The sequence below is a fragment of the Bifidobacterium tibiigranuli genome (genome assembly GCF_009371885.1).
Taxonomy (GTDB): Bacteria; Actinomycetota; Actinomycetes; order Actinomycetales; family Bifidobacteriaceae; genus Bifidobacterium; species Bifidobacterium tibiigranuli.
Genome location: NZ_QLZA01000012.1, coordinates 1 through 97,447, shown reverse-complemented (window position 1 = coordinate 97,447; position 97,447 = coordinate 1). Strand labels below are relative to the sequence as shown.

The following is a 97,447-nucleotide window of genomic DNA, read 5'->3' as shown; positions in this document are numbered from 1 at the left end:
TCTCACCCAACTCAGCAGTACCCGGCAGGCCCCCTATTCTCCCCGCGAAAAAACAGCACCCCGACACGCCTACAGACGCAAAGCCAAACCCCAAACACAACCAACACGTTTGTTCCTATAACCCGCAAGAGCATCATGGCGGGGATGGTGACGGCGCGCGCCTCCTCCATGATGGTTTGTGGTACGAAGCTTCCGGCGAATAGCGTGACGGCACCTACTCGCGGCTCCACGGCAGCGATGCGGATGCCGATGGCGGTCACCCCGCCCGAAAAGCCGACGGGCCCGGCAAACTCAGGAAGAGCCAGAAGATTGTCGAGCAGACCCTGCCATTCCGGAACCGCGTGCTCGACCAGCGGCAGCACGAGGTCATCAATGACCTGGGCGGGCACTGGTTCACCGCGGCGGATAGCGTGCTGGAGATCGACACGGGCGCGATCGACTTCCGGCAGATGTGGACGAGTCCCGCTGCCGGGCAGCTCGAGGGTTACACAGGCGAGTCCTGCATGGGCGGCGCGGCGTGCCCGGCCGGCCAGCCGTGGCAGCATCCGATTCAGATCGCCGGGATGGCCCAAGAGGACGAGCGGGACGGGTTTGACGGTATCTGGGGGCATCCATAAGGAGCCAGGGATGTCAGCAAAGGTGAATTCGCGGTGGATAACGCCATCATCAAGACGGTGTTCAGAAGTGATATGCACGGTTCGTGCCTTTCAGGAGTGCGTATGGGGCGCTCCCGGGCAATTATCGCCCGTCCGTGTCTCCCTGAAGGAGCACCCAGTACATGTTGGTCACGGGTACCACCTCCTCAATCGTCGTCACGGCAGAACCTCATTGTACGTCCCGAATCGGCCGAGACGCGCGAGGGCTGTGGCTGCACGCTGCAACGCCGTGGCGATGAACTCTGGATTTGCTGACCTATTAGCCGGAGCGTCTTGCAGAAGGACTGAATGGCAGCCTGATTGTCGAAATAGGCATCGAGCGAGGTTACATGGCGGAAACCAAACCGACTCGTTTGTCGTAATACATAAAACGTAACGTAACGTTATGTTTTCCAATACCGTTATTTCTCAAACCAAACCGCCAGGCTTTGAGAACGCGCCTTCAGCTCCACGAACGCCGACAGCACCGACGGCGACTTTCTCTCGTTCGCATGAGTCCCCTGCAGATTCGCCATCATCCCAGCAAGGCCAGCAGGGGAGAGGCGCTGACGAGCATCTCACCCAGCGCATCCTCAAGGCCACTGTCTCGCTCGTTACGCAGACCGGATATGAGGGACTGCGCATGGAGGCCGTCGCGCGCCTGGCACAATGCGGAAAGCCGGCGATCTACCGCAGGTACGCCAATAAAGCCGAGCTGGTAGCGGCTGCCGTGCTTTCGGTGGTCGAACCCAGCGATGCGCCTGACACCGGCAGCGTGGAAGGCGATTTGCTTGAACATATCATGGCTACGCAGCACAACTCCGCGCTCCTGACGAGAGCCGATCCGGACGCGATTGGGCTCACGGCCGCTTTCGAGCCGGCTGTCTTCGAATTGCTGTGGGAGCGACTGTTCAAGCAGCGGCACCAACGTGGCATGGCGCTGATTATGCGCGGGGTCGAACGTGGGCAGATTACGCCAGATGTGGACGCCGATGCATTGGTCGATGTGCTTGCCGGCTTCACGCTGTATCGCCAGACCGTCAAGCATATCGACATCAACGAACAGCAATACCGTGAAATCATCGCGGCGATTGTCGCCCAGCCTCCTTTGAAAGCCGCATAGCAATCCCAGCAATCCCTGTGCCTTACATGCGCCCAGGGATGCAGGTTCTGCGCATATTCCTTCCTTCCCATAGGGCCACGTCATCGTTCAGCACAGCACACGATGCGGAGCCGTCATGCAATATTTCCCCAGTTACACCTATTGAAAGGTCATTCGGATGAGCAGTTCCTCGACACGCAAATCCAGCGGCGCAGCACTGAGTGGCGCGCTTGGCTTCCTCGTATTCAACGAGCTGGCCAGCGGCTTCACGCAAGGGTTCTACACGCCGCTTATCCCCGGCATCGCCCATGTGCTGAATGTGGGCGATGCCGCCATCACATGGTTCCTCACTGCGCAATCGCTTGCGGCTGCCGTCTGCGTGCCGCTGCTCTCACGGCTGGGCGACATGTTCGGCCACCGCCGCATGCTGCGCATCGCGATACTCGTAGTAGTAGTCGGGTCGGTGATTGTCGCGCTCCTGCCGAATTTCCCGCTCGTGCTCGTAGCGCGCGTCTTGCAGGGGCCTATCGCCGTATGGCTTCCGCTCGAAGTGGCGATCATCCACGGACGGGCATCTGGCGAGACTGCGCGCACAGGCATTGGACTTCTCGTTGCCTGTCTGACAGGCGGGGCGATTGTCGGCACCGTTGCCTCGGGGCTGATCAACGCGCACTCATCCTCGCTGATGGTCACGCTGGCTGTTCCGGTGCTGGTTCAGGCCATCGCCGTCTACGCCGTGTTTGTGAAGATCCCCGAGTCACCTGTTCGCACTCCCGGACATATTGACACTCCAGGCTTCCTGGGGCTTGCCCTTATCATGCTGGCGTTGCTGGGCGGACTGACCTTGGTCGGCATGAACGGAGTCTCTCCCGTCGAATCCATTGGTGTGCTTGTGGCTGCCCTCGCTGCGGGTGCAGTATGGGTGCTCTGGGAGCTGCGGACTTCCTCGCCGGCCATTGACATTCGGTTGCTGGCGTCGCGTCGCGCTGCACCCATTCATATCACTGGATTCATGCTCGGCATGGTGATGTTTGGATCTCAGCCGCCGCTAACCACATTCCTGAGTGCCGACCCGCAGCGTACCGGATACGGTTTCGCTGCCAGTTCGTCCAAGATTTCGATGGTTATCGCGGCAATCACCTTGCTTGCAACCCTGGGGTCCACGTTGGTGGCGCGCATTGCAAAATTGACCAGCATGCGATGGTCGCTGATGATGGCGACAGTGCTGGCTGTGGTATCAAATGCCTTCATCGCCTTTGCTCATTCGAATATGTGGCAGGTGTGGACGTATGCGGTGGTTATGGGATTCGCGATGGGCTTGCTCATGGGAGGTCTGCCCGCGCTGCTCGCTGAGCGAACACCAGAAGGCCAGACCGGAGGCTCGGTCGGCGTGTATAACTCCCTGCGTGCGTTGGGCGGCTCTGCTGGCGGAGCGCTGTTCGGCGCCGTGCTTGGTGCACTGACCCCGGTCGGCAGCAAGACGGCCGGGGTTCAAGGCTATCTGGTCATGTGGGTGCTATGCGCTGCAGCGTTCCTGATCGGTGCCATAGGGCTGATGGTGCTGAGAAGAACATCGGCGGAGAACACCGCCGCGCCTGCTGAGCACACTGATACGAGCATCGAGCGGGAAACCGTCGTGCTCGCTGCAGACTTCACGCAAGACCCGGTTCAGTTCGAAGCCGTACATGATGGTTCATTCGAAGACAACAAGGAAGGGCAATAATGACAGATTCGCACACAGCGCAGCAGTCGGTGTCTCCAACGACAAGCGCCTCCGCACAGCATCCGCTCGGCAGCCTCGGCGAGGACTGGCGCGAGGCGGCAATCCCGGACGGCTACCGTGTGGCGCTGACCGGTGACATCATCATCGCGCAGCCAGTCAGCCGCATGATTCAGCGCCGATCGCCAGACTTGGCCGATTTGTTGAAACGCGCCGATCTGACCGTCGGCAACTATGAGGGCAGCATCATCGACCTGAATGATTTCGATGGGTATCCGGCCGCGCTGTCGGGGTTTAGCTGGCTCACCGCGCCGCCGCAGGTCGCCCCCGATCTTGCGCGGCTCGGATTCGACATGCTTTCACGCGCCAATAATCACGCCACTGATTGGGGCGTTGCAGGGCTTGCCAGTACCGACCGGCATCTGCGCGAGGCGGGGCTGGCCATCGCCGGCACCGGATCCGATCTCGCCGGGGCGCGCACTCCCGCGCTGTTCGACGGGGTTCAGGCGAGAGCTGGCCTGGTGTCGTTCGCCACGACCTTCGAAGCCGATTCACCGGCTGCCGACCCGCTCGGCCAGACTGCCGGACGACCTGGGGTCAGCCCGCTGCACCTCTCCCGCGTAGTGATGGTCAGCAAGCGCAAGCTGGCGGTGCTCCGTGCGATCAGGGACGAGCAGCCGCCGCAATCCGTGCCGGATGTGCTGCGGCAGATCGACGAACGACTTGGCGTAGTCACCCTGTTCGGCCAGCGTTATGTGGCATTGCCCGACTCGGGGTCGCCCTCGGACGGGCCGATGTCGAGTCAGACGGAGACGGGCGAGCGCACTGTGGTGACATACCAGCCAGACAAGGCTGACATTGCAGGCATCATGCGCGGCGTGAGACAGGCCAAGCAGACTACGGATTTCACCGTAGTCGTCTCGCACACCCACGAACCGGACAACTGGACCACCGAAACCCCTGCGTTTCTGCGTTCGATCGCGCGCAAGGCGTTCAGCGAGGGAGCCGATGTGTTCATGACCGCCGGACCGCACCAATTGCGCGGCATCGAAATCATCGATGGCAAACCCGCATTCTATTCGCTTGGCAATTTCTGCTTCATGGACAATACCCAGGCGGTTTGCGTCCGAGACGAATGGGAGCGACCGCTGTGGCGTTTGGCGCCTGTTGCGGTTCCGCGCTTCGAAACGTCCACCGAGGCCGAGTTCTTTGAGTGGAAGCGCGCGGTCGGAGCCTTCGGCGAGAAGATCTGGTTCGAAAGCGTCGTGCCGCTGATCACCTATGCTTCGAACGGGCGTATCCGTACCATCGAACTGCATCCGATCGAACTGGGGTACGTGGGGCGTGACGCTGACCGAGGCATACCTTCGCTGCTGACGCTGTCGCAGTCGTTGGACATTCTTGAACGGCTGCGGCAATTGTCCGAGCCGTTGGGAACGGATATCGTCATCGACGATCAGCGGGGCATCGGCGTCATCCGGATCGCGGCGGACGAGTAAACGGAGGAGAGAAAATGCGAACAGCATGGCCCGAGGGGCCATGCTTCGCCATCCCCTCGTTACAAAGCGGTTACATGGTGTTGCCGAACTGGTAATACCGAATTGCTTTCATGTTTTTGACTGAAATATTACATTCAGGGCACCCAATCGAATATTTCAGACAGAGCAGAGGAGAAGCATAGTGGGAAAGAAAACCAAATCGTCAGAAGGGCTCTTTGTCGAAGGCAAAGACAAACCGCTTGAAATAAAAAAACCAATCTACAAGTCCTTGTTCTTCCAGATCATCCTGGCCATCGTCATCGGCATCACGATAGGTGCCGTCTGGCCTGATGCCGGATCCGCGCTCAAGCCGCTGGGCGACGGCTTCATCAAGCTCATCAAGATGGTCATCGCGCCGCTCATCTTCCTCGTCATCGTGACAGGCATATCCCATGTCGGCGATGCGAAGGCGGTCGGTCGCGTAGGCACCAAGGCGCTCGTCTATTTCCTGTCCGCTTCGGTGTTCGCGCTGCTCTTCGGTCTGCTCGTGGGCAATATCGTGAAACCCGGCGCGGGATTGAACATCGATCCTTCGACGCTTGACCCGAATGCCATCGCCAAGAAGACGGCCGGTGGCGAGGCTCCGAGCGGAGCCGCAGGATTCATCCTCGATATCATCCCTGACAGCGTGGTAGGCGCCTTCGCCAACAACACGCTGCTGCAGGTGTTGTTCTTCGCCATCTTCGTTGGCGTCGCCGTCGTTGCCATCGGTCAGGAGCGCTGCAAGCCCGTTCTGGACGTATTCGACTCCTTCCTCGAGATCGTCTTCAAGATCATGGGCTGGATCATGCGCGTCGCGCCGCTTGGAGCCTTGGGCGCCATGGCGTACATCATCGGGCAGTACGGCCTCAAGACGCTCGGCACCTATGCGGTGCTCATTGCTTCCTGCTACGGGGCGGCGGTCATATTCATCGCGCTGCTGTTCGTCATCGCGTGGCTCTTCGCCCGAGTCCCGCTGGGGCAGTTCATCAAGTACGCACGTCCTGAATTCGCCCTTGCTCTCGGCACCGCGTCGACCGAGGCCGTTATGCCTCAGGTGATGGCCAAGCTCGAGAAATCCGGCAATCCGCGTTCGGTGACCGGCCTCGTCGTGCCGCTGGGCTATTCGTTCAACCTCGATGGCGCCGCGCTGTATCTCTCGATCTCGCTGCTGTTCCTGGCGCAGGCCTTCGGCGTCAACCTCACGTTCAGCCAGCAGCTCGCCGCGATGGGCGTCCTGATGCTCACCTCGAAGGGCATGGCCGGCGTCCCCGGCTCGTCCTTCCTCGCGCTGTCGGCCACGGCCACGGCGCTTGGCATCTTCCCGGTGGCCGGCGTCGCGCTGCTGCTTGGCGCTGACCGCATCATGGATTCCATGCGCGTGTCCGTCAATCTGCTCGGCAACTGCGTCGCGACCTTCGTCGTGTCCAACTGGGAGAAGGTGCTCGACCATGATCAGATGCGGGCAACCTTCGCCTCGAAGGATGTCGATCTGGTGGAGATCGACGCCGAAGAAGACAAGGTGCCTGCAGCGGTTCAGCCGGCTGTGGCATGAGTCTGAGGTTCAGCTAAGAAGCTAATGCAGTTGGGGTGGCGAGTCATATGGCTCGCCACCCCAACTGCATTGTGTGCGTGGGGGCTGCTACTGGCTCAGCCGCATATAGCGGTGCACATGCCGCAGCCCCATCGCATCGGACCGGTCGGCTGGCGCGCGCAGCAGCGCATCGAACCGGCGGCGCGCCTCTTCGACATCCATGTGCATGCCAAGGGCGACGAGTTCGCCAGGGTCGGCGGGGCTTGCCATGGACGCGATATGAATCGAGCGCCCGACGAGATTGACCACATACCCGGCCTCGCCATTCGCCTTGCGCGGCTCGCGCACGGTCACGCGCCCTTTCATGCGGTACGCCCCGGCCGGAGGGTTTTCCAGCAGCTCGACAAGCGCCGAAGGGCTTATCGGTCCGGTCAGCTCCTGCGATACGGCATGCGCGTGATGATGCTCGTGCGTTTCGGGTTCAGATGCGCTGTCGCGGATGAGCTGCGCGATGGGCAGCTCATCCGCCGGGTCTTCGCTCGAAGCCACGTCGAACACGAGATCCGGGTCGATGCGCCCGCGGTCTGCGATGACGAACTGGGCGTCGGGATTGCGCATGCGGACGCGCTGTTCGATGCGCGCGATGGTCGCTGTGCGCTGCGATTCGGCCAGCAGGTCGGTTTTGGTGATGACGATGAGATTCGTGGCGGCGTATCTGGCGGGCGGCTCGTCGGATGTATCGACCGAACGGAAATGCTCGACGGCGTCAATCAGCTCGACGATGCCGCCGGGGCGGATATGCGGGGCGCTGCTGAAATGGATGAGGCGGGCCAAGGCGATCGGATCGGCGATGCCGCTGGCCTCGATGATGATCGCGTCGAGCCGCAGCTTCGGCCGAGAAAGGCTTTTCAGCGCGTCATCCAGTCCGCCGCCGTCAGGCATGCAGCACAGGCACCCGCCGGAGATCGAAGCGGCCTCGTCCACCTGCCCGGTGACCAGCGCCGCGTCGACGTTGATTGCGCCGAAGTCATTGATGACGACGCCGACGCGCGCGCCCGGCCTGCGCAGCAGATGGTTGAGCAGCGTCGTCTTGCCGGCGCCCAAGTAGCCGGTCAGGGTGATAACGGGAACTTTCCATGTATTGATATGGGTCAATGAGTTTCCTCCTCACATATATGATAATCGTTCTCGATAGATATGTGCGGAATTCCGCTCTTCGCTGGGCGGCAATGACCGCGCTGCTACGCACGTGTGATGCTTGACGACACTTGGCAGTGCCTGCCGCTGCTGGCTGGTGCTTTCGCTACTATAAGGGCTGGCAATACTGATATAGGGCAATATTGATACGCAAAGCGAAGAGACAAGGACAGGCCTGTGATTGATGAAGTGGTGCTGGTGCGGCATGGACGCACATCGTTCAACCTGGCGCGTCGCATGCAGGGGCAGATCGATGTGCCGCTGGACATCATCGGCCAATGGCAGGTCGATCAGAGTGCTTTGGAGCTGGCCAGAAGCTATTACTGGGCCAAGATCTCCGGGGTCGCGCGCAATCCCGAAACGCTGCCGCAGCCGGGGCCGGACGCCATCGCGCACAGCGATATCGAGGAGTACCGCGAGGCTCCCGCAGCCCGGCGCACCATGCGCGTGGTAGCCTCCGACCTGTTCCGCGCTCGGCAGACGGCGCACGCCTTCGCCGATATTCTCGGTCTGCCGGTGACATACGACCAGCGGATGCGCGAACGCAGCTTCGGGCGCTGGGAGGGGCTGACCCGCGAGGAGATTAGGCAGATGGATGCCGACGCCTACGACGAGTGGAAGGCGAACCAATCAGGGGGAGGGCGCTACGGCGTCGAGTCGCTGGAAGCGCTTGGCCATCGCGGCGCCGATGCCGTCAGCGACCTGATCGGTCAGGAAAGCGGTCAAGCCACTCCGAGCACCCTGATGATCGTGGGCCACGGATCCTGGATTCTTGCGACCATCCACACTCTGCTCGGCGAGGATCCGGAGTCCTCCACGAGCCTCGACTCCGTGCGCAACGCCTTCTGGTCGCGCATGACGCCGCAATACGGCGATTATGGCGATTTCGGCGGGCATGCCGGCCAGCCTGCGTGGAAGCTTGAGGAGTTCAACCACGGGCCTGCCATCGCCTCGCATATGGACTGGGAGAATGGCCCGGCCGAGTTGCACGGGCCGCATATGCCGATGTGGCAGGTGCTCTGAACAGACGTTGCGGGTACAAGCGCCAAGCGACTCGCCATGCTCCGGGAATGGGTCTATCCTTGATACGGTTTGTGCGGGGCGCTGCATGCGGCAGACGGCGCAGCTCGCAGCCAGCAACATGTGACAAGAGCGGCATAGCAATGCCATAGCATGGCAGTGCCAGACCGAGTGCCATACCACGAATGGAAGGCGGGTGAAAGACATGTTGAGAATGTTCAACACCATCAACGGCAGAGTGGAGCAGGTCGGGGAAATCGAAGGCGGGGCCTGGTTGTGTCTTTCCGAGCCTACCGATGTGGAGCTGGCGACGGTCGCGCAGCAGACTGGCATCGATCTGGCCGATCTGCGGGCCCCGCTCGATGACGAGGAGCGCTCGCGCGTCGACGTCGAGGATGATTACACGATGATCATTGTGGATATCCCCACGGTCGAGGAGCGTGGCGGGCGCGACTGGTACGAGACCATCCCGTTGTCGATTATCATCACGCAGAACCTGATTCTCACCGTGTGCATGCAGGATACGCCGGTGCTGCACCCTTTCATGGAGGGGCGCATCCGCGGGTTCAACACGTATATGAAGTCCCGATTCATCCTGCAGATCCTGTACCGCAACGCGACGATGTACCTGCGCTACCTGCGCATCATCGACCGCGAAAGCGACCGGCTTGAGCTGCGGCTGCGCCATTCCATGCAGAACCGCGAGATTCTCATGCTGCTCGAACTGAGCAAGACCTTGGTCTATTTCACCACGAGCCTTAAATCGAACGAGATCGTGATGGAGAAGCTCAACTCGCTCGCGCGCTTCAAGCAGTACCCGGAGGACGAGGATCTGCTTGACGACGTCATCACCGAGAACAAGCAGGCCATCGAGATGGCCAACATCTACAGCGGGGTTCTGGCCAACATGACGGACGCCTTCGCCTCGATCGTCTCGAACAATCTGAACAACGTCATGCGCATCTTCACCATCATCTCGATCACGTTGTCCATCCCGACGCTGATCTTCTCGATGTACGGCATGAACTTCCAGGACGGCGGCATGCTTGGCATGCCACTGACATCCAACCGGTGGGGCTTTGTGATCGTCATTGGGGTTTCGATAGCGCTTTCCATCGTGGTGACGTGGTTCCTGACACGGTCCAAATTGTTTAAATAGTAAAAATAGGCGCGGTACGGCTGCACGAACAACAGGTTGAACAGAGGAACACGAATCGGGTACGAAAACCACGGACTTCAGTAAGGCGGTGAGCGGTATGGCATGCGGGCGTCGGCGGCTGCAATGGCATTTCAGGCGGATGCTCTGCGCGGCGCTCGCCGTAATGCTGTCGGCGGCTGCGGCCGGCTGCGGAGCTGCTGCCGGGGCTGCGGGCGAGCCGGACGGCCCGACCATCTCGATTGGCGTGGCCCTCGACGAGCCCGGTGTCGGCTGGCTGCATGACGGCGAATACTCCGGATTCGACGTTACGGTGGCACGTTATGTGGCCCAGGCGCTGGGCTATGCGCGCAAGCAGGTGAACTTCACGCAGATCAGGCCCGTCGACGCTTCCGCGGCGCTGCACAGCGGCGAGGCGCAGATGCTGGTCACCAGCATGCCAATGGACGGGACGCAGCCGAAGGATGTGCAGGGCAGCCGCCCCTATCTGCTCACTCAGCAGGACCTGCTGGTGCGCACGGGGGATAGACCTGCGATAGCCGCTCCTGCGGATCTCAACGGCAAGATCGTGTGCTCGGCGCGGGGCAGCGGCGCGGGGGCGCGGCTGAGGGAGAAAGCCCCCGGCGTCATCATCCGCGAACGGGAGAGCTACCAGCAGTGCGTGACCGCGCTGCTGGTTGGCGAGGCGGACGCGGTCAGCGCGGATGACGCGGTGCTTTCCGGACTGGCCTTCTCCACAGGCAAAGGTTATCTCACGCTTGTCGGGCAGCCCTTGGGAACCGTGCTGCGCAGCGTTCAGGTCAAGGCCGGAGAAGACGAATTGATGAGCAAAATCAACGCGGTGCTCGACACGATGCGCAAGGACGGCAGCCTTGCCCGCGCGCTTGACGCGATGCGGGATGCCACGGGGTATCGCGGGGGCAGCGTGCCCGAAATACAGCGATAGGGCACGCTTGCGCAGGTCGTGTCCAGTTGCGCCACAATAATCCTTGTTTATGAGTCTCAATACGAAGAATGAAGCGACCTTGGGCGAACCCGACGAGCCGGCGTATCGCTACAACGCGCAACTGGCGCAAAACATCGAAGAGAAATGGCAGCAGATCTGGGATGAGCGCGGGACCTTCTGGGCCGCGAACGCCTCCGGAGACCTCAAGGACGCGCAAGGCCGGAACGCTGAGGGACGGCCTTCCTACTTCGCGATGGACATGTTCCCCTATCCTTCGGGCAAGGGCCTGCACGTCGGCCACCCGCTGGGTTACCTTGCCACTGACGTGGTCAGCCGCTATCACCGTATGAAGGGCGAGAACGTCCTGCACGCCATGGGCTATGACGCTTTCGGCCTGCCGGCCGAGCAGTACGCCGTGCAGACCGGTCAGCACCCGCGCGTCACCACCGAGGCGAATATCGCCAACATGCGCCGGCAGCTGCACCGCATGGGCCTGAGCTTCGACAATCGCCGCAGCTTCGCCACCATCGACCCTGGGTATATGCGCTGGACGCAGTGGATCTTCTCGCGCATCTACGACGCTTGGTATGACCCTGAATTCGTGCGTCCGGACGGCGGCACCGGCTCGGCGCGGCCGATTGCGACGCTGATCGAGCAGTTCGAGTCTGGCGCCCGCCCGGTTCCCGGGCATGAAGGCGCTTCGTGGGCTTCGTTGAGCGCGGTCGAGCAGGCCGAGGTGCTCAACGATTTCCGGCTCGCCTATATTTCTAAGTCGCCGGTCAACTGGTGCCCGGGACTCGGCACCGTGCTGGCCAACGAGGAGGTCACCGCCGAAGGCCGCTCCGAGCGCGGCAATTTCCCCGTGTTCCAGCGTGAGCTGCGCCAGTGGTCGATGCGCATCACCGCGTACGGACATCGGCTTATCGCGGATCTTGACGTCATCGACTGGCCTGAGAAGGTCAGGCTCATGCAGCGCAACTGGATTGGCGAATCGCACGGCGCATCCGTGCACTTCGCGGTCGAGGCACCAGACGGAACGCAGGACATGGAGGTCTACACGACCCGTCCTGACACCCTGTTTGGCACCACCTTCGCCGTGGTTTCGCCCGAGCATGAGCTGCTCCATCATGTGCCGAATGCCTGGCCCGAAGGCATTCCCGAGTCCTGGAAGGGCGGCTACGCCACGCCGGGCGAGGCCGTGGACGCCTACCGCACCGCAGCGCAGGGCAAAACCGCCAAGGACCGTGCGGATGAGGCCGGCGAGAAGACCGGTCTGTTCACGGGCCTGTATGCCGTCAACCCGATCACCGGGGACAAGCTGCCGCTGTTCACTGCGGATTACGTGCTTATGGACTACGGCACCGGCGCGATCATGGCCGTGCCGGGCGGCGACCAGCGCGATTACGATTTCGCTACGGCGTACGGTCTGCCGGTCATCTACACCGTGCGGCCGCTGGACGATTCCGGCGACGAGCTGGCGAATTACGAAGGCAAGGCACCGTTCGTTTCGCACGATGGCATCGTCATCAATTCCTCCGTTGACGCTACGCAGGCGAAGGGCGATGCGCTGAGCCTCGATGGCTTGCGCGTTGACGAGGCAATCGCCAAGGTCAACGAATGGCTGGAAGCGGCCGGGGCGGGCAAGGTCGAGACAAGCTATCGCCTGCGCGACTGGCTCTTCTCGCGCCAGCGCTACTGGGGCGAGCCCTTCCCGATCGTCTACGACGAGGACGGCACGGCGCACTTGGTGCCGGACGACCAGCTGCCGATCAACCTGCCCGAAGTGCCGGACTACAGCCCCAAGACCTTCGATCCCGAAGACGCGCAGTCCAACCCCGAAGCGCCATTGAGCCGCAACGAGGAATGGATCAAGGTCACGCTCGATCTGGGCGACGGGCCGAAGACCTACTACCGCGACACGAATACCATGCCGAACTGGGCCGGCTCCTGCTGGTACTACATGCGCTATCTCGACCCGAACGACACCGAGCATATGGTCGACAAGGGCGAATACGACTACTGGATCGGGCCGGACCACAATGGATACTCCGGGCATTCCGGCGGCGTGGACCTCTACGTCGGTGGCGTCGAGCACGCGGTGCTGCATCTGCTCTACTCGCGCTTCTGGCACAAGGTGCTCTACGATCTGGGCTTCGTGGACTCGCCCGAACCCTTCCACAAGCTCTTCAACCAGGGCATGATCCAGGCCTACGCCTACACCGACGAGCGCGGGCAGTACGTGCCGGCCAACGAAGTCGAAGAGGGGCCGCTTGACGCCCAGGGCGAGGCCACCTACACCTGGCATGGGCAGCGGGTCAACCGCGAGTTCGGCAAGATGGGCAAGAGCCTGAAGAACATCACGACGCCCGACTTCATGTACGAGAACTACGGTGCCGACACCTTCCGGCTCTACGAGATGAGCATGGGCCCGCTTGACGAGTCGCGCCCGTGGAACACGCGCAACGTCGTCGGCGGCATGCGCTTCCTGCAGCGCCTGTGGCGCAACGTCGTGGACGAGAGCACCGGCGAGCTGACGGTTTCGGACGATGCGCCCGACCTGCCCACGCTCAAGCTGCTCAACAACACCATCGCCGCAGTGAGCAAGGAGATGGAGGCGATGCGCCCGAACACCTCCATCGCCAAGCTCATCGTGCTCAACAACCACCTCACGTCGCTGGCTTCGGTGCCGCGCGCCGCCGTGGAGCCGCTGATCCTCATGCTCGCGCCCATCGCGCCGCATATCTGCGAGGAGCTGTGGAACCGTCTGGGGCACGCCGAATCGCTGGCGCATGAGCCGTGGCCCAAGGCCGACGAACGCTATGTGGGCCAGGACACCGTCACCGCGGTCGTGCAGATCAAGGGCAAGGTGCGCGCCAAGCTCGAAGTCAGCCCCGACATCGACCCGGCCGAGCTCGAAGCGAAGGCGCTGGCTGCGATCGAATCTCGCCTGGGCGGTAAGAAGCCGCGCAAGGTGATCGTCAAGGCTCCGAAGATCGTTTCGGTGGTACCTGCGGAGTAGCGGTCTGTTTGACGCTGGGATGACGCCAGGATGACGCTAGGGAGGCCCGGAGGCAGCAATGCTTCCGGGCCTTCTTTTTTGGTGGCTTGTGGCGACTTAGTGTCTTAATGGCTTAACGACTTAGCGTCGTCCCAGCATGGGTGCGGCAGACGAAAGTCGTAAGTATATCTAGCCGGGCTGTGCCTGTCTGATTTGTGTTTAGCCGAGCCGTGTCTAGCCGAGTATGGTGAGCGCCTTCGGCTGTATGACATAGCGCAGCGGTGACTTGAGTTTTGAAACTTCGCCATCATGCGAGACCGAGAGTGCAGCCCGGCCAGTTTTGATGGTGACTGCTGTGGGGAAGAACTCCTCGAACTCATCGAGTTGCTTGTATCGACCGATGAGCGCAAAAAGAGCGATTTTGAGAAGCGTGAGGCGGGACTGGGTTTTAGTGGCATAGACGGTGAGAACGCCTTCGTCGAGACGGGTGCGATTGGTGCCGACTGCGGTGTCCAGCTCGTAGCGATTATTGCCGACGAAGATGAACGGAGTCGCAAACGTCTCGTTGCCAATGGTGACGCGGTACGTCTTGAAGCTGACGAATGCCCGCCAGGATGCGACGATGGCTGCCGACCATTTGCCGAGAGCCGATTCGAGCTGCTCCCGGCTGCGCAATGAGGTGGGGTAGAGCCCGATACTGGAATTATTGATGAAGGGCGTGTCATTGACCTTGGCGATGTCGATGGCGCGCGGGGAGAGCGTGGCGAGACGCGCGAGCGCCTCATCGATGTCCTGGGGAATGTCGAGGTCCTTGGTGAAGTGATTGAGCGTGCCTCCCGGCAGGGGGATCAGGGTCGCCTTGGTGCCGGCGACGAGCCCGGCAACAGCGCTCACAGTGCCATCTCCTCCGATGGCGGCGATGGTTTTGCCCGCTGCGATGAAAGGCGCGAGCTGGCGTTCAAAGCCGTCGCCGATCGCTACGAATTCGTCGATGGTGATATTGGCGTTCTCGCATTTCTCGCGTAGTTCCTTTCGAGGGATTGCCGAGCCGGATTCGGGATTGTCTACAAGCACTATATGCATGTTCATGTCAGTGGCCTTAGAACGAAGATGACAATACAGAGTGCGACCGCACCGAGCAGCCAGCCCGCGATGACGTCGCTCGGGAAGTGTGCGCCGAGGTATATGCGGGAGATGCCGATGAGGGCGATGAGGAACAGCAAGAGCACAACCGCTATGGTGCTGTAGGGTTGCGGGAGCAGATGCCAGGCGAGATAGGCGAGGAGCCCATAGGCGATGGTGGAACCGCTCGTGTGCCCGCTCGGGAAGCTGTTGGTATCAAAGAGCAGATGCGCCGCATAGGCAGTGTTGGGCCGTGCGCGGGCGACAATGAGCTTGATGATGGACCCTACGCCAAGCGTCAGCCAGACGAATGCGCCTGAGTACGCGAGGCGAAGGTTCGCGTGGAAATACCCCCAGCCGGCGATGACAGCGCCGACAGTCATCGTGGCAACAGGGGAGCCCAGCGCAGTGACAGCGAGGAAAAAGGGGTGGAGCGACGCAGGCAGCTCGACAACATGCCGCGTAACCGCGGTATCGAACTGCGTGACGAGGTGCCTCATAGCCTTTCATTATAATTGGCTTGCGCAATAAGCCGTAGCTTTGCTGCGTGATAACGCCGACAGCGTCATGGGGAACGCGAGGCAAGGCTCGACGGGTTATGGTTTAACGCCATCCGTAGGCGATATGGCTGCTTTACGGCTCGACATGCCCGAGAATGTGGATAACTCGAAGCGTTCGACCACAGTGGTCGTTTCCGCTGGAATGTGTGGGAGAAACGCTTTAGACATGGAGTATGAGCGTCTTGGCATCATCGATCGCAGCCGACTCGACTGTGGCTGCACTACGTGGACCCGAAAGCGGCAAGCATCGGGGCCGCGCATTCACGCGCAACGATGCCAGTGGGCAGAGCGGGGCTTCGCAGGCTGTGCATCGTCTTGCCGGTCTAACAACCAGTGGTGGTGCTGGCCCGCAGGAAGCATGGCTTGCGCGCCCCAACCAAACAGACCAGCAGCGCCATCAGCAGGAACATACACAGGAACATACAGATCTGCCACCGATTCGGGTGGCGAATCGCGCTGCGCACAAGCAGCATCCGCCGTCGCCGCCTAGTGATGATACCTGGGGCAATGACGATCCGAGCGATGCTGATTGGAACGATGATGATTCGATCGATGCTGGTTGGGGCGGTGATGGTTCAGGCGGCGAGAAGCCGGAGCTGCCCGTAACACATCGGGAATTCGAATCGGTGCAATCTGGACGGGAGTCCTTTGGCGAAAGCCGTATCCTTGCCAGCCGTGAACGACGGGATATGCCACGTTTAGTAGCCAAGCCGTGGTACGCGGTCGCGGTCATGCTCATTCTCGTCACAGCGCTCTGCGCCAGCATGACTATGCTGATTCGGCAATCGATGAACTATCATGCCGCCACAGCACAGCAGACGAATGCTACCTCATCTTCGCGCTATGGGAACGCCGCCGATAGAGACGCGATGCAGCCCAAGCATTCCGATGCCTCGCAAGGCGCTTCATCAGTGCAGCCGTCAGCGCCGCAATCTACTGGCGAACCGTCAGCCAGCGCAGCAGTGCCTTCCGCGTTGCCTTCCACAGTGCCTTCTGCCTCGCCAAGCACCAATTCGAACGCAGGAGGCTCAGGCCTCATCAATCTCAATACGGCCACTGTGCAGGAACTTGATACGCTTGCCGGGGTCGGCCCGGTCACCGCGCAGCGTATTCTCGACCATCGCCAGCGCATCGGTCGTTTCACCAGCGTCGACCAGTTGCTTGATATCAGCGGTATCGGCCCCAAGACCTTGGAGAAGCTGCGCTCGCAGGTGACCGTATCATGACAGCCGCAAGAATATATCGCAACGAGAGTCTTTTGTTCAGGGAACAGGGCAGCCGCGACTGGCGCATGCTTCCGGCGGCGATTGCGGTGTGGATGTCATGCCTGCTCACGTGGTGGGTATTCGATGTGGCGCTGGCGATAGACAGCTCAGTTGGCTCAGTTGATTCAGGCGGGCAAGCCGAGCAGGACACGGCATACGGACTGGGAGCGTTCGCCTATGGCATGGCCGATGGCGCGTCGCTGCCACTGCGCATGGCGGTGGTCGGGGGAGTCATCGTTGCCATCGTGGCGATAGCGGCCGTGACCGTTATGCGACGGCCAATGATGCGCGGTGCATGGCGTATGACGGGTATGCTGCTGGCATGCCTTGCGCTGCTGGGCGCGACATCGACGTGGTGCAGTGCGTATATCGCTTGGCGCGACCCCGCGATGGCGCAGGCCAGAGCGAGCCCAGGACAGCGTATCGCGCGTATGCGCATCAAAACCCCGGCTCGCACCGCTGATATTCGCCAAGCCGACTGCCAGGCCGATGCGACGCTGTCGATGATTGGCGATGGCCGTGTCATGCAGTCAAGCTCGCATGCCATTCGCGTGTTCGCGTCGGGTGCAGATTGCAGACATATTGTGCACGGCGCGACCGTGCAGGTTTTTGGCCGTCTGGAACCGTCCCGGTTCGGCAAGATGAGCCTGTGGATGATGTGCCGCAGCGAAGCATCCGTGACGATGATTCGTGCGCCGAATCCCGCGCAGTCAGTCATCAACAAGCTGCAGGAGCGATTCCTTGCCGTCACCGAAGGACTGTCCGATCAAGGGCGCGTTCTGGTCCCCGGGCTGACCATCGGATTGCTCGGGCAGGAGCATGTCGTTGCATCAGGGCACGAGGCGGTGGACGCGACCTATGCCGGATTGCTGGAAGATCGTTTTGCCCGTTCGGGCATCATGCATCTGATGGCCGTGTCGGGCGGGCATTTCGTGCTGGTCGGAGCACTGGTTCGTCGCCTCGCAGCATACGCGCATGCTCCGCGCTGGGCTACTGCTGCACTGATGTCCGGAGCGTTCCTGCTGCTTGCCGCGCTGGTCTATCCATCCGATTCGGTGGTGCGGGCGCTTGTCATGGGCTTGCTGGGCGCGGCGGCATTGCTCGTCGGTAGGCGGTCGCAGGCGTTGAGCGCCTTGTGCTGGACAGTGGCGGCGGTGCTGATTGTCAGCCCTACGATGGCGCGCAGCTACGGGTTCGCTCTGTCGTGCACCTCTGTGCTGGGCATTGTGCTGTTTGCCAAAGGCTTGGCAGAGCGCTTGCGAGCGCTGCTGCCTGGAAGCATGGCCGACGCTATGGCGGTGACGATTGCCGCCCAGCTGCTGACGCTGCCAATTCAGGTCATGATGGAGCCGCAACTGCCATTGCTCAGCGTGCCGGCGAATCTCATCGTCAGCCCGGTGGTCGGCATCGCCACCATGCTGGGACTCGCCTCGCTTATCGTTGCAGCATGCAGCGCTGAGCTGTCATTCGCGCTTGCCTGGGTGGCAAGCATCGCGACTGCAATCATGGAGCGTTGCGCGCAATGGCTGGGAGGCAGCTCGTGGGTGGTGCTGCCGTGGGCCGAAGGCTGGCAGGGCGCGCTGCTCATAGCCGCAGGTGAAGCGATGATTGCTGCGGCTATCGTCGTGCTGCAGCGGCGTCGACGACGGCGCAGCGTGAGCGCTGGCGAGCCGGGGACACCGTATCAGCGGCGCTGGCTTGACCCTATTGTGCTGTGGGTGCAGCAGCTTCCCGAGGCCTTCGACGGCGGTGGGCATGGTACGTTTCGCGGCTCGTGACAGCGGTTCGCTCATTTCTTGTCCAGCGATGCAGCGAGATTGAAAGCATGGCAAGAACACCGGCGGCACCCGCGCCCTTCACCATCGTGATGGGCGGCGACTCCTATCTCAATGAGCAGACCGTGCGTGACTTGCGCGACCGCGCGCAGCGCCATGATCCCGCCGCGGAACTCATCGAGCTGGAAGCAGGGGAGAGCGACCAGTATGCGTTCGATGAGGCAGTGAGTCCCTCGCTGCTCAGTGACAGCGCGATTGTGCTGATACGCGATATGCAGAATGCTGACGAAAGGCTTGGCGAGGCCATGGTCGCCTACTGCCGTGGCACGCATGCGGATGAACCGTCTGCGGGCATCGTCATCGCACAGCATGAAGGCGGCGTGAAAGCCAAACGCTTGGTCGATCAGCTGGTCAAGGCGGGCGCGAAGCAGGAGAAGGTCCCTGATCTTAAGCGTCCGGAGGCCAAGATCAACTTCGTCATGCAGCGTTTCGAACGTGAGCATCGCAGAGTCGACCCTATGGCGGCCCAGCAGCTTGTGTCGGTTCTCGGCGACAAGACCGGGGAGCTGGCGGCGATGTGCTCGCAGCTGTGCTTCGATTTCGATGACGACCCGATAGGGCTGGACCGAGTCAACCAGTACCTGACCGCCAATCTGCAGGTCACGGGATTCGCCGTCGCCGATGCGGCCGTGGAAGGGCGCACTGCCGAGGCGATCATGTCGATGCGCGCCGCCCTGCAGCAGGGCACCGATCCCATTGCGCTGATCGGCGCGCTCGCCATGAAGCTGCGCACCATCGCCAAGGCTTCGGCAGTGCGTTCGGGAACAATATCGCGAGCAGAGACGAAAACGAATCCGTGGGTGCTGAACAACGCGATGCGCCAGCTTTCAGGCTGGACCTCGCCCGGGCTTGGCGCGTGCATACGGATGCTGGCCTGGGCCGATGAGCAGGGCAAAAGCAGCGGCGGGGACCCGGTGTATGCTCTCGAACGGTCGATTGAAGTCATCAGCAGCAAAGGACGTGGCCTGTGAGTATCGATGAAACGAACGGCAACGCGAACAACGATACGAACGACAACGATACGAACAGCACGGATAGCACGAACAGCACGGGCTGCGGCGAATCCCAGCCGGTTATGCTGCGCGTCCCCACGCCTGAAGGCATGCGGGCGCTGGGCCGATGCATCGCCGGCATGACGCGCGGCGGCGATGTCATATTGCTGTCAGGGCCATTGGGCGCTGGTAAAACCACTTTCGCACAAGGCTTCGGCGCCGGTTTAGGCATAGCCGGGCCCATCGTGTCGCCGACCTTCACCATCGCCCGCGAGATGGACGGCCATTTCGCCGATGGCAGCCCTGCCCACTGCGTGCATGTCGACGCCTATCGTCTTGGCGGCGAACGCTTCGCCCCGGGGCAGAACAGCATTAACGCCCTGCTGGATGAGTTGGAATCGCTAGGGCTTGACGAGGAGCTTGAAGACCCGGGCGAGCGCACGGTGGTGCTTATGGAATGGGGGGAGCAGATGGTTGCCGCGCTGGCCCCGGAACGCTTGGAAATCCGCATCGGACGTGGCAGTGGTACGGATTCGAATGCGGATTCAGGCATCAATGACGGTGTGCCTTCGCAAGATTCCGCCGATTCGCAGGAGCTGAGCGAGAATGGCGGGCGCATCGTCACGTTGACGCCGGTCGGAGAACGGTGGAATGCTGTACGGCTCGATGCTGAATGTTCCAACACAGCGCTTTCCAGTGCCGGTTGTACGCTCATCGATGGCAATGCACTGTTCATGAGAACTCAGGGTGCTATGGAGGAACGGCTATGACGAATACTGTGGTGATCGACACCTCATACGGTTCGACGGTGGGCGTCGTCGGCCATGAGCCTGTTGCCGAACATGATTCACGTACGCATGTGGAGCGTCTTCAGGTCGATATCGCCACAGCAATCGAGGAAGCAGGTCTGCGTTCATCTGATATCGAACGCATCGTCGTGGGCATTGGCCCGGCTCCGTTCACCGGATTGCGCGCAGGCATCGTGACTGCCAAGGCGCTCGCCTTTGCCACGGCTGCTGAGCTGCTCGGGCAGGATGCGCTGAGCGTGCAGGCGGATATGATGGCAGCATACTATCGCGGCGAGTTCTCGTTCCCTGATTCCATTGAGGTTGCCGCGGCTCCTGCGGCCGAGCAAGGCGCAGCAGCCGAGACGCTGGCAGCGCCGGCACTGGTTTCGCATGCGACGCTGGCCGTCAATGACGCCCGTCGCAAGCAGCTGTATTTCACGCTGATAGCCGATGACGGCGGTGTGCCATCCGACCAACCGCATGGCGACGGACATGGCAACCGCAAAGTGCTGGTTGACATGGATATCGACTATCCGCAGCGCATCGCCGAGCGGGTCAATGCGGCCATCGCGCAGCACGACAGTCTTTCGGGTATACATACGATGGTCGATGTCGTCGGCCACGGCGCTGCAAAATATGCCGAAAGCTGGTCGGCGCTGTCTCATCTTGGCATGGTACTTGACGCCTCCGTGCTGGACATGGGCGCGCCTGGCTTGACTTGGTATGCCGAGCATGCTCATGAGAACAGGGGAGTGACGCGAGCCGGCAGCGATGGCAATGCCGATGGCGGCACAATCGCAGATTCCTATACGAATCACCGTGCGATTTCCCCGACTGACGCAATCGAGCCGCTCTACCTGCGCCGTCCGGACGTCTCGGTGCCCAGCCCGCTAAAGCATGTGCTCCACCATGCCGGTGCCGAGTGGGCCGAGTGATGATAACTGGTATCGATGCGTTTGATCGCGATGTGCTAGTAGGGCGCATCGCGCAGCTGGAGCGTGAGCTGTTCGGCCGCGGCGCATGGAGCGAGGAGGCCGTCCGCGAGGAGCTGAGTGCCCCCGCTCGCACCTATGTCATCGATATTCCCGATGATGCTGTGTCATCGGCGGCGGCAGATGCTTCCAACGCAGCGTCGCGGAACGTCACGGATACGGCTGAGGCTACTGATGTGACGGCTGCTGCTGCGGGTGCTGGGCAGGCAACGCCGGCAGAACAGGCTATGGCGTCGACTTCGCAGACAGCGCCAGCACCGCCCATTCGCGGCTATGCAGGCTACTGGTATGACGGCGACGATGCCGAACTCATGACTATCGGAGTGGGCGAGGAATACCAACGCCAAGGCATTGCGAACCGCATGCTTCGCTGGCTGATTGAGGATGCCCGTATGCGAGGGGCGAGGCGCATGCTGCTCGAAGTCCGCATCGACAATGAACCGGCGCTGTCGCTGTATCATCAGCTGGGATTCACGAGGCTGGGCTTGCGACGGCGGTACTATCAGCCTGAAAATATCGATGCGTATACGATGAGCTTGGAGCTGCGGCCGCATATCGTGGGATTCCAAACGATGCATGCAGCACGTTCGCATACGGACAGCATAGGGAACGCCATGTCCGAGAGCTGCGACAATCTTGACAGTCGCGGAACCACAGGGCAGGCGATGACAACAACCGCAATCGGCACGCATATGATGAACCGCGAAACGAACCGCCTCACAACAGGCCGGATGCAGAAAGAGGAAGAACGATGAGCGAACCCGTGGTGCTGGGCATCGAGTCCACATGCGACGAAACGGCTGCAGCCGTCGTGAGAGGCCGCACACTGGTCTCGAACGTCGTGGCCTCCTCGATGGACGAGCATGCGCGCTACGGCGGTGTGATTCCCGAAATTGCCTCGCGCGCGCACGCCGAGGCCTTCGTGCCGGTCGTCTCCAAGGCGCTGGCCGATGCCGATATGACATTGTCGGACATTGATGCGATCGCCGTATCCGCAGGTCCTGGCCTCGCCGGGTGCCTCGCGGTGGGCGTATCCGGTGCCAAGGCGCTGGCGTGGGCCGCAAACAAGCCGATCTACGGCATCAACCACGTCATCGGTCATATCGCTGTGACGCAGCTGCAATTCGGTGGTTTCCCGCCTGATGTGCTTGCGCTGATTGTTTCAGGCGGGCATACCTCGCTGCTGCACGTCACCGACGTGGCGCGGCATGTGGATGTGGTCGGCACCACGCTGGACGATGCGGCGGGGGAGTGCTTCGACAAAGTAGCCCGGCTGCTCGGCTTCCCCTACCCGGGCGGCCCGCATATCGACAAGCATGCGCAAAACGGTGACCCCAAGGCCATTAAGGTGCCGCAAGGCCTGACGCAAGGCAGGGCGGGGCGCGAGCATCCGTACGATTTCAGCTTCTCCGGCGTCAAAACCGCTGTGGCCCGTTGGATTGAGCAGCAGCAGGATGCAGGGCGCGAGATTCCAGTAGACGACGTGTGCGCGTCCCTGGCTGATTCCGTTGCCACCGTGCTGGCGAACAAGGCCATTCGCGGCTGCGAGCAATACGATTCCGGCACGCTGATCGTAGGCGGCGGATTCTCCGCGAATTCACAGCTACGCGCCAAACTGCTCGAAGTCGGGGCCGAACATGGCATCGAAGTGCGCATACCGCAGCTGAAGCTGTGCACCGACAACGGCGCCATGGTCGCTATGCTCGGCGTCAACCTCGTTGAGACGGGAGTAGCCCCTTCCGCGCCTGATTTCCCCATCGACTCTGCCATGCCTATGAACGTCATCAGCGTGTGAGGCACATGCGCGGCGCGGCGAGGCGTGGGCTGGACGCGGCTTTGTTTGGTCTGTATGTCTGTACGGTCTGCGGCTCGATACTGGCGACAAGGGCAGCAGGGGCGACACGCCGTGCAGCCAACAAGTTGCATCATTGTGATTTATGTATAAAATAAATGTCTTGTGCGCGGCGCAAAAACCAAGCACAAGCGAGTATTCCCGCATAGCTCAGTTGGCAGAGCGTTCGACTGTTAATCGAAATGTCGCTGGTTCAAGCCCAGCTGCGGGAGCTTCACGGCCGCCGGTTCTCCGGCGGCCTTTTCCATATCTATGCCCACCTGATGTATACACGGTAAAATAAACATGAAAACCGGAAGGAGCTGATTATGCCAGCACAATTGACCAAAGAGCAGCTTGCAGAAAATGTGTATCAGTCCGTGCATTCCGTAGAGATGGAGGGCGGCAGTGTCAGCCCGGAGTTCATGGCTGAGGCCAGGGAATATGTGAACGGCCGAATTAATGTCGACCAGTGGAAAGAGCAGATCAAGAACAGGCTGAAGGCGAAGTACGCACGATGAGCCCGTTCGATGCGCCGCTCGACCCGTATCTCATTCCCGGCACCCGGGTGCTGAAGAATCTTCTGGGCGCCAAGACTCATGAGGAGCTAGCTGATTACGAGAATGAGCTGTCCGCCGCAGGCGCTGTCCTCATTCGCGAAAACCCTCCATGCGCCGAAGGCACGGTGGGGCAGCTGTGTTGGATTCATAGCATGCTGTTCAAAGACATCTACCCGTGGGCGGGCGAACTGCGTACAATCAACATGTCGAAAGGCGACGGGCAGCCGTTCCACTATGTGGAGCGCATGGATATGGGCATCGCGTACTGCGAAGGAACACTGCGCGACGACAAACTGTTCAGGGGCATGTCCCGTAATCAGCTGATCGAGCGGCTGAGTGTGAACTACGACAACTTCAACACCTTGCATCCGTTCCGCGAAGGTAACGGTCGCACACAGCGCATATTCTGGGAGCTCGTGTTGCATGACGCCGGCTGGCACTTTGACTGGGGACTGGTAAACAGGCAGATTAACGACGCTGCTTCCATTACCGCGATGGAGAATCTGGACTATTCGAAGCTCGAAAGCATGTTCGATACGGTTGTCAAGCCGCTGGACAAGCCGTTGCTCGCTGGCCCCGATTTGCGCATGCTGTCGGACGGCGAGTACCGGACGCAGCCGAACGTCAGTCGCAATCTCACTGCAGAAGAATACCAGCGACTCGACAAAAAATACTTACGAGAGCCAAGCAATCCAAAAAAGACAAAAAGTGACAATGAGCTCTTCAATTCCGAGATGACCGAGTAAGCCACGGCGCACATGATGGGGTGCGGCGGAAAGCTACTCTGGAAACGGTTCCGTCGATGCAGACGAAAGTTGTCAGACACAGCCGAAAGTCCGTCATGCGCTCAGCGCTCAAGGCTACCAGCGCCCCGACAGTAGGCGTTCACAAGGAGCGCGAAGAGCCCTGCGCCACGGGCGAATTCAGTATTCTCAACTCGATGCACAGCTCAGTATTCGCCCTTGATGACGAAATACGAGCCTCGAATGGTGCCTGCCAGTTTGGACTTCTGCCGGGCGAATTTGAAGGCACCGAGTTTTTCGGGCACATCCATCCCTTCGGAGAGCTTGAAACCGACCGCTCGTTTGCCGCCATCCTCAACCGCGTACATCACATTGACCGCCAATCCATCCTGGTAGAACACGTACGCCATCTTGAGCCCGGCAATCTCGAAACGCGATGTTTCCAACGGTTTGGCTGACAGCTCGATGCCGCGCTCCTCCTTGAGGATATGACTGACATAGGCAACGGTCTCTTGGCTTTCCTCAACTGGTTCAACGGCGAAATGATGCTGATACTTATTCCAGTAGTAGCGCGCCTCGCTCGCCCGCAAGCCCGCGAGCGCCTGGGCGACGGGCGAGGAATCCAAGCCGTCGGTGGTCACATGTGCAAAATTGATTATGGTAGACATAAGAAGTCTGAATCCTTTTGATCGCGGCGATGCCTGGTATTTCACGTATCGTGTAGTTTTCACGTCACGTATTGTGCTGTGGTCCGGTTGCCAAGCCGGCCGCAGTGGCTCATATGCTCATATGGTTACAGAAATTGTAAGCACAACAGATAGTATGGATTAATGAAGGTGATTGCGTCGACAGCGAATATTCTGGATGTTGACGCCGAGGCAGCCGCCAGCATCAAGCGCGTCCGCTGACATGATTAGGCTTGGGACCATCCGCCCGCCGCATCTTTAAGGAGCCCAGCATATGCCCGTCAATGAATATGGCCAGCAGATCGGTCAGGCGCTGCCCGGCTGGACGCCCCGCCCTCGGCCGGCGCGCGAGACGTTGGAAGGACGCTACTGCCGATTGGAGCCGCTCGCGGCTGAGCGGCATGCGGCGGGACTGTTCGCCGCCTATCAGCCTGCTGGCGGTGCCCTGTGGACCTACCTTGGGATCGGTCCGTTCGCCGACGAGGCCGAGTATGCGCGTTATGTGCGATCGGTCGAGGATTCCGCCGATCCGTTGTTCTTTGCCGTCATCGACCAAGCTGACGGCGCCCCGGTCGGCACGCTCTCCTTGCAGCGGCAGGATTCGGAGAGCGGGGTCATCGAGATCGGATGGGTCGCTTTCTCGTTGCGAATGCAGCACACTCGGCTGTCCACCGAAGCGCACGCCTTGCTCCTTGCACTCGTCTTCGACCGGCTCGGATATCGGCGGTGCGAGTGGAAGTGCGACAGTCTGAACGGTCCTTCGCGGCATGCGGCCGAACGGCTCGGCTTCGTGCACGAGGGAACCTTCCGCAGCGCGCATGTGTACAAGCAGCGCAGCCGAGACACCGATTGGCTGGCGATAACTGACACCGATTGGCCTAGGTGCCGGGCCGCTCTGGATGCCTGGCTGTCGCCGGACAATTTCGATGCCGAGGGACGGCAGCGCTTGGCGCTGAATGAATGCCGAGCTTAGGGACAGAAGGTATTTAGCGAGACGAGGGTTGCCGAGCCGATTCAGCTCGGCAAGGCCCTGTACCCACGACTCCATATGAGAAACCCCGACGATGCTCAGCGGCGGCTGTTACCCTAGAAGGTAAGGTGCAGAACAAACCCAAAGACGTGCGATTGTTCAACATGATCCAAGGAGTTGACGTGGGAGATTCCAAGCATCAAGAAAACCATGCGATGAAGCAGAAGCATAGGAGGGCGCTGCTGGTCTGCCATATTCTCGCATTGCTGATGATTCTGGCGGGACTCATGTGTGTGGGAAGCAGTTTTGTCTCGGCGTGTCTTCATCCGGAACAAATAACAAGTTTCCCGCAATATGTGTACTTCTTTCAGATTGTCCCATTCGCGCTCGGGGCAGCCGCCATCGAAACCATAGCCCTCGTGCTGCGGCGATGGTGCAAGATGTGAGTATGCGCTGAGTATGTGCGTAGGAATGCGCCCATAGGGTAACGACTATCCTGCGGGCACAGGGCCAACACAAGAGGCGGCAGAGTACAAGTTGAATTTTGCATAAGGCATAGCATCAGCGTTCATTCCCGCTTGTTACGATAGGGACAGTATCAAACCGAACTGTCAGGTTCGGCTTCACGACTCGTAGAACGCTGACGCATATGACCGATCTTTCCGCTCAAACCATCGTAATCACCGGTGCCAGTGACGGCATCGGGGCGGCGGCGAGCCGTCAGCTCGCCACGAGCGGCGCACGGCTGATTCTGGTCGGGCGCTCGTCGCAGAAGACCAAAGCGGTCGCCGACAGCATCGGGGCCGAATACCACATCGCCGATTACACCCGGCTGGATGATGTGCGTAGACTCGCCTCCGAGCTGCAGTCGAGCTGTGAACGCATCGATGTGCTGGCGAACAACGCGGGCGGCATGTTCTCCGGCCCCATCACTACTGCGGACGGCTTCGAGAAGACCTTCCAAGTCAATCATCTCGCTTCATTCCTGCTCACGTTCCTGCTTAAGGATCTGCTGGTGAGCAGCCACGCCTCCGTCATCAACACGTCGAGCATCGCGGCCCGCATGTATGGCAACCTCGACATCGACGATTTGAACACCTGGCACGGCTTCACCGCCAATAGGGCGTACGGCAATGCCAAGCTCGCCAATATTCTGTTTACGAAGGGCCTGCACGAGCGCTTCCACGAATCTGGCCTGTCGGCAGTCGCCTTCCACCCAGGCGTGGTTGCCACGAATTTCGCAGCCAACTCCGACAACTACATGCAACAGATTTACCACAGCGTGTTGCGCAGATTCCTGAGTACGCCCGACCAAGGCGGCGCACGTCTGCGGCATTTCATCGCAGGGCAGCCCGGTGAAACGTGGCAATCGGGCGAATACTACATCTCGCCCCGCAGAATCGGCCGCACGAATCCGATGGCCTCCGACTCGAACATCATCCGCGAGCATTGGCAGCGCAGCTGCGCCATGCTCGGCATCGAGTGGTAAAGAACACGAGTGGCAAGAAACATCGAGTGATAAAAAACACGAGCGGTAGGTAGCTTCTCACTCGCCGAGATACGCCAGTAGGGAATCGCGCACGAACTTCGCCCCTTCGACACCGCCGTAGTTGGCGGCGAAGCGTTCGTCGCAGACATACATCTGCGCGAGTCCACGGACATAGTCGCGCATGGCACTGTCTTGCGCCGAGTCATGCGCCGGAGTACCGGGAATCGAACTCAGCCATGCGATATGCCGACGAGCCAGATTCTGCGCCTGCGCGGAGTCCGGAGCGATATTCGGGTCCTGCGCTGCGGCGATCCATCCCTGATTGAGTGATGCGAGCTGGCGCTTCCAGTCGTCTTTTTCGGCGTCCTTCATCGCATTCCACCATGCATCAGACCGTTGGTACGCATCCTTGCCCCAGCGCCGCTCTACCTCGTCCTTGTAATCGGCGTGCCGGTCAAAGCCGTCGAACATCGTATCCGTCATCAGTGTTCCTCCTTGTTGCACACTCGCCAGAGTCCGTTCGACTGCGGCGATCTGTTCGGTCAAGCGCTGCTGCTCGCGGCGCAGAAGCTGCACATGTGTTTTCATCGCGGACGCCACGTCGCTCTGATGATCAAGGATTGTCGCGATTTGGCGCAGGCCGAATCCCAGTTCCCTGAGCAGCAGGATCCGCTGCAATCGAACCAGCGCCGCATCATCGTAGAAGCGATAACCATTGGTTCCAACGCTGCTGGGCGGCAGTAGCCCGATAGCGTCATAGTGCCGCAGCGTGCGGGTGCTGATGCCCGCTAACTTCGCCACATCATGTGCTGAATGCTCCATGCTGCCCACCGTATGCGTTGACGCTGCGTCACAGTCAAATCGGCGTGTTGACGATGAAATATCAGTCAGTCGAAAAACACATGATGTGGGTAAGCGCACGGAGATGCGGGTGTATGTTCGATGCTTCTATCCTTGCAAAATCAGTGGTGGAAGCCGGAATGCTGCGATTCGGAGGGCATGGGGGCTTTCAACCCGTCCAGATAGTTGACGGCCGTGCGCAGATCTTCGAGGAACGCATCGGCCAGGTCGTGGCTGAAACCGTCGCGCACCACGATGCGCTGAACGGTCACATCGGTCAGGTCGGCGGGCAGGGGATAGGCGGGGACCAGCCAGCCCTTCATACGCAGTCGGTCCTGCAGGTCGTACAGATCCCATTTGCGCTCGGGGCGTTCGCTCAGCGTCCATGCGAAGACGGGAATGTCCGACCCGTCGTTCCACAGCGTGAAATCGTCCATCTTGCCGATTTGTGCTGACACATAGGTGGCCACATCGTGCAAGGTCTGTTGGACGCGCCGGTAGCCGTCGAAGCCCAGGCGCAGGAACATGTAGTACTGCAGCAGCACCTGCGTTCCGGGGCGGGAGAAGTTCAGCGCGAAGGTCGGCATGTCGCCGCCGAGATAGCTCACGGTGAACACAAGGTCGCTGGGCAGCCATTCCTTGCTGCGCCACAGCGCCCACCCCAGCCCGGGATACACCAGGCCATACTTATGGCCCGAAGTATTGATCGAGACGACGCGCTCGATGCGGAAGTCCCATTCGAGTTCAGGCTGGATGAACGGGGCGATCATGCCGCCCGAAGCCGCGTCCACATGGATTTTGATATCAAGCCCGGTCGTGCGCTGGATCTCGTCAAGCGCCGCCGCGATACGCTTGACCGGCTCGTACATGCCCGTGTAGGTCACGCCCATGATAGCCACCACGCCGATGGTGTTCTCATCGACATAGCGTGCCAGATCACTGCCGTCGAAGACCTTGTGCTCCCTGCTGATCGGCACGTAGCGCGGCTCGACGTCGAAGTAGTTGCAGAACTTCTCCCAGCACACCTGCACGGCGCTGCTCATCACCAGATTCGGACGATCGGCAGGCTTTCCCGCCGCCTTGCGCTCATGCTGCCAACGGCGCTTCAGGGCCAGCCCGCCCAGCATGCAGGCCTCCGAGGAGCCGACCGTGGATGTGCCGATCGCCTTGCCTGGATCCGGCGCATGCCATAGGTCGGCGAGCATGGTCCAGCAATGCGTCTCGATCTCGGCGGTTTTGGGATACTCGTCCTTGTCGATCATGTTCTTGTCGGCGGACTCAAGATACAGCCGGTTGGCGCGCTCGTCCATCCACGTTCCCACGAAGGTGGCGAGATTCAGACGCGCATTGCCGTCGAGCATCGCCTCGTCATGCACCACCTGGTACGCGGTTTCGGGAAGGCTTTCGCTTTGGGGCATATGCGATTTGGAGAATGCCGTGGCCTCTTCAGGGCGTGCGAAGATCGGATTGATCTCGGTGCTGCCGATGTCGTCACCAGCATCTTTGAAAGCCTTGAAATCTTTGAAACTTTTGGGATTTTTGAAATTGCCTGCGGGATGCCTTCTAGCCATCGTCCATCTCCTTAGCGGCACGATGTGCGCCCGGCCGGAAGCGCGGGCGAATCGTGGTCGTACGATGCATTGTAGCCGATTCGCATGGGCGCTACGGGGACATGACGACGCCGAAAGCTGGCCGTTCGGTGCCTGTTCAGCACCTGGTCAGCATCCGCTCAGTCCCGCAGCAACGGCGGCGACTTTCGATAGGCGATGAACTGGATGAAGGTCACGGCGATGACCATGGCGATGCCGACGATGCCGTACCAGTTGAATGACGTGCCTAGGAACAGGAATCCGAGAATCGCAGCGGACAGCGGCTCGATGGCGCCAAGGATGCTGGCCGTGGTCGCCTCAATGTACTTCAGACTTTGCAGATACAGCAGGAATGCCGCCATCGTGCCGAAAACAACGATAAATGACACTTCCAGCGCCCCGATTGCATCCAGCTGCACATGCTGAGTCCACGGTCGGAATATCGCCTGCGTGATCAGGCCGCCGAACAGCATCGACCAGCCCACGACCGGCAGCGCGCCGTAGCGCAGCAGCAGTCCGCGAGGCAGCAGCGTGTAGGCTGCCGCGCCAACCGCTGCGAGCAGCCCCCAAACGATTGCCGCAGACGGCACTGCCAGCGTGTTGACATTGCCTTGGGTGACGATAAGCGCGGTTCCTGCGACCGCGACAATCACGGACAGCGTGTCAAGCTTGCCCGGCAGTCGCAGGTTGCGCAGCGAAAGCAGCAGAATGATCATGACAGGGGAGAGGTATTGCAGAATCGTGGCGGTGGCGGCGTTGCCGGTGCTGATCGCCATGAAATAGGTCAGCTGCACGCTGGTCATGCCGAACACCGTGAAGAGCAGCAGCCGCACAATGCTATGCCAATCGGTGAAGATCGACCATATGTTCTTGCGCAGGCAGATGGCGAATATCAGCAGGAACACCCCGGTGAGCGTCATGCGCACGGCGGTCAGCCAGCCAACGGAAACCTGGGACTGCTCGAACAGATGCTGCGCCACCGTTCCCGAGCTTCCCCACAGAAACGGACTTGCGGACGCCATGAGCAGACCCGCCTTCTTCAAGTTACGCACGCGAATATTGTCGCACGACTCATGGAAGTGCTAACGCGACATGCCCGAGAATGTGGATAACTCCGAGCGTTCGACCACATGACCCTGTTTCAGGTGCTTTGGCGCGAAGGTTTGTGAACAATGGTGAGTGTATAGAATGCCGCGAGCAAAGGAGTGAGGCAATGGACAGGCGCACCACCATACTGAGACGCCAGCGAGCTCAGCGAATCCGACAAGCGATGAAACGGCGCTACCACGAGCGGATCGGCGCAGAACGACGGGACCGGGTGTGGCGTTCGCATATGTTCGCGACGCTTATGGCGGTCGTCTCCGCGGCATCGATGCTGCTGATCGGGCTGGTCCTGCCATCTGGCCGTGCATTGGCAATGGATGCGGGAGCCGCATCGCTGCCGGTTCTGACAACATGCCCTCACGCGGCATCGAACGCTCAAGTAGCTCTGGGCAGTCTGCGCACCATGCCGACCGCCGTGCCTGCGGTGTATTCGGCGGCTCCGCGTCGCTGCCCGATTCGTTTTCTCTGGCCGGTGAAGAACCCCGAGGTCGTCAGAGGTTTCGACAAGCTCGAACACAACTGGGATGCCGGGCACCGGGGAGTCGACTTGCGCACCGAAACGCATGACGAGCTGATAGCGCCGGCTGACGGCGTCATTGCCTTTGCGGGCATCGTGGCCGGCAAATCGGTGGTCACCATACGACATGGCCCTCTGACTTCCACCTTCGAGCCAGCGGTGAGCAACCGTGCCGTAGGCGCAAGCGTCTCGCGCGGCGATGTCTTCGCACAGGTGCAGGGAGAATCGGATCACTGCTCGTCGGAATGCGTCCATTGGGGTCTGAAACGAGGCAAAGGGCAGTATGTGGATCCGGCGGCCATGGTGCGCGGGCGCAGAATCGGTCTGCTGCCGTAATTCTATGGTGCGTAGCAGTAGGAAAGCAGGAAAGGAGGTGAGGCCATGAGCGGGAAATAGCCGAAACGGCGAATTCCGATACCTGCGGGTATCATACGAAAAGACCTATCCATACCTATCGTCAGGGAGAATGATGCAGCAGGAGTTTACGCGTGCCCTTGAGGAGCCGATCGACAGCGACCGGAATCTGTTCTCGATTCTGCAGGAGCGCGCGCAGCGCACACCCAACGATTCGCTGGTCGAATACGCAGGAAAGGACGGCGTCTGGCATTCCTTCACCGCCGCCGAATTCACGCAGAAGGTCATTGAGCTTGCGAAAGGGCTGATTGCGCGCGGCATCATGCCGGGGGATGCAGTGGCCATCATCGCCCATACCTCGTGGCAGTGGACGGCGCTCGATATGGCGATCATGTCCATCGGCGCGCTCACGGTGCCGGTATACGAGACCAACTCGCCTAAGCAGGTGAAGACGATCTTCAATGATGCGAATGTGTGCATGGCCTTCGCCGAGGATGACATGCAGCGCGACAAGATTGAACTGGTTCGCCAGGATTGCCACGCATTGAAGGACATCTACGTCTTCGACTTCGGGGCACTGGACACCATCGCCGCCTTCGGGCGTGGGATAAGCGACGAGGAGTTCAACGAACGAGAGCAGGCGGTCAGGGGTTCGGATCTCGCCACCATCGTCTACACCTCCGGCTCCACGGGCACGCCCAAGGGCATCGAGCTGTCGCATGCGAACTTCATCTTCATCACGCTTTCCGGCGCGCACACCATGCCGGATGTCGTATGCAAACCGGATCAGCCGAATCGCCGGCTGCTGCTGTTCCTGCCGCTGGCACACGTCTTCGCGCGCTATCTGCAGTACGTCTGCTTCGCCGGCAACGTGACGCTCGGCCTGTCCAGCAATCTCAAAACCATTCTCGCCGATTTCGGCGCATTTAAGCCGACGTTCATTCTGGCCGTGCCGCGCATCTTCGAGAAGATCTACAACGCAGCATCCCAGAAGGCGGGGGCCGGACTGACCGGGCGCGTGTTCTCCCGGGCCACCCAGGTCGCACGGGAATGGTCCCGCTTGCAGCAGGCGGGCGAGGCGATGCCGTTGGGATTCAGGCTGAAGCACGCCGTCTACAACAAGCTGGTCTACCGCTCGATCATGGAAGTCTTCGGCGGCAAGGTGGAATACGCGGTGTCGGGCGGCGCTCCTATGGACACCTCAATTTCGCATTTCTTCAATGGCGTCGGGCTGCCGCTGCTTGAGGGATACGGCATGACGGAGACCTGCGCGCCATGCACGGTCAACCCCACACGCGGATACCGCATCGGCACGGTCGGGCTGCCCTTCCAAGGCGTCACTGTCGGCGTGGACGACGAGGGCGAGTTGTGCATCAAAGGTCGTTCGGTATGCGTCGGCTACCATAATCAGCCTGAGGTCACGCGCGAGCAGATCGTCGACGGATGGTTGCATACCGGCGACTTGGGCACGATCGACGCTGATGGCTTCGTCAGGCTGACCGGCCGTAAAAAGGATCTGATCATCACCGCAGGCGGCAAGAACGTCTCGCCGGTTGAGATGGAATCCAGCGTGATGACCTCCCCAGTGGTCAGCCAATGCGTGGTGGTGGGGGATCGTAAGCCCTTCATCGCGGCGATCATCGCGCTCGACTTGGATGAGACCAACCTCTGGCTGAAGGCCGAGGGGGCGAAAGAGATGCAGAGCCTCGACGAGGCCAGCAGGAACCCGATTGTGTACGCCGAAGTGGAACGCGCGGTCAACAAGGCCAACGAGTTGGTCTCGCGGGCCGAGTCCATCCGAAAATTCGAGATTGTGCCCGACGAATTCACCGAGGGCAACGGCATGATCACTCCCAGTCTCAAGGCGAAGCGCCAGGTCATCACCGACCATTACCGCGAGCTGATCGATACCGTGATCTACAAGCCTCGCAAGGCCCAGGAGCTCTGACCAACCAGGCGACTCGACGCATGTGTGCCTTCCGCTGCAACCGTGCAGCGGAAGGCACACATATTACAGCCCTGCTTCCGCCAAGGTGATATAGCCCGGGTCGATAAGCGTCTTCTTGAGATTGCTTGCGCTGACGGCCAGCGGCTGCCCCTGGATCGTGGGGACCTGTGCGCCGTTGACATTGGCGAGCGCTATGAACGGCAGCTTGCCGATATCCTGACTGCGGTCGAGCTGTTCGCATGCCTGTGCGATGTTGGCAGCCATGAGCTGACGGTCCTCAAGCCCGGTCATCCACAGCCTGCCGTTCACCACTTGCGGAATCGTATCGATATAGGCGCCGTACCCGGTGACGATGGGCCAGCGGGAGTTATTCTTCTCGGTGTTCTCAGGCGTTGTTGTCGTGTCGTTCGCCGCTGGCTGTTTCGCCGGATCCGGCACGGAGCCACGCAGCAGATCCTTCTTGCCTGCGATGTTGTCCAGCACGCCCGAAATCGTAATCGCCGGGTTGACATCGGCGGCCGAACCGGTGTATTGCAGGGAATCCAGCTCATCGATAGCGCTTGAGGCGACGAAATCGTTCATCGCGATGATGCCGTCGATGCGTGTATGCGGCGTCTTCTTCTGCTCCATCCCCAGGCGTCGGGCAAGCTCATCCTTGACCTGCTGCGGCTTGCTCGCATCGAAGGCGCTTGCCTGCCAATCCTTCTGCGTCGTCTTCGCGTTGAAGGAGCCGGAGGGGCTGACGACCTTGCCAGCCGCGACGTAAGGGCCGAGAACCTTCCAGATGCCAACGAACGCCTCGGCGGCGAAATCATCCTGACTGCCGTCTTTCGCGGCACTGTCGGCACTGTCAGCGTTGTCAGCACCGTCTTGCGCAGCAGCGCGGGGCAGCAGCACCTCGATTGATTTCGGGTTGTCGCGCGAGACCTTGTCCAGCTGCAGCTTGCTGGCAAGCAGCTTGGCCTGGAGCGAGCCGATCTGCTCGGCAGTGGACATCTGCACGAAAACGTCGGGCGTGAAGCCCTGTATCGGATTCGACAGCACTATGACGTGCACGCCGGATTCGCGCGCAAGCTTGAGCGCCGAAACCAAACGGTCTCCGGCCTGGCGCAGCGTGGCCGCCGAGTCGTCAGCGCTGGATTTGCCTGAGGTGCCTGTGCTATCGTCTCCGCCTGATTTGCCCCTTGCAGCGTCCCATGTGACCGAATGGCTGGCGTAGTCGCCGTACTGCGTGTCCGCGTCTCCCAATTGCACGACCGGGGCCACGATAAGCGTCGCATTGGAAGCGGCGTGCTGGGTCGCTCCGGACGACGAAGATCCGCCTGATGCAGGAGCCTTCGTCTTGGCCTTGTTGTCAGTGATGGCAAGCGTGTTCACCACGTAATCCTGAATGCTGCGGCTCTGCTTGTCGAAGCTGTCTGATGTCGTGACGTTGATGCTGCCACGGGAGAAACCCCGGTTTTCAAGGGATTTAGTGAGGGTCGGCGTGAATTTCGTCCATTTGTTCAGCGGGGTGTGCTGCGAAATGGTGAGTCCGTCGGACGGAAGGAAGACCGCCACGGAGCCGAGCGGCGAGGATGCAGGCGGAGTTTTCGTTACCGTGCTGCCGGACGACGAACAGGCCCCGAGAGTGATCAGCATCCCGGCAGCGACGAGGAATGCGGTGAGTCGGCTGGCGCAGCGCCTTGCCATAGTCGCCTGCGTTCGTGAGCTCTTTCCTCGTACAGTTTTCCTTCGCACGGTCTTCCTTTACACCTTCGATTGCTACTCAGTCGTCGTATGCGCAGCCTTTGGCAATACAGCCAATGTGCACAGGCATGTGTTGCTCAGGCCGACCTTCCGGCGTGATATGACCATTCGATTCTAGCCGCAGCGCTTCCGGAAGTCACTTCTGCGCAGTTATCCGTGGAAAACTATCCATAGAAAATGCCGGGCCGGCCAACGGTGCCCAAGCACCTGGCCGACCCGGCATTCCGGTGTCATCTTCAGTGAAGCAAAGCCGCTAGCGAAGCAGCGCCGTCAGAACGAGGCAGTGTCATCACAGCGAAGCAATGTCATTAGAACGAAGCAGCGCCGTCAGAACGAGGCAGCGCCGTCACAAGGTCAAGGCCTTCGCCAGCTCGTCATCCAGCGTGTCCATGAACCCCTCGGTGTCGAGCCAAGGCTGGTCGGGGCCGACGAGCAGCGCCAGATCCTTGGTCATCCTGCCGGATTCGACGGTGGAGATGATGACCTGCTCAAGTGTCGAGGCGAAATGCTCGACTTCCGGCGTGCCGTCGAGCTTGGCGCGGTGCTTCAGGCCGCCGGTCCATGCGTAGATCGAGGCGATCGGATTGGTTGAGGTCTTTTCGCCCTTCTGCCAGCGGCGATAATGCCTGGTCACGGTGCCGTGCGCTGCCTCGGCTTCGACGGTCTGCCCGTCGGGTGTCATCAGCACCGAAGTCATCAGGCCCAGCGAACCGAAGCCCTGCGCCACGGTGTCGGACTGCACGTCGCCGTCGTAGTTCTTGCAGGCCCACACGTAGCCGCCGTGCCACTTGAGCGAGCTGGCCACCATGTCATCGATGAGCCGATGCTCGTAGCTCAGCCCTTCGGCCTCGTAACGGTCCTTGTACTCGGTTTCGAAGACTTCGGCGAAGATATCCTTGAATTCGCCGTCGTAGGCCTTCAGAATCGTGTTCTTCGTCGACAGGTACACCGGGTAGTGGCGCAGCAGACCGTAGTTGAAGCAGGCGCGGGCGAAGCCGCGGATGGATTCGTCGAGGTTGTACTGCACCTGCGCGACGCCGCCGCCGGGGTAGTCGAAGACCACATGCTCGATGGGCTCGCTGCCGTCCTCGGGAGTGAAGGAGACGGTGAGGCGACCCGGCCGGTCGATCTTGAAATCAGTGGCCTTGTACTGGTCGCCGAAGGCGTGGCGGGCCACGATGATCGGCTTGGTCCAGCCGGGTACCAGCCGGGGGACGTTCGAGATGACGATGGGCTCGCGGAAGATCGTGCCGCCGAGGATATTGCGGATTGTGCCGTTGGGGGACTTCCACATCTTCTTGAGTCCGAATTCCTCGACACGCGCCTCGTCCGGCGTGATCGTGGCGCATTTGACGCCCACATGCGTGCGCTTGATCGCCTCGGCCGCGTCGATGGTCACCTGATCGTCGGTGGCGTCGCGGTTTTCGAGACCCAAGTCGTAGTATTCCAGATCGACGTCGAGATACGGCTTGATGAGCCGCTCGCGAATATCGCTCCAGATGATGCGGGTCATTTCGTCGCCGTCGAGTTCGACGACGGTGCCTTCGACCTTGATTTTGGACATGGCTATGTGCCCTTCCTAGGAGTTGTACATATTCGTTACAGTCATAGCGCATCGGCGTAACGAATACGTGCACGATATCATGACCGCTGTTTCCTGCGTTGTTTCCTGCGCAGCTTTCCTGAGACCGTTTTTTCGTGTATGCGGACACGCGCCACGCCGCGGCTTCGTCACAACCCGGCATTAGCCTTGGCTCATATGTCTCAGGAAATTGAAATCGGTTTGGGCAAAAAGGGCCGGCTGGCCTACTCTCTCGACGATGTGGCCATCGTGCCGTCCCGGCGCACGCGCGACCCGGAGGATGTCTCTACGGCCTGGCAGGTGGACGCCTACGAATTTGACGTTCCCGTGCTCGGCGCGCCGATGGATTCGGTGAGCAGCCCGGCGAGCGTTATCGCGATGGGCCGGCTCGGCGCGTTGGGCGTGCTTGATCTCGAAGGGCTGTGGACGCGCTACGAGGATCCCCAGCCGTTGCTGGACGAGATAGCGCAGCTGCCTGCCGACGCGGCCATCGCCCGTATGCAGGAGATCTACACCGAGCCGATGAAGGCCGAGCTGATTGCGCAGCGGCTGCATGAGATACGCGATGCCGGCGTGACCGTCGCCGCCTCGCTCTCCCCGCAGTGCACGCAGGAGTTCACCTCCACGGTGGTTGAGGCCGGCGTTGATCTCTTCGTCATCCGCGGCACCGTGGTTTCGGCCGAGCATGTCTCGCAAAACCATGAACCGCTCAACCTCAAGAAGTTCATCTACGATCTCGATGTGCCGGTCATCGTCGGAGGAGCCGCCAACTACACGGCGGCCCTGCACCTGATGCGCACCGGCGCTGCAGGGGTCCTCGTGGGCTTCGGCGGCGGCGCGGTCTCCGCTACGCGCGACACGCTGGGCGTCGAGGCGCCGATGGCCACGGCGATCGCCGACGTGGCCGAGGCCCGCCGCGATTACATGGACGAGTCGGGTGGCCGCTACGTGCAGGTCATCGCCGACGGCGGCATGGGCACCTCCGGCAATTTCGTCAAGGCGCTGGCGATGGGCGCCGATGCTGTGATGCTCGGTTCGGCGCTGGCCCGGGCCGCCGAGGCCCCCGGCAAAGGCAAGCACTGGGGTTCGGAGGCACACCATCAGATTCTGCCGCGAGGCTTCCGCAGCGATGTGGGCACCGTTGGATCGCTTAAGGAGATTCTCTACGGCCCCAGCCATCAGGCCGATGGCACGACGAACTTCATCGGCGCGCTGCGGCGCGCGATGGCTACGACCGGCTACGTCGATGTGAAGAGCTTCCAGCGCTGCCAGGTCGTGGTCACCCCGGATCGCTATCTGTAGGCGGTGGTGCGCCGTTTCCTGCTGGCAGCGGCAGCGGTGCAGCGTGGTGCGATAAGTTATCCACATATCCACAATTCCCGGGCTCCTGTTTGACGTGATTGCCCCGATGTGTTGAGCTTGGTGTAAGACGCGGCTTCCCAACGAGGGGAAGCCGCCATCGACCAAGGGGGCTCAATGATCTACCAGGGCATCACCGCTGCATCGATTGATGACGCGCCGAGCAGCATCACACCGGTTCATGCAGCGCCAGCCATCGCAACGCCAACTAGTGCAGTGTCAAATATTGCGCCGACTACTACGTTGGCCAAGGATATGGAACAAACTGCGGCCAGGAGCCGTCCTGCGGCCAAGGATGGGTTCATCCGGCTTGAGCTTTCCGGAGACCCGGTCAGCTACCACCTCACCTGGTGCTTCGGCGATACGATGGAGGATATCGACTGCAACGATCTGGCTACGCGCTCGTGCAGAATGGCCTGCCTGATCGCTGACATGATTCGTGGCCGCCCGGTCTCGGCCAGCCTGCAGCGCTCGGTCATCGACAGCTGCCTCAAGCGGCTGGAAACGGTTTCGTATCTGTTGGACAATCACATGCGCACCCATGATGATCTCAAAGCCCAGCTGCGCTATCTTCCCGCAGTGCCCCTGTCGATGCACGGCGTGTTCGTCTCGGAGACGAAGCTCGACATGGCCGTGCACTTACGCATCGGGCAGAGCAACTACTGGGTCAACCTGATTCTGCGGCTTGCCGGAAGCCGCTGGCTGTGCGTCTACGCCGACATGGGTTAGGCGGCGTGCACCGCGCATCTCACACCCCGCGCCGTACCGCCCCGCACCGCGAAGAGCATGCGCGCATGGCAGATTGGCCTATGCAGCCGCAGCCAGCCGAGTTGCCATGTGCTGCTGTGTGCTGCCATGTGATATGGCTCACGCGCGTCCCGAACCGCGCCCACACGCGCGTGAGCCATTGCACCAGGGTTTATAGTGGATGCTATGTTGCGAGAATTTGCGGTGGACATCATCCATCCCACCACCGAGAAGGACACCATCTATTCGTTGCTGGCGAATCGTGCCGCCCGCGACCGCGATGAACTCATCGCGCAGTGGCAGGACGAGCGCACCCGTCAATGGCATGACGTGAAGGCCGGCGAGATGCTCGACCGCGTGCGCGAGGTCGCCAAAGGGCTGCTTGGCATAGGAGTCAAGGCCGGAAGCATGGTCGTCATCTACTCCGCCACCTGCTATGAGTGGGGCGTCACGGATTTCGCCTGCGCCGCCATCGGCGCGGTATCCGTGCCCATCTACGAGACCGATTCGGCGATTCAGGCGTCGTCGATCGTCGCTGAGGTCGAGCCGACGATCGCCTTCGCCGGCGATGCGGCGCACGCGCAGACCTTGGAGCAGATTCGCCAGAACAGCCCGAGCCTGAACTATGTGTTCAACTTCAAGGCCGAAGGCCTGGACGCAGTGGCCGACTTCGGCGAATCCGTCGATGACGAAGAGCTTGACAGGGTCATCAGCCGCGTGCACGCCGACGATATGGCCACCATCGTCTATACGTCCGGCTCCACCGGCAAGCCCAAGGGCGCGATGCTGTCGCACCGCAATTTCGTCACCGTGGTCTTCGCCGGCTACGACGTACTCGACGAGATGCTCTTCCAGCCCAGCCGGCTGATGCTGTTCCTACCGCTGGCCCACTGCTTCGCGCGCTACATCCAATATGTGGCGATCGGCTCGCGTGGCGTGGTCGGCTACGTTCCCAGCGCCGCGCATCTGCTGGCGGATCTGCGCAGTTTCAAGCCGACCTATCTGCTCGGCGTGCCGCGCGTGTTCGAAAAGGTTTACAACGCAGCCTCCCAGAAGGCCGGCGCAGGCATGAAGGGCAGGATATTCGCGGGCGGATTCAAGCATTTCGTGCAATGGTCCAAGGATGAGCGCGACGGCAAATCGCATTCGCTGATGGCCCGCACAGCGCATTCCTTCTACATGAGCACCCTCGGTTCGCAGATCCGTTCCGCACTGGGGCCGAACCTGCGTTATCTGGCCTGCGGCGGCGCGCCGATGAATGCCGATCTGGCGCATTTCTTCAACGGCCTGGACGATATCACCTTCATTCAGGGCTATGGCATGACCGAAACAGCAGCGCCCTGCGTGGTGAACTTCCAGAACGCGAACCGCGTCGGCTCCGTCGGACTTCCAGGGCCCGGCATCGGCTACAAGCTAGCCGACGATGACGAGGTCATGATCAACGGCGAGAACGTCTTCCTGGGCTACTACAAGCAGCCCGAGCTCACCAAGGAAGTGCTCGGCGAGGACGGCTGGCTGCGCAGCGGCGACATCGGCCAGATCGACGACGACGGCTTCCTGTACATCACCGGCCGCAAGAAGGACATCATCATCACCGCAGGCGGCAAGAACATCAGCCCGGCGCCGATGGAAGACACGATCAGCACCTGCCCGATCGTCACGCACGCCGTGGTGCTCGGCGACGGCAAGCCCTTCGTCTCCGCATTGGTCACCCTGGACCAGGATATGGTCTACTCCTGGCTGATTCAGCGCGGCATGGACGGCGATATGCCTCTGGACCAGATTGCGAAAAGCGAGGCCGTGCGCGCCTTCATCCAGCAGTATGTCGATCAGGCGAACAGCAGCGTCTCCCGCGCCGAATCGGTGCGCAAGTTCGCCATCGTGGCCGAGGACTTCAATCAGGAGGAGGGCACGCTGACCGCCAGCCTCAAGGTCGTGCGCCCCAAGGTGCTGCAGCATTACGCCGAGTTGATCGAGAACGTGCTGTACGCGCCGCGAACCCAGTCGCCGCAGCCCACGCCGGCGGTCAAGATATTCGACAAGACCACGGAAACGGTCAAGCAGGCCTCCGAAACCGCACGACAGGCCTCCGAAACGGTTCGGCAGGCCTCGGAGACGGTCAGCCCCCGCGTGCGCCAGGCCCTCGATCAGGCGAAGACCTACCTGACGCATCCGCAATCCCAGGATGACGATGCGACACCGGTTCCTTCCGACGCGATGTCGCCGGATGGCGACCCTCAGGGCGAATCTGCGCAGGCAGGGCAGCCCGAGCAGTCCAAGCAGGATGCCGATACGGGCGTCAAGGCGCAATAACGCGTCGGAAGCGGTGCAGGGGAGCATAATTGACCGCCGTTGAGCTACACTAGGCTGAGTTCAACGGCGGTCAGCTATGCCTGGCGCGCTCACGCTTGGGGCATGAGCGCGGGCCGACATGCCTGCGCGCGCCGATACGCATCCGAAGAATATTGCGAGGAGAGAAGAAGTGACGATACGCGAGATTCGTGTGATACCCGATCCGGTGCTGCGCACGCCATGCGAGCCAATCAAAGAGATCACCCCGGCGGTGCGCCGGCTGGTCGAGGATCTGCTCGAAACAGTCGATGACCCGGGCAGGGCTGGGCTTTCCGCGAATCAGATCGGCGTGAGTCTGCGGGCCTTCTCCTATAACATCGACGGCGTTGTCGGCTATATTCTCAATCCTGTGATGGAGGAGACCAGCGGCGAGCAGTATAGCGACGAGGGCTGCCTGTCGGTTCCGGGCCTGTGGTATGCCACCCGACGTGCCGACTACGCCCGCGTGCGCGGCATCGATCTGGACGGCAAGACGGTGGTGCTGGAAGGGCACGGCATGATGGGGCGCATGCTGCAGCATGAGTACGATCATCTCGATGGCCATATCTACCTCGATCGGCTCGAAAAGCAGGTGCGACGCGAGGCCATGCGTCGGCTGCGCGCTTAGCGCTGACCAGGCAGTCGGCTATGGATGCCGGCACGATGTGCGCCGGATAAGTCCATATGACGTTTAGTACCATCCCTGTAGTACCCTAGAAAATCGTGTGCCAACCGGATTCATGCACGGTCGTGCGGTGTTTGAGTCCAACCAGTAACCCCAACCGGCACACCACAAATCGCGTCATGCCCGCGACGGTCCGTGTCGGTCGGTGCTCTTTGCCGAGTGCTGCACGCGGATGCGCATGGCCAGGCAACAACCGACATGAAAGGCAGAGCACTATTATGGCTCAGATCACTATGAGTGACATGCTGAAGGCAGGACTGCACTTCGGCCATCAGACCCGTCGTTGGAACCCGAAGATGAAGCAGTACATCCTCACCCAGCGCAACGGCATCCATATCATCAATCTCTTCAAGTCGCTCGATATGATCGATACGGCCTACGACTTCATCAAGACGACCGTTGCACACAACGGCACCGTCCTGTTCGTCGGCACGAAGAAGCAGGCACAGGAAGCGATCGAGAAGCAGTCCACGCGCGTGAACATGCCCTATGTGAGCGAACGCTGGCTCGGCGGCATGCTGACCAACTTCCAGACCGTCTCCAAGCGCGTCACCCGCCTCAAGGAGCTTGAGGAGATGGACTTCTCTGACGTGCGCGGCTCGGGCCTGACGAAGAAGGAGCTGCTGCTCCTCGAGCGCGAGAAGGACAAGCTCAACAAGCAGCTTGGCGGCATCCGCAATATGGGCCGCACTCCTTCGGCGATGTTCGTCGTGGACATCAGCAAGGAGTCCCTCGCCGTCGAAGAGGCACACAAGCTGGGCATCCCGGTCGTCGCCGTCGTCGACACCAACACCGACCCGGAGACCGTGGACTACCCGATTCCGGCCAACGATGACGCCATTCGCGGCATCGAGCTGCTCACCAGCCTGATGGCCGACGCCGTGGCCGATGGTCTGCTGGACCGCTCCGGCAAGGCCGCCAAGGCCGAGGGCGAAACCGCCGATCAGCCGATGGCCGCCTGGGAGAAGGAGCTCCTGACCAAGGATGCTCCCGCCACTGCCGATGCCGCCGCAGAAGCCGAAGCTCCGGCAGCCGCCGAAGCACAGCCTGCAGCAGCAGCGCAGGGCGCCGAAGAAGCCGTCGCCGAGACCCCGGCTCCGGCACAGGCCTGATTCATGCGTATCGGCTTGCGTTCACGCGGGCGAAAGTCCAGCGTAGGCGCAAGCCGCATGCAATCCAACAGAGGAGACATACAATGGCAGCAATAACCGCAGCATTGATCAAGCAGGTGCGCGAGGATACCGGCGCCGGCATGATGGACGTCAAGAAGGCCCTGACTGAGGCCGAAGGCGATATCGCACGCGCCAAGGAGATCATCCGCGCCAAGGGCATCCAGGCCGCAGGCAAGCGCGAAGGCCGCAACGCCAAGGAAGGCACTATCGCCTCCAAGGTCATCGAGTCCGCCGAAGGCCAGATCGGCTACGCGGTCGAGATCAATTCCGAGACCGACTTCGTGGCCAAGACCCCGAAGTTCGTCGAATTCGCCGATAGCATCGTCGACAAGGCCATCGAGGTCAAGGCGGCTTCCGTGGACGAGCTGCTGGCTACGGCCGATGGCGAGGCCACCGTCAAGGAGACCGTCGAAGAGGCGGCCGCCCTGTTCGGCGAGCACGTCAAGCTCGGCCAGCTCGCGACGATCGCGGGTCCGCACGTCGAGGTCTACGCGCACAAGCGCTCCGTCGAGATGCCCCCGGGCATCGTAGCCATGATCGCGACCGACGAGGCCGGCGCACAGGTGGCGCACGAAGCCGCGCTGCAGATTTCCGCGCTCGGCGCCCAGTGGCTCACCCGCGAGGATGTTCCGGCCGATGTGGTCGAGTCCGAGCGTCGCGTGGCCACCGAGAAGTCCCTGGCCGAAGGCAAGCCCGAGAAGATCGTTCCCCGTATCGTGGAAGGCCGCCTCAACGCCTTCTACAAGGAGAACGTGCTGCTTGAGCAGGAGTTCGTCAAGGACCCCTCCAAGACCGTCGGCGACCTGTTCAAGAAGGTGAGCGGCAAGGCTCTGGCCTTCGCCCGTCTTGAGGTCGGCAAGGGCGACGAGAAGTGATTTCGCGATAATCGCCTTGTCGCAAAAGTGACGAAATCATGTCAGTGGGCCTCTGATGCAGCAATGCATCAGAGGCCCACTCGCGTATCCAGGATCTTGTGTCGCTAACCCTGTCTGCGTTGACCGATACCCTGTAGAGCGGAAATTGTGCATGATGCATGGCAAGAAAGGCTGTCTATGACCGGCGAAGAAGCAACAACCAAGCCCAGACGTGTTCTGCTCAAACTTTCGGGGGAGGCCTTCGGCGGCGGCGCTGTCGGCATCGACACACAGGTGGTCCGGCGCATCGCGGAGGAGATCGTCCCGGCCGTGCAGCGTGGCGTGCAGGTCGCCATCGTGGTCGGCGGCGGCAACTTTTTCCGCGGCGCGGAGCTGCAGCAGGCCGGCATCGACCGCAGCCGCGGCGACTACATGGGCATGCTCGGCACGGTGATGAACAGCCTGGCGCTGCAGGACTTCCTAGAGCAGGAGGGGCAGGCGACGCGCGTGCAGACCGCCATCGTAATGGGCCAGGTCGCCGAGCCGTACATTCCGCTCAAGGCCATCCGCCATCTCGAAAAGGACCGCGTAGTCATCTTCGGCGCCGGCGCGGGCATGCCATACTTCTCGACCGACACAGTTTCCATCCAGCGCGCTTTGGAAATCCACTGCGACGAAGTGCTGATGGGCAAGAACGGCGTGGACGGCGTCTACACCGCGGACCCGCGCAAGGATGCTTCGGCAAAGCGCTTCGACACGCTGGACTACAGCCGCGCCCTGGTTGACAACCTCGCCGTGATGGACGCCTCGGCGCTCTCGATGGCCCGCGACAACAAGACCCCGATTCGTGTCTTCGGCCTGGAAGGCGAAGGCAACGTCACCCGTGCGCTGGTGGGCGAGCGCATCGGCACGCTGGTGTCGGGCGCCGATTCGAGCATCGCGGAAGCGTAGCAGGATGGGTAGCGATATTGCAAATCGTTGTTGCAATCGCCAGAATAAACGGAAATAAGCGAAAATAACGCCGAATAATGCCGTGCAGGCATACGGTTGCCGTCCGCGTCCACGAGTCCGCCCGCAACAACGACTAGTGTTGATGAGTGTCGACTGATTGTGAAAACGGCAGCACGCAATACGGCAACGAGGACGCATCCCAATGGGATTCGGATCTCACGAACCGTCAGAGAAATACACAAGGAGTGAACATGGCATCCGTCATCGATCAAGCAAGCGCCCAGATGGGCAAATCCGTCGAAGCCACCAAGGAGAACTTCTCGGGCATCCGCACCGGGCGCGCCAATCCGGCGCTGCTCAACGGCCTGATGGTCGACTACTATGGAGCGCCCACGCCCATCAAGGGAGTCGCCACGATTGGCGTGCCTGAGCCGCGCACGCTGTCGATCACCCCCTTCGACCCTTCCCAGGCGAATGCCGTTGAGAAGGCCATCCGCGATTCGGATCTCGGCGTCAGCCCGCGCCGCGATGGCAATGTTATCCGCGTGACGATGCCGGAGCTGACCGAGGACCGCCGCAAGGATTACGTCAAGCTCGCTAAGACCAAGGCCGAAGACGGCAAGGTGGCGGTGCGCAACATCCGCCGCAAGGCCAAGGAATCCATCGACAAGGCCGTCAAGGACGGCGATATGGGCGAGGATGAAGGCGACCGCCTGCTCAAGGAGCTCGACAAGGTCACCAAGAAGACCACCGAGGAGCTTGACGCTCTGCTTGAGGGCAAGCAGAAGGAGATCATGGAGGTCTGAGCCGTTCGGCTCACCATCACCTTCAGGCGATAAGGATGCGGATGCATACAGGACATCGTGGCAGCGAAGCCGAAGAGGCGCTGCAGGACATCAACAAGAAGACCGGGCGCAACATGCCGCAGGCGGTGGCCACTGCCGTCGTGCTGATCGTGCTGATTCTGGCGTGCCTGCTCATTCGCATCGATGCCTTCGTCGTGCTTATCGTCGTATTCATGATTCTCGCGCTGTGGGAGCTGCGCGTCGATTTCGCCGCAGCCCAGCTGCGTTTTCCACTGGTGCTTATGGTGCTGAGTTCCAGCATCACGCTGCTGGCCGCCTATTACGCCGACCGTCATATCCTGGCTGCCGCCGTCTGTATCGCCGCGTCCCTGCCGCTGATCGCCATTGGGGCGAGCTTCGACTTCCCGGCGGGCGCACGACTGGCGGCTGCCGCCGCGAACAAAACGGCTTCGACTGCCGCAGCTCCGCTTGAGTTTGCACCGAGGCAGGTGAATCGGCTTGACGATGTCGCCGTGTCGATCTTCACCGTGCTGTACATTCCGCTGCTCGCCTCATGCATCGTGCTGCCGCTGACCTTCAACGACCACCCTGTGGCCCACGCCATCATCGTGGTGTTCCTCCCGGCCATCAGCGACACCGGCGGATTGTTCGCTGGGGCCTGGCTGGGCAAGCACAAGCTTTCGCCGCGCATCTCCCCGAAGAAATCAGTCGAGGGGCTGCTGGGGTCGATTCTGTTCTCGATCATCGGCGCCTATGTCATCTTCGCCTTCACCTACCCGGCACTGTGGTCCACGCGATGGTGGGTGCCGATCGTCATGGGTGCGGTCGTCGGCATCGTCGGCACCTTCGGCGACTTGTGCGCTTCGATGCTCAAGCGCGACATCGGCATCAAGGACATGGGCCATCTGCTCAAGGGCCACGGCGGCGTGATGGACCGGGTCGATTCGATTCTGCTGTGCGCGCCCTTCCTCGCGGCGCTGCTATGGGCTACGGGACTCTAACGACACGGGACTTTAACGACAAAGGCATAGGCATATGACAATGAGCAATGTGGTGACAATGAGTGAAAAGACCACGAGCAACGACGAGATAGCGCAAGACGCTGCGCTGCATGACGCGGCATCCAGCGGCATCACGCCAGGAGGCACCACGGGCGCGTTCCGCGATGTGCTGGCCAAGGACCATGCGCGCCGCGGCAAGCCGCCGCTGCACCTGGTGGATATGAGCGCCGAACAGCGCAGCGAGGCCGCGCAGCAACTCGGCATGCAGCCCTTCCGCGTCAAGCAGCTGGCGAATCATTACTTCGCGCACTTCGATACCGACACGGAGCAGTTCTCCGACTTTCCGGCGGATATGCGCGCAGGCGCGCGCAGCGCATTCTTCCCGACGCTGATCAGCGAGGCCACGCGGCAGACCGCCGATGAGGGAACCACCGTGAAGACATTGTGGGAGCTGTTCGACGGCGCCCGCATCGAATCGGTGCTCATGCGCTATCCCAAGCGCACCACGCTATGCATATCCAGCCAGGTGGGCTGCGGCATGGGCTGTCCCTTCTGCGCGACCGGGCAGCTGGGCCTGACGCGCAACATGTCCACAGGCGAGATCCTCGAACAGGTGCGCATCGCCGCCAAGGCCATGCGTGACGGCGACATCGCCGGCGGGCCGGGGCGCCTGAGCAACGTGGTCTTCATGGGCATGGGCGAGCCGATGGGCAACTACCGTTCCGTGATCGCCGCCGTGCGCCAGATGAGCGCCCTGCCGCCGGAAGGCTTCGGCATCTCCGCGCGCAACATCACCGTCTCCACGGTGGGCGTGGTGCCCGGCATCAACAAGCTGGCCAAGGAAGGCCTTCCCGTCCGCCTCGCCGTCTCCCTGCATGCCCCGACCGACACGCTGCGCGACGAGCTGGTGCCGATGAACAAGCGCTTCAACACCACGAAGGTGCTTGACGCCGCGCACGCGTATTACCTGACCAGCAAGCGGCGCGTCAGTATCGAATACGCGCTTATGCGCGGCATCAACGATCAGGCCGAGCATGCCCGCGAGCTGGCGAAGCGGCTGAACCATTACGGCGATGACTGGGCGCATGTCAATCCTATTCCGCTCAACCCCATCGAGGGCTCGCGCTGGACGGCTTCGAAACCCGAAGACGAACGGCAGTTCCTCGATATTCTGCACCGTGCGGGCATCGCGGCGACGCTGCGCGACACGCGCGGCTCCGATATCGACGGCGCCTGCGGGCAGTTGGCGGCGAAGAATCTGCGGACCGAATCGGCTGCCTTGCATCGCTGAGTATTCCAACGACAGGGTCCTTGAGCGACAATCCGAGTAGCGGATACATGCTTGACCTCGGGGGCCGCTACCCTAGATAGACGAACAAGCTGGCTGTGAACAGGAGTTGCAATGTCTTTGGCTGTGCGGGTCATCCCATGTCTGGACGTCGATGAAGGGCGCGTGGTCAAAGGCGTGCATTTCGAGCATCTGCGCGATGCCGGCGATCCGGTTGAACTTGCTGCCGAGTACTACCGGCAGGGTGCCGACGAGCTCACCTTCCTCGATGTCACGGCTTCCAGCGGGCATCGCCAGACGATGGTCGACGTCGTGGGGCGCACCGCCGAGCAGCTGTTCATACCGCTGACGGTCGGCGGCGGCGTGCGCGCGGTCGAGGATGTCGATTCGCTGCTGCGCTGCGGCGCGGACAAGATCAGCGTGAACACCGCCGCGATCAACGATCCCACGCTTATCAGCAAAGTGGCGCAGCGCTTCGGTAATCAGGTGCTTGTGCTGTCGGTCGATGCGCGGCGCGAACGTGGCGAAAGCCATACCGAGTCAGGTTATGAAGTCACCACGATGGGCGGGCGGCAGTCCACCGGCATCGATGCGGTGTGGTGGGCCAAGCGGGCGCAGGAGCTGGGCGCCGGCGAGGTGCTGCTCAATTCGATGGACGCGGACGGCACCGAGCAGGGCTTCGATCTGGAGATGATTCGGGCCATGCGCCGCGAGGTGTCGATTCCAATCATCGCCAGCGGGGGAGCGGGCGGCGTCAAGGACTTCCCGCCGGCTATCGATGCAGGTGCGGACGCCGTGCTCGCCGCCTCGATCTTCCATTACGGCAAGACCAGCATCCGTGAGGTCAAGGACGAACTGCGCCGGGCAGGGTATCTCGTCAGATAATCGACCCGTTGCGTGCAGCGCGAGACCGCATCGCGATAGGGTGAGTGCCGGATGCCACGCAGCCCGGGAACGGGCGCTGTGGCGAACGAGGACAACAGGGAAGAGGATGTGAGGCGATTATGGGAGCAGACACGGTGGAAACAGGCACAGTGGAATCGGATACGGCGTACAGCAACGAAGGCCACTTGGACCCGCGCATCGCCGCGCGGCTCAAGCGCGACAACAAGGGACTGGTGGCAGCCGTCATCCAGCAGTACGACACGCATGAGGTGCTGATGGTCGGCTATATGAACGACGAAGCGCTGCACAGGACGCTGACGACGGGCAGAGTGACCTTCTGGTCGCGCTCACGGCAGGAATACTGGCGCAAAGGTGATACTTCCGGCCACGTGCAGTATGTCAAAGGCGCTGCCATTGACTGCGACGGCGACGCGTTGCTGATTCAGGTCGAGCAGATCGGAGCCGCCTGCCACACCGGCGCACGCAGCTGCTTTGACGCCGGTGGGCCGCTGCCCGTTGTGATCGGACCGGTCGAAGCTGCTGAAATCGAAGCGTCGGAAACGCCAAATATTGCGCGCACAACCGCAGGGCAGGCACATGCCCTGGAAATGGAGATGAAACGATGAAGCCATGCAGCGTCGAGCATCTGCAATGGGGCGGCACATGGCCCAGCCGTGAGGAATTCCACGAGCTGGCCGACAAAGGGTACCGCATTATTCCTATCGTGCGCCGGCTGCTGGCCGACTCGCTCACCCCGGTCGGCCTCTACGGGCGGCTCGCAGGGGGGCGTAGCGGCACCTTCATCCTCGAATCCGCGGAATACGGTGGTTCGTGGAGCAGATACAGTTTCATCGGCGTGAATTCGATGGCGCAGCTGCGCTCGAACGACGGCCAGGCCGATTGGCTGGGCAAGGTCCCAGCGGGCATACCGCTGCACGGTGACGTGCTCGAAGTGGCGCACGCCGTGCTGCGCACGCTCAAGGCGCCGAACATCGCCGGGCTGCCGAATCTGACGGGCGGTCTGGTCGGCTCAGTCGGCTGGGACGCGCTGCGCCACTGGGAGCCGACGCTGCGTGCCCAGGCCCCTGTGGAGACCCCGCAGTCGGAGCTGGTGCTCGCGCTGGCCACCGATCTGGCGGTGGTGGACCATCTGACCGGGTCCGTATGGCTTATCGCCAATGCGGTTAATATGGACGACCGCCCGACCCGAGCAGATGCCGCCTATGACGGCGCTTTGGCGCGGCTGGACGCGATGCAGCGCGCCACTGCGACGCCCGCTGCCGGAGAGTCGAAGGTCAGCGTGCTTGACGATAGCGGGAAGCAGCCCGAGCTGCGCTTCCGCAGCGAACGCGGCACGTATGAGCAAGCTGTAGAGGCTGCCAAGCGGCATATCGTGGACGGTGACGTGTTCCAGGTCGTGATTTCGCAGCGGCTTGAAATCGATTCGCCGGCCGGCCCCTTCGACGTCTATCGGGTGCTGCGCACGCTCAATCCCAGCCCCTACATGTATTTCCTGGCGTTGACCGATGCGCAGGGCCGGAATTTCAACGTGATCGGTTCCAGCCCGGAGACGCTTATCAAAGTCGATGACGGCAAGGCCGTCACCTTCCCGATAGCCGGTTCCAGGCCGCGTGGCAAGACGATCGAGGAGGACGAGCGGCTGGCCAAGGAGCTGCTGGCCGACCCCAAGGAGCGCAGCGAGCACATCATGCTGGTCGATCTCTCGCGCAATGATCTGAGCCGCGTCTGCGAGCCGCAGAGCGTCGAAGTGGTGTCGCTGATGAACATCAAGCGCTTCAGCCATATCATGCATATCTGCTCCACGGTCACCGGCCGCGTCGCACAGGGCATGAGCGCCTTCGACGTGTTCATGTCGGCCTTCCCCGCAGGCACGCTTTCAGGGGCGCCCAAGCCGCGCGCCATCGAGATCATTGATGAATTGGAGCCCGCCGACCGAGGTATCTACGGCGGCACCGTCGGCTACTTCGACTTCTCGGGCAACATGGATATGGCTATCGCCATCCGCACGGCGTACCTGTGCGATCATGAGGCTTCGGTGCAGGCCGGTGCGGGCATTGTGCTCGACTCGGTGCCCGCGCAGGAATGGCAGGAGACGCGCAACAAGGCAGAGGCCAGCGTGGAGGCCATCCAGCTTGCGGCGCAGCTGCGCAACGTGCAGGCGTAGGCGCTGGGCACAGACATTGCTACAGTGACGTATGACAACCATCGGAAAGGGTTACTATGTCCGTACTTGACGAGTTGGTGGCGGGAGCACTCGAGGATCAGCAGGCGCGTGAGCGCGTCGTGCCCCTTGAGGCAATCAAGAGAATTGCCGCCGACGCTCCGGCGCCCATCGACGCGCGCCGATGGCTCAAGCGTGAGGACGGCGTGCCCGTCATCGCCGAAATCAAACGTGCTTCGCCGTCCAAAGGCTATCTGGGTGACATCCCCGATCCGGCTGCCTTGGCACAGCAATACGAGTCCGGCGGTGCCAGCGCGATATCCGTGCTGACCGAAAAGCGGCGCTTCCTCGGCTCGCTTGACGACTTCGATCAGGTGCGCGCCGCGGTGCATATCCCACTGCTGCGCAAGGATTTCATGGTCAACGAGTACATGGTCTGGGAGTCGCGCGCGCATGGCGCCGACATCGTGCTGCTCATTGTCGCCGCACTCGATGACGACACGCTTTCCCGGCTGCTCAAGCTCTCCGAGTCACTGGGCATGACCGTGCTGGTGGAGGCGCATAACCGCGAAGAGATCGCCCGCGCGGTAGCCATTGGGGCCACCGTCATCGGCATCAACGCCAGAAACCTCAAGAACCTGCACGTCGATGTGTCCACCTACGGCGAGCTGGCCGCCGACCTGCCCAGCAACGTCATCCGCGTGGCGGAGTCCGGCGTCTTCGGCAGCGTTGAAGTCGATGGCTACGCCCGCGCCGGAGCCGACGCCGTGCTGGTGGGCGAAGGCGTCGCCACAGCCGACGACCACGAGGAGGCCGTGCACGCGCTGGCCGCCGCCGGAACCCGGGTCAAGGCCTCCGAGCAGCGTCCGCTGTCCACGCATGAAGGGCCGTACTTCGGCCAGTTCGGCGGCCGCTACGTCCCCGAGGCGCTGGTGGGAGCGCTGGACGAGCTTGAATCCGTCTACACCGCCGCCAAGGCCGACCCGGAGTTCCACAAGGAATTCGCCCGGCTCAACCGCCAGTATGTCGGCAGGCCCTCCTCGCTGACCGAAGCTCCGCGCTTCGCCGGGCGCATCAAGGACAAAACCGGTCTGAACGCGCGGGTGTTCCTCAAGCGCGAGGATCTCAACCATACCGGCGCGCACAAGATCAACAACGCGCTCGGCCAGGCCCTGCTTGTCAAGCGCATGGGCAAGACCCGCGTCATCGCCGAGACCGGAGCCGGCCAGCACGGCGTGGCCACGGCGACCGTATGCGCCCTGTTCGGCCTCAAATGCCGCATCTACATGGGCCAGATCGATGCCCGCAGGCAGGCGCTGAACGTCGCCAGAATGCGGCTGCTCGGCGCCGAGGTCGTCGAAGTGACGCAAGGCACGCGAATCCTGAAGGACGCCATCAACGAGGCGCTGCGCGACTGGGTCACCAACGTCGAGAACACGCATTACCTGCTGGGCACGGTCGCCGGCCCCCATCCCTTCCCCTCGATGGTGCGCGACTTCCAGAAGATCATCGGCGAGGAAGCCAAGCGCCAGCTGAACGAGGAGTACGGCATCGACCATCCTGACGCGGTATGCGCCTGCGTAGGCGGCGGCTCGAACGCCATCGGTGTCATGAACGCCTTCCTTGACGATGACCGCGTGAACCTCTACGGCTACGAAGCGGGCGGCAACGGGCCGGAATCCGGTGAGCACGCGATCAGGTTCGCGCCGGGCACCGGTGAGGTCGGCATGTTCCAAGGCACGCGCTCCTATCTGCTTGAGGACAAGGAAGGCCAGACCCTTGACACCTACTCGATTTCCGCAGGCTTGGACTACGCTTCGGTCGGCCCCGAGCACTCCTGGCTCAAGGACATCGGCCGGGTCAACTACTCCTGGGCCACCGACGACGAGGCGATGAGCGCCTTCAAGGATCTGTGCGAGACCGAGGGCATCATCCCCGCCATCGAAAGCTCCCACGCCCTCGCCGGCGCGTACAAGGCCGCCGCCGACCTGAAGGCGAAGGGCTACAGCAATCCGGTGATGCTCATCAACATCTCCGGGCGCGGAGACAAGGATGTGGCCACGGCCGGCAAATGGTTCGGCTACCTGACCGACGAGCAGAGCAAGGCTTTGGAAGCCAACGGCGCGCATGGCACATCGTCCGATAACACGGCTACGGACGGCGCTGCCGAGCAGAACAGCACGGATGGGGAATGATTATGACCGCAATACGCACAGACAACGTCCAGTCCAACGCCTTGACAGGCAGTCAAGTAGGCTCCCAGGCCGATTTCCAAGCTGATTTCCAACCATTGGGCATCAGCCACCGGCCAAGTCCGACCGAAACGCTGCTGGCGAATCTCAAGGCCAAGGACACGCCGGCCTTCATCGGCTACCTGCCATACGGCTTCCCCGACGCTCAGGGCTCGCTGGACGCCTTGCGCTGCATCGTCGAGAACGGCGTCGACATCGTCGAAATCGGCCTGCCGTACTCTGACCCCGTCATGGACGGTCTGGTGATTCAGGCCGCTTCGCAGATTGCCATCGGCCAAGGCGAACGCCTCGAAGGCGTGTTCGAGGCAGTTCGCACGGTAGCTCAGGCTGGTGCCATTCCACTCATCATGAGCTACTGGAACCTGATCTTCCATTACGGCGTCGAACGCTTCGCCACCGAGTTCGAAGCGGCAGGCGGCGCAGGACTTATCACGCCGGATCTGATTCCCGATGAGGCAGGGGAGTGGATCGAGGCCTCGCAGCGCCACGGCCTGGATCGCATCTTCCTCGTTTCGCCCGATTCCAGCGACGAACGTCTCGCCGCGGTTGCCAGGCATGCGCGCGGCTTCGTCTACGCCGCCTCGCGCATGGGCGTCACCGGCGAACGGGCGACGCTCAGCGCTTCGCCGCAGGAGCTTGTGCGCCGCACCCGGCAGGCGGGCGCCAGCAACGTCTGCGTCGGCATCGGCGTGTCCACGCCCGAACAGGGCGCGCAGGTCGGCTCCTATGCCGACGGCGTCATCGTCGGCTCGGCGCTCGTGCATACCCTGCTTGACGATACGGGCACCAAGGTGCGCGATCTGCATGAGGGCTTGGATGCTTTGGCGGCCACGACTGCGGCACTGTCCAAGGGCATCCACGAGGCCCGGCGCTGATATGACGCTGAGCTACATCCCTTCGCCTACAGTCTCCGAGTTCATCATCGGCTCGTGGCCGATTCACTTCTACGCGCTGTGCATCCTCGTCGGCGTTGTGCTGGCCGTATGGATCACCACCGTGCGCTGGAAGAAGCTGGGCGGCAACTTCGATCAGATTCTCGACATCACGCTGTGCAGCGTGCCCGCCGGCATCATCGGCGCAAGGGTCTACCACATCATCACCACGCCGGAGCGCTTCTTCGGTCCCACCGGCAATTGGGTCGACATGTTCCGCATCTGGAACGGCGGCCTGGGCATCTGGGGCGGCGTCGCCCTCGGCGGGCTAGCCGCATGGGCCTGGTGCCGGCACAAGCACTACCCGATGGCATTGCTGGGCGACAGCATCGCGCCGGCACTGCTTGTGGCGCAGGCGGTCGGGCGCTTGGGCAACTGGTTCAACCAGGAGCTCTACGGCGCACCGACGACACTGCCTTGGGGCCTGAAGCTCAACAATGTCGGCACCGCCATCGGGCAGAGCGAACGCTGCTATGACGGCGCGTCCTGCCCAGTCGGAACCCTGTTCCATCCGACCTTCCTGTACGAGATGATCTGGAATCTCATCGGCGCGGCGCTCATCATCTGGCTCGGTCGCAAGACGGCGCATGCGCTTAAGGCCGGCTCGCAGTTCACCATGTACGTGATGTGGTACACCGCAGGCCGCACTTGGATAGAGGCCCTGCGCATCGACTTCGCGCATGAGTTCCTCGGTGTGCGCATCAACGTGTGGGTCTCCATCGCTGTTTTCGTCGCCGGAGCTGTCGCCTTCATTCTCGGCCAGCGCTACGGTAGCGAGACCGCGCCGCTGGCCGAACGTCTGCGCACAGTAAGCGAGGCGGAAGCCGCACAGGACGCACAAGCCGCGCAATCCAGCGACAAGGAAACGCGGTCCGCGAAGCGCTGATGTGCCTCGCGCTCAACCCGGGGTATGATAGGTGCGCGCGCTGAGGCTCTGCAATCATCCTCAGGGAGCATGACCCAAGTCGTTCACCCTTAATAGAATGGAAGCCATGACCATTCAAATCGCCCCCAGCATCCTGTCAGCCGATTTCTGCAATCTCGAGCGTGATCTGGACGCCATATCCAACGCCGATCTGGTTCACGTCGATGTGATGGATCACCATTTCGTACCTAATCTGACGCTCGGCGAGCCCATTGTGAAGCGTATCTGCGAAGTCACCAAGCTGCCGGTGGACGTGCATCTCATGATCGAGGACCCGGACCGCTGGGCCCCGGAGTACGCCAAGCTCGGTGCAGCCTCGGTCAGTTTCCATATGGGCGCCACCCACGCCCCGGTGCGGCTGGCCCGACAGTTGCGCGAGATGGGTTGCAAGGCCTGCTATGCCGTGCGTCCGGCCGAACCGGTCGAGCCGATCTTCGACATCCTCGACGAGTTCGACATGGTGCTGATCATGACGGTCGAGCCGGGCTTCGGCGGGCAGAAGTTCCTCGCCAACCAGATGAGCAAGGTGCGCCGCCTGCGCGACGAGATCACACGACGCGGCCTGTCCACGCATATTCAGGTCGATGGCGGCGTCAGCCCCTCGACCGCGCCGACCGTCGCCGAAGCCGGGGCCGATGTGATGGTGGCCGGCTCCGCCGTCTACGGTGCGCAGGATCCGGCCGCAGCGATCAACGACATCCGCGACCGCGCCCAGGCGGCGTATCGGGACTGACCCCGTCTCGCCGCAAGACATTACAACTGAAGACAATAACACCAATGTGCGCAGCCGCGATTCGCGCTGCCGCATGCCATGGAGCATTACTATGAAGACATTCGAATCCCTGTTTGCAGAACTCAGCGAAAAGGCGGCCAGCCGGCCTGAAGGCTCGCTCACCGTCGGAGAGCTGGACAAGGGCACGCATTTCATCGGCAAGAAGATCATCGAAGAGGCGGGGGAGGTCTGGATCGCCGCCGAATACGAAGGTGCCGACCGCACGGCCGAGGAAATGAGCCAGCTGCTCTACCATCTGCAGACCATGATGATCGATCGCGGCATCACGCTGGAAGACGTCTACCGCTATCTGTGAGCGTTATTTATAGGCGCTACTGAGCGCTATGGGCAAAGGCGTTGGCTATGGGAAGAATAGCGCCTTGCCGTTGTATTCGAGGAGGAAATATGTTGCGAATCGCTGTGCCGAACAAGGGCATGCTTTCGGAGCCGGCGTGGAATATGCTTGCCGAGGCGGGATATCGCCTGCGTAGCAACCCACGTCAGCTCGTCGTGGAGGATCAGGACAACGAGGTTGAGCTCTTCTACCTGCGTCCTATCGATATCGCGGTATACGTCGGCCATGGCACGATTGACGTCGGCATCACCGGGCGCGATCTGCTGCTCAATTCCGATACCGAGGCCGAGGAGCATCTTCCCTTGGGGTTCGGCGCTTCGACCTTCCGCTTCGCCGCGCCCGAGGCGTCGCCGATTACGCGCTTGGAAGACATCGACGGCAAGCGCGTCGCCAGCTCATTTGACAAGCTTGTGGCAGACTATCTGGCCGAACACTCCATCCACGCCGATATCATCCATTTGGACGGGGCTGTGGAGTCCTCGGTCCAGCTTGGCGTGGCCGATCTGATCGCTGATGTCGTTTCGACCGGCACCACGCTGCGTAACGCCGGACTGCGCGTATTCGGCGACCCGATTCTGCACTCCGAGGCGGTGCTTACCCGCTCGCCCCGCGTGGGCGATGACGATGAGCGGCTTGTCGTCTTCGAGCGTCGCTTGCAGGGCGTGCTCACGGCGCATCGCTATGCGCTGATGGACTACGATATTCCGGTTTCGAAGGTCGCCGCGGCCATCGCCGTCACCCCGGGCTTTGAAAGCCCCACCATCTCGCCGCTGCACGACAAGCAGTGGTGCGCGGTGCGCGTGATGGTGCCGCGCGACAAAGTGAATCAGCTTATGGATCGCCTCTATGAGGTGGGTGCTAGAGGCATCATCGTCACTGCGCTGCAAGCTTCGAGAATGTAGTGTCGCGCACGATGAATGATCATATCGACACAACGCAATACAGTCCGGATCCCCGGGATGTGTACTTTACGGTGCCGAACTTCATCAGCCTGCTGCGCATCCTCTCTATCCCGATCATCGCCGTGCTGGTGGCGCATCACCGGATGATTCCGGCGCTGGCGGTGCTGGCCTTGTCCGCGCTGTCCGACGGGATGGATGGCCTGATCGCGCGCACCTTCAACCAGGTCAGCAAGATCGGCCAGCTGCTTGACCCGATTGCGGACCGTCTGCTTATCTTGTCCAGCATATTCGCGCTGGGGCTTGCGGGCATCATTCCGATGTGGATGCTTGTCGTTGTGGCGATGCGCGATCTGCTGATGGGCGTTTTGGTCCTGCTGCTCGCACAGCACGACTATGGTCCGCTGCCTGTCAATTTCGTGGGCAAGACCGGCACGGCGCTGCTGATGACCGCATTCGTGACGCTTATCGTGGCCGATGTATGGGACAACCTGTTTGCCCACACGCTCCACTTGATCGCCTTGGCCGTAGGCATCTGGGGCGTCGGCGTATACTGGCTTGCAGGATGCATATACTTCCGCCAAGGATTCTCGCTTATTCACGATGCCGGGTGAGCCTATGACTGTGCCACGTTCCCCTGTCGAACTGCCCGTGCATGTGCAGCCTCGCTCGTATCCTGTTTCTTCACGAGCGGCCGTGCACAAACGTCGTGCGGTCTTCTCGCGGGCTGTGGCAGGTCTTGAGACCATTCCTGCGGCCGCGCAACGTCCGGAATCCGATCGGCGGGCCAGACGGCGCAAGATCGACGATGATTCCCTGCGTCTGATCGACGATCTGACGAACCGTCCGCTCGACCCGATGTTCTCGGATGCACAGCTTGCGCGACGCCCGCAGTCCCGCCTCACGGTCTGGGTCTCCCATGCGATTGTGTTCCTCATCTGCGTGGGGGTGGGCTTCGGCGGGTCGCTGTTCGTGCGCCAGCTGCACACCGACCCGCGCAAGGAGATTCGCGATACGTTGATTGGCCAGCTCAATCAGCTCAATCGGCGTGTCGATACGCTTTCGGCTGACAACAAGACCCTGCGCGTCCAGGTCGACGCCCAATCCAAGAAGCTTGGTTCGGCTAACGACAACCCAACTCAGCGCGAGGATGATCTAGTCAACGGCCTGAGCGCCGTACAGGGGGAGGGCATCACGCTGACGTTGGCCGATCCGATTGCGGCCCAGTCCGATTCGACTTCCGGTGCCGGCCCGCGTGAGGGTCAGATTGGCCGTATTCGCGTGATCACCGACGCCGATCTGCAGCAGTTCGTCTCGCTGCTGTGGAATTCCGGCGCGGAGGCCGTCGCAATCAACGGGCATCGCATTGGCCCGCAGACTTCCATCAGGACGGCGGGCCAGTCGATTCTCATCGGCATCGACCAGATTGCCAGCCCGTACAAGATCGAGGCGATCGGCAACCGTGACGCTTTGGCGTATGCGCTGGGCGCCAAGGCGCAGCCCGCGCTGTATGATTCATTCAAGAAGGCGGGCATATACCCGCAGATCGGCAAATCGGACGCGATTATGGTACAAGCGGCCGATTCCGTTGATTTGACCTATGCAAAGAGGAGCGACTAGATGGCAGCAGTGCTCGGCTTGATTCTCGGTGTCGTCGTGGGCATTTTCGTGCGCCCTGATATTCCCATCGTGCTGCAGCCATATCTGCCGATTATGGTGGTTGCTGCGCTCGATGCCCTGCTGGGGGCGGCGCGCTCGTACTTCGAGCGCAGCTTCTCCGACAGGGTCTTCGTCATATCCTTCGTCTCCAACGTGCTCACCGCCACGCTGCTGGTGCTGCTGGGCAATCAGCTTGGCGTTGGCTCGCAGCTGCAGACCGCCGTCATCGTCGTGCTGGGCATCCGCATCTTCTCGAATGTGTCGGCCATCCGACGCTTCATCTTCCGGAGCTGACCGGCATGGCACATGGCACACACGAGGTTCATGACGAGAGCCATGACGATAGTTCGCGCGATGAACTGTCGCATGGTGACAATCTCAAGGTCGAACCGGATGATCTGCGCATCCAGCTTGCACATGGCAAGCAGACCAGCGACAACGACCAGACGCAGACCGGGTCCTTCCCTGTCGTCAGGCGCAAGCAGAAGAAGCCGCACATCGAAAGCGGCGTGCGTGCCAGACTGGCGACCAGTTTTCTGATTGCGCTCTTGTGCGCGCTGCTCGGCTTCGGCTATGCCATTCAGCTCAACAACCCCGCTTCGTCCTATGAAACGCTGAGCGAGGAGGAACTCACCCGGCTGATCACCGAAACAAGCACGCAGGTGCAGAACCTCGAACAGCGCAAAAGCGATCTGACCAATCAGCTCAATTCGCTCAAGGCCGCCGCGAACAAGCAGCAGGAGGCCGAGCGCATCGCCAAGGAGAACGAGCAGACCAGCGGCATCCTCTCCGGGCGGCTTCCGGCTCAAGGCAAGGGCGTGATCATCTCCATCACGGAGGATCCGAAGAATCGCATCGACGCCTCGACGATGTTCCAGCTGCTTGAGGAGCTGCGCAACGCCGGCGTCGAGGTGATGGCGCTTAACGGCGTGCGTGTCGTGACCTCGACATACATCAGCGACACGAAAGACGGCTTGGAAAGCGACGGGCAGGAATTGCAGGCTCCATACACGCTCAAGGCCATCGGGAACCCGCAGAACCTGCAGAATGCGGTGGATATTGCCGGAGGCGTGGGCTCTCGGCTCAAGGTAAAATTCGGCGCGGCTGTGCGCGTGACACCCTCCGATCAAGTGCGAATCACGGAGATTCACGAGTCTCGCCAGTACAAGTATGCGAAGACGGTAGAATAACGTTTATGACTGATCCGATTCCAAGCGCGGGCGAAACCACCATCATTGGCATGCCCGCCATCAACATACCTATCACCACTACGGGAGACCGCCCTCTTACGCAGGAGGACCTGGAAACGATAACCCGGCTCTCTCCTGGCACGGCGCTGCTCATCTCGACGCGCGGCGCCGTCTCCGGCTCCCGATACCTGCTTGACGAAGACGAGGTCAGTGTCGGCAGAGACCCGAAGACCGACATCCTGCTTGACGATTCGACCGTATCGCGCGCGCACGCGGTGTTCCGTCGTTCGGGGGATACCTACGCCGTGATCGATTCGGGAAGCTTGAACGGCACCTACGTCAACCGCAGGCGCGTCGAGCGGCAGGAGCTCAAAAACGGCGACGAGATCATGATTGGCAAGTTCCGGCTCGTGTTCTTCACAAAATCCGTCGTTCTTTCGTAAGTTTGGCTCGGCGCGGCGCGATACACTGGGAAATAGAAATTGCAGGTGTGTGATTACACCGATGTGAATGCCGACGTGAACCAGGGGAGTGCTATGGCTGAACAGATGGACGCGAATGCGTTGAAACTGCATGTCAGGTTGGAGAATCGCATGGATCTTTCAGCGCAGGACGCTGTGCAGGGCGAGCTGTTCTCCCTTGGCGACAGCGAAGAGGTCAGCCGCGGGTACCGTGGCACCGTGGCGTCAAAGGTTGCGGGCATCACGTACCGCCAGCTCGATTACTGGGCACGCAAGCAGATTGTGGAGCCATCGATCACGCCATCGCACGGCTCCGGCTCGCGTCGGCTGTACTCTTTCAAGGACGTGGTCATTCTCGCGGTTTCCAAGCGCCTGCTTGACGCCGGCGTGAACCTGCAGAACGTGACGGCGGCCATCGGCTTCCTGTCCGGTCTGCACACCGAGGAACTGGCCCGCGTCACGATTATGTGCGACGGCGAGCAGGTCTATCAGTGCACCAGCGCCGATCAGATCATCGACTTGGTACGCAGCGGCAAGGCCCTGTTCAGCGTGTCGGTCGATTCGCTGTGGCGCCAGACCGAAACCGCGCTTGACGACGAGGACTATGTCGATTTGACTGCCGCACCGACGACGAGGACCGCAGGCCGTCCGATTGACGAGCTCACGGCAATGCGCATGCGCAAGAAGCTTGAGGAACGCAAGGCGGCTCGCCAGGCGGCCTGAGCGAAGGCAGGGGAGTGTCGGCAATGTGGTTTGAAGCGATACCGGCGGCGCTTTGGGTGCTTTCCGCATCGATTTGCATCAGCATCGGTGCGCTCAGCATTGCACGGAGTCACTATGGCCGCTCAGCCAAGCCGGTTCGTCCGGTAGGCTGGAACGTGACCAAGTGCCATATTCTTTCACTGATCACAGGATTGCTGGCATACCTCGTATATTTGGTGATCGGTGCAGGCTATGCCGAGCACGTGCAGAAACTGTACACCCAAATCGGCTTTATCTCCGCAGTTGTGCTCGCCGCTTTGATTATTGCCGACGTGCTGCTGCTGATCTTCCAGTCCCGTCGCGCCGAACGCAGCCACATCGACGAAGTGCTCTCAGGCGCGGTTCACACTTTTTGAGAGACAGCAAAAAAGTGTGAGCCAAACGAACATGGCGTATGGTAGCTTTGAATCTCATAAAGTATGGAATTGCAACGATTCATACTTGAAAAAGCTAATACCGAATGTTCGTTTGGTTCACACTTTTTCTGTGCGGCCCAAAAAGTGTGAACCCACCGGCGGAGCAAAGCGACCGCCGTCAGAAACTAATCGGCCTTGCCAACGATAATGTCACGTATGGCTGTTCTTGCTATATAACGAACCGACGTTATGTCAGCCTTAACAGAGGAACGGGGCGTATGGTTATGTCAGCAAGGGGCAGTTCCTTGCGATATAACCATACGACGTTATGTCAGATTAAAAATCTGACATAACGTACATTATCGGATGTATATAGTAGTTATATCCTAAAGTATTCGCCCACGGCGTCGTGCAACTGATCGACGTGGTCGATGACGCGGTAGGCACCGTGCTCTTCGAGCTCATTCGGCTCGGCGTAGCCCCAGCGGCAGCCGAGGCAGTCAAGACCACAGGCGATGGCGCCGTCCACATCGGTCCAGCGGTCGCCGACCATAAGCGCCCTGTCGCCGTTGGCAGGGTCGAAGCCGATATTGTCGAAGGCGTAGCGGATTACCTGGTCCTTCTTCAAGCGCGAGAAATCACGGCTGGCGCCGTAGATTTCATCGATCATGCGGTCGATATGGAAATGCGTGCACACTGGCCTTGCCTGGTACTCGGGCTTCGCCGTGGCAAGCGCCAACATGAAGCCGTCGCCGCGCAGCGACGCCAATTGCTCGGGTATACCGTCGAATACGGTGCAGCACAGGTGTCCGGGGACTTTGTGACCTGGGTCGTTCGGGTCGTCGAAGGCCGGTATCTCGGAGTAATAGCTGCGGTATGCGTTGACGCCCTGCTGCAGCATATCGTCAGGCACATGGTTGCGTTGCAAGGATTCGATGATCGCCGGGCCGATGAAGCGCTGCAGCTCGGCGTCGTCGGGCACCGGCAAGTCCATGTCGGCATAGGCTTTTCTCACGCTGGCGATGATGCCGGGCGCTGAGGCGGTCAGCGTGCCGTCAAGATCGAGCAGAACAATATTCCTCGGCGCTGCAGTCATGCGCTACTCCCCTGTCTATATCCTTATCGTTGCATAGTCGTTTTATAGCATAATGCCCGGCCGGCCATAGGACCGCAACCGGGCATCAGACCACGCACAACTTTACTCGTAGTCGGGAATCCATCCTTCGTGGTGCATCTTGAGCCGCTTGGTGAGCAGCTCTTTGAGTTCGGTTTCGCTGCGTCGTTCGCACAGCATGTCCCAATGCGTACGGGTCGGCTTCGTGATCTCATTGGCTTCGGCATCGTCGTCGCCTTCGCGACGCGCCGTGGCCCCGCAGCGGCACTCCCATTCGTTCGGTGCCTCTGCGCCCTGCGCGAACGGCAGAATCGTGCGGTGCCCGTTCGGGCAGATGTACGCGACATCGCTGCGTTCGGCGAAATCCACGTTATCGTCGGATTCCAGTGATTTCGCGCCGATGCTCATGCCGCGCAGACTACGTTCAGCCATTCCTTGACTCCTCCACATTCAGTACAATCATCCAAGCTACAGAACAGTTCGGACGAGTGTTTTATTCCATATCATATTCATGGCGTATTCCGCATCACCGTGCTGTGCGATTGCCGCAAAGCACAGCGAACTGATTCCAATGCCGGGCTCAATCAGATCAGCCGACGCCAGAATACGCTACGACGCCGCGGTTGATGCTGTGATTCGCTTTCGTCGCGATGCGGGCGACCTGCTCGCCACTGTCGCCGAGGTATGGCGCGGCGATGGCGACTTGCTGCAGCATATCGGCCAGGCGCTTCGCGGTTCGCACGAAGTCTCCGCCGGTCAGCTCGTTGTCGTGCAGGACCTCAACGAGATCTGCGCCCGAAGACCAGGCATCCATGATATCCACAACGCCGAAATCGGGCTGCTGCATCGGCTCAAGCCCATAATCACGGCACAGTGCATCGATATGGCTGCTCTGCTTGCGCAAGGCATCGCAGGTCTGCGCCACAGCGCCATGCGCGCCGCCGGGGTAGTGGTGCGGCTCCCCCATGCCGCCTCGTCGCGATTCATACACCAGCGAGGAGAGCGCGGCGGCCATTCCCTGCGGCGTCAATGCGTCGAAGGCTCCATCGACGATGGTCTGCGCCAGCACGAGATCCTGCTCGCCGTACAGATGCCGCAGCAGCTGGCCTCGATCGGTGAGCAGCAAGTCGTTGTCCGATCCACTGCGACGTTCCAGATAGCCCAATGCCAGCAGGATGTCGCAGATACGGTCGAACTGGCGTGCCACGGACCCGGTTCTGGCATCGTAGCGCTCCGTGACCCGGCGCAGCTCGCGCTCCTCGCGCATCCAGCGGTGGCCCCAGGTCATATGCTGTGCCAAGTCCGGGCAGCTGCGGCAGGGATGCTCCCTATCGAGCCGCCGCAGCTCGGCGATCTGCGCGTCAAGTTTGTGGAAGGCCTGCCTGCGTTCCGCATCATCGGTGAACTCGCGGTGCTTGAGCTCGCGCCGACCTTCCTTTTCGAGGTCGGCGAGACGCATGCGAATATCCATAAGCTCACGGAAATCGCCGTGCCCGCAAGCGAAGGCCTGCTCGTATCCGGCTATCGCCTGCTGCAGTGTCGTCATGCGCGATTCAAGCTTCCACGCCGATTCGTTCGCCTCCCACTGCGCGAAGGAATGGTCGAGTGTGCCGCGCGTGGTGTCGTAGTCGCTGGTATTGAGCAGGTTGACCGCCATATTGAACGTCGCCTTGAAGCTCGAATGCAGCGGGTAGACGCGCTTGCTCGACAGTGATGCCGCAGTGGCCGGCACGAAGCCGCGATGATCGACCACGATGGCGTGCCCGAGGGTATCGATGCCCCGCCTGCCGGCCCTGCCGGTCAGCTGGGTGAACTCCCCCGGTGTCAGGCTCACATGCTCCACGCCGTTGAACTTCTCGAGCTTCTCGACGACCACGCTGCGCGCCGGCATGTTGATGCCCAGCGCCAGGGTCTCGGTGGCGAAGACCATCTTGACCAGTCCCATTTCGAACAGGGTCTCCACGATCTGCCGGAACAGCGCGATCATGCCGGCATGATGCGGCGCGAATCCTTGTTCGAGTGCGAAGCGGAAACGCGGGAAGGACAGCGCCTTGAGATCGTCATATGACATCTCCCCCTCGGCCATCTCATCAACGATCTGCCGGATGTGCCGCGCCTCATCATCGTCGGTCAGCTGCAGCCCGGCTTCAAGGCACTGCTGCACGGCCTGATCGCAGCCGTTGCGCGAGAATATGAAATATATGCCAGGCAGCAGGCCCATATAGTGCAGCTCGTCGACGACCGCCCAACGGCGCGGCGTATGACGCTGCGGCTTGTCGTCAGCTCCACGGGTATGGTGACGCGAGGCGTGCTTGAAGTCCTCGTGCTTGCCGCCGCGATGCTGTGCGGCGTGATCGGGGCCGGAATGCCGCGCGGCGCGTCGGTCAAGCTGATCGAGCCGGTCGATGAGCCCTGCATTGATCTTGATGGTCTGCTCCCCTGCGGCATCGCGCCGATACAGATCAATCACTTCCGGCTCCGTCTTCGGGTCGGCTTGAATCATGACGTGCTGCTCCAAGGGCACCGGACGTCGCTCAGATACGATCAGCTGAGTGTCGCCGCGCACCGAGGCGATCCACGAGGAGAAGTCTTCGACGTTGGACACCGTGGCGCTCAGCGCGACGATGCGCACCGCCTCGGGAAGATGAATGATGACTTCCTCCCAGACCGGCCCGCGCAGCCGGTCGGCGAGATAGTGCACCTCGTCCAGGACGACATAGCGTAGTGCGTCAAGCGTCGTGGAATGCTCGTAGAGCATATTGCGCAGCACTTCGGTGGTCATCACCACGATGTCGGCCTGCGCGTTGATCGACGTGTCGCCGGTGAGCAGACCGACCTTCTCAGAGCCATACACTGCCACCAGATCATGGTACTTCTGGTTGCTCAGCGCCTTGATGGGCGTCGTATAGAAGGCTTTGACGTTGCGCTCCTGGGCCAGGAACATCGCGAAATCGGCCGCCACCGTCTTGCCTGCGCCGGTGGGCGCGGCGACCAGCACGTTGCGGCCGTCCTCAAGGGCCTGATTCGCCTCGATCTGGAAGTCATCGAGCTCGAAGGGCACGGTGTGCGCGAATCGGGCAACGGCCGAGGCCTCCTGGACTTGGCGGCGACGGAATTTGGCGTAGCGTTGCGCAGGCGAGTCCTGCATGCCTGTGCTGCCCTGCGAGTGCCCTGTGCCCGCGCCCGTACGTCGTATCGATGCCGACGATGTCACGGATGTTGTGGATATCGCGGACGCCACAGACGCTTCGCTCGGCGCACGCCGTTTATGATGACGATGATGTGTCATAATCCTCGAAAGTACTGGTGTTGCAAACGTTTGCCGTCGTTGCGCTCGGCTGCGCAGCCGAGCGCAACGACGCATTAGCGGGAAAGCGGTTAAGCCGTATGACAATCAGCCGGGCCGAAACGACGCACTGCATCGCAGCCGATGGGATTGCCAGAGTTGTCATAATTCAATGGGCCTTACTCGTTGAATTGCCGCCACTGCGCCCACTGATCGGCGTGGCGGTCATGCGCACGCATACGGCGTCTGACGACATCCGCATGCGCCTCGGCGTAGCGCTCCTGCGCATGGCGCAAGGGCTGCGTGAACAGCGGCGGCTCATCCGGTTCGGGGCCATCCCCCTCCCCTGCTGCTGAAAGCTTGTCCGAAACCGTCGACCCCATATCGGCAACGACATGAAATGCCCTCAGACCGTGCACGATCACGTAGGCTGCACCGATAAGCAGCATGGCCAGCATGAACAGCGCCAGCAGCAACCAGATCCACCATGGCATGAGCGCCCCCTTTGTCTTGAATGTTTACTTGGTGGATGTCTGAGCATCCGCCAGCATCGTGTCAGACGCCTGCGCATCTTCGGATTCGTCATCGCCATGTGCGACGGCAAGCTCCCGCTCGGCGCGCGCGATGATCATCGAACGCAGCGTCTCGGGCGCGACTGCCGTGATATGCCGGGCATGGGCGATGCAGAAGGCTACGAACCAGGAATCGGAGGATACGGTCAGGTGCACCTTCTCGCCTTTGCCGCACGGCTCCACCGTGGCGTCGGACAGCGTCGTGATGAATGGCAGCTGCTGCTGATCGGTGATGAACACCGCCGCAGTGCCGTTGTCGAAGCTCCACTTGCGCAGCTCGCTGATGGGCACATCGGGCACATCCACAGGCGCGGTCGGCGTGACGATCTCCGCGTGGTCGATGCGCGAAAGCCTGAGCACCTGCCAGATGCGCGGCTCGCCGGTCACCTTGTTGATCGTCGTGTCCTTGGCGACCAGACGCAGCTTGTCCTGCGGGGTCGCTGCCTCGACGTCGGTCCAGACGGCCACGTAGTACACGCCCTCGTCCACGTATATCTTCGCCGGGGCGACCAGCTTGCGGCGTGTGCGGCCGGCTCCGTCCGTATATTCCATATCCAGCAGGGAATCGGTGGAAATCGCACGATTGACGACGGTGAAGCTGCGCGGCTCCATTTCGTAGCCGGTCAGGCTCAGCCACGGGGTCTGACCCGGTTCGACATGCTGGCGAAGACGCAGATACAGGGACTGGGCCTGATCATGCTGCGCATCGGGCAGCAGCGGCGAATGCGCGAGATAGCTCACGGACGCCGTCAGCATGCTCAGATACTGCTGCGAGATGCCCGCCAAGCGTTCCAGCCCTAGCGAATTCGTCGCCGAAACGATGCCTTCGGAGTCCAGCAGCGACCAGTCGATGTCGAAGAACTGGCTGCCGGCCATCTCGCCATCGTCGGAAACCGTCGTCAAGGTGTTGATGTCCTTGCGGATGACCGCGATGAACTTCTTGAGCTCTTCGGGAGATTTGGGGGTGCCGATGAAGCGCTCGGCGAGTTCGGCGAGCGAGAACTCCTCGCCCAGATGGGCCGAGAGGAACAGCATCAGCCGCAGCCGTCGATCGACCTCGCTGCCGGTCTGGAAGGAGGAAGGGCTCTTCTTCTGCGCGTCTTTGCGGGTCTCGGGGTCCTCGGCCTCATCATCCCTGCGGCTGATCGTGCCGGGAACGACCGTCGCGCTTGCGCCGTTCTTCGTTTCGTCGGCGAGCTGGAATTGGGTTGCGGCGTGCAGACGCCGGTTCAGCGCCTCCACCGCCTCTTTGGGGCTGACGACATAGGCACCCGGATGCTCGAGCACGAAGGTCGCCAGATCGTCGGAATCCGCATAGGCGACGTTAAGGTGTTCGCCGTCGACATCGACCGTGGCGGCGAAGCGGCGCGAATCAATCACCTTGACCAGATTGTCGGGTATCGTCTGCGTGCCGAGCCCAGGGGCTATCGAATCAAGTCCGAGCCCGGGTATCGGGGTCTGCGGCACGCGCGGCGCGGTGCGCGAGGCATGCTGCTCCTCCTGATGCGAGGCGGACGAGGAGATCGACATCGAACGGGCCAGATAGTTCGCCGCGGCCAGCACCGGCAGATCCTCCTGCTCGAAGCGCAAACGCGCGCGCGGTTCGTCGCCAAGCTGCAGCCGGTACGAGGCGAAGTCCTGCCCCTCGGATTTCGAGGAGTATTCGGGCTGGCGCGATTCGATGGCGATGCCCATGGCGGCCAGCTTGGCGCGGTCGCGCTGGAATTGCTTCGCGAACGCCGCCTTGGCGGCCTGATCGGCCAGCTCGCCGTATGAATCGGCATAGGCTTTGACGCGCTGCGCAATCTGGCGCGAAGTGAGCCATTGCGGGAACGCGGATGACAACACGGCTAACACATCCAATTCGTGCTTGCCCCATTTGTCGGAAAAACGTCGCCTTCCGTTGCTGCCCTCTGCCATTGGTCCTCGCGTATCGTTATCGTTGTCGTAATCGTGCGCGAATATATGCGCACTTACCTCTATACTAGATGCTTTTGCGCGGGTTACTGCACCAATTTGGCAAAATCATTCGATTTCCTTGGTAGGCTGAATCGATTCCCGCATCCAGTCGTCAGGCTCAATGCCCTGCGGCCCAACGTATTCGCCGTTCGGCACGTAGCTGGGCCGGTCGTTATCCGCAAGCGTCGCGTCCGAATACATGACCACGTTTTGGCCGAAGGTCCAGTCGCCTGCGATCGTCACCGAGTTCGCAGCGGCCAGCGAAGGCACGGAATACGGGAAGCGCTCGTTGAAATCGTTGATGTTCTTGTAGTACCGATCATCGAGATCGACGTTGGGGAAGATATAGTTGCCGTCTTCCATCTCATAGGAGTCGGTCAGGTGGAAGCGGTCGGAGCGCATAATGAACAAGTCATTGGTCGTTTTGACCGGCAGGAATCGCATGCGGTCGACCTGCACGCAGATGGCCCCATCGAACAGGCCGATGGCCGCACCCATAGCGGTTTCCAGCTGCATGACCTTGGTGGAGTCTGGATCGGTGGGATCCACGTTCTTCTCGTTGCGGATCACCGGCAGGGGCAGCACGCCGTTATATTCGGCCAGCTTCTCCCTGAGCGCGTCGACGCGCACCCAGATGCTGTTCGTATTGAAATACGGATGCTTGGCGATATCCTGCGCATCCGCCTTGTCGCCAGGGTGCACTTGGCTCATCTCGCGCAGCATGAGCTGCCCGGTTTTCCTGTCGCGCACGATATGGCCGCCCTTGCGATCCGCAAACGTGCGGGTTGCGACTTCGACCATGAACGGCGCGCCGGTGTTCTCGAAATGCTGCGCCAGCGTGCGGGACGGGCGCGCACCGAGATTGTCCGAATTGGAGATAAACAGGTATTCGAAGCCGTGTTCCTGCAGTGTGTCGAGCAGTCCGGATTCCCAGATCGTCGAGAACAGGTCGCCATGCCCGGGCGGGCACCATTCCAGCGCGGGGTTCGCTGGGAAGCTTGCGGGCTCGCCAGTCGCGAGATCGATTTTCGGCTCCTGATGCTGGACAATCTCCATCGGAATATCGTCCTGGACGAATTTGGGATTGCGTTCCAGAACCTTCATCGTGTCGGCCGAAGTGCGGAAGGAGTTCATGAAGGTCAGCGGCAGCGGCACATTCAGGCGCGTGCGCGCAGTGAGCACCTGCCCGATGATGATGTCGATGAAGCGCATCTGCCGTGCCTTGTGGCGGCGCACCGGCAGCAGCGATTTGGCGCTGTCCAGTCCCATCGAGGTCCCCAGCCCGCCATTGAGCTTGAGGAACGCTGTCTTCTCGAAGGCTCCGACCGCCTTGTCGTGGTCGATCGTCTCGTAGACGTCGTGGAAGCTGGGCACATTGTCAAGCGGCTCGACGTCGGACTCGCGAATCCAGCTGCTCCCCTCTTCGCCGCGCCACACGTCGTACAGCCTTTTGAACTGGGCGATAGCGGTTTCGCTCATGCCTTGGCTGCGCATCTTTGCGGCCGATTCGTCGAAGACATCCGTCATGGTTGTCGCCTTTCCATCCGTGGTTCATCTGTGGTTGCACGAATCAATCCAACCTAGTGTAGCGGTTTTGCGCGGTAGATGCATATTTTACGACATGCTTTGTTGTACATACTACGATGCACATAGTATAATGGACGTACTATGTGAATGGGCGCTATTTCCATTCTTCGTACTTCGGCGAGAAAGGATACGGCATGATAAACGCAGATGCTCTTCGCGGCTACGTCGATGTCATGATTCTGTCGATACTGCGTCGTGAGCCCTCATACGCCTATGACATGGCGAAGGAGATCTCGCGCGAGGCCGAGGGAAGCTACTCGATCAAGCAGACCACGCTGTACTCGGCGCTCAAACGACTCGAAGGCACGGGACATGTCGAATCATTCCCCGGGCAATCGCAATCCGGAAAGCCCAGAACCTACTACCGCCTCACCGATGCCGGCCGCGAGCTGCTGACCGCCAAGTGCGAGGAATGGGAACAAACGAAAAACCTCGTCGACCGCTTCGTGAAAGGAATTGTCTGATGAACATCCTCGACAACTATTTGGACACCATGTTCTCGCGTTATCCACTGACGCCCGAAACCCAGGAGGCGAAGCGCGAGCTACGCGCCATGATGGAAGACTCCTACAACGGAGCGATTGCCGCCGGGCGCTCGCAGAACGAGGCCATAGGGCAGGCCATCGCCGAATTCGGCAATATCGAGGAGGTCGCGCCTACGCTGGGGCTGGCGAAGACCGAGCCTGTGTTTGGAGGATCTACGTTTGGTGCATCTGCATTTGGTGGGCCTGCGCCTGCAGAGCATGCAATTCCACAGTCCCGTGGCGTGAACGGCGGCGAAGGTGCGAATGCGGGTACGGGGCGCTCGGAGACGGGCGCTACGACTGCTGCTACGTCGGGAGGTGTTCCCGCTTTTTCGCAGCCCATGCCGGAGAAACGAGCCTTCACCATGGCGCAGGCGCAGAACTATATGGATACGATGAGGCAGACCCGCTGGCTGCTGGGCATTGGCGTGGCGCTGATTGTATTCGCCGCAGCGCCGTTTGTGGGGCTGGCAGTCGCCTATGGCAGCGTAGGGGGCATGCGTGAAAACTTCAGCCTGCTACTCGGCTTCGCGCTGCTGCTCCCGCTTGTCGGCGTGGGCGTCGGTCTGCTTGTCTATCGCAACCAGCGCCTCTCCCCCTTCAGACGCATCACCTCGGGCATGGACCGCTGCACGCCTGAAATCGAAGCCTATGCGAACGCCGCACAGCAGCAGGAGTCGTCGAAGCGGACTATCGCCTTGGTCATAGCGGTGATTCTGTGGATTCTCTCCGCGCTGCCGATTCTGAGCGCTGGAATCTTCACGCAGGACTGGCCGCAAGATCAGGCCGATCCGCTGCTTGGCCTGGGAACCGCCGCTACGCTGGTTCTGGTCAGTCTTGGTTTGCTAATCTTTTTGCCAGCCAACTGGGTGAACTTCGCGCAGACCCATCTCGTGCAGACTTCACCTGATGCGATCGCCATGAATGACTCCGAGCAGGATGCAACGCGCTACCCGGTATGGGTGAGAGCGATCTTCTCCGGGTTCTGGCTAGTCATCACTGCCGTCTATCTGGTGTGGAGCTTCATCACTGGCAATTGGGGCATCACCTGGATCGTCTGGCCGATTGCAGCGATTGCGTTTTCCGCGTTCGCTGCAATCGTAGGCACTATCTATCCCTCGCACCGGCCTTAGGTACAAATCTGTCTACTGCTCTGTCTTGTGACTCAGCAGCTGCGTGATGCCCTCGCGGTAGGTGGTGATGGGGAAATCCGGGAACCGGGTCTGGAACTTGGAGGAGTCGAAGATGTTGTCCTGCCGGTAGCGCGGCAGCAGCTCTTCGATCTCCTTGACCGTCGGATTCATCCGTCCGCCGATGCCGAACGCCCACCTCGGCACAGTCGTGTAGCCGATGCTGCGGCCGGTGACTTCCGAAGCTATCTCGATCATCTGCCGATAATTCAGCCGCGCGTGGTCGACCGGCAAGTGCCAGGTCTGCCCATAGGCGTCGGGCGTGTTGCCGATAAGCGCCATCGCATGGCTGGCATCAGGCGTCCAGACCAGCGTTCGCTTGGCGTGGGCGCTGATTGGCACGAAGGGGCGCTTATGCTGCGCGATGCGATTGAGTACCATAGAATTCGTTACGCTCTGGGTCTTGCCTGGGCCATAGAACTCCGGGGCGCGACAGATCACGGCGTCGATTCGGTCTGCGTTCATCTCATCGAGCAGCATTGTCGCAAGCTGCGCTCGCACGCTCGCTTTGCGTCCGACCGGCTCGAAACGCATGTCTTCGGTTTGGATTTCTGCAGTGCGCGGATACATGTAGGTGTTGTCGAAGAAGACGAGCTTGGTGCCATGCTTTTCGCAGGCCGCGATTGCGTTCGCCATCATGGTCGGGAACTTCTCTTCCCACATGGCCGAATTTGCAGGCAAGCCGACCGTGAGATACGCGATCTCGCTGCCTTCTACCGCTTTATCAGTGACCTCGGCGTCCATGAGGTCGGCGGATACGAGTTGATCGGTGTCGTGTATTTTGTGCGGGTGCCGGCTAGCCAAGCGGATGTCGTGCGTGTAATTGCGGTAGAGCTCGCGGGTGAGCTCGTCGGCGATCTGGCCGCCTGCGCCGAGAATAGTTTGCATGGTGTGTGTCCTTTTGTGTGTTTTGGTTGGGTTGTGTATTGATTGAAGATAAGCGGTTGAAGGTGCGTGCAGGGCTGACTCAGCCCAGTAGCTCGGCAACCTTGCTTGCGGTCTCCTTGGCTGAACCGGGGTTCTGACCGGTGACGAGCCTGCCATCGACGACAGCGTTGGAGACGAACGGCAGTAGCGCCTTCGAGTAGTGCGCACCGAGCTGCTTCATGCGCCCCTCGACGTTATAGGGCACGAGCTTGTCCACGCGAGCGAGGATTTCCTCGCGCCATGAGAACCCGGTGATATTGCGGCCTGCGACAAGATAGCTGCCGTCGGTGAGCTTCGTTTCCAGCAAGCCGCAGTAGCCGTGGCAGACTGCGGAGACGACTCCCCCGTTCTCGTAGATATCGCGAGTAATGTGCTGCAAGCCCTCGCTGCCGGGGAAATCGAACATCACCGCATGCCCGCCAGTGAAGAAGATCGCGTCGTAGTCGGCCGCATTGATGTCGTCCGGGCTGGCCGTGTGCTCCAACAGCGTCATTCTCTTGGGGTCGTCGTGCCATGCTTTCGCGGATTTGTCGTAATTGGGGAACTTCAACGAACGTGGCTCCAATGGCGACTCGCCGCCAGCCGGGCTCACGATGGTCTGTTCGTAGCCGTGCTTCTCGAAAATGTCATAGGCGTGAACGAGTTCAGACAGCCACAGCCCGGTCGGGTGCGAGGGATCGATGTCATAGTGGCTGACGTTGGTGACGACGAGTAGCACTTTCTTGGCATTCTTGCTCATTGGATGCTCGATTCTGTGTGGTTGGATTTGTCGTGGTTAGATTTATCGTTGGATTCAATGCAATTGGTTGGCGGGAAAACCGCGGCAAACGCTGAGCGCACTCGCCTGTCGATATCCTCAGGGTCGGTGTTCGGCAGCTTGCCATCAAGATGGAGGAAGGCGAGTCCATGCGCGAGTGACCACCCCGCCGTGGCGAGGGCATCGGGTTCGGATTGCGGGAAAATCCGCGCCATCACTTCCCTGAGATAGTCGCGCAGCGCAGCGGCCGCGCGCACTCGCTCGTCATTCTGATCGTCGCATGGCTGCCCGAACATCAAGTGGAACAGCGCCGGACGTCGCATCGCAAACCGCACATAGCGCACTGCGACTTCGCCTATGTCTTCTGCTGTGGCCGGTGGCTCGCGATCGGCGGTCAGCTCGCGCATGAGTTCCTGCAATCCGTGGACAGCCAACGCCGATTCAAGCTCCTCGCGGTCGGCGAAATGCCGATACGGCGCAGCGGTCGATACCCCAGCATCTCGTGCCAGTGCCCGCAACGAAAACGGCTCACCGCTTTCAAGCATCTGCAACGCCGAGCGGATCAGCGTCTCGCGCAAATCGCTGTGCTGCCTAGTCGTCGATGTATCCGTAGCGCATCTCCTCTGTGTTGTAAGCAATGCCGTATTGTTGGCAGTACACGTTGTTAGCACTGCTAACTATGTAAGCACTGCTAACAATAACACACGAAACGTCGGCATCAACCCAGATTTTCAGCTCGCAGCGAGAGCACGGGTGGCGAAAGCTGCCTTTCATCAACAGCAGGCACGGGAACACGGGCCAGCCGCAAAGTGAATCTCACCCTGCCTGGGTGGATGATAAATCAGCTGGACGATGAGGCTGGTAATCTTGCAACGAGTCGCAATGCGCTGGTCCACGTATGGCTGGCAGAGCGCATCAAAGACGAGGGCAAAGACCGCAAGCTCGTGCACTAAGCGGCGTGACCGAAGTGGTTCACGGCGCGATACTCGCAACTGATGGGAGGATACTGCCCACTAATCGCAACGGCGGGCTCCCTACAGCATTGAAAGGATAGGTTATGGATAGGTTGCAAGGCGTTGCTCCGGAGTTGTATCTGGAGATGCAGAAGTGTTCAGGGGATGCGCTCAGGGATGCCGCAATATTGGCTGCGCGTCTGGCAATGAGGGCTACTTGGCGGCGATGACTCTAGGGCGACTGAACTGATTTCCTTGGTGCGTGCTGGTGATTTCCATCATATCGATAAGCGGAAGGCAGTTCTGGATTCTGCTGCCGCGCTTGATGAGGCGTATTGGAATGCATCCGAGGAGGAGAATTCGGAATCGGCATCGAAGGAATCTTCTGATGCACAGAGCCTTAAGTATTTTTCACGTGCGAAGGCCCTCTCGGCGGTGGCTTTCTGTGCCGAAGAAGATCCGATAGAAGCAGCTGTGGAAGCGATCTATGAGGCAATTTCAGCTGTTAATGATCCTACCGATATCGTAGAGAAGGTGAAGGATAGGATCGAACACTAAACCAACAGGAATTCGAGGAGCTGCAGAAGCGTCTCGTGCTCAATTTCCTCAACTTCGCGGCGGTTGATCCGCCCACTTTGCCTGAACTGCTGCATATGGTTGCAGAATGTCACTAGTCTGCAGTGAGGGGCACCATCGATACCTGGAAATGAAGGTAGCAATTCAAGGAGAGAGCCTTTTTACCGGAAACTTCCCGAAGAGGAATCCGATACAGCTGAAAATCGCCGTCGACAATGAAGAATTCATCAATCTCGGATGGCGAGTATGAAGTTCTCCCACCACTAGTGGAAGATATGAAGACTTTCCAAGAACCTCTCTCCTTCGTAATTGTGCTCTTCACTTGTACACGACATACTGTTGCAGCATGCGTAACGATAAGATCGAATCTAACGGGTTCGAGAGGTAACGAAACATCGAATCCGGCAAGTTGATACCAAGAAGCAGCGATTGATGCGGCTGCCTTGCTGAGGTTATTGATTGAAATGTTACAGCCATCCGCAGGATCTCGGTATGATCTCTGTGTTGAAGTTTTGAGCTTGGGAACGCTTTCGTCCAACAGTGGGAGGTCGAGTCCGAGTGCGGTTGCTCGGTTTCGAACCGAAATAATTGAACGCCCAGATGTTCCTTTTAGACCGAGTTCACGAAGTACTCCGCGCCAAGAGTGAGAACGTTTTACTGCGTCGGCAAGTTTCGCATCTGAGTAGGTCCTAACGTTGGGCATACTCAATTGTCGGGAAAGGCTATGACAGATGAAACACTTTGATAGATTCGGAAACGACAGAACGCTAAACATGCATCACATATCGAGAGTATGACTCTATCCAGATTTAAGACTTGTGAAATGCCTTGTAGGCTTGTGGAGCAGTAGCTCCGACGTAATGCCCAATCAATAATTTAATGAAAAGGTGTAGCTTCCGCAGCAATTGTCGGGCCGGCGAGATTTGAACTCGCGACCCCCTGACCCCCAGTCAGGTGCGCTACCAAACTGCGCTACGGCCCGAACGGTGTTTGAACACCAAGGAGATAATTTACCACATCCTCTGACTTTGGTCGACACGTAGCGTGTTGCCCAAAGGTCAGTGTCGAAAATTCATTACTCGTGCTTAATATTGCTAACGTGTCCAGTAATACTGAGTAGGAGGCTTATAATGTCTATTCCGACGATTACCACGACTGAATATTCTCAGGCTGGCGCAGCCGCAACCTATCTCAGCACGCCGGGAGAAATACTCAAGGAAGAGTTCCTTGAGCCGTTGGGCATCAGCAATTATCGATTGGCGAAGACCATAGGCGTGAGCGAAACGGCGATAGGCGACATCATTCATGGCAGGCGCCATATTACGACGGTCATGGCATATCGGCTTTCCAAGGCATTGGCGACCACGCCGGAGTTCTGGATGGATCTACAGCGGGACTACGACGTGCTTTCATTTGATCCGAAAGATTTGGGCAATATTTCCTCGCTTGTTGCATAGCCAGACCAGTAAACCTGATATAGAGTCTGTATCTGCTACAAATTCTGCACAGTGTTGTGGCTGCCATCGCAGTTTATCGCGATGGCAGCCACAACATAATAATGCGAACGGTGCAACCAGTTAAGTCGAGCTGCGGCGATTCAGCGACAACACAACTCTCAAACTTGTCTCACCAAGCAAATCAGAGAAGACTTACTTGGAGACCTACTTGCGCTTGCGCTTCTCTCGGATGTGCACGGAGATCTGAATCGGCGTGCCTTGGAACCCGAACTCTTCGCGCAGTGAACGTTCGATGAAGCGGCGGTAGCCGTGCTCGAGGAATCCGGTGGCGAAGATCACGAAGCGCGGCGGGCGTGTCGAGGCCTGCGTGGCGAAGAGGACGCGGGCCTGTTTGCCACCGCGCAGCGGGTGCGGATGTGCGGACTGGATACGGCCGAGGAAGGCGTTGAGCTTGCCGGTGGGGATGCGCTTGTCCCATGATTCGAGCGCGGTGCGCATGGCCTTGGCCAGCCGGTTGGAATGCCAGCCAGTTTTCGCGGAGAGATTGACCCGCTCGGCCCAGGTGACTCGTTCGAATTCCGTGTTCCAGAGCCGTTCGAGGCGCTGTCGGTCGAATTCGTCGAGCACATCCCATTTGTTGAACACCAGCACGATTGCGCGTCCGGCGTCCACAGCCTGGCTCATGACCTTGAGGTCCTGATCGGCGATGGGCTGCGAGGCGTCGAACAGCACCAAGGCCAGCTCGCTGCGTTCGATGGCCGCCTGCGTGCGCAGCGAGGAATAGTATTCCGCGCCCGAAAGCTTGTGCGCGCGCCGTTTGATGCCGGCAGTGTCGATGAACAGCCAGTCCTCGCCGTCGATGTCGACAACCTCGTCAATCGGATCGCGGGTCGTGCCGGCCAGCTCGTTGACGACCGCACGCTCCTGTTGCGCCAACTGGTTGAGCAGCGAGGATTTGCCCACGTTCGGACGGCCTACCAAAGCCACACGCCGCAGATTGCTGGGAGTGAGGAATCCAGAGGTCTTGTCGGCCTTCTTGAGCGCAGCGATAGCCACATCAAGCAGATCGCCGACGCCACGGCCGTGCATGGCCGAAATCGCGTACGGCTCTCCCATGCCGAGCTTCCAGAACTCGGCGGCCATGTATTCGCCGTCGGCATCGTCGATTTTGTTGACGGCCAGCACCACGGGCTTGCCCGAGTCGCGCAGCAGCTTCACGATGCGCTGGTCGGTGTCAGTCAGGCCAACCTGCGCATCGACCACGAAGACGACAGCATCGCTGAGCTGCACCGCGACCTGCGCCTGCGAGGCGATAGCCGATTCGATGCCTTCGACGTCGGCTTCCCAGCCGCCGGTGTCGACCAGCTTGAAATCGTTGCCGGCCCATTCGGCGTCATAGCTCACGCGGTCGCGGGTCACGCCAGGCGTATCCTCTACGACGGCGACGCGGCGGCCGAGAATACGGTTGACCAGCGTGGATTTGCCGACGTTGGGTCGCCCGACCACGGCCAGTACGCCCACGGGCTTGGGACCGGCTTGGTTGCCGGCTCCCGCATCGCGGTCGGCAGCCAGCAGCGATTGGTCCTCGTCGTCAAGCTCATAGCCTTCGAGATTCGCGGCATACTGGTGATATTCCTGCTCTTCGATGGCCTGCTCGACCAACGCAATCAGCGCATCCAGCGTCTGCTCGAAGGTCAGATCGGAATTGTCGAGCGTACTCACGCCTTCGGCGGCGGTCAGGAAGCTTGTAACCTGCGCATCCGCCTTGTCTCGGGCAGCGACGTTCTCCGCACCGACGCCCTGCACGCTCTGGCCGGTGCGACGCGCCTGACGCACCTCTTCGCGTGCGGTGAGCAGCACGCGCACCTCCGCGTCAGGAGATACCACCGTTGTGATGTCGCGCCCTTCGGCAACGACGCCAGCGCCCTTCGAATATGACTCGGCCAAGGCCTCACGCTCGATGAACGCGCGCTGCGCGGCGATAAGCACGTGACGCACGGGGATGATGCTTGACACCACCGAGACATGCGAAGAGACCTCGGAGGAGCGAATCTCCTCGCTGATGTCGACGCCATCGGCGAAGACCTTGGGATCCTCCGGGTCGACACTCAGATCGAAGTGGTCTTCGGTGAAGAAGTCCCCCACCGTCTGCGTAATCGTCTGCTCGTCGACCTGCTCGGCGTCAAGATCGATGCCTTGCTGCAGGCACCACCAGGCGCAGGCGCGGTACATCGCGCCGGTGTCGAGATAGGCGAACGAGAAATAGCTCGCCAAGGCCCGTGAGGTCGAGGATTTGCCCACGCCTGCGGGGCCGTCAATGGCTACGCGAATCACAGACCCACCTCCTTGGACAGGGAGCGCACCTCGGGCTGCGAAAGCACGCGGTAGGTTCCGGGCTTCAAGTCGCCGAGCTTGATCGGGCCGATCTGCGTGCGCACCAGGCGCTTGACCGGGAAGCCAATCGCGCCGAAGATGCGGCGCACGATGCGGTTCTTGCCCGAATGCAGCACCACCTTGACGATGGTCGATTCGCGGCTGCCGTCGATGATGGCGCAATGGTCGAGCTTGATCAGCCCGTCATCGAGCTGCACGCCCTGCGAGACGAGCCGCCGGCACACATTGCCGCCGATCTTGCCTTCCAGCGTGGCAATATAGGTCTTCTCCACCTCATACTTGGGGTGCATGACGTGCTGGCTCAGCTCGCCGTCGTTGGTCATGAGAATCAGGCCTTCGGAGTCGTAATCCAGCCGCCCCATGTGGAAGATGCGCTCGTACTTGTCGCCCACGATGTCGCTCAGAGTGAAGCGCCCCTTCGGGTCGTCCATAGTGCTGAGCACCTTCTTGGGCTTGTTGAGCGCCAGCGTGATATGCCGCCCGTCGATGCGCACGCGCGAGCCGTCGACGCGAATCTGCTGATGCGCCGGGTCTACACGGGTGCCGAGCTCGGTTACCAGTTCACCATCGACCTCGACACGGCCTTCGGTGATGATCTCCTCGCATTTGCGGCGGGAACCGAATCCAGCCTGCGCGAGCAGCTTCTGCAGCCGGATTCCTTCATTATCAGTGGTATGCGCCTTTTCGGCGCGTGAATATGCGTTTGGCATCGTTCTCCCAACGTGGCCAGTCGGCAGCGCACTCGCACCGCCGTATTCGTATGATTTCGACGCCGCCAGCGATTGCAGTTCAGCATTCGGGCGGTCGCAACCTTTCCAGTATAACCCATAATAAGGAAACACACCGGAGATGCTGGTACTATGACAGTCGTCCGGCGGGCATCGGCCCGCAACGTTGAAAGTACATCGTTGAAGTACAGAGTGTACATAGTTGAGGTACGAAGGAATATCATGACTCAATTCGAATCGGAAAACGGCATCGCGCCGAGCAGCGAGGAAGGAGTCGCATCACAGGATGCAGCGCAGGCTACGACTTATGACGACGCAGCCTCGAATCTGAACACGGCGAATGCTACGCCGGCCATCAGCGCAACAGCCAATCTGTGGCTGCGCGTGGCAGCGGAGCTGCTGGGCAGCTTCCTGATCTTCATTGTGATCTATCTGGCGTATGCGCTTTCCGCCGCGCTGTATGGCGCCAATCTGGCGTTCATCGCCGTCGCGACAGGCCTGGTCTATGCCATCGTGACGTTCGTTCTTGGACGCATCTCCGTCGGGCATTTCAATCCCGCCGTCACCATCGCGGCCATGCTGACCTCGAAGACCCAGTTGCTCGACGGTCTGCTCTACATCATCGCCCAGGTGCTGGGCGGCATCGCGGCGGGCGCGGTGTTCAAAAGCGTGCTCCCGGTCTCGCAAAGCCTGCCGGTCAAGCTGTGGTTCACGTATGCTGCCAACGGCTTCGAATCCGGTTCGGTTTCCTCCACTGCGCTCAAGGGTGCCGGAGTGAGCTTCAGCATCACTCTGGCGATTCTTGTCGAGGTCATCGCCGGCGTGCTGATCGTCGCCGCGGCCATGTCGACGCTTGGCAAGGACGGCAAGGGCACGTCCCATCAGCCTTGGGCCATGGGCCTTGCCTACGGCGCGGGCGCTGCGTTCACCTATCCGGTCACCGGGGCGGCGCTCAACCCGGCTCGCGCTACCGGCGTTGCTATCTTCGCGCAGAATCAGGGACTGACGCAGGAGCCGCTGCAGCAGCTCTGGGTGTTCTGGATTGTGCCGGTGCTTGCAGCCGCGCTGGTCGCGCTCGTCATGGTCGCGCAGGAGCTGTTCGCCAAAAGCGCTGCGACTACTGCCGTTGCCGCTGTTACTGAACCCGAAGCGGTTCAGGCCGATGCAGCCGCAGCCGCCGACGAGGGCTCAGTAGAGCAGTCTGATGCTGATGTACGTGACGATCAGGCCGATTCCCAGGGCAATGCCAATGAAGGAATCGAAGCCAACTGAACGCACCTTCCACGGGCTGCGTTCGCGCAGCACCAACCGGAGTGATCCGGTGATGATGGCCGTCATAGCGAGAACCGCTGTGGCGGCCATCATGTATCCAAGCAGTGCACATACGGCGCTGAGCGCCACGGCGGCGGCAACCGCCCATTCGAAGGCGGGCTTGCCTTCGTGGTCCTCCGAGACCTGGGGGTGCTTGCCGCTCATGGTGAATGCTCCTTGCGTCTATAGCATCTATAGCGTCTTTAGTAACCTGTGCCGCTCAGTGGAAGAAGTGGCGGGTGCCGGTGACATACATCGTCTCATTCGCCGCGCGGGCGGCGGCGAACACTTCCTCGTCACGGATGGAGCCACCAGGCTGCACAATGGCCCTGACCCCGGCATCGATGAGCTTCTGGGCGCCATCGGCAAACGGGAAGTAGGCGTCGGACGCAGCGACCGAGCCGGTGGCACGGTTCGCGTTGCCGGCCAGCGTGTTGGCCCGGCGCACCGCAAGATCGCACGAGTCGACCCGGTTGACCTGCCCCATGCCGATGCCGACTGTGGCCTCATCGTGCGCGAGCAGAATCGCATTCGACTTCACGCAGCGTATCGAACGCCATGCGAATGCCAGATCGCGCATCGTCTGCTCGTCCGCAGCCTCTCCGGCGACCAAACGCCAGTTAGACGGGTTGTCGCCTTCGGCATCGATCAAGTCGGTGGTCTGCACCAATACGCCGCCATCGATGGCACGCATCTGGGTGCGCGCATGCGGCGGCTCAGCGACTTTCAGAATGCGCAGATTCTTCTTCTTGGTCTGCAGGAGTTCCAGCGCCTCCGGCTCGTAATCCGGCGCGACGATGACTTCGGTGAAAATCGGCCGCACGCTGTTCGCCATGTCCAGCGTGACGGTCGCGTTGGCGGCGATGACCCCGCCGTAAGCGCTCATCGGGTCGCAGGCGTGCGCCTTGCGATGCGCCTCGGCGACGGTCTCGCCCAATGCCAGACCGCAGGGATTATTGTGCTTGGTGACGGCCACGGCGATGCGCGGCGCGAAGTCCCATACTGTGCGCCAAGCGGCGTCGGCATCGACATAGTTGTTGTAGCTCATCGGCTTGCCGCCGAGCTGGACCGCATGCGCGAAGCCGACCTGATCGAGCGGATCGAGATACAGCGAGGCCTGCTGATGCGGGTTCTCGCCGTAGCGCAGCACATGCGCCCGGTCCCAGGTGCGCGTAAGCGTCGCCGGCATGAGCTTCTCATCGATTGCGTCCGCGCCGTCAGTCGTAGCCGCAGCCTCAGCCGTCTCAGTGTCGTTGATTTCCGACACCGGCGATACGCTGGCCGGCTTGATCCAGCGCTGGGATGTCCATTCCGTGATTGTCGCATCGTAGGCTGCGGTGTGGGCGAAGGCCTTGGCCGCAAGCCAGCGGCGCTCCTCCAAGCCGAATCCTTGGCCGTCCGCGACCCGCTGCGCGACCAGCGCGTAATCCGCAGGATCGGTGATGACGGCGACGGAAGCGCTGTTCTTGGCCGCTCCGCGTACCATAGAAGGCCCGCCGATATCGATCTTCTCGATGGTGTCGGCCTCGTTCGCACCCGAACGCACAGTGTCGGCGAAGGGATACAGATTCACGACGACCAGATCGAAGGCCGCGATGCCGAGCTGCTCAAGCTGCGCGACGTGATCGGGGTTGGTCATGTCGGCGAGGATGCCGGCGTGGATATGCGGGTCGAGTGTCTTGACTCGGCCATCGAGGCTTTCAGGGAAGCCGGTGACTTCGCTTACCTCGGTGACGTTGACGCCCAGTGCCGCAAGCGTTTTGGCCGTGGAGCCGGTGGAGACCACTTCGGTTCCCGCCACGACGAAGGCCTGAGCCAGCGTTTCCAGGCCTTCCTTATGGAAGACGGATACCAGAGCCCGTCGTATCGGTCGATGTGTTGTCGTCATCATGGTCCTCCTTGGGTTTGGTCATCGAGCTGATGACACGAGTTGATGGTGCGTCGGTGGGTGTGCCGCTGTCGCTGGCATCGCCGTTGACGCTGTCGCTGTCGCCAGAAGTCGGGGCAGCGCCTGCGTCGTCCGTTGCCTTGCCCACCGCTGCGAGCCGCGTTCGGCGGCGGGCTAGGGCTGTGCGCACGGCGAATACGCCGGATACGACGATGAGCATGATCAGCCAGGCAGCGAACAGTCCCAGCGCTCCCGGCCGACTGGCGGCCTGCGTGGATGCCGCCACATCGACACCAACACGAGCAAGACACTGATGGCCCAGTGCCCCGTTCGAGAGCAGGAACAGCAGCGTCATGCCCAGTGCCACAATCACGCTGGCTAGGCAGAAACTTCCGGCGGCGCAGGCGAAACGGACGATGGTGTTGCGCAGATCGCGTCCGTTGCCGTACTGTTCGTCCTGTTCCTGCTCGTTCTGCTCGCCTTCGATGCGCTCAGCATCGCCATGCGCATCATCCATGTCAATGAATCTGATGGCGAAACCGCGCCTCAACACCAGCGCAAGAGCTCCGATGATGAAGCCTAGCGCCAGCGGAATGGACATCAGCACGATGCGCCAGGTCGCATTGGCGACCGGCTCCGGCAGCAGCGCGAACACAGGCAGCGGCGGCAACCCGACCGCGCTCCCGGTCCACAGGTTGAACGTAGCCAGGTCACCGATGAAGAAGCTTGAGCCAAACAACCAGGCTATCGCCCAAATGCAGAGATTCGGCAGCCACGCCAGCGAGCATATGGTCGTGAGTATCTTCGAGCCGGACTGCATGCCGGTGAGATCAAACAGGTGAAGCATCGCCCCGTGCCCGCGCACTATCCACACTATGGTTACGATCACGCCAGCCAGCATGTAGCAGGCGATAAGCACTCCCCCGATGAACACTCCTGTGCTCAGTGCAGTGCGCAGCGGCGCGGAGGTATGCGCGCGAAAAGCGGTGACGAATCTATCCCATGCTCCGGAGGCGGGCAGCGCCGCGCCGACGAAGCCCACGGTGAATACCAGCAGCGTCTTCAAGCAGATAAGCCACAGCGAATCGAGCAGACCCACGGTGACGCCTTGTGCGAGTATCGCGTTCAGCACCATCCACGAGATCGCCCCGGCAATATACGCCTCCCATGAGGAGCAGCCGAACCTGAGCGTCAGCGAGCGAATGAGGGCGATGAGCAGTATGGTCAGCAGCAGCGGGATAATCGTCAGTTTGATGGCGCCGGCCTGGAATCCCACGCCTTGGCTGAGCAGCACAATAGCCTCGCCCAATGGAATCGAGAGCTGCGAGAGATTGTCGCCGCCCTCCTCCATTGAGATGACAAGCAGCGTCAGCGCCATGAAAAACCCCAAGGAAATGGAGTATATGGCGATGGAGGCCAGCGCCGCGCCGGCCCCGTTCAGCCACTGCCTGGGACGTATCCTCATACCAGGGAGCGCGCAGCCAATGTCTCACGCATGATCTGCGCGGTCTGCCCCGGCGTTCTGCCGACGGGGATGCCTACGGCTTCAAGCGCGTCCTTCTTGTCCTGAGCGGTTCCCTTGCCGCCGGAGACGATGGCGCCAGCGTGGCCCATCTGCCTGCCTTCGGGGGCGGTGAAGCCCGCGATATATGCCACAACGGGTTTGCTCATATGCTTTGCGGCCCAGGCAGCGGCGTCCTGTTCGGCGTTGCCGCCGATCTCGCCGATCATCACTACGGCCTTCGTGTCCTCATCCTGCTCGAAGGCTGCCAAAGCCTCCTGCAGCGTCGTGCCGACGATGGGGTCTCCCCCGGCACCGAGGCATGCGGTGAAGCCGATGTCAGCGAGCTCGCCCATAAGCTGGTAGGTAAGCGTGCCCGACTTGGAGACCAGCCCCAGCGGGCCGCGCTTCACGATGCCATCGGGAATGATGCCGATGTTCACGCCGTGCTGCGCAGGGTCCTTGGCGAAGGTAGCCAGCCCAGGGCAGTTGGGGCCGACGACGCGCACGCCCTTGCGTAGCGCCAATTCGACGAAGTAGGCGGTATCCGCCACGGGGATGCCTTCGGTGATGACCACAATAAGCCCGATGCCGGCCTCAATCGCCTCAACGACCGCGTCCTTGGCAAATTTCGGCGGCACGAAGACCACGCTCGCCTTGGCCCCGGTGGCCTCGATCGCGTCAGCGCAGGATGCGTACACAGGTATTTCGACCTGCTCGGCATCGGTGTTTGTCGTGAAAGCGACCGTGGTGCCGGCCTTGCGCGGGTTGACTCCGCCGACGATATTCGTGCCGGCGATAAGCATGCGCGCGGTGTGCGTCATGCCCTGATGACCGGTCATGCCTTGCACGATGACCGGCGCGCCATTCTCGATGAATGCGTTCATCGACGTGCCTCCTTGGCGGTTGAAGCGAGTTCGGCGGCGACCTGCGCGGCCTGTTCCATCGTATCGCACACGCGCACGTTCGCGTTGCCGGCCTCTCGCAGAATACGCAGTCCTTCGCTCGCGGCATTGCCGTCGAAGCGCACGACGATAGGCTTCGAGGATCCCAGAGATTCCACGGCGCTGAGAATGCCATCGGCCACCTGCGCGCAGGAGGTGAGACCGCCGTAGACGTTGATGAGGACCGATTCGACCTGCGGGTCGGAAAGCACGATATTCAGGCTTTCGCTCATGACATCGGCTGAGGCCCCTCCCCCGATGTCGAGGAAGTTGGCGGGTTTGATTCCCGTGTGCTGGTCTTCGCCAGCCCCGGAAACGGCATCGAGCGAACTCATGACCAGTCCGGCGCCGTTGCCGATGACCCCGACTTCGCCGGTCAGGTGGACGTAGTGCAGGCCATGCTCGCGGGCGCGCTGCTCGAAGGGATCGGACTGATGCAGATCGGTGAAGCGCTTCCAGCCATCGTGACGGAAGGCGGCGTTGTCGTCCAGCGATATCTTGGCATCCAAGGCGCACAGCGATTTGGAGGATTCGTCGTCCGGGTCGCCGATTTTGGCGAGCGGGTTGATCTCGACCAGTGTGGCGTCATTCTCCTTGAAGCAGCGCCACATCTTGAGCAGCACCTGCGCGGCCTGATCCACGTCGGCATGGTAGAAGCCGATACTCTGCGCCATCGATGTGGCGGCATCAAGGTCGAAATCGTCAAGCGCATTGATATGCAGCCGCTTAACCGATTCGGGCTGCTCGCGGGCGATCTGCTCGACCTCGGTGCCGCCGTTGGCTGTGGCCAGCACGTCGAAGTCGCGCGAAGCGCGGTCCAGCGATATGGAGACGTAGTATTCATGCAGGATGTTCTTGGCCTGCGCGACCAGCACGCCGCTGGTCTTGTGACCCTGAATGCTCATCGGGAAGATCTGCTCGGCCGTGAGAATCGCCTCGTCGCGATTCCGGGCCACCTTGATGCCGCCAGCTTGCCCGCGATGGCCGATCTTGACCTGCGCCTTGATGACGCAGGGATAGCCTATCTTGTCCGCAGCCAACGCCACTTCGTGCGAATTCTGCGCGAAAATAGCCTTCGGCGTGTCGATGGACTGCTCTTCGAGCAGCTCCCTGGCCTGGTACTCATAGAGATCCATAGAACCGAACCTTTTCCTCTCTGTCGATATCTTCGAAATGTGTCATCTGGCCTAGTCCTTGCAACGTGGCGAGCAGTCAGTGCAATAACGTCGTAATGCGCCGTGGCATGCGCATCAGTGCACTGTCTGCGTCATCGTGCGTATCAGGCGGGCATCGTAACCAATGCGCTGGCGGGATACGTGCCGAGCGAGGCGCGCCCGTCAAGACCTTCAAGCTCCATCACGAAGCTGAAGCCGGCGACTGTCCCCCCGCATTTCTCGACGAGATGCGCTGCAGCGCTGGCGCTGCCGCCGGTGGCGATTAGATCGTCGACGATGAGCACCCGCTCGCCGGAGGAAATCGCATTGGTCTCGACCTCAACGCTCTCCTGACCATATTCGAGCGTGTACTCTTCGCTGATGGTTTCGGGCGGCAATTTGCCGGTTTTGCGCATGGCGATGAAGCCTTTGCCCAGGGAAGCGGCCAAGGCCGGGCCGAACAGGAAGCCGCGGGCTTCGAGCCCGGCGACGCTGTCAAAGTCCTGCCGCTGCACTGGCAATGCAAGCTGCAACGCCTTGAGCAGGATTCCCAAGCCTCTGGGGTCGGCCAGCGCGGGCATGAAATCGCGGAAAAGAACGTTCTCGTTGGGGAATCCGGGAATCGTGCGAATCAGGGAAAGGAGGTATTCGGCGTCCTCTCTTCCAACAAGTCCAAGCTGATCGATGCTGATGTCAGATGAAGTCATGACGATGTCCTGCCGCCTTAGTCGAATGCCGTTCAACGATGATTGTCTTCAATGCCTAGGCGTGCATGATGACTGCCGCATCATGCACGCCGATCGACACATACACGCTACTTCGCGGGGGTTTCCTCTGCTGCGTCGTCCGTCGTTGTGGCGGCAGCTTCGTCGCCTGTCTCGTCGACAGCCGCCTCCTGCGCATAATCGTTTTGCGCCGCATCGCCCGCTGCCGGTGCACCGTCGTCAGGCTGAGCAGCGTCGGAGATCTCCCCATACGCGACCTGTGCTTCGCCGCCATCCTCCTGCGGCAGCGGATTGCCGTTCTCATCCACTTCGGAGTCATCGACGTACGCCGGGCGCACATAGGTCTTGTTGACGGCGGAGGCCTTGAAGCGCAGCAGGCTGCCTTCGGAATCGATTACGATCTCCTCGTATTTCGTGTCCACGGACACGACTTTGCCGATGACGCCGCCAATGGAGACGACTTCGGTGCCGGGCACCAGATTCTCGCGGAAGGTTTTCACTTCGGCCTGCTGCTGCTTGGCCTTCTTGGATTGCCACCACATCATGCCGCCCATGAGGACGATGAGGACGACGGGTAAAATCAAGGACATGACGGGGGTCTCCTAACATGGCGGATGCATTATGCACCCGAATAACAATGGATATCGGTCCAAACAACAGATTTTAGAATAGCTTGCTGACATCATCGCGAGGCGTCAGCCCCAGATGCTCCCAGGCCTTGCCCGTGGCAACGCGGCCTTTGGGCGTGCGAATGAGGAAGCCTTCGCGCACCAGATACGGCTCGCATACGGTTTCCACGGTCTCCGCCTCCTCCCCGACCATCGCTGCGAGGTTGTTCAGGCCCACAGGGCCGCCGTTGAAACTCTTGACGACGGCATGCAGCACGGCGAGATCGAGCCGATCCAGGCCTTCCGAATCGATCTGGTACAGCGCAAGCGCCTCACGCACCGCATCGGGACGCACGACGCCGAGATCGTGCACCGTGGCCCAGTCTCGCACGCGACGCAGCAGCCGGTTGGCGATACGCGGCGTGCCTCTCGAGCGCAGGGAAAGCTCCTGAGCCGAGCCATCGCCCAGTGTGACGCCAAGAACGGCAGCCGAGCGTTCAATGAGCTTTTCCAGCTCTTCGCGCGGGTAGAAATCGAGATGCGCAGTGAAGCCGAAGCGCGCACGCAACGGCGAGGGCAGCATGCCTTCGCGTGTGGTGGCGCCAATCACGGTGAAACGCGGCAAGGTCAGCGGAATCGAGGAAGCGCCAGGGCCTTTGCCCACGATCACGTCGACGCGGAAATCCTCCATCGCGATGTACAGCAGCTCTTCCGCCGCACGTGGCAAGCGATGGATCTCGTCAATGAACAGGACCTCGCCGGCATCCAGGGAGCTGAGGATGGACGCCAGATCACCGGCATGCTGAATGGCCGGGCCGGAGGTCACGCGAATCGGAACGCCGAGTTCATTCGCCGTGATCATCGCCAACGTGGTCTTGCCCAAGCCTGGAGGGCCGGCCATCAGAATATGGTCGGGCGGCACCTCGCGTTTGCGGGCGGCATCAAAGACAAGCTGCAGCTGGGCCTTCAAGCGCGGCTGCCCGATGAAGCCATCCAAGACATGCGGACGCAGTTCCTCGTCGCTGATCGGCTCATTGCCGATCGGCTGTGAGGAGACCATGCGCAGCGACTCCTCGTTGACGCCAGCATTGACCTGAGAGTCGATGCCGGCGTTGGCTCCGGTATCGACTTGATTGCTGCCACGGCCTGCATCATGCACAGTGGTCATATCGGCTGCTGTATTGCCTGTCATAGTGTGGGTCACCTTCCCCTGTCGAGTGCGGCCAAGGCCAGCTTGAGCACGCGCGGCACGTCATCCCCGGCGAGCGGCGTCGCGATGTCATTGTCCGCGCACACCGAGCGCACCGCTTCTTCGGCGTCCTGGGCGCGCCAGCCAAGCGAAATCAGCCCTTCGACCACCTGCAGCGTTCCGGTGTCGGCGCGAGGCGCTCCGGCTGCCGGCTTTCCCTCGATCTGCGTAAGATCAATCGAACCCTTGAGCTCCAATATGATCTTCTGTGCGCCTTTCTTACCTAGTCCAGGAGCCTTGGCCAGCGCCGTCGCGTCGCCATCGGCCACTGCGCATGCAAGCTTGTCGGGAGGCAGCGTGGACAGCAGCGAAAGCGCCACCTTCGGCCCGATGCCGCTGACTTTCTGCAATTGCATGAACATGCGCTTGGAAGCCTGGGCAAGGAAGCCGAACAGCGTGATCGCATCCTGCGAGACATTGAGCGACGTGTAGACATTCACTTCCTGACCGGCATGCAGCGCGGAGAGATCGGCCGCAGGCATGCGCGTCTCGAAGCCGATGCCGCCGGCCATGATGAGCGCGGCGCTGGCATCCACGGCCTCGACCCGGCCTGCGAGCATTCCTATCATGACGATCCCCTATCAGTCCGTAACGGTCAGTGATCAAGTAATCAGTAATCAGTGGTCAGTGGTCAGCAGTCTGAAAACAGCTAGCGCAGCGCAGCTGTCCTCAGACCATTCATATCCGAACACCGAATATGCAAACACTCAGTAATCGAACATCTGTTCGAAGTCTACATGCCCCTGTCGACGCTATGGCGGCGCTGCGCCTGCTGCGAAGCCTCGGCCCACTGCCGCTGCGCCACCGTCAGGTGCTGTTCGCGTTCGCCGCCCTCCAAGGCCCCGGCGGGCCGCATGGCATGGCAGATCGCTTGCGCCAACGCATCGGCGGCATCAGCCGGCTTCGGCATGGTGTTGAGATTCAGGATATGGGCCACCATGCGTTCGACCTGAATCTTCTCGGCGCGCCCATTGCCGGTGATTGCCAGCTTGACTTCGGTCGGCGTGTGCAACGCAACCGGTATGCCCCGCTGCGCGGCCGCTAGCATAGCTAAGCCGGCCGCCTGCGCGGTGCCGAGCACGGTGTTGCGGTTCTCCTGGGCGAACACGCGTTCGATGGATACCGTATCGGGCGCGAAGCGTTCGATTTTCTCGCATAGGCCGTCGTAGATGGTCAGCAGGCGCAAGTCCTGCGAGGTGTGCGGATCGGAGCGCACGACATCGACGTGGATAAAGGAAAGCCGGCGGGATGCGCCGGCTTCGATCACGCCGACCCCGCAGCGGGTGAGCCCGGGGTCGACACCTAGAATGATCACGAGGATATTACTCCTCGTCGAGCTGGGCCATCACCTCGTCCGAGGCGGTCCAGTTGCTGTAGATGTTCTGCACATCGTCGAGATCGTCGAGATTGTCGATAAGACGCGACACCTTGCGCGCATCGTCCACATCCAGTTCGATCTCGGTCTTCGGATTCATGATCAAATCGGCGGAATCATAGTCGATTCCCGCATCCTGCAGCGCCTTGCGCACGGTGATCATATCGCCCGGATCGGTGATGACCGTGAAGACCTCGCCCTCGTCGCTCACATCCTCGGCGCCTGCCTCGGCCGCCACTTCGAACAGCTTGTCGAAGTCGATGCCTTCGGACGGGACCACGATCTGACCCTTGCGCTCGAAGTTGAAGCTCACGGAGCCGGATGTGGCAAGCGAGCCATTGGCCTTGGTCAGCGTCGAACGCACTTCGGCGGCGGCGCGGTTGCGGTTGTCGGTCAGGCATTCGATGATGACGCCGACGCCGGCGGGCGCGTAGCCTTCGTAGACGATGTTCTCGTAGTTGGCCGCTCCCGCTTCCTCGCCGGAGCCGCGCTTGACGGCGCGCTTGATGTTGTCGGCCGGCATGGAGTTCTTCTTGGCCTTGACGATGGCGTCATAGAGCGTCGGGTTGCCGTCGGGATCGCCACCGCCCATGCGGGCCGCGATTTCGATGTTCTTGATCAGCTTGGCGAACAACTTGCCACGCTTGGCGTCGATGGCCGCCTTCTTGTGCTTGGTCGTCGCCCATTTGGAATGCCCTGACATAATACTCCTCAGCAGCTATGCGAATACGTTAAACGTTGTGATTCTAATGCAATTTCACGACAAAGCCCGCGCGTAAACCCTCAGCACGCAATCTGCGACGCTCGACCAGTCATACTGCCGAGAGCGTTGCGAGCCATTCAGGCGCAGCCTTTCGCGCAGCGATGAATCGCCGAGCACCGCGCATACCGATCGTGCGCAATCCGCACCGTCGCCGTTCTCGAACAGGGCCGCGGCATGGCCATCATCGGCCACCGCGCGGAAGGCGTCAAGGTCGGATGCCACCACCGGGCAGGCCGCCGCCATCGCCTCGGCCAGCACGATGCCGAAGCTTTCCCCGCCGGTCTGCGGGGCGACGTAAACGCTGAGCGAAGGGTAGAATCGCGCCTTGTCTTCGTCGCTGATGCGTCCAAGGAACTCGCAGTGCTTCGTGAGATTTCCGCTGGAATCGATTCTGTTCAGAATCTTGTGGCCGTCGGACTCGCCGTCGCCTACGCAGAGGAAACGGGCATGCGGATATTCGCGCAGAATCTGCTGAGCGGCCTGGGCGAAGATCTTGAAGCCTTTGCGCTCGTCGCCCATGCGCCCCAGGAAGCCGATGGTGGGCTGTTCCTCGCTGCCGGTCCAGCGGGAGTCGGCGGCGGCTTTGGCGAAGAAATTCCGGTTGATGCCGTTGGGGATGATGTGCGTTTCGAGCTGCTCGGGAAGATAGTGCGCGGCGGTATCCAACGCGGCGTCACTGACGCATATCGCCGCAGCGAGCGGGTCGAGGTAACGGCGCAGATACGACTCGCCGAAGCGCAGCAGCCGCGGGTAGGTGTTGAAGGCCGCGTGGAAAGTGGCGATCATCGGCGGATGATGCCGCATCGTCAGCGGCTTGTGGCTCAGCGACAGCGTCTCCGGCTCGTGCACATGGAGAATATCGAACTGGCCTTGCTTGACCCAGCGCCGCGTTTGCAGGCCCACGACGCCGAAGTAGCTCATCTGGGCCACCGAGCCATTGTAATGGATTGAGAACGAGCTGCCGTTGGTGTGCACCCACAGCGGCATGTCCTTGGTGCGTCTGCCGGGAGCCAGCACTTCGACATGATGGCCTCGGGCCATGAGTTCCTTGGCGAAATCGCGGATGTGGAACTGCACGCCGCCGGGGGTTTCAAACGAGTAGGGCGAGATGATGCCGATGCTGAGCTTGCGTCCATGCAAGGGGTCCTCGTGCCTTGCAGCAGCGGCGTCTACATGTGATTCAGGCTTTTGAGGCATAACTGGCATTGTCGCACGGCTGCGGATGTTTGTCATATCGGCGCTACCTGTACGTCGTTGTTCGCTGCATGATATTCGGCTGCCATTCGGCCATCATTCGGCCAAATCAGGCGGCCGAAACAGACCACCGAAACGTGTGGCTGTCGGCGGTCTCATGACGGCGTTGTGGCAGCAGCATGTTGCGTCATGCAGCGTTACCTGCGATTTTGGCGAGTATGTCATCGGGCACATCGCTCAGGCGCGAAAGGTCGAGATCCTCAAGGAAAATCGGCTGCAGCATATGCCAGTCCTCAGGATGTCGCGTGATCTGCGCCGCCCACACGTCGACCCAAGCCTGGCTGATGGCTCGAATCGCCTCTTCGCGCGGCAGAGAGCGATAACGATCGATGTCTATCGGCTTTTCGAACCAGCACACATAGCCATAGCGCGACTTGGCTTTGCGTCGCTGATCGCCGTGCAGCCGTTCGCGGAATACATTGACTGCATACAAGGGCAGCCCAGTATCCAAAGCCAAGGTGGCAGGGCCGCGGGCGACGCGAATCGTGGAGCCGAAAGCCGTGACGAATTCGCCATGTCGGCTCAAGTCACGGTCGGCAAGCAGCGCGACGACCACGTTGGGTTTGGCGAGCTGCTCCCTGAGCTGCGCGGTAATCCCCTTCTGACCGGTCAGTACGATTCGCATGCCGAGCGATTCGCGGATATGCACGAAGGTGTCGAGCAGCTTTTGGTTGCCTAGCCGTTCGGCCACGGCTGTGACAGGGGCGAGCGCATGATGCGCCCAGAAGCCGGCGTAGTCCCAGTTGCCCTGATGCCCGAGCGCCAAAGGCGCCGAGCCGGTGGAATCATGCACATATGCGATCAGGCCTTGCAGCCCCGGCCCATCGCCGCGTACACGGGCGCGCAATTGCTGCTCGCTGCGCGCGCCTACAGTCATGGCCTCGGAAAAGTAGGCGAAATAGGCGCGCATGCCACGTCGCGAAACCTGCCGCAACCGGCGGCGTGAAACTGTGGTGCCGCCTGCCTGATGTACGTCACCTGATTGCGACGTACCGGTTCCCGCGTTGCTTATTCCCGCGTTGTCCGTTCCTGCAGCGCCCAACACATGACGCAGATTGCGTTCCAGCTGGCGCACTCCCCCGACGCCGAACAGCCAGCAGATGTCGGCCGCGCACGCGAATAGTCCGCGCAGCAGCGACTCCGGTATGAATCGGGCGTTGCGGGCGATAGCTATGAGCACGCGGTCAAGCATATGGGTATTCCCTCTCGTCTACTGCGCTCCGGCGCGGGCCTCCGGCACGATGGGCTGGATTGGCTCTTCGCCGTTCATCTGCTTGTGCACCTCGTGGATGCGTTGGAAGACGGTTATCGTGCCAAGCACCGCAAGCAGCACCATGAAGGCCATAAGCCACATGCCATTGCGGAACAGCCCGGTCAGGAACATGCCCACCAGGATGATGACCAATCGATCCGAGCGCGTGGCGATGCCGTTCTTGGCCTCGTAACCTACCGATTCGGCGCGGGCGCGGGCGTAGGAGGTCACGAAGGAGGTCATGATGGCGTAGAGCGCGCACCCGATGCCGATGTAGCTCACATAGTCAGGCGCGGACGCCGATGCTGCGTGGGTCCACCAATCGCTGTGCAGATAGAAGAACAGTATGACGGCCACGAGCACCGCCCAGTCGGCGATGCGGTCAAGCGTGGAGTCCAGGAAGGCACCGAATTTCGTGCCTCCGGTTGTGATGGCCGCCACTGACCCGTCAAGCGAGTCGAAGACGACCAGCAGGGCCAGCACCAGCGTGCCCGGCACCATCCAGCCGGTGACGCCGGTGACGACGGCCACGATGATCGTGCCGACGGCACCGGCCACCGTGACCATGTCGGCCGTGACGCCGAGGCTCACCAGTCCGCGCGCTATCGGGGCTATGACCTTCTTGAAAGGTCCGCGTAGTTTTTCGAACATGTCGTGCTGAATCCGGCCTTAGTCGAGCGCCGCGGCGGTTGCTGCGGGGATCTCTGCGGAGGTGACTGCAGCGAAGTCTTCGGCGGAGTTGACCTGGACGCGCGAGCTGATGGCCTCAAGAATCCACGCCTTGGCCTGCTCCAGCGGCACGCCGTTGAGCTGGCTGCCGTCGCGGAAGCGGAAGCTTACGGCGTTCTTCGACACGTCCTCGCTGCCGGCGATCAGGGTGAACGGCACCTTCGATTTGGAGGCGTTGCGGATCTTCTTGCCGAAGCGATCATCGGAGCGGTCGAGCTCGCAGCGCACGAGATTGTCTTCCAGATCTTGGATGAACGTTTCGAGATGCGGCGTGAACTCGTCGGCCACCGGAATGCCGGTCACCTGCACCGGAGCGAGCCAGACGGGGAATGCGCCCGCGTAATGCTCAAGCAGGATGGCGAAGAAGCGCTCGATGGAGCCGAATAGGGCTCGATGAATCATCACCGGACGCTGATGCGAACCGTCAGCGGCGATATACTCGAGTCCGAAGCGCTCGGGCAGGTTGAAGTCGAGCTGTATGGTGGACACCTGCCAGGTGCGGCCGATGGCGTCGCGCGCCTGCACGGAGATCTTCGGCCCATAGAAGGCCGCCCCGCCCGGGTCGTCGACGAGTTCGAGGCCGGAATCCTTGGCGACCTCGGCCAGTGTGCTGGTGGCCTCCTCCCACACTTCGTCCGAGCCAACGAACTTGTGCGGGTCCTTGGTGCTCAGCTCAAGGTAGAAGTCGTTGAGGCCGAAGTCCTTGAGCAGCCCCAGCACGAAGGTCAGCAGGCTGGTCAGCTCGCCCTTCATCTGCTCGCGCGTGCAGTAGATATGCGAATCGTCCTGAGTCAGGCCGCGCACGCGGGTCAGGCCATGCACCACGCCGGACTTCTCGTAGCGGTACACCGTGCCGAATTCGAAGAGGCGCAGCGGAAGCTCGCGGTAGGAGCGCTGGCGGGACTTGAAAATCAGGTTGTGCATCGGACAGTTCATGGGCTTCAAGTAGTAATCCAAGCCCTGCTTGGTGACGTTGCCCTGCTCGTCGCGCTCCTCGTCCAGGCGCATTGGCGGGAACATGCCGTCCTTGTACCACTGCAGATGCCCGGAGATCTCGTAGAGATGGCCCTTGGTGATGTGCGGGGTCTGCACGAAGCTGTAATGATGCTTGCGGTGCTGCTCGCGCGAGTAGTCCTCCATCGCGTTGATGATCGCCGCGCCCTTGGGATGGAAGACGGCCAGCCCCGGCCCAATCTCCTCGGGGAAGGAGAACAGGTCCATCTCCTGGCCGAGTTTGCGGTGGTCGCGCTTGGCGGCCTCCTCCATGCGGCTGGCGTAGGCCTTGAGCTCATCCTTGGTCGGCCACGCGGTGCCGTAGATGCGCTGCAGCATCTTGTTGTGCTCGTCGCCGAGCCAGTAGGCGGCGGCGGTGCGTTCGAGCTTGAACGCCTTGATGTAGCGCGTGTTCGGCAGGTGCGGGCCGCGGCACAGGTCCTTCCAGACCGTGGTGCCGTTGCGGTCGACGTTGTCGTACATGCTCAGCTCGCCGGTGGATACCTCGGTGGAGGCCTCTTCGTCGATTTCGGCTTCCTTCTTGCCGATGAGCTGCAGTTTGTATGGCTGGTCCTGCTCTTCAGCGCGCGCCTCGTCCTCGCTCACCACGCGGCGGCGGAAGGACTGCGACTGCTTGATGATGCGCTGCATGCGCTTCTCGATATCCTTGAGATCCTCGGGCGTGAACGGCTCGTCCACGTCGAAGTCGTAGTAAAAGCCATTATCGATCACCGGACCGATGCCGAGCTTGGCGTCCGGGCGAATCTCCTGCACGGCCTGCGCCATGACATGCGTCGCCGAATGGCGCATAATGGCAAGCCCGTCGGGGCTGTCCAGCGCAATCGGCTCCACGCTGTCGCCGTCCTTGAGTGGCGTGTACAGGTCTCGGGGCTGGCCGTTGAGGCGCACGGCGATGATGTTCTTGTCGTCTTCAAAGAGCTGAACGCCGGTGTCGCTTGACTTCACCTCCTTCGCTTCGCCATTGAGTGTGATGGAGATGATCTGGTCCGACATGGGAGGTCCTTTGCTATCGGGGCCCGCGTTACTAAGGTGCAGGCCTGGACTATGAGTCAACAGAGTCACACATTATGAGCGCAACGGGACAACTGGGGCGGCATGCGTGAAATGTGCGAAGTCTGGACCGGCTAGGAGCTAATCCGTTATTGGTCGTTTTCGACATGTGAGGCATACGAACGGTCGTTGCTCAAGTAGTCCTGTCGTTATGAGTCTTCGCTGTATAACTCTGTCTTCTTTGTGACAATTATTGCCGCTGATAGTCATAAACGAGACAGAGTTCCGTGGGGGTGCGGACGGAATGTTGGGGGTTGGGTCGGGGGAAGGTCTGGTCTCTGATGGGTGGTCGCAGGTTCAGCGTCGAGGAGAGGGCGCGCGGTGGAGGAGTATTTCGCGTGCGGGATGAACGCGCAGGAGGTGGTGCGGCGTCTGGGCTGGCCGTCCAGGAGCGCTCTTGCGGCGTGGGTGCGCGCGGACGCGCGCTTCAGGCCGCATAGG

89 protein-coding genes, 2 tRNA genes and 1 pseudogene are annotated in these 97,447 nt (G+C 61.1%); 54 read left to right on the top strand and 38 right to left on the bottom strand.

What is annotated here, in order from left to right:
* Nucleotides 1-11: 11 nt before the first annotated feature.
* Nucleotides 12-695 (bottom strand): alpha/beta hydrolase, encoded by a 684-nt coding sequence (locus DDF78_RS10675; protein ID WP_152581636.1) that lies wholly within the window; start codon nucleotides 693-695, stop codon nucleotides 12-14.
* 346 nt (nucleotides 696-1,041) lie between these two features.
* Here DDF78_RS10675 and DDF78_RS10670 point away from each other — a divergent pair, with 346 nt between their 5' ends.
* The 4 genes from DDF78_RS10670 to DDF78_RS10655 all read left to right on the top strand — a co-directional run bounded on the left by DDF78_RS10670 (nucleotide 1,042) and on the right by DDF78_RS10655 (nucleotide 6,529).
* A complete protein-coding gene (locus DDF78_RS10670; protein ID WP_152581637.1) occupies nucleotides 1,042-1,758 on the top strand; it encodes a TetR/AcrR family transcriptional regulator in 717 nt (238 codons plus the stop codon).
* Between the two features lie 157 nt (nucleotides 1,759-1,915).
* The gene (locus tag DDF78_RS10665; RefSeq protein ID WP_152581638.1) at nucleotides 1,916-3,460 is read left to right on the top strand and encodes an MFS transporter; all 1,545 of its coding nucleotides are present in this window, start codon (nucleotides 1,916-1,918) and stop codon (nucleotides 3,458-3,460) included.
* A complete protein-coding gene (locus tag DDF78_RS10660; protein ID WP_152581639.1) occupies nucleotides 3,460-4,956 on the top strand; it encodes a CapA family protein in 1,497 nt (498 codons plus the stop codon). Before DDF78_RS10665 ends, DDF78_RS10660 begins: the two co-directional genes overlap by 1 nt.
* A 181-nt stretch (nucleotides 4,957-5,137) precedes the next feature.
* Nucleotides 5,138-6,529, top strand: a complete 1,392-nt coding sequence (locus tag DDF78_RS10655; RefSeq protein ID WP_202613275.1) for a cation:dicarboxylate symporter family transporter — start codon at nucleotides 5,138-5,140, stop codon at nucleotides 6,527-6,529.
* Between the two features lie 87 nt (nucleotides 6,530-6,616).
* Here the strand turns inward: DDF78_RS10655 and DDF78_RS10650 are convergent, their stop codons facing one another.
* Nucleotides 6,617-7,663, bottom strand: a complete 1,047-nt coding sequence (locus DDF78_RS10650) for a CobW family GTP-binding protein (protein WP_152581640.1) — start codon at nucleotides 7,661-7,663, stop codon at nucleotides 6,617-6,619.
* 219 nt (nucleotides 7,664-7,882) lie between these two features.
* Here DDF78_RS10650 and DDF78_RS10645 point away from each other — a divergent pair, with 219 nt between their 5' ends.
* The 4 genes from DDF78_RS10645 (at nucleotide 7,883) to leuS (ending at nucleotide 13,846) form a co-directional block, all read left to right on the top strand.
* Entirely contained in the window at nucleotides 7,883-8,728 is an 846-nt protein-coding gene (locus DDF78_RS10645) for a histidine phosphatase family protein (protein ID WP_152581641.1), read from the top strand.
* 202 nt (nucleotides 8,729-8,930) lie between these two features.
* Nucleotides 8,931-9,884, top strand: a complete 954-nt coding sequence (locus DDF78_RS10640; RefSeq protein WP_152581642.1) for a magnesium transporter CorA family protein — start codon at nucleotides 8,931-8,933, stop codon at nucleotides 9,882-9,884.
* Nucleotides 9,885-9,981: 97 nt separating this feature from the next.
* Nucleotides 9,982-10,827 (top strand): transporter substrate-binding domain-containing protein, encoded by an 846-nt coding sequence (locus DDF78_RS10635; protein WP_152581643.1) that lies wholly within the window; start codon nucleotides 9,982-9,984, stop codon nucleotides 10,825-10,827.
* A 49-nt stretch (nucleotides 10,828-10,876) separates the two neighbouring features.
* A complete protein-coding gene (gene leuS, locus DDF78_RS10630; RefSeq protein WP_152581644.1) occupies nucleotides 10,877-13,846 on the top strand; it encodes a leucine--tRNA ligase in 2,970 nt (989 codons plus the stop codon).
* A 213-nt stretch (nucleotides 13,847-14,059) separates the two neighbouring features.
* On the opposite strand, the gene DDF78_RS10625 is transcribed toward leuS, so the two are convergent.
* Nucleotides 14,060-14,914: a diacylglycerol/lipid kinase family protein gene (locus DDF78_RS10625; RefSeq protein ID WP_152581645.1), complete on the bottom strand. Its 855-nt coding sequence runs from the start codon at nucleotides 14,912-14,914 to the stop codon at nucleotides 14,060-14,062.
* The gene (locus DDF78_RS10620) at nucleotides 14,911-15,447 is read right to left on the bottom strand and encodes a phosphatase PAP2 family protein (RefSeq protein WP_152581646.1); all 537 of its coding nucleotides are present in this window, start codon (nucleotides 15,445-15,447) and stop codon (nucleotides 14,911-14,913) included. Before DDF78_RS10620 ends, DDF78_RS10625 begins: the two co-directional genes overlap by 4 nt.
* Before the next feature lie 233 nt (nucleotides 15,448-15,680).
* Here DDF78_RS10620 and DDF78_RS10615 point away from each other — a divergent pair, with 233 nt between their 5' ends.
* The 10 genes and pseudogenes from DDF78_RS10615 (at nucleotide 15,681) to DDF78_RS10570 (ending at nucleotide 24,516) form a co-directional block, all read left to right on the top strand.
* Entirely contained in the window at nucleotides 15,681-16,733 is a 1,053-nt protein-coding gene (locus DDF78_RS10615) for a ComEA family DNA-binding protein (protein ID WP_152581647.1), read from the top strand.
* A gap of 32 nt (nucleotides 16,734-16,765) precedes the next feature.
* Complete coding sequence (locus DDF78_RS10610; RefSeq protein WP_162000816.1) at nucleotides 16,766-18,550, top strand: ComEC/Rec2 family competence protein; 1,785 nt, start codon at nucleotides 16,766-16,768, stop codon at nucleotides 18,548-18,550.
* Nucleotides 18,551-18,597: 47 nt separating this feature from the next.
* A complete protein-coding gene (gene holA, locus DDF78_RS10605) occupies nucleotides 18,598-19,578 on the top strand; it encodes a DNA polymerase III subunit delta (RefSeq protein ID WP_152581649.1) in 981 nt (326 codons plus the stop codon).
* A 104-nt stretch (nucleotides 19,579-19,682) separates the two neighbouring features.
* Entirely contained in the window at nucleotides 19,683-20,369 is a 687-nt protein-coding gene (tsaE, locus tag DDF78_RS10600) for a tRNA (adenosine(37)-N6)-threonylcarbamoyltransferase complex ATPase subunit type 1 TsaE (protein ID WP_152581716.1), read from the top strand.
* Nucleotides 20,366-21,322 carry a tRNA (adenosine(37)-N6)-threonylcarbamoyltransferase complex dimerization subunit type 1 TsaB gene (gene tsaB / locus DDF78_RS10595; protein ID WP_152581650.1) on the top strand — a complete coding sequence of 319 codons (957 nt, stop codon included), beginning with the start codon at nucleotides 20,366-20,368 and terminating at the stop codon, nucleotides 21,320-21,322. Before tsaE ends, tsaB begins: the two co-directional genes overlap by 4 nt.
* A pseudogene (rimI, locus tag DDF78_RS10590) lies at nucleotides 21,322-22,002 on the top strand (ribosomal protein S18-alanine N-acetyltransferase); the annotation flags it as partial. The gene tsaB and the pseudogene rimI, both read left to right, overlap by 1 nt.
* A 128-nt stretch (nucleotides 22,003-22,130) precedes the next feature.
* Nucleotides 22,131-23,174, top strand: a complete 1,044-nt coding sequence (gene tsaD / locus DDF78_RS10585) for a tRNA (adenosine(37)-N6)-threonylcarbamoyltransferase complex transferase subunit TsaD (RefSeq protein ID WP_152581652.1) — start codon at nucleotides 22,131-22,133, stop codon at nucleotides 23,172-23,174.
* A 196-nt stretch (nucleotides 23,175-23,370) separates the two neighbouring features.
* Nucleotides 23,371-23,443: transfer RNA gene (locus DDF78_RS10580), tRNA-Asn, on the top strand.
* Nucleotides 23,444-23,539: 96 nt separating this feature from the next.
* Nucleotides 23,540-23,731 carry an antitoxin VbhA family protein gene (locus DDF78_RS10575; RefSeq protein ID WP_152581653.1) on the top strand — a complete coding sequence of 64 codons (192 nt, stop codon included), beginning with the start codon at nucleotides 23,540-23,542 and terminating at the stop codon, nucleotides 23,729-23,731.
* Nucleotides 23,728-24,516 (top strand): Fic/DOC family protein, encoded by a 789-nt coding sequence (locus tag DDF78_RS10570; RefSeq protein ID WP_152581654.1) that lies wholly within the window; start codon nucleotides 23,728-23,730, stop codon nucleotides 24,514-24,516. Before DDF78_RS10575 ends, DDF78_RS10570 begins: the two co-directional genes overlap by 4 nt.
* 203 nt (nucleotides 24,517-24,719) lie before the next feature.
* Here the strand turns inward: DDF78_RS10570 and DDF78_RS10565 are convergent, their stop codons facing one another.
* Entirely contained in the window at nucleotides 24,720-25,181 is a 462-nt protein-coding gene (locus DDF78_RS10565) for a DUF8821 family protein (RefSeq protein WP_152581655.1), read from the bottom strand.
* Between the two features lie 292 nt (nucleotides 25,182-25,473).
* Between DDF78_RS10565 and DDF78_RS10560 the strand changes: the two genes are divergently transcribed.
* The 3 genes from DDF78_RS10560 (at nucleotide 25,474) to DDF78_RS10550 (ending at nucleotide 27,658) form a co-directional block, all read left to right on the top strand.
* On the top strand, nucleotides 25,474-26,172 hold the full coding sequence (locus DDF78_RS10560) for a GNAT family N-acetyltransferase (RefSeq protein ID WP_152581656.1): 699 nt from the start codon (nucleotides 25,474-25,476) through the stop codon (nucleotides 26,170-26,172).
* A 179-nt stretch (nucleotides 26,173-26,351) separates the two neighbouring features.
* Nucleotides 26,352-26,615, top strand: coding sequence for a hypothetical protein (locus DDF78_RS10555; protein WP_152581657.1), 264 nt, complete (start codon nucleotides 26,352-26,354; stop codon nucleotides 26,613-26,615).
* A 203-nt stretch (nucleotides 26,616-26,818) separates the two neighbouring features.
* A complete protein-coding gene (locus DDF78_RS10550; protein ID WP_152581658.1) occupies nucleotides 26,819-27,658 on the top strand; it encodes an SDR family NAD(P)-dependent oxidoreductase in 840 nt (279 codons plus the stop codon).
* A 57-nt stretch (nucleotides 27,659-27,715) separates the two neighbouring features.
* Here DDF78_RS10550 and DDF78_RS10545 read toward each other — a convergent pair whose 3' ends face one another.
* The 3 genes from DDF78_RS10545 to DDF78_RS10535 all read right to left on the bottom strand — a co-directional run bounded on the left by DDF78_RS10545 (nucleotide 27,716) and on the right by DDF78_RS10535 (nucleotide 31,139).
* Complete coding sequence (locus DDF78_RS10545) at nucleotides 27,716-28,480, bottom strand: MerR family transcriptional regulator (RefSeq protein ID WP_152581659.1); 765 nt, start codon at nucleotides 28,478-28,480, stop codon at nucleotides 27,716-27,718.
* Between the two features lie 140 nt (nucleotides 28,481-28,620).
* Nucleotides 28,621-30,069 (bottom strand): glutamate decarboxylase, encoded by a 1,449-nt coding sequence (gene gad / locus DDF78_RS10540; protein WP_152581660.1) that lies wholly within the window; start codon nucleotides 30,067-30,069, stop codon nucleotides 28,621-28,623.
* Nucleotides 30,070-30,227: 158 nt separating this feature from the next.
* Nucleotides 30,228-31,139, bottom strand: coding sequence for a DMT family transporter (locus DDF78_RS10535; RefSeq protein ID WP_202613274.1), 912 nt, complete (start codon nucleotides 31,137-31,139; stop codon nucleotides 30,228-30,230).
* A gap of 161 nt (nucleotides 31,140-31,300) precedes the next feature.
* On the opposite strand from DDF78_RS10535, the gene DDF78_RS12155 reads away from it, so the two are divergent.
* Both DDF78_RS12155 and DDF78_RS10525 read left to right on the top strand, forming a co-directional pair.
* Nucleotides 31,301-32,044: a M23 family metallopeptidase gene (locus tag DDF78_RS12155; RefSeq protein ID WP_237564651.1), complete on the top strand. Its 744-nt coding sequence runs from the start codon at nucleotides 31,301-31,303 to the stop codon at nucleotides 32,042-32,044.
* A gap of 133 nt (nucleotides 32,045-32,177) precedes the next feature.
* Entirely contained in the window at nucleotides 32,178-34,010 is a 1,833-nt protein-coding gene (locus DDF78_RS10525; protein ID WP_152581661.1) for an AMP-dependent synthetase/ligase, read from the top strand.
* A gap of 63 nt (nucleotides 34,011-34,073) precedes the next feature.
* Here DDF78_RS10525 and DDF78_RS10520 read toward each other — a convergent pair whose 3' ends face one another.
* Together DDF78_RS10520 and DDF78_RS10515 are read right to left on the bottom strand one after the other, a co-directional pair.
* A complete protein-coding gene (locus DDF78_RS10520; protein ID WP_152581662.1) occupies nucleotides 34,074-35,702 on the bottom strand; it encodes a substrate-binding domain-containing protein in 1,629 nt (542 codons plus the stop codon).
* Nucleotides 35,703-36,105: 403 nt separating this feature from the next.
* A complete protein-coding gene (locus tag DDF78_RS10515; protein WP_152581663.1) occupies nucleotides 36,106-37,323 on the bottom strand; it encodes an NADP-dependent isocitrate dehydrogenase in 1,218 nt (405 codons plus the stop codon).
* Nucleotides 37,324-37,518: 195 nt separating this feature from the next.
* Here DDF78_RS10515 and DDF78_RS10510 point away from each other — a divergent pair, with 195 nt between their 5' ends.
* The 26 genes from DDF78_RS10510 to DDF78_RS10385 all read left to right on the top strand — a co-directional run bounded on the left by DDF78_RS10510 (nucleotide 37,519) and on the right by DDF78_RS10385 (nucleotide 62,165).
* Nucleotides 37,519-38,643 (top strand): GuaB3 family IMP dehydrogenase-related protein, encoded by a 1,125-nt coding sequence (locus DDF78_RS10510; protein WP_152581664.1) that lies wholly within the window; start codon nucleotides 37,519-37,521, stop codon nucleotides 38,641-38,643.
* Nucleotides 38,644-38,817: 174 nt separating this feature from the next.
* Nucleotides 38,818-39,429 carry a hypothetical protein gene (locus DDF78_RS12150; protein ID WP_237564650.1) on the top strand — a complete coding sequence of 204 codons (612 nt, stop codon included), beginning with the start codon at nucleotides 38,818-38,820 and terminating at the stop codon, nucleotides 39,427-39,429.
* 204 nt (nucleotides 39,430-39,633) lie between these two features.
* Nucleotides 39,634-41,760: an AMP-dependent synthetase/ligase gene (locus DDF78_RS10500; RefSeq protein ID WP_152581665.1), complete on the top strand. Its 2,127-nt coding sequence runs from the start codon at nucleotides 39,634-39,636 to the stop codon at nucleotides 41,758-41,760.
* A 169-nt stretch (nucleotides 41,761-41,929) separates the two neighbouring features.
* Nucleotides 41,930-42,406, top strand: coding sequence for a peptide deformylase (def, locus tag DDF78_RS10495; protein WP_152581666.1), 477 nt, complete (start codon nucleotides 41,930-41,932; stop codon nucleotides 42,404-42,406).
* Between the two features lie 275 nt (nucleotides 42,407-42,681).
* Complete coding sequence (rpsB, locus tag DDF78_RS10490; RefSeq protein WP_152581667.1) at nucleotides 42,682-43,575, top strand: 30S ribosomal protein S2; 894 nt, start codon at nucleotides 42,682-42,684, stop codon at nucleotides 43,573-43,575.
* Nucleotides 43,576-43,658: 83 nt separating this feature from the next.
* A complete protein-coding gene (gene tsf, locus DDF78_RS10485) occupies nucleotides 43,659-44,510 on the top strand; it encodes a translation elongation factor Ts (protein ID WP_152581668.1) in 852 nt (283 codons plus the stop codon).
* Nucleotides 44,511-44,687: 177 nt separating this feature from the next.
* The gene (pyrH, locus tag DDF78_RS10480; protein ID WP_152581669.1) at nucleotides 44,688-45,440 is read left to right on the top strand and encodes a UMP kinase; all 753 of its coding nucleotides are present in this window, start codon (nucleotides 44,688-44,690) and stop codon (nucleotides 45,438-45,440) included.
* Nucleotides 45,441-45,691: 251 nt separating this feature from the next.
* The gene (gene frr / locus DDF78_RS10475) at nucleotides 45,692-46,246 is read left to right on the top strand and encodes a ribosome recycling factor (protein WP_152581670.1); all 555 of its coding nucleotides are present in this window, start codon (nucleotides 45,692-45,694) and stop codon (nucleotides 46,244-46,246) included.
* 35 nt (nucleotides 46,247-46,281) lie between these two features.
* Complete coding sequence (locus DDF78_RS10470; RefSeq protein WP_415482451.1) at nucleotides 46,282-47,247, top strand: phosphatidate cytidylyltransferase; 966 nt, start codon at nucleotides 46,282-46,284, stop codon at nucleotides 47,245-47,247.
* 58 nt (nucleotides 47,248-47,305) lie between these two features.
* Nucleotides 47,306-48,538: a dual-specificity RNA methyltransferase RlmN gene (gene rlmN / locus DDF78_RS10465; protein WP_152581720.1), complete on the top strand. Its 1,233-nt coding sequence runs from the start codon at nucleotides 47,306-47,308 to the stop codon at nucleotides 48,536-48,538.
* Nucleotides 48,539-48,649: 111 nt separating this feature from the next.
* Entirely contained in the window at nucleotides 48,650-49,420 is a 771-nt protein-coding gene (gene hisF, locus DDF78_RS10460) for an imidazole glycerol phosphate synthase subunit HisF (protein WP_152581672.1), read from the top strand.
* A 119-nt stretch (nucleotides 49,421-49,539) separates the two neighbouring features.
* Nucleotides 49,540-50,046 (top strand): phosphoribosyl-AMP cyclohydrolase, encoded by a 507-nt coding sequence (gene hisI / locus DDF78_RS10455; RefSeq protein ID WP_152581673.1) that lies wholly within the window; start codon nucleotides 49,540-49,542, stop codon nucleotides 50,044-50,046.
* Nucleotides 50,043-51,605 (top strand): chorismate-binding protein, encoded by a 1,563-nt coding sequence (locus DDF78_RS10450; protein ID WP_152581674.1) that lies wholly within the window; start codon nucleotides 50,043-50,045, stop codon nucleotides 51,603-51,605. Before hisI ends, DDF78_RS10450 begins: the two co-directional genes overlap by 4 nt.
* Before the next feature lie 56 nt (nucleotides 51,606-51,661).
* A complete protein-coding gene (locus DDF78_RS10445) occupies nucleotides 51,662-53,797 on the top strand; it encodes a bifunctional indole-3-glycerol phosphate synthase/tryptophan synthase subunit beta (protein ID WP_152581675.1) in 2,136 nt (711 codons plus the stop codon).
* A gap of 2 nt (nucleotides 53,798-53,799) precedes the next feature.
* The gene (gene trpA, locus DDF78_RS10440) at nucleotides 53,800-54,729 is read left to right on the top strand and encodes a tryptophan synthase subunit alpha (RefSeq protein WP_152581676.1); all 930 of its coding nucleotides are present in this window, start codon (nucleotides 53,800-53,802) and stop codon (nucleotides 54,727-54,729) included.
* A gap of 1 nt (nucleotide 54,730) precedes the next feature.
* Nucleotides 54,731-55,672: a prolipoprotein diacylglyceryl transferase gene (gene lgt / locus DDF78_RS10435; protein ID WP_152581677.1), complete on the top strand. Its 942-nt coding sequence runs from the start codon at nucleotides 54,731-54,733 to the stop codon at nucleotides 55,670-55,672.
* Between the two features lie 106 nt (nucleotides 55,673-55,778).
* Nucleotides 55,779-56,444: a ribulose-phosphate 3-epimerase gene (gene rpe, locus DDF78_RS10430; RefSeq protein ID WP_152581678.1), complete on the top strand. Its 666-nt coding sequence runs from the start codon at nucleotides 55,779-55,781 to the stop codon at nucleotides 56,442-56,444.
* A 91-nt stretch (nucleotides 56,445-56,535) separates the two neighbouring features.
* Nucleotides 56,536-56,799: a phosphoribosyl-ATP diphosphatase gene (locus tag DDF78_RS10425; protein WP_152581679.1), complete on the top strand. Its 264-nt coding sequence runs from the start codon at nucleotides 56,536-56,538 to the stop codon at nucleotides 56,797-56,799.
* A gap of 89 nt (nucleotides 56,800-56,888) precedes the next feature.
* Nucleotides 56,889-57,740: an ATP phosphoribosyltransferase gene (gene hisG, locus DDF78_RS10420; RefSeq protein WP_152581680.1), complete on the top strand. Its 852-nt coding sequence runs from the start codon at nucleotides 56,889-56,891 to the stop codon at nucleotides 57,738-57,740.
* Between the two features lie 11 nt (nucleotides 57,741-57,751).
* Nucleotides 57,752-58,351 (top strand): CDP-alcohol phosphatidyltransferase family protein, encoded by a 600-nt coding sequence (locus DDF78_RS10415; protein ID WP_152581681.1) that lies wholly within the window; start codon nucleotides 57,752-57,754, stop codon nucleotides 58,349-58,351.
* Between the two features lie 10 nt (nucleotides 58,352-58,361).
* The gene (locus DDF78_RS10410; RefSeq protein ID WP_438502742.1) at nucleotides 58,362-59,357 is read left to right on the top strand and encodes a DUF881 domain-containing protein; all 996 of its coding nucleotides are present in this window, start codon (nucleotides 58,362-58,364) and stop codon (nucleotides 59,355-59,357) included.
* Nucleotides 59,358-59,690, top strand: a complete 333-nt coding sequence (locus DDF78_RS10405; protein WP_152581683.1) for a small basic family protein — start codon at nucleotides 59,358-59,360, stop codon at nucleotides 59,688-59,690.
* Nucleotides 59,691-59,695: 5 nt separating this feature from the next.
* The gene (locus DDF78_RS10400) at nucleotides 59,696-60,586 is read left to right on the top strand and encodes a DUF881 domain-containing protein (RefSeq protein ID WP_152581684.1); all 891 of its coding nucleotides are present in this window, start codon (nucleotides 59,696-59,698) and stop codon (nucleotides 60,584-60,586) included.
* 5 nt (nucleotides 60,587-60,591) lie between these two features.
* Nucleotides 60,592-61,029: an FHA domain-containing protein gene (locus DDF78_RS10395; RefSeq protein WP_152581685.1), complete on the top strand. Its 438-nt coding sequence runs from the start codon at nucleotides 60,592-60,594 to the stop codon at nucleotides 61,027-61,029.
* Nucleotides 61,030-61,134: 105 nt separating this feature from the next.
* Nucleotides 61,135-61,770, top strand: coding sequence for a MerR family transcriptional regulator (locus DDF78_RS10390; protein ID WP_415482463.1), 636 nt, complete (start codon nucleotides 61,135-61,137; stop codon nucleotides 61,768-61,770).
* 23 nt (nucleotides 61,771-61,793) lie between these two features.
* Nucleotides 61,794-62,165, top strand: coding sequence for a hypothetical protein (locus DDF78_RS10385; RefSeq protein ID WP_152581687.1), 372 nt, complete (start codon nucleotides 61,794-61,796; stop codon nucleotides 62,163-62,165).
* A 379-nt stretch (nucleotides 62,166-62,544) separates the two neighbouring features.
* Here DDF78_RS10385 and DDF78_RS10380 read toward each other — a convergent pair whose 3' ends face one another.
* The 6 genes from DDF78_RS10380 to DDF78_RS10355 all read right to left on the bottom strand — a co-directional run bounded on the left by DDF78_RS10380 (nucleotide 62,545) and on the right by DDF78_RS10355 (nucleotide 70,623).
* Nucleotides 62,545-63,261, bottom strand: a complete 717-nt coding sequence (locus tag DDF78_RS10380) for an HAD hydrolase-like protein (RefSeq protein WP_152581688.1) — start codon at nucleotides 63,259-63,261, stop codon at nucleotides 62,545-62,547.
* A 102-nt stretch (nucleotides 63,262-63,363) separates the two neighbouring features.
* Nucleotides 63,364-63,711: an RNA polymerase-binding protein RbpA gene (locus DDF78_RS10375; protein WP_152581689.1), complete on the bottom strand. Its 348-nt coding sequence runs from the start codon at nucleotides 63,709-63,711 to the stop codon at nucleotides 63,364-63,366.
* Between the two features lie 157 nt (nucleotides 63,712-63,868).
* On the bottom strand, nucleotides 63,869-66,427 hold the full coding sequence (locus DDF78_RS10370) for a DEAD/DEAH box helicase (protein WP_152581721.1): 2,559 nt from the start codon (nucleotides 66,425-66,427) through the stop codon (nucleotides 63,869-63,871).
* A 317-nt stretch (nucleotides 66,428-66,744) separates the two neighbouring features.
* The gene (locus DDF78_RS10365; protein WP_152581690.1) at nucleotides 66,745-67,059 is read right to left on the bottom strand and encodes a hypothetical protein; all 315 of its coding nucleotides are present in this window, start codon (nucleotides 67,057-67,059) and stop codon (nucleotides 66,745-66,747) included.
* Between the two features lie 24 nt (nucleotides 67,060-67,083).
* Entirely contained in the window at nucleotides 67,084-69,057 is a 1,974-nt protein-coding gene (locus DDF78_RS10360; RefSeq protein WP_152581691.1) for a helix-turn-helix transcriptional regulator, read from the bottom strand.
* A 105-nt stretch (nucleotides 69,058-69,162) separates the two neighbouring features.
* The gene (locus DDF78_RS10355; RefSeq protein ID WP_152581692.1) at nucleotides 69,163-70,623 is read right to left on the bottom strand and encodes a UTP--glucose-1-phosphate uridylyltransferase; all 1,461 of its coding nucleotides are present in this window, start codon (nucleotides 70,621-70,623) and stop codon (nucleotides 69,163-69,165) included.
* A 194-nt stretch (nucleotides 70,624-70,817) separates the two neighbouring features.
* Between DDF78_RS10355 and DDF78_RS10350 the strand changes: the two genes are divergently transcribed.
* The gene (locus DDF78_RS10350; protein WP_152581693.1) at nucleotides 70,818-71,147 is read left to right on the top strand and encodes a PadR family transcriptional regulator; all 330 of its coding nucleotides are present in this window, start codon (nucleotides 70,818-70,820) and stop codon (nucleotides 71,145-71,147) included.
* On the top strand, nucleotides 71,147-72,340 hold the full coding sequence (locus tag DDF78_RS10345; protein WP_152581694.1) for a permease prefix domain 1-containing protein: 1,194 nt from the start codon (nucleotides 71,147-71,149) through the stop codon (nucleotides 72,338-72,340). Before DDF78_RS10350 ends, DDF78_RS10345 begins: the two co-directional genes overlap by 1 nt.
* Before the next feature lie 12 nt (nucleotides 72,341-72,352).
* Here DDF78_RS10345 and DDF78_RS10340 read toward each other — a convergent pair whose 3' ends face one another.
* The 3 genes from DDF78_RS10340 to DDF78_RS10330 form a co-directional block, all read right to left on the bottom strand.
* The gene (locus DDF78_RS10340; RefSeq protein ID WP_152581695.1) at nucleotides 72,353-73,285 is read right to left on the bottom strand and encodes an NAD-dependent epimerase/dehydratase family protein; all 933 of its coding nucleotides are present in this window, start codon (nucleotides 73,283-73,285) and stop codon (nucleotides 72,353-72,355) included.
* Between the two features lie 79 nt (nucleotides 73,286-73,364).
* Complete coding sequence (locus tag DDF78_RS10335; RefSeq protein ID WP_152581696.1) at nucleotides 73,365-74,063, bottom strand: type 1 glutamine amidotransferase domain-containing protein; 699 nt, start codon at nucleotides 74,061-74,063, stop codon at nucleotides 73,365-73,367.
* Nucleotides 74,060-74,659: a TetR/AcrR family transcriptional regulator gene (locus tag DDF78_RS10330; protein ID WP_237564649.1), complete on the bottom strand. Its 600-nt coding sequence runs from the start codon at nucleotides 74,657-74,659 to the stop codon at nucleotides 74,060-74,062. The genes DDF78_RS10335 and DDF78_RS10330 overlap by 4 nt, the downstream gene beginning before the upstream one ends.
* A gap of 630 nt (nucleotides 74,660-75,289) precedes the next feature.
* On the opposite strand from DDF78_RS10330, the gene DDF78_RS10325 reads away from it, so the two are divergent.
* Entirely contained in the window at nucleotides 75,290-75,592 is a 303-nt protein-coding gene (locus DDF78_RS10325) for a hypothetical protein (protein ID WP_152587873.1), read from the top strand.
* Nucleotides 75,593-75,704: 112 nt separating this feature from the next.
* Here the strand turns inward: DDF78_RS10325 and DDF78_RS12335 are convergent, their stop codons facing one another.
* Both DDF78_RS12335 and DDF78_RS10320 read right to left on the bottom strand, forming a co-directional pair.
* Nucleotides 75,705-76,313 carry a group I intron-associated PD-(D/E)XK endonuclease gene (locus DDF78_RS12335; protein WP_162000931.1) on the bottom strand — a complete coding sequence of 203 codons (609 nt, stop codon included), beginning with the start codon at nucleotides 76,311-76,313 and terminating at the stop codon, nucleotides 75,705-75,707.
* A 205-nt stretch (nucleotides 76,314-76,518) separates the two neighbouring features.
* Nucleotides 76,519-76,592, bottom strand: a tRNA-Pro gene (locus DDF78_RS10320).
* Between the two features lie 148 nt (nucleotides 76,593-76,740).
* Here DDF78_RS10320 and DDF78_RS10315 point away from each other — a divergent pair.
* A complete protein-coding gene (locus DDF78_RS10315; RefSeq protein WP_152581698.1) occupies nucleotides 76,741-77,067 on the top strand; it encodes a HigA family addiction module antitoxin in 327 nt (108 codons plus the stop codon).
* A gap of 204 nt (nucleotides 77,068-77,271) precedes the next feature.
* Here the strand turns inward: DDF78_RS10315 and der are convergent, their stop codons facing one another.
* A complete protein-coding gene (gene der, locus DDF78_RS10310) occupies nucleotides 77,272-79,401 on the bottom strand; it encodes a bifunctional cytidylate kinase/GTPase Der (RefSeq protein WP_152581699.1) in 2,130 nt (709 codons plus the stop codon).
* Nucleotides 79,398-80,171: a pseudouridine synthase gene (locus tag DDF78_RS10305; protein WP_152581700.1), complete on the bottom strand. Its 774-nt coding sequence runs from the start codon at nucleotides 80,169-80,171 to the stop codon at nucleotides 79,398-79,400. Before DDF78_RS10305 ends, der begins: the two co-directional genes overlap by 4 nt.
* Nucleotides 80,172-80,516: 345 nt before the next feature.
* Between DDF78_RS10305 and DDF78_RS10300 the strand changes: the two genes are divergently transcribed.
* Complete coding sequence (locus DDF78_RS10300) at nucleotides 80,517-81,461, top strand: MIP/aquaporin family protein (RefSeq protein WP_419465479.1); 945 nt, start codon at nucleotides 80,517-80,519, stop codon at nucleotides 81,459-81,461.
* On the opposite strand, the gene DDF78_RS10295 is transcribed toward DDF78_RS10300, so the two are convergent.
* From DDF78_RS10295 to thrS, 15 genes are all read right to left on the bottom strand, one after another.
* Nucleotides 81,378-81,665: a DUF3017 domain-containing protein gene (locus tag DDF78_RS10295; RefSeq protein ID WP_152581702.1), complete on the bottom strand. Its 288-nt coding sequence runs from the start codon at nucleotides 81,663-81,665 to the stop codon at nucleotides 81,378-81,380. The genes DDF78_RS10300 and DDF78_RS10295 overlap by 84 nt on opposite strands.
* Nucleotides 81,666-81,720: 55 nt before the next feature.
* Nucleotides 81,721-83,391: a bifunctional phosphoribosylaminoimidazolecarboxamide formyltransferase/IMP cyclohydrolase gene (gene purH / locus DDF78_RS10290; RefSeq protein WP_415482526.1), complete on the bottom strand. Its 1,671-nt coding sequence runs from the start codon at nucleotides 83,389-83,391 to the stop codon at nucleotides 81,721-81,723.
* Nucleotides 83,336-84,853: a cell division protein PerM gene (locus tag DDF78_RS10285; protein ID WP_152581703.1), complete on the bottom strand. Its 1,518-nt coding sequence runs from the start codon at nucleotides 84,851-84,853 to the stop codon at nucleotides 83,336-83,338. The genes purH and DDF78_RS10285 overlap by 56 nt, the downstream gene beginning before the upstream one ends.
* Nucleotides 84,850-85,776, bottom strand: coding sequence for a succinate--CoA ligase subunit alpha (gene sucD / locus DDF78_RS10280; RefSeq protein ID WP_152581704.1), 927 nt, complete (start codon nucleotides 85,774-85,776; stop codon nucleotides 84,850-84,852). Before sucD ends, DDF78_RS10285 begins: the two co-directional genes overlap by 4 nt.
* A complete protein-coding gene (sucC, locus tag DDF78_RS10275) occupies nucleotides 85,773-86,969 on the bottom strand; it encodes an ADP-forming succinate--CoA ligase subunit beta (protein WP_152581705.1) in 1,197 nt (398 codons plus the stop codon). The genes sucD and sucC overlap by 4 nt, the downstream gene beginning before the upstream one ends.
* A 143-nt stretch (nucleotides 86,970-87,112) precedes the next feature.
* A complete protein-coding gene (locus DDF78_RS10270; protein ID WP_152581706.1) occupies nucleotides 87,113-87,694 on the bottom strand; it encodes an adenine phosphoribosyltransferase in 582 nt (193 codons plus the stop codon).
* A 107-nt stretch (nucleotides 87,695-87,801) separates the two neighbouring features.
* Nucleotides 87,802-88,302, bottom strand: coding sequence for a preprotein translocase subunit YajC (locus tag DDF78_RS10265; protein WP_152581707.1), 501 nt, complete (start codon nucleotides 88,300-88,302; stop codon nucleotides 87,802-87,804).
* Nucleotides 88,303-88,375: 73 nt separating this feature from the next.
* Nucleotides 88,376-89,380: a Holliday junction branch migration DNA helicase RuvB gene (gene ruvB / locus DDF78_RS10260; RefSeq protein ID WP_152581724.1), complete on the bottom strand. Its 1,005-nt coding sequence runs from the start codon at nucleotides 89,378-89,380 to the stop codon at nucleotides 88,376-88,378.
* 140 nt (nucleotides 89,381-89,520) lie between these two features.
* Entirely contained in the window at nucleotides 89,521-90,138 is a 618-nt protein-coding gene (gene ruvA, locus DDF78_RS10255; RefSeq protein ID WP_152581708.1) for a Holliday junction branch migration protein RuvA, read from the bottom strand.
* A 164-nt stretch (nucleotides 90,139-90,302) separates the two neighbouring features.
* Nucleotides 90,303-90,884, bottom strand: coding sequence for a crossover junction endodeoxyribonuclease RuvC (ruvC, locus tag DDF78_RS10250; protein ID WP_152581709.1), 582 nt, complete (start codon nucleotides 90,882-90,884; stop codon nucleotides 90,303-90,305).
* Between the two features lie 7 nt (nucleotides 90,885-90,891).
* Entirely contained in the window at nucleotides 90,892-91,647 is a 756-nt protein-coding gene (locus DDF78_RS10245) for a YebC/PmpR family DNA-binding transcriptional regulator (protein WP_152581710.1), read from the bottom strand.
* A gap of 54 nt (nucleotides 91,648-91,701) precedes the next feature.
* Nucleotides 91,702-92,904: a glycosyltransferase family 4 protein gene (locus DDF78_RS10240; protein ID WP_152581711.1), complete on the bottom strand. Its 1,203-nt coding sequence runs from the start codon at nucleotides 92,902-92,904 to the stop codon at nucleotides 91,702-91,704.
* Between the two features lie 184 nt (nucleotides 92,905-93,088).
* Complete coding sequence (locus DDF78_RS10235; protein ID WP_152581712.1) at nucleotides 93,089-94,153, bottom strand: phosphatidylinositol mannoside acyltransferase; 1,065 nt, start codon at nucleotides 94,151-94,153, stop codon at nucleotides 93,089-93,091.
* Between the two features lie 18 nt (nucleotides 94,154-94,171).
* The gene (gene pgsA, locus DDF78_RS10230; RefSeq protein ID WP_152581713.1) at nucleotides 94,172-94,864 is read right to left on the bottom strand and encodes a phosphatidylinositol phosphate synthase; all 693 of its coding nucleotides are present in this window, start codon (nucleotides 94,862-94,864) and stop codon (nucleotides 94,172-94,174) included.
* An 18-nt stretch (nucleotides 94,865-94,882) separates the two neighbouring features.
* A complete protein-coding gene (gene thrS, locus DDF78_RS10225) occupies nucleotides 94,883-96,949 on the bottom strand; it encodes a threonine--tRNA ligase (RefSeq protein WP_152581714.1) in 2,067 nt (688 codons plus the stop codon).
* Nucleotides 96,950-97,447: the final 498 nt, after the last annotated feature.

Bases quoted from the DNA above. Each gene is read 5' to 3' on its own strand.
- DDF78_RS10670 (WP_152581637.1), top strand. From the start codon at position 1,042: ATGTTTTCCAATACCGTTATTTCTCAAACCAAACCGCCAGGCTTTGAG.
- DDF78_RS10665 (WP_152581638.1), top strand. From the start codon at position 1,916: ATGAGCAGTTCCTCGACACGCAAATCCAGCGGCGCAGCACTGAGTGGC.
- DDF78_RS10660 (WP_152581639.1), top strand. From the start codon at position 3,460: ATGACAGATTCGCACACAGCGCAGCAGTCGGTGTCTCCAACGACAAGC.
- DDF78_RS10640 (WP_152581642.1), top strand. From the start codon at position 8,931: ATGTTGAGAATGTTCAACACCATCAACGGCAGAGTGGAGCAGGTCGGG.
- DDF78_RS10635 (WP_152581643.1), top strand. From the start codon at position 9,982: ATGGCATGCGGGCGTCGGCGGCTGCAATGGCATTTCAGGCGGATGCTC.
- leuS (WP_152581644.1), top strand. From the start codon at position 10,877: ATGAGTCTCAATACGAAGAATGAAGCGACCTTGGGCGAACCCGACGAG.
- DDF78_RS10625 (WP_152581645.1), bottom strand. From the start codon at position 14,914: ATGAACATGCATATAGTGCTTGTAGACAATCCCGAATCCGGCTCGGCA.
- DDF78_RS10620 (WP_152581646.1), bottom strand. From the start codon at position 15,447: ATGAGGCACCTCGTCACGCAGTTCGATACCGCGGTTACGCGGCATGTT.
- DDF78_RS10615 (WP_152581647.1), top strand. From the start codon at position 15,681: ATGAGCGTCTTGGCATCATCGATCGCAGCCGACTCGACTGTGGCTGCA.
- holA (WP_152581649.1), top strand. From the start codon at position 18,598: ATGGCAAGAACACCGGCGGCACCCGCGCCCTTCACCATCGTGATGGGC.
- tsaE (WP_152581716.1), top strand. From the start codon at position 19,683: ATGCTGCGCGTCCCCACGCCTGAAGGCATGCGGGCGCTGGGCCGATGC.
- tsaB (WP_152581650.1), top strand. From the start codon at position 20,366: ATGACGAATACTGTGGTGATCGACACCTCATACGGTTCGACGGTGGGC.
- tsaD (WP_152581652.1), top strand. From the start codon at position 22,131: ATGAGCGAACCCGTGGTGCTGGGCATCGAGTCCACATGCGACGAAACG.
- DDF78_RS10575 (WP_152581653.1), top strand. From the start codon at position 23,540: ATGCCAGCACAATTGACCAAAGAGCAGCTTGCAGAAAATGTGTATCAG.
- DDF78_RS10570 (WP_152581654.1), top strand. From the start codon at position 23,728: ATGAGCCCGTTCGATGCGCCGCTCGACCCGTATCTCATTCCCGGCACC.
- DDF78_RS10565 (WP_152581655.1), bottom strand. From the start codon at position 25,181: ATGTCTACCATAATCAATTTTGCACATGTGACCACCGACGGCTTGGAT.
- DDF78_RS10560 (WP_152581656.1), top strand. From the start codon at position 25,474: ATGCCCGTCAATGAATATGGCCAGCAGATCGGTCAGGCGCTGCCCGGC.
- DDF78_RS10550 (WP_152581658.1), top strand. From the start codon at position 26,819: ATGACCGATCTTTCCGCTCAAACCATCGTAATCACCGGTGCCAGTGAC.
- DDF78_RS10545 (WP_152581659.1), bottom strand. From the start codon at position 28,480: ATGGAGCATTCAGCACATGATGTGGCGAAGTTAGCGGGCATCAGCACC.
- gad (WP_152581660.1), bottom strand. From the start codon at position 30,069: ATGGCTAGAAGGCATCCCGCAGGCAATTTCAAAAATCCCAAAAGTTTC.
- DDF78_RS12155 (WP_237564651.1), top strand. From the start codon at position 31,301: ATGGACAGGCGCACCACCATACTGAGACGCCAGCGAGCTCAGCGAATC.
- DDF78_RS10525 (WP_152581661.1), top strand. From the start codon at position 32,178: ATGCAGCAGGAGTTTACGCGTGCCCTTGAGGAGCCGATCGACAGCGAC.
- DDF78_RS10520 (WP_152581662.1), bottom strand. From the start codon at position 35,702: ATGGCAAGGCGCTGCGCCAGCCGACTCACCGCATTCCTCGTCGCTGCC.
- DDF78_RS10515 (WP_152581663.1), bottom strand. From the start codon at position 37,323: ATGTCCAAAATCAAGGTCGAAGGCACCGTCGTCGAACTCGACGGCGAC.
- DDF78_RS10510 (WP_152581664.1), top strand. From the start codon at position 37,519: ATGTCTCAGGAAATTGAAATCGGTTTGGGCAAAAAGGGCCGGCTGGCC.
- DDF78_RS12150 (WP_237564650.1), top strand. From the start codon at position 38,818: ATGATCTACCAGGGCATCACCGCTGCATCGATTGATGACGCGCCGAGC.
- DDF78_RS10500 (WP_152581665.1), top strand. From the start codon at position 39,634: ATGTTGCGAGAATTTGCGGTGGACATCATCCATCCCACCACCGAGAAG.
- rpsB (WP_152581667.1), top strand. From the start codon at position 42,682: ATGGCTCAGATCACTATGAGTGACATGCTGAAGGCAGGACTGCACTTC.
- tsf (WP_152581668.1), top strand. From the start codon at position 43,659: ATGGCAGCAATAACCGCAGCATTGATCAAGCAGGTGCGCGAGGATACC.
- pyrH (WP_152581669.1), top strand. From the start codon at position 44,688: ATGACCGGCGAAGAAGCAACAACCAAGCCCAGACGTGTTCTGCTCAAA.
- frr (WP_152581670.1), top strand. From the start codon at position 45,692: ATGGCATCCGTCATCGATCAAGCAAGCGCCCAGATGGGCAAATCCGTC.
- DDF78_RS10470 (WP_415482451.1), top strand. From the start codon at position 46,282: ATGCGGATGCATACAGGACATCGTGGCAGCGAAGCCGAAGAGGCGCTG.
- rlmN (WP_152581720.1), top strand. From the start codon at position 47,306: ATGAGTGAAAAGACCACGAGCAACGACGAGATAGCGCAAGACGCTGCG.
- hisF (WP_152581672.1), top strand. From the start codon at position 48,650: ATGTCTTTGGCTGTGCGGGTCATCCCATGTCTGGACGTCGATGAAGGG.
- hisI (WP_152581673.1), top strand. From the start codon at position 49,540: ATGGGAGCAGACACGGTGGAAACAGGCACAGTGGAATCGGATACGGCG.
- DDF78_RS10450 (WP_152581674.1), top strand. From the start codon at position 50,043: ATGAAGCCATGCAGCGTCGAGCATCTGCAATGGGGCGGCACATGGCCC.
- DDF78_RS10445 (WP_152581675.1), top strand. From the start codon at position 51,662: ATGTCCGTACTTGACGAGTTGGTGGCGGGAGCACTCGAGGATCAGCAG.
- trpA (WP_152581676.1), top strand. From the start codon at position 53,800: ATGACCGCAATACGCACAGACAACGTCCAGTCCAACGCCTTGACAGGC.
- lgt (WP_152581677.1), top strand. From the start codon at position 54,731: ATGACGCTGAGCTACATCCCTTCGCCTACAGTCTCCGAGTTCATCATC.
- rpe (WP_152581678.1), top strand. From the start codon at position 55,779: ATGACCATTCAAATCGCCCCCAGCATCCTGTCAGCCGATTTCTGCAAT.
- DDF78_RS10425 (WP_152581679.1), top strand. From the start codon at position 56,536: ATGAAGACATTCGAATCCCTGTTTGCAGAACTCAGCGAAAAGGCGGCC.
- hisG (WP_152581680.1), top strand. From the start codon at position 56,889: ATGTTGCGAATCGCTGTGCCGAACAAGGGCATGCTTTCGGAGCCGGCG.
- DDF78_RS10415 (WP_152581681.1), top strand. From the start codon at position 57,752: ATGAATGATCATATCGACACAACGCAATACAGTCCGGATCCCCGGGAT.
- DDF78_RS10405 (WP_152581683.1), top strand. From the start codon at position 59,358: ATGGCAGCAGTGCTCGGCTTGATTCTCGGTGTCGTCGTGGGCATTTTC.
- DDF78_RS10400 (WP_152581684.1), top strand. From the start codon at position 59,696: ATGGCACATGGCACACACGAGGTTCATGACGAGAGCCATGACGATAGT.
- DDF78_RS10395 (WP_152581685.1), top strand. From the start codon at position 60,592: ATGACTGATCCGATTCCAAGCGCGGGCGAAACCACCATCATTGGCATG.
- DDF78_RS10390 (WP_415482463.1), top strand. From the start codon at position 61,135: ATGGACGCGAATGCGTTGAAACTGCATGTCAGGTTGGAGAATCGCATG.
- DDF78_RS10385 (WP_152581687.1), top strand. From the start codon at position 61,794: ATGTGGTTTGAAGCGATACCGGCGGCGCTTTGGGTGCTTTCCGCATCG.
- DDF78_RS10380 (WP_152581688.1), bottom strand. From the start codon at position 63,261: ATGACTGCAGCGCCGAGGAATATTGTTCTGCTCGATCTTGACGGCACG.
- DDF78_RS10375 (WP_152581689.1), bottom strand. From the start codon at position 63,711: ATGGCTGAACGTAGTCTGCGCGGCATGAGCATCGGCGCGAAATCACTG.
- DDF78_RS10370 (WP_152581721.1), bottom strand. From the start codon at position 66,427: ATGCAGGACTCGCCTGCGCAACGCTACGCCAAATTCCGTCGCCGCCAA.
- DDF78_RS10365 (WP_152581690.1), bottom strand. From the start codon at position 67,059: ATGCCATGGTGGATCTGGTTGCTGCTGGCGCTGTTCATGCTGGCCATG.
- DDF78_RS10360 (WP_152581691.1), bottom strand. From the start codon at position 69,057: ATGGCAGAGGGCAGCAACGGAAGGCGACGTTTTTCCGACAAATGGGGC.
- DDF78_RS10355 (WP_152581692.1), bottom strand. From the start codon at position 70,623: ATGACGGATGTCTTCGACGAATCGGCCGCAAAGATGCGCAGCCAAGGC.
- DDF78_RS10350 (WP_152581693.1), top strand. From the start codon at position 70,818: ATGATAAACGCAGATGCTCTTCGCGGCTACGTCGATGTCATGATTCTG.
- DDF78_RS10345 (WP_152581694.1), top strand. From the start codon at position 71,147: ATGAACATCCTCGACAACTATTTGGACACCATGTTCTCGCGTTATCCA.
- DDF78_RS10340 (WP_152581695.1), bottom strand. From the start codon at position 73,285: ATGCAAACTATTCTCGGCGCAGGCGGCCAGATCGCCGACGAGCTCACC.
- DDF78_RS10335 (WP_152581696.1), bottom strand. From the start codon at position 74,063: ATGAGCAAGAATGCCAAGAAAGTGCTACTCGTCGTCACCAACGTCAGC.
- DDF78_RS12335 (WP_162000931.1), bottom strand. From the start codon at position 76,313: ATGCCCAACGTTAGGACCTACTCAGATGCGAAACTTGCCGACGCAGTA.
- DDF78_RS10315 (WP_152581698.1), top strand. From the start codon at position 76,741: ATGTCTATTCCGACGATTACCACGACTGAATATTCTCAGGCTGGCGCA.
- DDF78_RS10305 (WP_152581700.1), bottom strand. From the start codon at position 80,171: ATGCCAAACGCATATTCACGCGCCGAAAAGGCGCATACCACTGATAAT.
- DDF78_RS10295 (WP_152581702.1), bottom strand. From the start codon at position 81,665: ATGAGCGGCAAGCACCCCCAGGTCTCGGAGGACCACGAAGGCAAGCCC.
- purH (WP_415482526.1), bottom strand. From the start codon at position 83,391: ATGATGACGACAACACATCGACCGATACGACGGGCTCTGGTATCCGTC.
- DDF78_RS10285 (WP_152581703.1), bottom strand. From the start codon at position 84,853: ATGAGGATACGTCCCAGGCAGTGGCTGAACGGGGCCGGCGCGGCGCTG.
- sucD (WP_152581704.1), bottom strand. From the start codon at position 85,776: ATGAACGCATTCATCGAGAATGGCGCGCCGGTCATCGTGCAAGGCATG.
- sucC (WP_152581705.1), bottom strand. From the start codon at position 86,969: ATGGATCTCTATGAGTACCAGGCCAGGGAGCTGCTCGAAGAGCAGTCC.
- DDF78_RS10270 (WP_152581706.1), bottom strand. From the start codon at position 87,694: ATGACTTCATCTGACATCAGCATCGATCAGCTTGGACTTGTTGGAAGA.
- DDF78_RS10265 (WP_152581707.1), bottom strand. From the start codon at position 88,302: ATGTCCTTGATTTTACCCGTCGTCCTCATCGTCCTCATGGGCGGCATG.
- ruvB (WP_152581724.1), bottom strand. From the start codon at position 89,380: ATGGTCTCCTCACAGCCGATCGGCAATGAGCCGATCAGCGACGAGGAA.
- ruvA (WP_152581708.1), bottom strand. From the start codon at position 90,138: ATGATAGGAATGCTCGCAGGCCGGGTCGAGGCCGTGGATGCCAGCGCC.
- DDF78_RS10245 (WP_152581710.1), bottom strand. From the start codon at position 91,647: ATGTCAGGGCATTCCAAATGGGCGACGACCAAGCACAAGAAGGCGGCC.
- DDF78_RS10240 (WP_152581711.1), bottom strand. From the start codon at position 92,904: ATGCCTCAAAAGCCTGAATCACATGTAGACGCCGCTGCTGCAAGGCAC.
- DDF78_RS10235 (WP_152581712.1), bottom strand. From the start codon at position 94,153: ATGCTTGACCGCGTGCTCATAGCTATCGCCCGCAACGCCCGATTCATA.
- pgsA (WP_152581713.1), bottom strand. From the start codon at position 94,864: ATGTTCGAAAAACTACGCGGACCTTTCAAGAAGGTCATAGCCCCGATA.
- thrS (WP_152581714.1), bottom strand. From the start codon at position 96,949: ATGTCGGACCAGATCATCTCCATCACACTCAATGGCGAAGCGAAGGAG.